This window comes from Caballeronia sp. LZ028 (assembly GCF_031451415.1).
GTDB lineage: Bacteria > Pseudomonadota > Gammaproteobacteria > Burkholderiales > Burkholderiaceae > Caballeronia > Caballeronia zhejiangensis.
On sequence record NZ_JARUXN010000003.1, the window covers coordinates 187,660 to 301,162 of the forward strand.

106 protein-coding genes and 3 pseudogenes (1 of these 109 cut by a window edge) are annotated in these 113,503 nt (G+C 63.4%); 57 read left to right on the plus strand and 52 right to left on the minus strand.

Features of this window, described 5'->3' with window-relative positions:
- The 5 genes from QCE58_RS18465 to QCE58_RS18485 all read right to left on the minus strand — a co-directional run.
- Positions 1-498 (minus strand): phage late control D family protein (locus QCE58_RS18465; RefSeq protein ID WP_309780022.1); only part of this gene is annotated, 498 nt, incomplete at its 3' end.
- A gap of 190 nt (positions 499-688) precedes the next feature.
- Positions 689-2,068 (minus strand): CoA transferase, encoded by a 1,380-nt coding sequence (locus QCE58_RS18470; RefSeq protein ID WP_250522187.1) that lies wholly within the window; start codon positions 2,066-2,068, stop codon positions 689-691.
- A 48-nt stretch (positions 2,069-2,116) separates the two neighbouring features.
- Positions 2,117-3,118: a 4-hydroxythreonine-4-phosphate dehydrogenase PdxA gene (pdxA, locus tag QCE58_RS18475; RefSeq protein WP_008347439.1), complete on the minus strand. Its 1,002-nt coding sequence runs from the start codon at positions 3,116-3,118 to the stop codon at positions 2,117-2,119.
- A gap of 35 nt (positions 3,119-3,153) precedes the next feature.
- Positions 3,154-4,407, minus strand: coding sequence for a four-carbon acid sugar kinase family protein (locus QCE58_RS18480; RefSeq protein ID WP_250503528.1), 1,254 nt, complete (start codon positions 4,405-4,407; stop codon positions 3,154-3,156).
- Positions 4,404-5,402: a 2-keto-3-deoxygluconate permease gene (locus QCE58_RS18485; protein ID WP_008347443.1), complete on the minus strand. Its 999-nt coding sequence runs from the start codon at positions 5,400-5,402 to the stop codon at positions 4,404-4,406. Before QCE58_RS18485 ends, QCE58_RS18480 begins: the two co-directional genes overlap by 4 nt.
- Positions 5,403-5,665: 263 nt before the next feature.
- Here QCE58_RS18485 and QCE58_RS18490 point away from each other — a divergent pair, with 263 nt between their 5' ends.
- The gene (locus tag QCE58_RS18490) at positions 5,666-6,445 is read left to right on the plus strand and encodes a DeoR/GlpR family DNA-binding transcription regulator (RefSeq protein WP_008347445.1); all 780 of its coding nucleotides are present in this window, start codon (positions 5,666-5,668) and stop codon (positions 6,443-6,445) included.
- Here QCE58_RS18490 and QCE58_RS18495 read toward each other — a convergent pair.
- The 3 genes and pseudogenes from QCE58_RS18495 to QCE58_RS18505 all read right to left on the minus strand — a co-directional run.
- Positions 6,426-6,623, minus strand: a pseudogene (locus tag QCE58_RS18495) (thiolase C-terminal domain-containing protein); the annotation flags it as partial. The gene QCE58_RS18490 and the pseudogene QCE58_RS18495 overlap by 20 nt on opposite strands.
- 200 nt (positions 6,624-6,823) lie before the next feature.
- Positions 6,824-9,319 (minus strand): PAS domain S-box protein, encoded by a 2,496-nt coding sequence (locus QCE58_RS18500; RefSeq protein ID WP_008347449.1) that lies wholly within the window; start codon positions 9,317-9,319, stop codon positions 6,824-6,826.
- Positions 9,320-9,756: 437 nt separating this feature from the next.
- Positions 9,757-11,094, minus strand: a complete 1,338-nt coding sequence (locus tag QCE58_RS18505) for a PLP-dependent aminotransferase family protein (RefSeq protein ID WP_250520021.1) — start codon at positions 11,092-11,094, stop codon at positions 9,757-9,759.
- Between the two features lie 99 nt (positions 11,095-11,193).
- On the opposite strand from QCE58_RS18505, the gene QCE58_RS18510 reads away from it, so the two are divergent.
- The 10 genes from QCE58_RS18510 (at position 11,194) to QCE58_RS18555 (ending at position 21,869) form a co-directional block, all read left to right on the plus strand.
- Positions 11,194-11,808 carry a DJ-1/PfpI family protein gene (locus QCE58_RS18510; RefSeq protein WP_250522188.1) on the plus strand — a complete coding sequence of 205 codons (615 nt, stop codon included), beginning with the start codon at positions 11,194-11,196 and terminating at the stop codon, positions 11,806-11,808.
- Between the two features lie 198 nt (positions 11,809-12,006).
- Positions 12,007-12,702: a GntR family transcriptional regulator gene (locus QCE58_RS18515; protein WP_239295565.1), complete on the plus strand. Its 696-nt coding sequence runs from the start codon at positions 12,007-12,009 to the stop codon at positions 12,700-12,702.
- A 38-nt stretch (positions 12,703-12,740) separates the two neighbouring features.
- On the plus strand, positions 12,741-14,006 hold the full coding sequence (gene mtnK / locus QCE58_RS18520) for an S-methyl-5-thioribose kinase (protein WP_250503534.1): 1,266 nt from the start codon (positions 12,741-12,743) through the stop codon (positions 14,004-14,006).
- An 11-nt stretch (positions 14,007-14,017) separates the two neighbouring features.
- Positions 14,018-15,097 carry an S-methyl-5-thioribose-1-phosphate isomerase gene (gene mtnA, locus QCE58_RS18525; protein ID WP_250437083.1) on the plus strand — a complete coding sequence of 360 codons (1,080 nt, stop codon included), beginning with the start codon at positions 14,018-14,020 and terminating at the stop codon, positions 15,095-15,097.
- Positions 15,094-15,765 carry a class II aldolase/adducin family protein gene (locus QCE58_RS18530; protein WP_309780027.1) on the plus strand — a complete coding sequence of 224 codons (672 nt, stop codon included), beginning with the start codon at positions 15,094-15,096 and terminating at the stop codon, positions 15,763-15,765. The genes mtnA and QCE58_RS18530 overlap by 4 nt, the downstream gene beginning before the upstream one ends.
- A gap of 74 nt (positions 15,766-15,839) precedes the next feature.
- Entirely contained in the window at positions 15,840-16,955 is a 1,116-nt protein-coding gene (locus QCE58_RS18535) for a sugar ABC transporter substrate-binding protein (protein ID WP_250522189.1), read from the plus strand.
- 20 nt (positions 16,956-16,975) lie between these two features.
- Positions 16,976-18,511 (plus strand): sugar ABC transporter ATP-binding protein, encoded by a 1,536-nt coding sequence (locus QCE58_RS18540; RefSeq protein WP_250522190.1) that lies wholly within the window; start codon positions 16,976-16,978, stop codon positions 18,509-18,511.
- Entirely contained in the window at positions 18,508-19,509 is a 1,002-nt protein-coding gene (locus QCE58_RS18545) for an ABC transporter permease (RefSeq protein WP_175983266.1), read from the plus strand. Before QCE58_RS18540 ends, QCE58_RS18545 begins: the two co-directional genes overlap by 4 nt.
- A 710-nt stretch (positions 19,510-20,219) precedes the next feature.
- Positions 20,220-21,230, plus strand: a complete 1,011-nt coding sequence (locus tag QCE58_RS18550) for a dihydroxyacetone kinase subunit DhaK (RefSeq protein WP_008347470.1) — start codon at positions 20,220-20,222, stop codon at positions 21,228-21,230.
- 12 nt (positions 21,231-21,242) lie between these two features.
- Positions 21,243-21,869, plus strand: a complete 627-nt coding sequence (locus tag QCE58_RS18555) for a DAK2 domain-containing protein (protein WP_250522191.1) — start codon at positions 21,243-21,245, stop codon at positions 21,867-21,869.
- 8 nt (positions 21,870-21,877) lie between these two features.
- Here QCE58_RS18555 and QCE58_RS18560 read toward each other — a convergent pair whose 3' ends face one another.
- The gene (locus tag QCE58_RS18560; RefSeq protein ID WP_250522192.1) at positions 21,878-22,765 is read right to left on the minus strand and encodes a hypothetical protein; all 888 of its coding nucleotides are present in this window, start codon (positions 22,763-22,765) and stop codon (positions 21,878-21,880) included.
- Positions 22,766-22,995: 230 nt separating this feature from the next.
- On the opposite strand from QCE58_RS18560, the gene QCE58_RS18565 reads away from it, so the two are divergent.
- Complete coding sequence (locus tag QCE58_RS18565) at positions 22,996-23,439, plus strand: hypothetical protein (RefSeq protein WP_250503538.1); 444 nt, start codon at positions 22,996-22,998, stop codon at positions 23,437-23,439.
- A gap of 179 nt (positions 23,440-23,618) precedes the next feature.
- Here the strand turns inward: QCE58_RS18565 and proP are convergent, their stop codons facing one another.
- Entirely contained in the window at positions 23,619-25,091 is a 1,473-nt protein-coding gene (proP, locus tag QCE58_RS18570) for a glycine betaine/L-proline transporter ProP (RefSeq protein ID WP_175980499.1), read from the minus strand.
- Between the two features lie 423 nt (positions 25,092-25,514).
- Between proP and QCE58_RS18575 the strand changes: the two genes are divergently transcribed.
- A complete protein-coding gene (locus QCE58_RS18575; protein WP_250522193.1) occupies positions 25,515-25,775 on the plus strand; it encodes a hypothetical protein in 261 nt (86 codons plus the stop codon).
- 4 nt (positions 25,776-25,779) lie between these two features.
- On the opposite strand, the gene QCE58_RS18580 is transcribed toward QCE58_RS18575, so the two are convergent.
- The 13 genes from QCE58_RS18580 to QCE58_RS18640 all read right to left on the minus strand — a co-directional run bounded on the left by QCE58_RS18580 (position 25,780) and on the right by QCE58_RS18640 (position 40,424).
- Positions 25,780-27,387 carry an ABC transporter substrate-binding protein gene (locus tag QCE58_RS18580; RefSeq protein ID WP_250522194.1) on the minus strand — a complete coding sequence of 536 codons (1,608 nt, stop codon included), beginning with the start codon at positions 27,385-27,387 and terminating at the stop codon, positions 25,780-25,782.
- Positions 27,388-27,472: 85 nt separating this feature from the next.
- Complete coding sequence (locus tag QCE58_RS18585) at positions 27,473-29,110, minus strand: AMP-binding protein (RefSeq protein WP_250522195.1); 1,638 nt, start codon at positions 29,108-29,110, stop codon at positions 27,473-27,475.
- A 12-nt stretch (positions 29,111-29,122) separates the two neighbouring features.
- Entirely contained in the window at positions 29,123-29,518 is a 396-nt protein-coding gene (locus QCE58_RS18590) for a RidA family protein (protein WP_008347482.1), read from the minus strand.
- Positions 29,515-29,964 carry a thioesterase family protein gene (locus QCE58_RS18595; protein ID WP_008347484.1) on the minus strand — a complete coding sequence of 150 codons (450 nt, stop codon included), beginning with the start codon at positions 29,962-29,964 and terminating at the stop codon, positions 29,515-29,517. The genes QCE58_RS18590 and QCE58_RS18595 overlap by 4 nt, the downstream gene beginning before the upstream one ends.
- Entirely contained in the window at positions 29,961-31,142 is a 1,182-nt protein-coding gene (locus tag QCE58_RS18600) for an acyl-CoA dehydrogenase family protein (protein WP_250522196.1), read from the minus strand. The genes QCE58_RS18595 and QCE58_RS18600 overlap by 4 nt, the downstream gene beginning before the upstream one ends.
- Entirely contained in the window at positions 31,143-31,994 is an 852-nt protein-coding gene (locus QCE58_RS18605; RefSeq protein ID WP_250522197.1) for an enoyl-CoA hydratase family protein, read from the minus strand.
- A gap of 10 nt (positions 31,995-32,004) precedes the next feature.
- Positions 32,005-32,565, minus strand: a complete 561-nt coding sequence (locus tag QCE58_RS18610; protein WP_250522198.1) for a MarR family transcriptional regulator — start codon at positions 32,563-32,565, stop codon at positions 32,005-32,007.
- Positions 32,562-33,323 carry an SDR family NAD(P)-dependent oxidoreductase gene (locus QCE58_RS18615; RefSeq protein WP_250522199.1) on the minus strand — a complete coding sequence of 254 codons (762 nt, stop codon included), beginning with the start codon at positions 33,321-33,323 and terminating at the stop codon, positions 32,562-32,564. Before QCE58_RS18615 ends, QCE58_RS18610 begins: the two co-directional genes overlap by 4 nt.
- Before the next feature lie 2 nt (positions 33,324-33,325).
- Positions 33,326-35,710: a bifunctional salicylyl-CoA 5-hydroxylase/oxidoreductase gene (locus QCE58_RS18620; RefSeq protein WP_250522200.1), complete on the minus strand. Its 2,385-nt coding sequence runs from the start codon at positions 35,708-35,710 to the stop codon at positions 33,326-33,328.
- Positions 35,711-35,816: 106 nt separating this feature from the next.
- Complete coding sequence (locus QCE58_RS18625) at positions 35,817-37,445, minus strand: FGGY-family carbohydrate kinase (protein WP_250522201.1); 1,629 nt, start codon at positions 37,443-37,445, stop codon at positions 35,817-35,819.
- Positions 37,446-37,569: 124 nt separating this feature from the next.
- Positions 37,570-38,178 carry a L(+)-tartrate dehydratase subunit beta gene (ttdB, locus tag QCE58_RS18630; protein WP_175980506.1) on the minus strand — a complete coding sequence of 203 codons (609 nt, stop codon included), beginning with the start codon at positions 38,176-38,178 and terminating at the stop codon, positions 37,570-37,572.
- Positions 38,175-39,074: a L(+)-tartrate dehydratase subunit alpha gene (gene ttdA / locus QCE58_RS18635; RefSeq protein ID WP_008347498.1), complete on the minus strand. Its 900-nt coding sequence runs from the start codon at positions 39,072-39,074 to the stop codon at positions 38,175-38,177. Before ttdA ends, ttdB begins: the two co-directional genes overlap by 4 nt.
- Positions 39,075-39,122: 48 nt before the next feature.
- Positions 39,123-40,424 carry an MFS transporter gene (locus QCE58_RS18640; protein WP_250522202.1) on the minus strand — a complete coding sequence of 434 codons (1,302 nt, stop codon included), beginning with the start codon at positions 40,422-40,424 and terminating at the stop codon, positions 39,123-39,125.
- Positions 40,425-40,602: 178 nt separating this feature from the next.
- On the opposite strand from QCE58_RS18640, the gene QCE58_RS18645 reads away from it, so the two are divergent.
- Positions 40,603-41,526, plus strand: coding sequence for a LysR family transcriptional regulator (locus QCE58_RS18645; RefSeq protein WP_250522203.1), 924 nt, complete (start codon positions 40,603-40,605; stop codon positions 41,524-41,526).
- 7 nt (positions 41,527-41,533) lie between these two features.
- Here the strand turns inward: QCE58_RS18645 and QCE58_RS18650 are convergent, their stop codons facing one another.
- Entirely contained in the window at positions 41,534-42,448 is a 915-nt protein-coding gene (locus QCE58_RS18650; protein ID WP_008347503.1) for a LysR substrate-binding domain-containing protein, read from the minus strand.
- Between the two features lie 108 nt (positions 42,449-42,556).
- Here QCE58_RS18650 and QCE58_RS18655 point away from each other — a divergent pair, with 108 nt between their 5' ends.
- A complete protein-coding gene (locus QCE58_RS18655; protein WP_250437106.1) occupies positions 42,557-43,642 on the plus strand; it encodes a tartrate dehydrogenase in 1,086 nt (361 codons plus the stop codon).
- Positions 43,643-43,674: 32 nt separating this feature from the next.
- Here QCE58_RS18655 and QCE58_RS18660 read toward each other — a convergent pair whose 3' ends face one another.
- Complete coding sequence (locus tag QCE58_RS18660; RefSeq protein WP_309780036.1) at positions 43,675-44,811, minus strand: branched-chain amino acid ABC transporter substrate-binding protein; 1,137 nt, start codon at positions 44,809-44,811, stop codon at positions 43,675-43,677.
- A 203-nt stretch (positions 44,812-45,014) separates the two neighbouring features.
- Between QCE58_RS18660 and QCE58_RS18665 the strand changes: the two genes are divergently transcribed.
- Positions 45,015-45,578, plus strand: a complete 564-nt coding sequence (locus tag QCE58_RS18665; protein ID WP_008347508.1) for a sugar O-acetyltransferase — start codon at positions 45,015-45,017, stop codon at positions 45,576-45,578.
- A gap of 15 nt (positions 45,579-45,593) precedes the next feature.
- Here QCE58_RS18665 and QCE58_RS18670 read toward each other — a convergent pair whose 3' ends face one another.
- The 3 genes from QCE58_RS18670 to QCE58_RS18680 all read right to left on the minus strand — a co-directional run bounded on the left by QCE58_RS18670 (position 45,594) and on the right by QCE58_RS18680 (position 49,135).
- Entirely contained in the window at positions 45,594-46,601 is a 1,008-nt protein-coding gene (locus tag QCE58_RS18670; protein ID WP_250522204.1) for a hypothetical protein, read from the minus strand.
- A gap of 157 nt (positions 46,602-46,758) precedes the next feature.
- Complete coding sequence (locus QCE58_RS18675; RefSeq protein ID WP_033536433.1) at positions 46,759-47,199, minus strand: MarR family winged helix-turn-helix transcriptional regulator; 441 nt, start codon at positions 47,197-47,199, stop codon at positions 46,759-46,761.
- Positions 47,200-47,209: 10 nt separating this feature from the next.
- Positions 47,210-49,135: an FAD-binding monooxygenase gene (locus QCE58_RS18680; RefSeq protein ID WP_250522205.1), complete on the minus strand. Its 1,926-nt coding sequence runs from the start codon at positions 49,133-49,135 to the stop codon at positions 47,210-47,212.
- A 431-nt stretch (positions 49,136-49,566) separates the two neighbouring features.
- On the opposite strand from QCE58_RS18680, the gene QCE58_RS18685 reads away from it, so the two are divergent.
- The gene (locus QCE58_RS18685) at positions 49,567-50,298 is read left to right on the plus strand and encodes an MBL fold metallo-hydrolase (protein WP_008347516.1); all 732 of its coding nucleotides are present in this window, start codon (positions 49,567-49,569) and stop codon (positions 50,296-50,298) included.
- 11 nt (positions 50,299-50,309) lie between these two features.
- Here the strand turns inward: QCE58_RS18685 and QCE58_RS18690 are convergent, their stop codons facing one another.
- From QCE58_RS18690 to QCE58_RS18705, 4 genes are all read right to left on the minus strand, one after another.
- Complete coding sequence (locus tag QCE58_RS18690; RefSeq protein ID WP_250522206.1) at positions 50,310-50,585, minus strand: Rieske (2Fe-2S) protein; 276 nt, start codon at positions 50,583-50,585, stop codon at positions 50,310-50,312.
- Positions 50,586-50,592: 7 nt separating this feature from the next.
- A complete protein-coding gene (locus QCE58_RS18695; protein ID WP_250522207.1) occupies positions 50,593-50,772 on the minus strand; it encodes a hypothetical protein in 180 nt (59 codons plus the stop codon).
- Between the two features lie 28 nt (positions 50,773-50,800).
- The gene (locus QCE58_RS18700; protein ID WP_284502605.1) at positions 50,801-52,147 is read right to left on the minus strand and encodes an MFS transporter; all 1,347 of its coding nucleotides are present in this window, start codon (positions 52,145-52,147) and stop codon (positions 50,801-50,803) included.
- Between the two features lie 71 nt (positions 52,148-52,218).
- A complete protein-coding gene (locus tag QCE58_RS18705; protein WP_008347521.1) occupies positions 52,219-53,274 on the minus strand; it encodes a 3-keto-5-aminohexanoate cleavage protein in 1,056 nt (351 codons plus the stop codon).
- A 257-nt stretch (positions 53,275-53,531) separates the two neighbouring features.
- Here QCE58_RS18705 and QCE58_RS18710 point away from each other — a divergent pair, with 257 nt between their 5' ends.
- Genes QCE58_RS18710 through QCE58_RS18735 form a run of 6 tightly spaced genes read left to right on the plus strand, consistent with a single transcriptional unit; the run spans position 53,532 to position 58,965 of the window.
- On the plus strand, positions 53,532-54,659 hold the full coding sequence (locus tag QCE58_RS18710) for a porin (protein ID WP_008347523.1): 1,128 nt from the start codon (positions 53,532-53,534) through the stop codon (positions 54,657-54,659).
- A gap of 19 nt (positions 54,660-54,678) precedes the next feature.
- A complete protein-coding gene (locus QCE58_RS18715; RefSeq protein ID WP_250522208.1) occupies positions 54,679-55,050 on the plus strand; it encodes a BON domain-containing protein in 372 nt (123 codons plus the stop codon).
- 10 nt (positions 55,051-55,060) lie between these two features.
- Positions 55,061-55,525, plus strand: a complete 465-nt coding sequence (locus QCE58_RS18720) for a MaoC family dehydratase (RefSeq protein ID WP_033536411.1) — start codon at positions 55,061-55,063, stop codon at positions 55,523-55,525.
- 25 nt (positions 55,526-55,550) lie between these two features.
- Positions 55,551-57,230 (plus strand): alpha/beta fold hydrolase, encoded by a 1,680-nt coding sequence (locus QCE58_RS18725; RefSeq protein WP_250522209.1) that lies wholly within the window; start codon positions 55,551-55,553, stop codon positions 57,228-57,230.
- 27 nt (positions 57,231-57,257) lie between these two features.
- On the plus strand, positions 57,258-58,073 hold the full coding sequence (phaZ, locus tag QCE58_RS18730; RefSeq protein ID WP_008347529.1) for a poly(3-hydroxyalkanoate) depolymerase: 816 nt from the start codon (positions 57,258-57,260) through the stop codon (positions 58,071-58,073).
- A gap of 49 nt (positions 58,074-58,122) precedes the next feature.
- Positions 58,123-58,965, plus strand: coding sequence for a class I SAM-dependent methyltransferase (locus tag QCE58_RS18735; RefSeq protein WP_034473361.1), 843 nt, complete (start codon positions 58,123-58,125; stop codon positions 58,963-58,965).
- A 7-nt stretch (positions 58,966-58,972) separates the two neighbouring features.
- Here the strand turns inward: QCE58_RS18735 and QCE58_RS18740 are convergent, their stop codons facing one another.
- Positions 58,973-59,728 carry an SDR family NAD(P)-dependent oxidoreductase gene (locus tag QCE58_RS18740; protein ID WP_250522210.1) on the minus strand — a complete coding sequence of 252 codons (756 nt, stop codon included), beginning with the start codon at positions 59,726-59,728 and terminating at the stop codon, positions 58,973-58,975.
- A 131-nt stretch (positions 59,729-59,859) separates the two neighbouring features.
- Between QCE58_RS18740 and QCE58_RS18745 the strand changes: the two genes are divergently transcribed.
- Positions 59,860-60,747, plus strand: coding sequence for a LysR substrate-binding domain-containing protein (locus QCE58_RS18745; RefSeq protein WP_175980514.1), 888 nt, complete (start codon positions 59,860-59,862; stop codon positions 60,745-60,747).
- A gap of 7 nt (positions 60,748-60,754) precedes the next feature.
- On the opposite strand, the gene QCE58_RS18750 is transcribed toward QCE58_RS18745, so the two are convergent.
- Positions 60,755-61,252 carry a hypothetical protein gene (locus tag QCE58_RS18750; protein ID WP_051079011.1) on the minus strand — a complete coding sequence of 166 codons (498 nt, stop codon included), beginning with the start codon at positions 61,250-61,252 and terminating at the stop codon, positions 60,755-60,757.
- Between the two features lie 228 nt (positions 61,253-61,480).
- Between QCE58_RS18750 and QCE58_RS18755 the strand changes: the two genes are divergently transcribed.
- From QCE58_RS18755 to bktB, 3 genes are all read left to right on the plus strand, one after another.
- Positions 61,481-62,485 carry an AraC family transcriptional regulator gene (locus QCE58_RS18755; RefSeq protein WP_081851888.1) on the plus strand — a complete coding sequence of 335 codons (1,005 nt, stop codon included), beginning with the start codon at positions 61,481-61,483 and terminating at the stop codon, positions 62,483-62,485.
- A gap of 163 nt (positions 62,486-62,648) precedes the next feature.
- Positions 62,649-64,451, plus strand: coding sequence for an acyl-CoA dehydrogenase (locus QCE58_RS18760; protein WP_008347544.1), 1,803 nt, complete (start codon positions 62,649-62,651; stop codon positions 64,449-64,451).
- Between the two features lie 32 nt (positions 64,452-64,483).
- Complete coding sequence (gene bktB / locus QCE58_RS18765; RefSeq protein ID WP_250522211.1) at positions 64,484-65,668, plus strand: beta-ketothiolase BktB; 1,185 nt, start codon at positions 64,484-64,486, stop codon at positions 65,666-65,668.
- Between the two features lies 1 nt (position 65,669).
- Here the strand turns inward: bktB and QCE58_RS18770 are convergent, their stop codons facing one another.
- On the minus strand, positions 65,670-66,452 hold the full coding sequence (locus QCE58_RS18770; RefSeq protein WP_008347548.1) for a DUF4239 domain-containing protein: 783 nt from the start codon (positions 66,450-66,452) through the stop codon (positions 65,670-65,672).
- 46 nt (positions 66,453-66,498) lie between these two features.
- On the opposite strand from QCE58_RS18770, the gene QCE58_RS18775 reads away from it, so the two are divergent.
- A complete protein-coding gene (locus tag QCE58_RS18775; RefSeq protein ID WP_250522212.1) occupies positions 66,499-66,948 on the plus strand; it encodes a hypothetical protein in 450 nt (149 codons plus the stop codon).
- Positions 66,949-67,533: 585 nt separating this feature from the next.
- On the opposite strand, the gene QCE58_RS18780 is transcribed toward QCE58_RS18775, so the two are convergent.
- A complete protein-coding gene (locus QCE58_RS18780; RefSeq protein ID WP_175980518.1) occupies positions 67,534-68,298 on the minus strand; it encodes a peptidoglycan recognition family protein in 765 nt (254 codons plus the stop codon).
- Positions 68,299-69,371: 1,073 nt separating this feature from the next.
- Here QCE58_RS18780 and QCE58_RS18785 point away from each other — a divergent pair.
- The gene (locus QCE58_RS18785) at positions 69,372-69,683 is read left to right on the plus strand and encodes a hypothetical protein (RefSeq protein ID WP_250503552.1); all 312 of its coding nucleotides are present in this window, start codon (positions 69,372-69,374) and stop codon (positions 69,681-69,683) included.
- 846 nt (positions 69,684-70,529) lie between these two features.
- On the opposite strand, the gene QCE58_RS18790 is transcribed toward QCE58_RS18785, so the two are convergent.
- Both QCE58_RS18790 and QCE58_RS18795 read right to left on the minus strand, forming a co-directional pair.
- A complete protein-coding gene (locus QCE58_RS18790; RefSeq protein WP_250522213.1) occupies positions 70,530-71,564 on the minus strand; it encodes an SGNH/GDSL hydrolase family protein in 1,035 nt (344 codons plus the stop codon).
- Positions 71,565-71,708: 144 nt separating this feature from the next.
- The gene (locus tag QCE58_RS18795; protein ID WP_144403709.1) at positions 71,709-72,758 is read right to left on the minus strand and encodes a glycosyl hydrolase family 28-related protein; all 1,050 of its coding nucleotides are present in this window, start codon (positions 72,756-72,758) and stop codon (positions 71,709-71,711) included.
- 292 nt (positions 72,759-73,050) lie between these two features.
- On the opposite strand from QCE58_RS18795, the gene murJ reads away from it, so the two are divergent.
- On the plus strand, positions 73,051-74,421 hold the full coding sequence (murJ, locus tag QCE58_RS18800; RefSeq protein WP_008347555.1) for a murein biosynthesis integral membrane protein MurJ: 1,371 nt from the start codon (positions 73,051-73,053) through the stop codon (positions 74,419-74,421).
- Between the two features lie 54 nt (positions 74,422-74,475).
- Here the strand turns inward: murJ and QCE58_RS18805 are convergent, their stop codons facing one another.
- Entirely contained in the window at positions 74,476-77,613 is a 3,138-nt protein-coding gene (locus QCE58_RS18805; protein ID WP_250522214.1) for an acetoacetate--CoA ligase, read from the minus strand.
- Positions 77,614-78,153: 540 nt separating this feature from the next.
- On the opposite strand from QCE58_RS18805, the gene QCE58_RS18810 reads away from it, so the two are divergent.
- The 7 genes from QCE58_RS18810 to QCE58_RS18840 all read left to right on the plus strand — a co-directional run bounded on the left by QCE58_RS18810 (position 78,154) and on the right by QCE58_RS18840 (position 84,227).
- Positions 78,154-78,993, plus strand: coding sequence for an alpha/beta hydrolase (locus tag QCE58_RS18810; RefSeq protein ID WP_309780044.1), 840 nt, complete (start codon positions 78,154-78,156; stop codon positions 78,991-78,993).
- Positions 78,994-79,129: 136 nt separating this feature from the next.
- Positions 79,130-79,825: a CBS domain-containing protein gene (locus QCE58_RS18815; protein WP_033536426.1), complete on the plus strand. Its 696-nt coding sequence runs from the start codon at positions 79,130-79,132 to the stop codon at positions 79,823-79,825.
- Positions 79,826-80,034: 209 nt separating this feature from the next.
- The gene (locus QCE58_RS18820) at positions 80,035-80,229 is read left to right on the plus strand and encodes a hypothetical protein (protein WP_008347565.1); all 195 of its coding nucleotides are present in this window, start codon (positions 80,035-80,037) and stop codon (positions 80,227-80,229) included.
- Between the two features lie 151 nt (positions 80,230-80,380).
- On the plus strand, positions 80,381-81,367 hold the full coding sequence (locus tag QCE58_RS18825) for a sulfonate ABC transporter substrate-binding protein (RefSeq protein ID WP_250522215.1): 987 nt from the start codon (positions 80,381-80,383) through the stop codon (positions 81,365-81,367).
- A gap of 138 nt (positions 81,368-81,505) precedes the next feature.
- Positions 81,506-82,654 carry an FMNH2-dependent alkanesulfonate monooxygenase gene (ssuD, locus tag QCE58_RS18830; protein WP_175980523.1) on the plus strand — a complete coding sequence of 383 codons (1,149 nt, stop codon included), beginning with the start codon at positions 81,506-81,508 and terminating at the stop codon, positions 82,652-82,654.
- Positions 82,651-83,433 (plus strand): aliphatic sulfonate ABC transporter permease SsuC, encoded by a 783-nt coding sequence (ssuC, locus tag QCE58_RS18835; RefSeq protein WP_008347569.1) that lies wholly within the window; start codon positions 82,651-82,653, stop codon positions 83,431-83,433. Before ssuD ends, ssuC begins: the two co-directional genes overlap by 4 nt.
- Positions 83,430-84,227: an ATP-binding cassette domain-containing protein gene (locus QCE58_RS18840; protein WP_175980525.1), complete on the plus strand. Its 798-nt coding sequence runs from the start codon at positions 83,430-83,432 to the stop codon at positions 84,225-84,227. Before ssuC ends, QCE58_RS18840 begins: the two co-directional genes overlap by 4 nt.
- Before the next feature lie 23 nt (positions 84,228-84,250).
- Here QCE58_RS18840 and QCE58_RS18845 read toward each other — a convergent pair whose 3' ends face one another.
- Positions 84,251-84,724 (minus strand): Lrp/AsnC family transcriptional regulator, encoded by a 474-nt coding sequence (locus QCE58_RS18845; RefSeq protein ID WP_175980527.1) that lies wholly within the window; start codon positions 84,722-84,724, stop codon positions 84,251-84,253.
- A 135-nt stretch (positions 84,725-84,859) separates the two neighbouring features.
- On the opposite strand from QCE58_RS18845, the pseudogene QCE58_RS18850 reads away from it, so the two are divergent.
- The 3 genes and pseudogenes from QCE58_RS18850 to QCE58_RS18860 all read left to right on the plus strand — a co-directional run bounded on the left by QCE58_RS18850 (position 84,860) and on the right by QCE58_RS18860 (position 89,070).
- Positions 84,860-86,232: pseudogene (locus tag QCE58_RS18850) on the plus strand (amino acid permease).
- A gap of 11 nt (positions 86,233-86,243) precedes the next feature.
- Entirely contained in the window at positions 86,244-87,449 is a 1,206-nt protein-coding gene (locus QCE58_RS18855; protein ID WP_175980530.1) for an amino acid aminotransferase, read from the plus strand.
- Positions 87,450-87,516: 67 nt separating this feature from the next.
- On the plus strand, positions 87,517-89,070 hold the full coding sequence (locus tag QCE58_RS18860; protein ID WP_250522216.1) for a class I adenylate-forming enzyme family protein: 1,554 nt from the start codon (positions 87,517-87,519) through the stop codon (positions 89,068-89,070).
- Positions 89,071-89,446: 376 nt separating this feature from the next.
- Here QCE58_RS18860 and QCE58_RS18865 read toward each other — a convergent pair.
- The 4 genes and pseudogenes from QCE58_RS18865 to QCE58_RS18880 form a co-directional block, all read right to left on the minus strand.
- Positions 89,447-90,631, minus strand: a pseudogene (locus QCE58_RS18865) (benzoate/H(+) symporter BenE family transporter).
- An 8-nt stretch (positions 90,632-90,639) separates the two neighbouring features.
- Positions 90,640-90,918: a muconolactone Delta-isomerase gene (catC, locus tag QCE58_RS18870; RefSeq protein ID WP_008347582.1), complete on the minus strand. Its 279-nt coding sequence runs from the start codon at positions 90,916-90,918 to the stop codon at positions 90,640-90,642.
- 38 nt (positions 90,919-90,956) lie between these two features.
- Positions 90,957-92,084: a muconate/chloromuconate family cycloisomerase gene (locus QCE58_RS18875; protein WP_008347583.1), complete on the minus strand. Its 1,128-nt coding sequence runs from the start codon at positions 92,082-92,084 to the stop codon at positions 90,957-90,959.
- A gap of 105 nt (positions 92,085-92,189) precedes the next feature.
- Positions 92,190-93,113 (minus strand): LysR family transcriptional regulator, encoded by a 924-nt coding sequence (locus tag QCE58_RS18880; protein WP_008347585.1) that lies wholly within the window; start codon positions 93,111-93,113, stop codon positions 92,190-92,192.
- A 177-nt stretch (positions 93,114-93,290) separates the two neighbouring features.
- Here QCE58_RS18880 and catA point away from each other — a divergent pair, with 177 nt between their 5' ends.
- From catA to QCE58_RS18915, 7 genes are all read left to right on the plus strand, one after another.
- The gene (gene catA / locus QCE58_RS18885) at positions 93,291-94,226 is read left to right on the plus strand and encodes a catechol 1,2-dioxygenase (protein WP_008347586.1); all 936 of its coding nucleotides are present in this window, start codon (positions 93,291-93,293) and stop codon (positions 94,224-94,226) included.
- Positions 94,227-94,331: 105 nt separating this feature from the next.
- Entirely contained in the window at positions 94,332-95,690 is a 1,359-nt protein-coding gene (locus tag QCE58_RS18890; protein WP_033536408.1) for a Rieske 2Fe-2S domain-containing protein, read from the plus strand.
- Positions 95,687-96,175 carry a benzoate 1,2-dioxygenase small subunit gene (gene benB, locus QCE58_RS18895; protein ID WP_008347590.1) on the plus strand — a complete coding sequence of 163 codons (489 nt, stop codon included), beginning with the start codon at positions 95,687-95,689 and terminating at the stop codon, positions 96,173-96,175. The genes QCE58_RS18890 and benB overlap by 4 nt, the downstream gene beginning before the upstream one ends.
- Positions 96,176-96,210: 35 nt before the next feature.
- Positions 96,211-97,239, plus strand: coding sequence for a benzoate 1,2-dioxygenase electron transfer component BenC (benC, locus tag QCE58_RS18900; RefSeq protein ID WP_250441310.1), 1,029 nt, complete (start codon positions 96,211-96,213; stop codon positions 97,237-97,239).
- Positions 97,236-98,012, plus strand: a complete 777-nt coding sequence (benD, locus tag QCE58_RS18905; RefSeq protein WP_250458636.1) for a benzoate diol dehydrogenase BenD — start codon at positions 97,236-97,238, stop codon at positions 98,010-98,012. The genes benC and benD overlap by 4 nt, the downstream gene beginning before the upstream one ends.
- Positions 98,013-98,031: 19 nt before the next feature.
- Positions 98,032-98,439: a RidA family protein gene (locus tag QCE58_RS18910; protein WP_033536407.1), complete on the plus strand. Its 408-nt coding sequence runs from the start codon at positions 98,032-98,034 to the stop codon at positions 98,437-98,439.
- Positions 98,440-98,584: 145 nt separating this feature from the next.
- Positions 98,585-99,925 carry an MFS transporter gene (locus QCE58_RS18915; RefSeq protein WP_309780048.1) on the plus strand — a complete coding sequence of 447 codons (1,341 nt, stop codon included), beginning with the start codon at positions 98,585-98,587 and terminating at the stop codon, positions 99,923-99,925.
- Between the two features lie 19 nt (positions 99,926-99,944).
- On the opposite strand, the gene QCE58_RS18920 is transcribed toward QCE58_RS18915, so the two are convergent.
- Entirely contained in the window at positions 99,945-100,139 is a 195-nt protein-coding gene (locus tag QCE58_RS18920; RefSeq protein WP_008347602.1) for a hypothetical protein, read from the minus strand.
- 153 nt (positions 100,140-100,292) lie between these two features.
- On the opposite strand from QCE58_RS18920, the gene QCE58_RS18925 reads away from it, so the two are divergent.
- From QCE58_RS18925 to QCE58_RS18940, 4 genes are all read left to right on the plus strand, one after another.
- Positions 100,293-101,330: a zinc-dependent alcohol dehydrogenase family protein gene (locus QCE58_RS18925; protein ID WP_008347604.1), complete on the plus strand. Its 1,038-nt coding sequence runs from the start codon at positions 100,293-100,295 to the stop codon at positions 101,328-101,330.
- Between the two features lie 42 nt (positions 101,331-101,372).
- Positions 101,373-101,819, plus strand: a complete 447-nt coding sequence (locus tag QCE58_RS18930; RefSeq protein WP_008347606.1) for a universal stress protein — start codon at positions 101,373-101,375, stop codon at positions 101,817-101,819.
- A 52-nt stretch (positions 101,820-101,871) separates the two neighbouring features.
- Positions 101,872-102,183 carry a hypothetical protein gene (locus tag QCE58_RS18935; RefSeq protein WP_250522218.1) on the plus strand — a complete coding sequence of 104 codons (312 nt, stop codon included), beginning with the start codon at positions 101,872-101,874 and terminating at the stop codon, positions 102,181-102,183.
- 94 nt (positions 102,184-102,277) lie between these two features.
- Positions 102,278-102,583, plus strand: coding sequence for a DUF1488 domain-containing protein (locus QCE58_RS18940; RefSeq protein WP_008347608.1), 306 nt, complete (start codon positions 102,278-102,280; stop codon positions 102,581-102,583).
- Here QCE58_RS18940 and fnr read toward each other — a convergent pair.
- From fnr to QCE58_RS18970, 6 genes are all read right to left on the minus strand, one after another.
- A complete protein-coding gene (fnr, locus tag QCE58_RS18945) occupies positions 102,559-103,293 on the minus strand; it encodes a fumarate/nitrate reduction transcriptional regulator Fnr (RefSeq protein WP_250522219.1) in 735 nt (244 codons plus the stop codon). The two genes, QCE58_RS18940 and fnr, sit on opposite strands and share 25 nt — an antisense overlap.
- A gap of 162 nt (positions 103,294-103,455) precedes the next feature.
- Entirely contained in the window at positions 103,456-104,103 is a 648-nt protein-coding gene (locus tag QCE58_RS18950) for a response regulator transcription factor (RefSeq protein WP_008347611.1), read from the minus strand.
- On the minus strand, positions 104,100-104,567 hold the full coding sequence (locus QCE58_RS18955) for a universal stress protein (RefSeq protein WP_008347612.1): 468 nt from the start codon (positions 104,565-104,567) through the stop codon (positions 104,100-104,102). Before QCE58_RS18955 ends, QCE58_RS18950 begins: the two co-directional genes overlap by 4 nt.
- 84 nt (positions 104,568-104,651) lie before the next feature.
- Positions 104,652-105,734, minus strand: coding sequence for a PAS domain S-box protein (locus tag QCE58_RS18960; protein ID WP_250522220.1), 1,083 nt, complete (start codon positions 105,732-105,734; stop codon positions 104,652-104,654).
- Positions 105,735-105,779: 45 nt separating this feature from the next.
- Complete coding sequence (locus tag QCE58_RS18965; protein WP_008347614.1) at positions 105,780-106,010, minus strand: hypothetical protein; 231 nt, start codon at positions 106,008-106,010, stop codon at positions 105,780-105,782.
- An 84-nt stretch (positions 106,011-106,094) separates the two neighbouring features.
- Positions 106,095-106,322, minus strand: coding sequence for a hypothetical protein (locus QCE58_RS18970; protein WP_008347615.1), 228 nt, complete (start codon positions 106,320-106,322; stop codon positions 106,095-106,097).
- A gap of 131 nt (positions 106,323-106,453) precedes the next feature.
- On the opposite strand from QCE58_RS18970, the gene QCE58_RS18975 reads away from it, so the two are divergent.
- Positions 106,454-106,636, plus strand: coding sequence for a hypothetical protein (locus tag QCE58_RS18975; RefSeq protein WP_250522221.1), 183 nt, complete (start codon positions 106,454-106,456; stop codon positions 106,634-106,636).
- 246 nt (positions 106,637-106,882) lie between these two features.
- On the opposite strand, the gene QCE58_RS18980 is transcribed toward QCE58_RS18975, so the two are convergent.
- Positions 106,883-107,230 carry a hypothetical protein gene (locus QCE58_RS18980; protein WP_250522222.1) on the minus strand — a complete coding sequence of 116 codons (348 nt, stop codon included), beginning with the start codon at positions 107,228-107,230 and terminating at the stop codon, positions 106,883-106,885.
- On the opposite strand from QCE58_RS18980, the gene QCE58_RS18985 reads away from it, so the two are divergent.
- The 5 genes from QCE58_RS18985 to QCE58_RS19005 form a co-directional block, all read left to right on the plus strand.
- The gene (locus QCE58_RS18985) at positions 107,217-108,737 is read left to right on the plus strand and encodes a PQQ-binding-like beta-propeller repeat protein (protein WP_250522223.1); all 1,521 of its coding nucleotides are present in this window, start codon (positions 107,217-107,219) and stop codon (positions 108,735-108,737) included. The genes QCE58_RS18980 and QCE58_RS18985 overlap by 14 nt on opposite strands.
- 72 nt (positions 108,738-108,809) lie before the next feature.
- A complete protein-coding gene (locus QCE58_RS18990; protein WP_008347619.1) occupies positions 108,810-109,385 on the plus strand; it encodes a DUF1993 family protein in 576 nt (191 codons plus the stop codon).
- A gap of 54 nt (positions 109,386-109,439) precedes the next feature.
- The gene (locus QCE58_RS18995; RefSeq protein WP_008347621.1) at positions 109,440-110,129 is read left to right on the plus strand and encodes an ABC transporter ATP-binding protein; all 690 of its coding nucleotides are present in this window, start codon (positions 109,440-109,442) and stop codon (positions 110,127-110,129) included.
- Positions 110,126-112,669 (plus strand): FtsX-like permease family protein, encoded by a 2,544-nt coding sequence (locus QCE58_RS19000; RefSeq protein WP_250522224.1) that lies wholly within the window; start codon positions 110,126-110,128, stop codon positions 112,667-112,669. The genes QCE58_RS18995 and QCE58_RS19000 overlap by 4 nt, the downstream gene beginning before the upstream one ends.
- On the plus strand, positions 112,669-113,503 hold the 5' portion of the coding sequence (locus tag QCE58_RS19005) for a lipocalin-like domain-containing protein (protein ID WP_250522225.1). 251 nt of this gene lie beyond the right edge of the window; 835 of the gene's 1,086 nt are visible here — the first part of the coding sequence; its start codon is at positions 112,669-112,671; its stop codon lies off the right edge, out of view. The genes QCE58_RS19000 and QCE58_RS19005 overlap by 1 nt, the downstream gene beginning before the upstream one ends.

The window sequence follows — 113,503 nt, forward strand, 5'->3', positions numbered from 1 at the left end:
GTGCTGCATGTGAAAGACGAGCTTCGGAAACTTGCGCCGCAGCTTGAACGCGAACTGATGCGTGAGGAAATCGTGATCGCGCAAGATCGCCTCGATGATTTCGGGCACGGTCTTGTTCTGGTAGATGCGCGATCGCTTGGTGATGCGCAGTCGAGCCAGCGGCGATTCGACCACGACGCGATACGCGCAGAAGTCGCGCGTCTTGCGAGTTCGTGTGAAGCGCGTGATGTTGCCGTTCCACTCGCGCGGCGTGCCGTCGCCGGGTAACGGCTCGATGCTGAATGTCGCGTTGTGCCCGAGATAGTCGGCGCGCGCCAGTTCCACATTGGCGGTCAGTTCAAGCGTGATGTGATACGGACTGCCTAGCCGCTCGATCGCCTTGACGGAGATGATCGAGAGGCCATCGCTCGGCGGTGCGCCTCGCACCTTGAGATAGTAGTTCTGCCTGCCCGTGATCCAGCGCGCGAGGGCGGTGGATCGCTTTGATTGTGCTTCCATTGCGTGATCCGTGCGAAATCGGGGATGTCAGGCGGAATGCCTGACGATCGGCCGAGAGTTGACACTGACCACGACTTTTAGATGGACATCACAGTGAGCGCAAGGAGACTTATCTGAATAAAAGTAAGGACTCCGTCGACCAAGCGGTCCATCGACCTTCGTTACTCGCTCGACTGCGCAAGCCCACCCCTCACCACCGCGTCTGCGCCGTCCCCGGCGGCGCCGATTCCCTCGCATACCCCGCCGGCGTCCGCGCAAGTTGCGCGCTCGGCCGCACCGCCATCAACGCACCGAATCCCGATTCATACCGCTCCATATACGGCGCGAGATCCGGCTTTGCGATAGCGAACCCGCCGTCCACACGCCCGAGCCCGCGCAACCAATGTCCCGTCTGCGCGAGCGAAACCTCCACATGCCAGCTTCCGCCCTCACGCTGCTGCTTCCACAGCGCCGCCGCCGCGCCGAACGCCATCAAAAATCCGCTCGCCATGTCGAGCATCTGCATCGGCAAGACGCGCGGCTTGCTCTCGCCGGCTGCTTCTCCCTCCGCCGCGTTGAAGCCCATCGCGGTCTGCACGAGCGAATCGAAACCGCGTCGCGCGGCCCACGGTCCCTCGGCGCCATACGCGCTCAACGACGTATAAACGATGCCCGGCCGAAGCCGCGCCACTTCATCCGGCCCGAATCCCAGCGACGCGATCCCGCCCGGCCGATACCCCTGCGCGAACACATGCGCGTCATCGATGAGATGCCAGAGCGTCTCGCGATCCGAAGGCGACCGAAGATCGAGCAGCGCCGATCGTTTTCCGCGGCTCGTATCCGCGATAGCCGGAATATTCGGCAGATGCGGTCCGTTCACGAGCATCACGTCCGCGCCGAACGCGGCGAGCGCGCGCCCGCCGACCGGCCCCGCGAGAATGCGCGTGAAATCGAGCACGCGCAGGCCATCGAGCGGACGCGCATCCGCCGATAAAGAAGGCAACGCAAGCGCGGGCGCATCGCCGATGCGCGTGATCGTCATCAACGGCTGCGCGGCGATAACCTGGCCCTGCGGCGTCGCATCCCATTCGTCGAACGTCCGCAGCATCGTCACGACGAGACCGCGCTCCGCCGCCGCGTTCTCGTAGTCGCCCGCGCGCCACGAAAGCAGCGCGCGTTCGGCGTCCTCACGCGTCGCGATGCGCGGATCGAGCCCGAGCAGAAGCAGTGCGCCATCCTGATGATGTTCGAAGTTCGCATGAATCCGCACGTAGCCATCGGCGCATCGATAGAGACCGGAGAAGCGTCCCCATGTCTCCGGCTCCTTGCCGTCCACCGTGAACGCGCCGGTGCATTCGACCGCCGCGTGCGTCATGTCGACGGACACGCGCTGCCGCTCCACGCCGCGCGCGAAACCAAGCTCGCACGCCGCGAGCGCCGCCGCGCCGATGGTCGCCTGCGCCGCCGTGCCGACAGCGAAACTGGAAGGGAAAACCGGATCGCGACCCGGAAGGTCGATGAAAGAAAGCGCATCGTCGGGCAAGCCGGCGATGCGCCATAGGCTGCGCAGCGTATCGAGAGAGGAAGTCATGTCGGGCGCTCCTGAGTCGATGGAGCGCCCATTATCACGCCATATGCGTCATTGACGCCGCGTCGCCAGCTCCGCGCCCTGACGCAGCGCTTCGAGCATGCTGCCTTCATCGGCGATGCCCTTGCCCGCGATATCGAACGCCGTGCCGTGATCGACCGACGTGCGGATCACATCCAGACCGACGGTCACGTTCACGCCCGCTTCGAGACCGAGCACCTTCACCGGACCGTGACCCTGATCGTGATACATCGCGACGACGAGATCGAAGTCGCCACGCCCCGCGCGATAGAACAGCGTATCGGCGGGCAGCGGGCCGGTCACATCGAGGCCGCGTTCCTGCAAGAGCTTCACCGCGGGAATGATCTTTTCCTCTTCCTCGCCGTAACCGAACAGACCGTTCTCGCCCGCGTGCGGATTGATCCCGCACACGCCGATGCGCGGCTTCGCGATGCCCGCCTTCACGAGCGTCGCGTTGCCGCGCTCGATCGTGCGTTGCACGAGACCCGGCTCGATCTTGCGGATCGCATCGATGATGCCGATATGCGTCGTCACGTGAATCACGCGCAATTGCGGCGCGACGAGCATCATCGACACTTCTTCCACGCCCGTCAGATGCGCGAGCATTTCCGTGTGACCCGGAAACTTGTGGCCGCCCGCGTGCAGCGCTTCCTTGTTGAGCGGCGCGGTGCAGATCGCGTCGATCTGATTCGCCTGCGCCAGTTCCACGGCGCGCGCGATGTACTGGTAAGCCGCATCGCCCGCAACGGCCGACAGTTCGCCGAAGGGCAGGTCGTCGGGGATGAGACCGAGGTCGATGCAGTCGATCACGCCCGGCTCGTAGCGCGCTTCGGTCGCGTCCTTGATGCGCCGCACCGTCGCCTTGCCGCCGACGATTTCGTTGGCGCGTTCGAGACGCCGCGCATCGCCGATCACGAGCGGACGGCACTGCTTGTAGACCGCGTCGTGCGCGAGGCTCTTGACGACGACTTCCGGTCCGACGCCGCTTGCGTCGCCCATCGTGATGCCGATTACGGGGAGATAGTTGCTCATGATTTTCGTCTGGTGATGTCTGTTTTCAACGCGCTTCAACGCGCGATGGGAATATCCGCGCCGCGCAAATGCAGGTACGCGCCGAGCAGCGCGTGCTCGCTGCCGAACGCGCCGGCCTTGGTGACGACCGACGGCCCTTTGCCGTTCGATGGCCGTCCGAGCGCGACGCCCGCTTCGATTTCGCGCACGAGTTCGAGGCTGCCGACGTTCGCGGCGGCGAGCATCGCGCGCGCCGTTTCGCCGCCGGTCGCGATCAGCCCGCCGAGCGCATCGAAATGCGGCGCGACGAGCGCGGCGAGCGCGTTCGACAAGCGCGCGCCCTCGGCGGGATCGAACGCGTCGTCGCGGCCGATTCGCACGATCGCGTCTTCCTGGCCGCGCACCGCGTCGCCGATGCGCGCGCTCCACGTTTGCCATTGCGGATGACGCGCGCCGTCGCGCAACACGGCGGGCGGCACGATCATTTCGCACACGCCGGCTTCGGCGCACAGCAGCGCGCATTGACGTTCGGAGATGGCCGACAGGCTGCCGACGAGCGCGAGAATCGGGCCTTGCGCCGGCTCGATAATGCTCGCCGACTGCGTGGAAGCGTCGGTATCGAAGAGATCGGGCAGCGCGGCGAGTTCGCGGGCGAGTCCGCCGGAGCCGACCCAGAAGAACGGCTCATCGACGGAAGCGCTCACGCGTGCGAGCGATGCGAGATCGTCGCTGGTTTCGGCATCGACGATGATCGCGTCGATGCCATTGCCCGACGCCGCCGCCGACGCGATCATCAGCGCGACTTCCTGCGGCGCGGCGCGGAACGCATCGAGCGGAACATGCGCGGCGCGCAGGCCGACCGCGTCCAGCAACTCGCGCAAGCCGGCATGCTGCCCGGCGTGTTCGAGCTGCCACGTTTCCGTGTCTTCGAGCGGCACGCCGCGCACGAACACGCGCGCATCGCGCACCGTGCGGCCCGTCGCGGGAAACGCGGGCGTGACGATCGCCGGACCGGCGACGCGCGTCAGCGCCGCGACTTCGGCGGCCCAGTTGCCGCGCAACGTCGAATCGATCTTCTTGTAGAGACGCCGGCCCGGCGCGCGCAACGCGTGCCACGCGTCGGCCGTGCGCTTCGCGGCGTCGGCGGGCGCGAGGCGGCGCGTGTCGGTGTCGGCGGCGACGACGGTCGCGTTCGCGTCCGATGCGCCCGCGTCGAGCGACACGACCGTCTTGCGGCCCGCCGCCGCGAACGCGATCGCGCAATCGGCCGCGCCCGACAGATCGTCGGCGACGATCAGCAAACTCTTCATTGCGTGGCCCCCCGAGCCTTCGCGGACGAACCCGCATCGCGCCGCGCGTTCACGCGTTTCGCGATGGATGCGGTCAATATCGGCGACACGATCGCCGTCACGACGACGCACGCCGCGACGAGCAGCGTCGCCGACTTGGCCGCCTCGTTGTACACCGGATTCGCCGCCGCGATCAGCGCCGGAACGGCCGCCGCGTTGCCCGCGGTGTTCGCTGCCGCCGCGCCCGCCACGCCCGTGCCGCCCGTCAGACGATCCGCGAAATAGAGCGGAATGCCCGTCACGATGACGACCGCGAAACCCAGTCCGATGCCGAGCAAACCGGCTTGCCAGACCTTGTGCAGGTCGAGGCTCGCGCCGAGCGCCAGCGCGAAGAACGGAATCATCACCGGGACGGCGCGGCCGAGAAACTCGCGCATCTCGCGATCGAGATTGCCGAGCAGCATGCCGACCGCGAGCGGCAGAATGCTGCCGACGAGCGTCGGCCACGGAAACGCGGACAAACCGGCGACGCCGAGCGTAACCATCGTCAGGAACGGGCCCGATTCGAGCGACATGATCGTGTACGCGCCCACGTCTTCCGAGCGGCCGTACTGGCCCATCAGCGCCATGTAGAGGCCGCCGTTGGTGTCGTTCATCGCGGCGACGACGGCGAGCGTCGAAATGCCCGCGAACAGTCCCGATGAAATCGGCTGCTCGCCCAGGAAATGCCCGAGCACGATGCCCGCGATGATTGCCGTGCCGACCTTGGTCACGAACAGCGCGCCGCCTTTCTTCAGCAGATAAGGCGTCGCCTTCACGTCGATGCTGGCGCCCATGCATACGTAGAACACCGCGAGAATCGGCAGCGCGCCGGTGAAGAGCGCGTTCGTGAACGAGCCGAAGAACTTCGGCATGCCCGGCATGAACGTCGCGATCAGCGAGCCGATGAGCAACGGGACGATCATCATCCCGCCAGGAACGCGCTCGACGGCGCGCTTGATGTGAAGTTGAGCCATGAAGTCTCCTGAGTGGTCTTTGTCCGATTCGATCATCGATTGATCGAATCGATCAAATCGCAGTGTAGTCCTCCCGTTTGTTTTGCGCAATTTGGTCGTTCTAGGCGTTTACTCTGATCGATGTCGATCATTCCGACTGCTCGAATGACCAAATCGATCAAAATATCGGCCGTGCGCTCGACACGAACCGCGAGCATTCGACGGACCCGGCCGGTTCGCTACACTGTGCGTCGCCGCCAGAACCGTCAAAAGAAAGGAACAGGATGAAAGTCGAGAAACGCCGCGAAGCCATGTTGAAGGCCGTGCTCTCCGGCATGAACGATGTCGCCGCGCTGTGCGAGCACTTCGGCATGTCGGAGGCGACGGTGCGCCGCGACCTGCGCGCGCTCGCCGACGAACGGCGCATCGTGCGCACGTATGGCGGCGCGGCGTCGGTCGGGATGCACGAGCCGGAAGAATCGCTCGATACGCGGCGCGAGAGCTATCGCGAGCAGAAGGAAGCGATCGCGCGCGCGGCGGCGCGTCACGTTCAGGACGGCGACACGATCTTTCTCGACGGCGGCACGACGACCGCCGCGCTCGCGCGCTGCCTCGCCGGGCGCACCGAGATTCACGTCGTGACGAACAATCTGCTGGCGGTGAACACGCTCGCGGCGGCGGATGTGCGCGTGACGCTGATCGGCGGCGACGTGCGGCCATCGAGCATGAGCACGCTCGGACCGATCGCGCAGGTGGCGCTCACGCGCGTCACGTTCGACAAGGCGTTTCTCGGCGCGGATGGTGTCGTCGCGGGCCGCGGGCTGTGCGAGGCGACGGCGGAGCAGGCGTTTCTGAAGGAATGCATCGCGGGCCAGGCGGCTGGCGTGTTCGTGCTCGTCACGTCGAACAAGCTGGAGCGCGCGAATCAGCAGCACTGGACGCCGCTGGAACGCAACTGGACGCTCGTCACAGATGCATGGGCCGAAGCGCCGGTGCTCGCGCGCTTCGAAGAGCGGGGGAATGTGACGGTGGAGACGGCGCAGGTTACGTCGAAAGAATCGTGACCAGCGCGACGGCGGAATCGCCTGCGAGCTGACCGCCGTTATGCTCGGCGAGCGCGACTTTCGCGCCTGGCCGTTGCCGCGCGCCCGCCCGGCCGCGCAACTGCTGCGTCAACTCGACGATCTGCGCGAGCCCGGTCGCGCCGACCGGATGACCGCGCGAAAGCAAGCCGCCGTTCGGCCGAAAGCGACGGCGGCGAGGGCAATCGCGGGCGCCGCGCCGGCGATGCGCGTCGACGAATTTCTCGACGACAGCGATTTCCTCGCCGATGTGCTCTCGTCCGCGATGCGAACGGCAGGTTCTGGCCGTGCTGAAGCTGCCATATCGGCTGACGAAAACGCCCGCGCGCGTGCGCGCCGTGCCGGGCGCGCCGCAACGCGTCAGACGCGCCCCGCCAGCGCCAGCACGCGCTCCAGCTCCGGAAGATCTACCGGCTTGACGAGATGCGCGTCGAAACCGGCGGCGCGCGTGCGGGCCATGTCCTCGTCGGAGCCGAGGCCCGTCATCGCCGCGACGATGACGTGCTTGCCATCGTCACGCATGCGGCGGATCACGTCGAAACCCGTCAGGCCGGGCATCGACAGATCGAGCAGCACGACCTGCGGCCGCGCCGCTTCGAACGATTCGAGCGCGTGCGACCCGTCGTAGGCGGCGCGCGCGTTGTGGCCGAGCATGTCGACGAGCAGCGTCATGCTGTCGGCGGAATCGCGATTGTCGTCGACGACGAGCACATCGAGCTGACGTCCCGCCGTAGCGGCCGGCGTGCCGCTCGCAGGCGTGCCGCGCGCGGGCGGCTCGGCGAGCGGCAGCCACAGCGAGAACGCGCTGCCTCGCCCGGCGCCGCCGCTTTTCGCCTCGACGTGGCCGCCGTGCAGTTCCGCGATGGCGCGCACGAGCGTGAGGCCGATGCCGAGCCCGCCTTCGTCGGCATGCGCGCCCGGCGGATGCTCCTGCACGAACAGATCGAACACCGTGCCGAGCGCTTCGGGCGAGATGCCGCGGCCTTCGTCGATGACGCGCACCAGCACCGTGCCCCCGCGCGGGCCGACTTCGAGCGTGATGGTCGAGCCGTGCGGGCTGAATTTCGACGCGTTGTTGAGCAGATTGTTGAGCGCCTGCACGAGCCGCGTCGGATCGCCGTTGACGAAAAGCGGCTGGCCGCTGTCCTGAATGTCGATGCGCTGTCCGCGCTCGTCGAACGATGGCTGGCTCGCCTCGACGCTCAGGTGCACGACATCCGCGATATCGACGATGTCCGTCGAAAGACGGATCTTGCCCGAGCTGACGCGCCCCGCTTCGAGCAGATCGTCGACGAGCTTCGTCAGATGCGCGAGCTGGCGGTCGACGATCTGACGGCTGCGGATCACGTCGGCGTCGTCGGACGATTTCAGCTTGAGGATGCTGACCGCGTTGCGGATCGGCGCGAGCGGATTGCGCAACTCGTGGCCGAGCAGCGCGAGGAACTCGTTCATGCGCCGGCTCGACGCTTCGAGTTCTTCGAGACGCCGCCGCGCGGTCATGTCGCGCGTGATCTTGACGAAGCCTTGCGCGCCGCCGTTCTTGTTGGGCAGCGCGCTCAGCATGACGTGCGCCCAGAACTCGGTGCCGTCCTTGCGAACGTGCCAGTCCTCGTGTTCGACGCGGCCGCGCTTCGCGGCGAGCGCGAGATCGTCGGTCGGACGGTCGCGGCCGTGTTCGTCCGAGGTGTAGAAAAGCGCGAAATGCCGGCCGATCGCTTCGGCCGCCGTGAAGCCGTAGATCTCGCGCGCGCCTTCGTTCCACGAGCGCACGTAGCCGTTCTGGTCGAGCATGCAGATCGCGTAGTCGCTCACCGAATCGATGAGCAGGCGCAGCCGTTCGTTCGCCTCGTTCGCGACGTGCCGGTCGGTGATGTCGTGCACGAAGCACGCGAACTGGCGCTGGCCTTCGTACCAGACTTCGCTGATCGTCAGCTCGGCGGCGAACTCGGTGCCGTCGCGGCGCAGCGCGGGCAACTCGACGCGCGTGTTGATGATGCGCGCCTCGCCCGTCGCGAGATAGCGCGTGAGGCCCGTGCGGTGTGCGTCGCGAAAGCGTTCCGGCACGATGAACGACGCGAGTTCCCGGCCCGCGACTTCGCGATGTTTCCAGCCGAAAAGCACGCTCGCGGCCTCGTTCCATTCGACGACCATGCCGGCTTCGTCCATCGATACGAATGCGACGTGCGCGTTATCGAGCACGGTCTGACGGCGGCGCAGGGCGTCGGCGAGCTTCTTCTCGTATTCGATGCGCAGCGACGACTCGACGGAGAGATCCGCGGCGACGCTGGCTTTCTCCCGCAGCAGCGCGCGATTTTCCTGCGCGATCTCCTCGCGCGCGATGGTTTCCGCGATGCACGCGCAAAACGCATCGAGGATGCTGATGTCCGAATGTCCGAAATAGTCGACTTCGCCGGAGATGAGCTTCAGCACGGCGACCGAGCGGCCTTCGTAGACGACGGGCGCGACGACCATCGACACGGCGCCGACGGCTTTGCACGCCGCGCGGTCGACGCGATGATCCGTCGCCGAATTGCGGCAGATGAGCGCTTGCTGGCGCGTGATGCAAAGCCCGGACAGACTGCCGGCCGTGGGCAGCCGCACGCCGATGTGCGCCGCCGCCTTGCCGCTTGCCGCGCGGTAGTGGAGCGTGTCGCCCTCGATCCATTCCACGACGGCGGACGCGACGCCCGCGACTTCTCTCAGCGTGTCAGTGACTTTCTGCAGATAAGCGTTAAGCGGGAGCCGCGAATGGGCGAGGCTGGCGAACGTGGCGAACCATCGCTGGAAATGCGCCTGACGCGTATGTTCCGCCTTGATTTTCTTTTCCGGTGTCGACGCCTCGTATTGAGTCCGCATAGGGTATTTCCAATCGATGGATTCGCGATCTTCGAGTCGCGGAGATATCGGGTTTTTTGCGACGGATTAATCGCTCAATTGGAACACAAATACGGCCGCAATCGTTTGCTGTTCGAGAAGATTTTTAGAGGGTTGGGCCGCCGATGAAGCGCGTCGGGGCGGCATGCCGGGGATTATTGACTGGATCGTAAGGCGTTATGGGCATAAGTACGACAAATGACCGGTTGCGCATTCGCGGATTTATTGCGTGAGTATTAATTCCGTGCCGATGGGCGGATGGCGGTAAATTCGGCTTGCTTTCTTTCGCGCGTTCGGATTTGCGATGCGGGAATGTACCCCTCGCGGCGGATGGTTTATTTCGTTATCCGGAAAATGCGGTTCGCGGAATTGGTTTATTGGGCGATTATTACGCTATTGCTTTTGCGGTTGCTTCAGATTCAATACGCATACCTCGCCACGACTTCCGCGACGCGCCCCAACGCGTCGCCCAACGTCGCCACATCCACCGATCCCAGCGCCAGCCGCAGCGCATGCGGCACCTGCGCCGCCGTGCAAAACGGCTCGGCCGTCGATACCGAAATCCGCTCTTCCATCAGCGCCGCCGCGATGCGATCCGCGCGCACTTCCTCGGGCATCGGCAGCCACAGAAAGTACGACGCCGGATGCGTCACGCGCTTCAAACGCCCCAACGCACGCGCCGCGATGAGCTGGCGCATCGACGCATCCGCGCGCTTTTCCGCTTCGAGTCTCTCGACCGTGCCGTCCGCTAGCCAGCCGCACGCGATAGCCGTCATGACGCCCGGCGTGTTCCACGTCGTCACGCGGATGGCGCGCTCGATCTTCGGCACCCATTCGGATGGCGCGACGACATAGCCGACACGCAGTCCCGTCGCCACGTTCTTCGAAAAGCCGGATACGTACACCGTCAGTTCCGGCGCGATCGCGGCGAGCGGCGGCGGAGCGTCATCGGCGAGAAAGGCATAGGCCGCATCCTCGATGATGAAAAAGCCATGCCTGCGCGCAAGCGCTGCCAGTTGCCTGCGCCGCGTCGCCGTCATCACCCAGCCGAGCGGATTGTGCAGCGTCGGCATCGTGTAGACCGCGCGCACGCGGCGCCGCTTGCACAACGCCTCGAGCGCGTCGGGATCGGGGCCCGTGCCCGATGCGCGTATCGGCGCGAGTTCGATCCGGTGCGCGTCGGCGAGCAGCTTGAAGCCGGGATAGGTCAGCGTATCGACCGCGACCACATCGCCGGGTTTCAAGAGCGCCATGACCGTCGTGGCGAGGCCGTGCTGCGCGCCATCGACGAGCATCACGCGATCCGCGCTCACATCGAGACCACGGCGCGCGAGATGACGCGCGACCGTCGCCCGATCGCGTGCGCGTCCGCCATGCGGCTGATAGCGCAACAGCGCTTCCAGATCGCCCGCCGATGACAACTGCCGCAACGCACTGCGCAACAGTTCCGCCTGGCCGGCGAGCGCGGGGTAGTTGAAGTTGAGGTCGACCATGTCCGCGGCGATCGCGACCTGATCGATGCCGAGCGCTCGAGAAAGCGTCGTTTCCTTCACGAACGTACCGCGTCCCGTTTCGCCGCTGACGAGTCCCATCGCGTTCAGTTCGGCATACACGCGCGTCGCGGTCACGATGCCGAGCCGCTCGCGCGCGGCCAGCTCGCGATGCGTCGGCAGACGCGTGCCGGGCTTGAGGCGGCCGGAACGAATGTCATCGACGAACCTGTCGACGATCTGCTTGTAGCGCGGTGGTTTCGGCATGAGCGCCCATTCCCGATGTATCCATGACAATTGTTTGATTGTATTCGTCTCGCGCCGTAGCATGCACTCATGCGTTCCATGCGATGAAAGGAGAACATCATGCATATCGCCATTCTCACGTTCGACGGCTTCAACGAACTCGACTCACTGATCGCGCTCGGCATTCTCAATCGCGTGAAAAAGCCTGGGTGGAAGGTGTCGATTGCATGTCCATCGGACGAAGCGCGTTCGATGAACGGCGTCGTGCTCAAAGCGCAAGCCACGCTCGAAGACGCCGCGCAGGCCGATGCCGTGATCGTCGGCAGCGGCATGCTCACGCGCGAAGTCGTCGCGGATCAATCGCTGATGGCGCGCATCAGGCTCGATCCCGCGCGTCAGTTGCTGGCGGCACAATGCTCGGGCACGCTTGTCCTCGCGAAGCTCGGACTTCTTCGGGACGTCCCCGCCTGCACCGATCTGACGACCAAGCCGTGGGTCGAGGAAGCGGGCGTGCGCACGCTCGATCAGCCGTTCGTCGCAAACGGCAATGTCGCGACGGCGGGTGGGTGCCTCGCATCGCAATATCTCGCGGCGTGGGCGATCGCGCGGGTCGAAGGCGTCGAAGCGGCGCGCAGTGCAATGCATTACGTCGCGCCCGTCGGCGAAAAGGAAGCCTACGTCGAGCGCGCGATGAAAAACATCGCGCCTTACATCGACGTCGCCGCGCTCGCCTGAGTGGCGAAAAATCGTGCACCGCAAAGCCCGTCGCATTGCGCGCGACGGGCTTTTTCATGCTGCACGTGCGCAAAGAAAACCGCCTGTATAAAGCAGTAAACGCTTCGGGAAAGTCCCTACGGAAACATCAGACGTCTGATGTATATTTCATGGACTGTCATCCGAGAGAGCCTCATGCGACTGAGCGTCGAGCGATCGATGAGCGACAAGATCCAGGAGTCGCTCCTCACCATGATCCGCGAGCGCAAGCTCAAGCCCGGCGACCAGATTCCCACTGAAATAGAGCTTTGCGAGCTGCTCGGCGTCGGACGGTCGAGCTTGCGCGAAGCGGTTGCGCAGATGATCTCGCATGGCTTGCTGTCGCGTCAGCAAGGCAAGGGCACATTCATCAGACAAATTTCGCTGAAGCTGCACGGCGGACTCGATGATCTGATGTCGGTGACGGACATGATTCGCAGCGTGGGCGCAGTGCCATCGACGAGTCGCATCCACACGGACACGGTCGCCGCATCGGAAAGTCTCGCGGAAAAGCTCGCGATCAGGCCCGGCGATCCATGCGTGCGAATCGAGCGCGTGCGGCGCGCGGACGACGCCATCGCCGCGTATTGCATCGACACGATCCCGAAGCGCGTGTTCGATGCGGCCGAAGGCGATCTGGGCGAATCGCTCTTCGGCATGTTCGAGCGCACGGGACGGCGGCTGTCGCATACACATACGTCGATACAGCCGACCATTCTCACGCCGCGCGATCTGCCCGAACTGGGCGACGGTTTCGGTCTGTTTCTGCTGCTGGACGAAGTGGATTTCGATCAGAGCGGCGAGCCGCTTTGCTATAGCAACGACTACTACAACACGAGCATCTTCAAGTTCGATCTGGTGCGCAAGCGTCGCTGACTGGGATGCGCGCACGGGCAACATCGGAGGAGACACCGATGGAGTTTGAAGCTTTCACCGCGCAGGAACTCGCTGCCTATCTCGGCGGCGTGCCCGACGTGCGCGCGTTGCTGGGCGAGCCCGACGATCTCGAAGTCGTCGAAGTCGGCGATGGCAATCTGAACTATGTGTACTTCGTGACCAACGCGAAGACGCCGCAGCGCAGTGTCGTCGTCAAGCAGGCGCCGCCGTTCCTGCGGCTCGTCGGCAAGACGTGGCCGCTTTCATGTCAGCGCATGGAGCATGAAGTCGCGGCGTTGCGGCGCTTCGGCGCGCTGTGTCCGCAGCATGTGCCGAAGGTTTATCACGCCGACAGCAAGCGCTTTCTGATGGTGATGCAGCATCTCGCGTCGCATCGCATTCTGCGTCAAGGTCTGATGGATGGCACGACGTATCCGCGTCTCGCGAATCATCTGTCGAGCTATCTCGCGCATACGCTGTTCTACGGCTCCGATCTCTTTCTCGCGCCCGATATCAAGAAGCAGGCCGCGAGCGCCGCGGTCAACTCGGAGCTATGCAAGATCACCGAGGATCTCGTCTTCACGTATCCGTTCGAGGATCATCCGTCGAACATGTATAGCCCCGCCTTGCCGAAGGCCGCGATCGAAAGGTTGCGAACGCACGAGCCTTTGCGCATCGCGGCCGCCGACATGAAGTGGGCGTTCATGAATCACGCCGAGACCTTGCTGCATGGCGATCTGCATACCGGCTCGATCATGGTCAACGAAGACGAAACCTTCGTGATCGATCCGGAGTTCGCGTTCTATGGACCGATGGGCTTCGACGTCGGCGCGCTCATCGCGAATCTGCTGCTCGCATATTTCTCGCGCGACTGGCACGGCCGCATCGACGGACGCGATCCCGTCGCGTATCAGGAATGGCTGCTCGAACAGATGACGCGCATCTGGACCGGCTTCAGCGCGCAGTTTCTCGAACTGTGGCGCGATCACGAGAGCCGCAGCAAGCGGCGCTTCATCGGCGGGCAAGCGGAAAGCCGCGCGCTCAGCGCGTATCGCGCGCATTTCATGCGGCGTTTGCTGGCGGATACGCTGGGCTTCGCGGGCTGCAAGATGATTCGCCGCATCGTCGGCATGGCGAAGGTGGCGGAGATCACGCGCATTCCGGATGCCGAGGCGCGCGCGCGTATCGAAGTGCGTTGCCTGCGTTGCGCGGAAGCGTTGCTCGTTGGACGCGCGACGTTTGGCGATATCGAACAGGTTGCGGTGCTCGCGCGCGAAATTCAGCGCGACACCGCGACGATGTGACAGGAGACTTCATGGCTTCGCAGCCCTTGTTCAGCACGCTTCCCCCGACGATCGAATGGCGCGACGGCGATCTGCTGCTGCTCGATCAGACGCGTCTGCCGCATGAGATCGTCGTGGAGAACATCGCCGACGTGAAAGCGGTATGGCGCGCCATCCGCGAGTTGCGCGTGCGCGGGGCGCCGGCTATCGGCGTGGCGGCGGCGTACGGGCTTTGCATCGCGATGCGTGATTCGACGACGCTTCCGGTTGCGCTGTATCGCGCGGAGCTGGAACGTCATGCGAACTGGCTCGAAACGGCGCGGCCTACCGCGGTGAACCTGAGCTGGGGCGTGCGGCGCATGCTGCGTCACGCACGCGATATCGACGCGAAAGATAGCGCGACGCTTCACGCGGCGCTCGTCGAAGAAGCGAAGCGAATCCACGATGAAGATCGCGCGCTGTGCGAAGGCATCGGCGAGCATGGCATGCCGTTGATACGCGAAGGCATCGGCGTGCTCACGCACTGCAATGCGGGCGCGCTCGCGACGACGGGCATCGGCACGGCCACCGCGCCGATCTATGCGGCGCGTCGCGCGGGCCTCGCGTTCAAGGTCTACGCCGATGAAACGCGTCCGCTTCTGCAAGGCGCGCGGCTTACCGCGTTCGAACTGCAGCAGGCGGGCGTCGACGTCACGCTCATCATGGATAGCGCGGCCGCATCGATCATGTCGCAAGGGCTCGTCGATCTCGTGATCGTCGGGACGGATCGCGTCGCGGCGAACGGCGATTTCGCCAACAAGATCGGCACGCTCGGACTTGCCATCGCAGCGAATCACTACGGCATTCCGTTCTATGTCGCGTGTCCTTCATCGACGCTCGATCTGCAAACGGCAAGCGGATCGCGCATCGAAATCGAAGAGCGCGACGCCGAGGAAATCACGCATCTCGCCGGACGACGCATCGCGCCCGATGCGATGCAGGCGCGCAATCCCGCGTTCGACGTGACGCCGCATGCGCTCGTCAGCGGCTTCATCACGGAACGCGGCATCGTGCGCGCGCCGTTCGAGCGCTCGTTGCGCACGCTGTTCGACGCAGAGGGGAACGCCGCATGATCGCGGCCGATGAAAGCGCGTTGCGCCGCGCGATCGTCGATACGTCGCTCGAAATGGAGCGGCTCGGCATCAATCAGGGCACATCGGGCAATGTGAGCGCGCGGTATCGCGATGGCTTTCTTGTCACGCCGAGCGGCGTGTCGGCGCGCGAGCTCGACGAGCAACAGATCGTGTGGCTGCCGCTCGACGTTACCGACGATGCCGACATTCTTCGCATCGCACGGCCGTCGTCGGAATGGCGCATTCATCGCGACATCCTGCGCGCGCGTGGCGATATTCATGCGGTCGTGCATACGCATTCGATCGCCGCGACCGCGCTCGCCATTCATGGCCGCGACATTCCCGCGCTGCATTACATGGTCGCGGCGGCGGGCGGCAAGTCGATACGTTGCGCGCCTTCTGCGATCTTCGGCAGCCAGGCATTGTCGGATCACGCGCTTGCCGCGCTGGACGAGCGTCGCGCATGTCTGCTCGCGCATCATGGCGTGATCGCGCTCGGCACCGATCTCTCGCGCGCCGTGTGGCTCGCGCATGAAGTGGAAGTGCTCGCGAAGCAATATCTGCTGGCGTTGCAGATCGGCGCACCGCCTTTGCTTTCCGATCAACAGATGGAAGAAGTGCTGGAGAAGTTCAAGACATACGGCAAGCGCAATACGGAGGATCGCTGATACGCGCGTGACGGGAAGCGATGCCTCATCGCAAGAACAAATCGCATTGAACAACTCGTACAACGGAGACAGTCATGGCCTGGAGCTCGGCAAGATTCGACAGTTGGGGAACGTTCGCCAAATCCACGGGCGCGGCGTTGCTCTGCGCGGCGGCCGCGTTGAGCGGATGCTCGAAGAGCGACAACTCGTCGTCGACAAGCAGCACCAACGCGGCATCGGGCGCGAACGCGGCGGCTAGCGCGCCGGCGAGTGCGCCGGCCGCAACCTCGGCGGGCGGCAAGACGAAGATCGGCTTTTCGATCGCGACTTTGAACAACGCGTTCTTCGTCGGATTGAAGGCGGGCGTGGAGCGCGGCGCGAAGGATCAGGGCTTCGAGCTCGTGCAGACCAACGCGAACGGCGACGCGCAGCAGCAGGTCAACGATGCGATCAATCTGCTGAGTCAGGGCGTGACGGCGCTCGTGCTGAATCCGATCGATTCGAAGGCGATCATTCCCGCTGTCGAGAAAGCCAACTCGATGAACATACCCGTCTTCACGCTCGATCGCGGCTCGGACGGCGGCAAGGTCACGTCCTTCGTTGCATCGGATAACGTCGCGCTCGGGCAGACGGGAGCGAAGTGGATCGCCGAGCAACTGAAGAAGCGCTATGGCGAAGAGAAGGGCAACGTGGTCGACCTGATCGGTCTTGTCGGCACGACCGCCGCGACGGATCGCGAAAAGGGCTTCAGCGAAGAGATCGCGAAGTATCCGAACATCAAGGTCGTCGCGCGTCAGGAAGGCGCGTTCGACCAGGAGAAGTCGCTCAACGCGATGACGAGCATCCTGCAGAAATTCCCGCAGATCGATGCGGTGTTCGGCGCCAACGATGACAACACGGTGGGCGCGGAAAAGGCCATCGACAATGCGGGCCGCTACAAGCCGCTGGGCGACAAGGAGCACATTCTCGTGATCGGCGCGGACGGCACCGCGCAGGCGCTGTCCGCGATTCGCGCGGGCAAGCAGGATGCGACGATCTCGCAGAACCCGATCCAGATGGCGGCGAAGTCGCTGCAGTTCATCGCGGATTACAACGCGAAGAAGGACGTGCCCGCGAACTATGCGTGGCCGACGATGCTCATCGACAAGTCGAACATCGATTCGGACGAAGTGAAGAAGTACGGCCTGTGGTCCGAGGAAGTGAAGCAGTAAGGCCAACCGGAACGCGCGACATGACAGTCGAAACGGCAGCACTCGCGCACACGGCTTCGCACGCGGCGAAGCCGTTGTTGCGCATGCAGGGCATCGTCAAGAGCTTCCCCGGCGTGAAGGCGCTGCGTGGCGTGAGCCTGGAGTTGCAGGCGGGTCACGTGATGGCGATCGTCGGCGAGAACGGGGCGGGCAAGTCGTCGCTCGTGAAGGTGTTGTCGGGCGCATATGAACCCGACGAAGGCACGATCGAGATCGACGGCATGCCGCTCGCGCGTGGCACGAATGCGGCAATCGATGCGGGCGTGGCCGTCATTTATCAGGAGCTTTCGCTCATCAACGACATGACGGTCGCGGAAAATCTGTTCCTCGGCCGCATGCCTTCGCGCAACGGCTTCGTGATGATGCGCGAGGCGAACACGATGGCGCGCGAAGCGCTCGCGCGCGTCGGCCTCGACAACGTGCCGCCCTGGATGCGGCTCGGCGATCTGCCGTTGAACAAGCGGCAACTCGTCGAAGTGGCGAAGGCGATTGCACGCGATGCGCGCATCCTCGTGATGGACGAACCGACTGCCGCGCTGCAAAGCCACGACATCGAGAATCTGTATGCGGTCGTGCGCCGCCTGCGCGCGGAAGGCATGGGCATCATCTTCATCTCGCATCATCTGGAGGAGGTGTTCGAGCTTGCGGATTCCGCTGTCGTGATGCGCGATGGCGCGACCGTCGGCGCGCGCCCGATGTCCGCATGGACCGAAGCCGATCTCGTGCAGGCGATGGTCGCGCGCAATCTCGAATCGTTCTATCCGTGGGAGCCGCGCGAGTACGGTCCGGTCGTGCTCGAAGTGCGCAATCTCGCGAGCGCGCCGCTTCTGCGCAATGCGAGCTTCACGGTGCGTGCGGGCGAGATCGTCGGCATTGCGGGCATCGCGGGTGCGGGGCGCACCGAGCTGCTGAAGACGATCTTCGGCGCGTTGCCGGTGACGAGCGGCGAGATCCTCGTCAAGGGGAAGAAGGTCAGCAATCATTCGCCGACGCAAGGCGTGCGTCATGGGCTTGTCTATACGTCGGAGGATCGCAAGCTCGAAGGGCTGGTGCTGGAGGCGAATATCGAAGAGAACGTCGCGCTGTCGAGCCTCAAGGCGCTGGCGAGCGGCGGCTTCGTGAGCCGCGTGAAGAAGCGCAGGCTCGCGCAGGAAGCGAGTGCGCGCTTCGGCGTGCGTGCGTCTTCGGTGTTGCAGATCACGGGAACGCTTTCGGGCGGCAATCAGCAGAAGGTGATTCTTGGCCGCGCGACGGCGACGAGTCCGGTCGTCATCATGCTCGATGAACCGACGCGCGGCATCGACGTGGGCGCGAAGTCGGAGATCTACGCGCACATGGTGACGATGGCGCGCGCGGGCGCGGCGGTCGTCATGGTGAGTTCGGAGTTGCCGGAGTTGCTGGGCATGTCGGATCGCGTGCTGGTGATGTATCGCGGCAGCATCGTGACCGAGATCGCGCGCGACAAGGCGGATTCGGAAACGGTCATTCAGTGGGCAACGACAGGAGCAGGCGCATGACCTCCACGGCAGCCGATCGTTCGGATACGGAGGCGCTGTCGCGCCGTGTGATCCGTCAGTTGAGGAGCGGCATCGGACCTTTGTTCGCGGCGCTCGTCATCATCTGTATTGCGTTGTCGATTGCATCGCCCGAGTTTCTTACGACGAGCACGCTGACCAACATCATGGTGCAGGTGTCTGTCGTCGGCATCGCGGCGGTGGGCGGGACGTTCGTCATCATCACGTCCGGCATCGATCTTTCTGTCGGATCGCTCGTTGCGTTGAGCGGGATGGTCGCGGCGACCGTCATGGCGGGGTCGAGTCCGGGCGCGGTCGGATTGGGCGTTGCGGGGTTGTGCGTGGCGCTCGCGGTGGGCGCGTTCGCGGGCGCGCTGAATGGGCTCGTGATTTCGTGGCTGAGGCTCGTGCCGTTCATCGTCACGCTTGCCGCGATGGCCATGGCGCGTGGCCTGACGCTCGCCATTTCCGATGGCCGCACCAAGTTCGATTTTCCTGACGCGTTCACGATGTTCGGTGCGAAGACCGTTGCTGGCTTGCCTATGCCGATGGTCGTGATGCTCGTCGTGTTCGTCGTCGGACATGTGTTGCTGCGCAAGACGACGTTCGGGCATCAGGTGTTCGCCGTCGGCGGGAATCAGGAAGCGGCGCGGCTTGCCGGGATTCCGGTTCGACGTGTGGTGTTCTTCACTTACATGCTTGCCGGTGCGACGGCGGCGATTGCAGGCATCGTGCTTGCCGGGCGGTTGAATTCCGCTTTGCCTTCGGCGGCTAATGGGCTGGAGTTGCAGGTTATCGCGGCTATTGTGATTGGGGGGACTTCGCTGGCGGGCGGGCGTGGGTCCATCGTCGGGACTTTTATCGGTGTCGTGCTGATTGGGGTCATCAATGTTGGGCTCTCTCTTCTTGGGGTGAATCCGTTCTGGACGCAGTTCATTCAAGGTGGTGTCATCTTTGCTGCGGTCTTGCTCGATGCGCTTAGTCAGCGGAGAAAGGTTTGATGGTTTCTGCTTTTTATCGCCGGATCCCGCTGTCGTGTCGGTCTATTAGCGTTGCCCCTGTGCGGGGCGGCAGTCACTTTCTTTGCTGCTGCAAAGAAAGTAACCAAAGAAAGCAGCTCGTCACGGCCCGCGGTCACACGCAATTTGGGTAGTTCTCTCGTCCACGGCGGCACTCGCCTAAAGAGTGCCCTCATAGGCCCCATCCGGCTTGGCTCGCGCACGGTCTGCCGCCCGAATGCGTCGAGCGCGCTGGTTCAGCACGAAAGGGCTTCGGCACAGCGCTACGCGCTGCCGCCGGGTATGCAAGGGAAACCAAAGGGCGGCGATTGCAGTGAGATGGAGACGTTAGCAGAGAAGCACATGCACTCCCGATTGACCCATCGGCCGCGAAGCGGGCTGGAGCTATTTGGTGCTGAACCCGTTTGGCGTGTGGTGCGATGAGACAGACCGTGCGCGAGCCAAGTCCGATGGGGCCTATGAGGGCACTCTTTAGGCAGCCCACGAAGGACGAGAGGACTACCCAAATTGCGTGTGACCGCGGGCGTATCGGAAGCTGCTTTCTTTGCTTACTTTCTTTGCAGCAGCAAAGAAAGTGAGTGCCGCCCCGCACAGGGGCAGTGCTAATAGACCGACACGAAATCAGGATTCCACACAAACGCAAGCGAACAGAACAGAACCGAACCGAACCGAAACAAGGAGCAAACAAAGAGATGAAGAAGATCATCAACAACCCTGAAGCCTTCGTCGATGAAATCATCGAATCCCTGCTGATAGCGCATCCAAAATGGATCAAACCCGCGACAGAAGACAAACGCGCACTCGTCCGCGCTGACGCCCCGACGCAAGGCCGCGTAGGCATCGTCACCGGCGGTGGCTCGGGCCACATGCCCGGCTTCCTCGGCTACGTAGGCGAGGGCCTATGCGCCGGCGTGGCAGTAGGCAACGTCTTCTCATCGCCATCATCGGAACAGATATTCGAAGCGACGAAAGCAGTCAACGGCGATGCAGGCGTGCTCTACGTCTACGGCAACTACGGCGGCGACGTGCTCAACTTCGATCTCGCCGCGGACCTCGCGGAAGCCGAAGGCATCGACATCAAAACGGTCGTGCTGACCGACGATGTCGCCTCCGCACCGAAAGACCGCGCCGCCGACCGACGCGGCGTCGCCGGCATGGTCTTCGCATTCAAATGCGCTGGCGCCGCCGCAGAACGCGGCGATTCGCTCGACGACGTCGCGCGCATCTGCGCCAAGGCCAACGCGAATTGCCGCACGATGGGCGTCGGCCTCTCGCCGACCATCCTGCCCGCCGCAGGCAAACCGACGTTCACGCTGCCCGAAGGCGAGATGGAAATCGGCATCGGCATACACGGCGAACCCGGCACGCATCGCGGCAAGCTCGAATCCGCCGATGCCATCGCCGAGCGCATCACGAAGCAGATCGTCGGCGATCTCGCCGCGCCGAAAGGCTCGCGCGTCGCGTTGCTCGTCAACGGCCTCGGCGCGACGCCGCTCGAAGAGCTCTATCTGCTGTACCGGCATTCGGCGAAACTCATCGCCGATGAAGGCCTGAAAATCGCGCGCTCGTATGTCGGCGAATACGTGACGAGTCTCGAGATGGCGGGCGCATCGATCACGATCATGCTGCTCGACGACGAACTCGAGGCGCTGCTCGAAGCGCCCGCGCGTTCGCCGTTCTTCCGCGACGGCACCGAATCCTGAAAGGAGCGTGCAATGAGTGTGACGAGCAAGGAACTGCGGGACATCCTCACGCGCGCGCTGAACGCGCTTCCCGCACACGCCGATGAACTGCGCGATCTCGACGCGGCGCTCGGCGATGGCGATCTCGGCATCACGGTGCAGGCGGGATCGACGGCAGTCGTGAAAGCGTTGAACGCATTGCCCGACGAGGCGACGTTGAACGACATCATGCTGGCCGCGGCCAAGGCATTCTCGACGGCGAATCCGTCGACGTTCGCGGCGCTCGTCGGCGGCGGATTGATCGCAGCGGCGAAGACGGTGAAGGACAAGGACGCGATCGGCCGCGACGATGCGCTTGCGATCGGTCAGGCGGTGGCGGCGCGCATCATCGAACGCGGCAAGAGTCAGGTCGGCGACAAGACCGTGCTCGATGCGCTCGTGCCGAGTCTCGATGTGCTGGCCGCATCGCAAGGCAGCGCGACGGACACGCTCGATGCCATGATCGCCAAGGCACGCGAGCAGGTCAGCGCGACTGCCACGATGCAGTCGAAGAAGGGCCGCGCTGCATGGGTGCAGGAGCGCAGCATCGGGCACGCGGATCCCGGCGCGACGGCTTATGTCAGGTTTCTAGAGGCGTTGAGAGATGCGGTCGGGGGATGAATGCCGCCCTAGCGTGATAACGTTCGTGCCGCGGCCTTAACTTCGTCTAATGTAGCCGCGGCGAGCCAATGACAATAGCCACCCAAGGTTGTTCGATCAATGTGCCCCAGTTCGATCGTTCCATATTTTCCCGCTCGAAAGTCGTGCTTCGACCAATAACTGTCCGTGTGCCACGCGTGAATGTGCAGGACATCGCTTGCAATTTTTCGATCTCCCGAGGTGAAGTGATCAAGTAAGCCAAGCGAACAGCGTTGCGGATACGTGAGGCGCAGGGCAAGCTCGCCAGCGTACATGGTCAAAACCTGCTTGCTCCAGCCCGGCCACTCGCCCGTAAAGTCGGCGAACTCTTCTTGCAGAAGACGTTCGCAATTTTCCATCTGAGAAGCCAAAAAGTTCAGCACCATTTCCGTAGGGCCGAGAACCGACGCGCCCACGTTGTGCGTGCCGTTATGCGGGAACCCCCATCGCTCACTGCATTCGGCTAGTTTTCGACGGACCGACTCCGCATAAGCATATGCGCCGAATCCGAGGCAAAGACCTGATGGCTCAAACTCGACTAACGCAGAAGTCACAAACGTGTCGCAATCTGTTTTGAGGATGTATTCGTACTCACGACAGAGGTCGAATACAGCGGGGCTGACTAGATTTGCTACCGAATTGATGAACTTATAGTCCGACCACGCGGCATGCTCGTCCGCGAAGGGTAGCGCGGTGATGTATCGAATTCGATCGTTTGAAGGAAGTTTCTTCAGGGCGTCAGGGTGGCAGACGGCGATGAGATCACACGTCGCAGTTGCACCCGAGAAGATCAAGCTTTTGTACAGCCACGAGAATTCCTCGAGCATTGTGGCAGCATTGTCTACGTAGACGAGTATGCCGGTGCGGTGGTTTTTCACGTATTTCCCTTGCCATAAATATTACGGATGCCGAAGTGTACCATTCGTGATCTGACCGCCGCATGAAAGCTTGACATCGATCATTCTTGTTTCGTTACTCTTCTCCTTTTGTAAAAAACTCATTCGCAACAATCGACGCCGTGCGAATCGATATCTAAGCTTACTCGCGTCTGTCGTCTTGTTGAGGCGGACGCTCAATATGCACATCTAGATACACAAGGATAATAACCATGTCTTGCATTTTCTTTGTCGGTCTGCGCGACGATGAAATGGTTGAGTATGATTCGACTTTCAACGTTTGGAACGGTCGTTGGGGCCTCAACAACCAAGGCGGTGACCCAGTCACGATCGACGCAAACGATGGTGCTATCGCCATAAAGACAAAGGGTTTGTACCGCGTCTCCGGCCTGATCACTGGAATCGCGGCTCCATCGACAGGCGATAACGACCTGGTTCGCGCGTATATCAACCTCCCGCCGGATCAATTGGAGCGAGATCCAAGCTATCCGGATCCTTATTACTTCGGATCGCAAACGAAGAACGTCGGCGGAAGAACGACGCTGCCTTTCTCGGGTCATCTCGTCTTGACGACCTGGCCCAAGTTCACGTTCTACGTCAGCAAGAACTTCAGATCGCTTTCGACGAACCTATTGTTCGAATACGTTCAGCAATGATTGCATGAACCTGACGCGTCCTATACGAATGTTTCATCGAAAGACAGCCGTTAGGATTGCAATGATTCATTGACCGCGCTGAAACCCCCCCGCCCCCAAGGCATCATATGGGGGGGCTACGTCTCTACCGGCGCGCTCCAATCAGGTGAAAACGGGCTGCGTCCTCGCGGCCAACGCCTTCACGCTCGCTTCCTCTGCACCACGACCTCACGCTCGCGCTTGCCCGCCGGCACCACCTTCAACTTCTTGCGCGTAAGAGCGAGCGCTTCGGCCTTCGTTGCGACGCACGGCCCTGAGCCGAGCAAAGGCTGACGCGCCGTCTCGCGCAACGCGAGCACGGACACCACGCCAATCACGGATGCCGCCATCAGGTAATACGCGGGCATCATCAGATTGCCGGTCGCATCGACGAGCCACGCCGTGACGAGCGGCGTCGTGCCGCCGAAGAGCGACACGGATACGTTGAAACCGATGGCGAGCGCGCCATAACGAATGCGCGTCGGAAAGAGCGCGGGCAGCGATGAAGGCATCACGCCGGTGAACGTCGATAGCAGCGCGCCGAGTATCAGCAAGCCGAGAAACACCGGAAGCATCGCGCCCGTTTGCACGAGCAGCAACGCGGGAATCGACAGCGCGAAAAGCCCGATGCAGCCGATCATCATCACCGGCTTGCGGCCGATGAGATCGGAGAGATGGCCCGCGAAGAGCGTCATCGGGATCATCAGCATCATCACGAGCAACACGAGAAACAGACCGTGCGTTTCATCGAAGTGCAGCGTCGCCGAAAGAAAGCTCGGCAGATACGACAGCGCCATATAGTCGGTAACGTTGAAGATCAGCACGAGGCCGACGCATTGCATCATCGGCTTGAATTGCCGCGACAGCAGTTCGGCCAACGATTGTTTCGGACGCGACCGTTCATGCGCCTCCCGTGTCTCGGCTTCCTTCTTGAACGCGGGCGTCTCTTCGAGCTTCATGCGGATATACAAGCCGACCAGCCCGAGCGGACCCGCGATCATGAACGGCACGCGCCATCCCCATGAAAGCAGCGCGTCGTGCGGGAGCAGGGCGGTCAGCAACGCGACCGTGCCCGCGCCGAGGATATAGCCCGCGAGCGTGCCGACCTCCAGAAAGCTGCCATAGAAGCCGCGCCGCGCATCGGTCGAGAACTCAGCGATGAACGTCGCCGCGCCGCCGTATTCGCCGCCCGTCGAGAAGCCTTGCACGAGACGCGCGACGAGCAGGAGAACGGGCGCGAGAATGCCGATCGAGTGATAGCTCGGAATCAGGCCGATGCAGAACGTGCCGACGGCCATCATGATCATCGTCATTGCGAGCACGCGCTGGCGGCCGATCCTGTCGCCGAGCGGCCCGAAGACCATCCCGCCGACAGGACGCACGAGAAACGCAGCGGCGAACGTGCCGAAGGTCGCGATCAACTGCGCGGACGGACTGCTCGACGGAAAAAATACTTTCCCCAGCACGACGGCGATATAGCTATACACGCCAAAGTCGAACCATTCCATGGCGTTGCCGAGCGCCATCGCGCCGACGGCACGTTTCAGCAAGGCATGGTCGACTACCGTGATATCGCCCAGCGTGAGATGCGGCGACGTTTTGCTTCGGGCGTTGCGCTCGTGCGAGAGGCTCAATTGTCTCACTCCTGATTTCGCGGCGAACGCGAGGGACTGCGTTGCGTTCGCGCGGAAGGCCGCCGATGGGGCGCGGGGCCCTCGGCACGATGAATGATCAGAGTGTGCGGGTCGCGCCGCGTGCATGCCTTCGCTCACGCGTCCTTGAATCGGCAGAAAACGACACTCGCATCATTGCAATGTCGGATTGCATCGCACACGCGACGCGCAAGCGTTGGCCTCGGTCCGACAGGAGCGCCTTGACGCGATCATCGCTCAACGCGCCAATCCCTTTACACGCAACGCTCACAGCGATTCAGCGCGTCATTGGCACGAGCCATGCATTTGATGAAGCGGGCGCGATGCCGCCGGCACGATGATTTCATTCCGGGAACCGTGTCGACGGATCGCGCCTCTTTTTATCGACGGATTCACGGGGTTGCCATGAAAGCGAAGACCATCGCCGTTCTTCTCGCCGCGAGCGCGGCGTCGTCGGCCGTGCCTGCGTTCGCGCACGATTGCGGCGCGGCGAACATGCAGTGCGAAAACGCGGTGAAGCATGTATCGCACAAGGAAAACAGCGCGCGGGCGGTTCATGGGATGCGCGCGAAGAGCACCGGACACGAAATGCCCGACGCTGCCAAGACGCCGCCAATCGAACACGAGCAGCACGACAGCATCGATGCGTGGTATCGCGGCGGCTGATCGCTCAATCGAACGTGATGCCGTCGAAACGATGTCCGCCGAGCGGACTGATCAGATAGCCATGCACGCGTTTCGATATCGGCTGGAAGATGTTGGCGTGCGCGAGCGGCGTATACGGCACCTGATCCTTGAACACCACTTGCGCTTCTTCATAGAGCTTCGTGCGCGCGTTCTGATCGGTGACGAGACGCGCTTTCGCGAGCAGATCGTCGAACTGCCTGTTGCACCACTTGGCCATGTTGCTGCCGTGAACCGCGTCGCAACCGAGCGTCGTGCCGAGCCAGTTGTCGGGATCGCCGTTGTCGCCGAGCCAGCCGTAAAGAATCGCGTCGTGCTCGCCGTTCGTCTTCGCGCGCTTGTTGTACTCGGCCCATTCGTAAGTGACGATGTTCGCCTTCACGCCGATCTTCGCCCAGTCCGATTGAATCAGTTGCGCCATCAGACGCGCGTTCGGGTTATAGCCGCGCTGCACGGGCATCGCCCATAGCGTGATCGTGAAGCCGTTTGGAAAGCCCGCTTCCTTCAGCAGTTCCTTCGCCTTCGCGGGGTCGCGCGGTGCGTCCTTCAGCGCCTTGTTATACGACCATTGCGACGGCGGCATCGGATTCGTCGCGATGGTCGCTGCGCCTTCGTAGACCGTCTTGATGATCGCCTGCTTGTCGATCGCCATGTCGAGCGCGCGGCGCACGTTCACGTTATCGAGCGGCTTGTGCGTCGTGTTGTAGCCCACATACGCGACGTTGAAGCCGACGCCCGACAGCACCGTGAGCTTCGGATCCTGCTTCGCTGCGGCAATGTCGGCGGGACGCGGAAACGACGTCACCTGGCATTCTCCGCTCGATAGCTTCTGCTGACGCACGGCGGCATCGGGCGTGATCGAGAAAACCAGCTTGTCGATATGCACGTCCTTGCGGTTCCAGTAAGTCGGATTGGCGTCGTAGCGGATCGTCGCGTCCTTCTGATAGTCGCGGAACACGAACGCGCCCGTGCCCACTGGCTTCTGATTGAGGTCTTCCGGCTTGCCCTGCTTCAGCAGTTGCGCGGCATATTCCGCCGATACGATCGATGCGAACTCCATCGCGATGTTGCGCACGAACACGACATCAGGCGTCTTCAACGTGAAGCGCACGGTGTAGTCGTCGAGCTTGTCGACGGATGCAATGTTCTTGTCGTAGCCGAGATCGGTCAGATACGGGAAGCTGACGGGATGCGCCTTCTGAAACGGCTCGTTCGGATCGATCATGCGCTTGAACGTGAATACGACATCGTCCGCGTCGAAGTCGCGCGTCGGCTTGAACCAGGCGGTCGACTGAAACTTCACGCCGCGCCGAAGATGAAACGTGAAGGCCTTCGCATCCGCGGACTCATCCCACTTCTCGGCGAGACCCGGCACGAGATCGAGCGTGCCGCGCTTGAATTCGACGAGCTGATCGTAGACCGCATGCGCGCCCGCATCGAAGTCGGTGCTCGTCGTGTATTGCGCGGAATCGAAACCGGCGGGGCTGCCTTCGGAACAGAACACGAGCGTCTTGTTCGCCGCCGATGCGGCTTGCGACGTCAATGCGAATGCGGCAAAGAGGGAAACGGCAAGGAGTCGATGCGTCAGAACCATTTTTCTTGTTTGCTCGGAAGAGTGGGCAAGCCGCCTCGCGGCGGGCGTGAGCCATACTCTACCAAGCAAACGTTTTTCGAGCTTGCTACATCGAGCGCAACGCGAAGCGCTTGAGCTTGCCCGTCTCGGTGCGCGGCAACGCCGTTAGAAACGTCACGATGCGCGGATACTTGTAAGGCGCGACAGTGCGCTTGACGAACGCCTGCAATTCAGCAATGAGCGCATCGTCGCCGGTGAAACCGGGATTGAGCACGACGAACGCCTTTACCGCTTGCCCGCGCGTTTCATCGGGCACGCCGATCACGCCGCATTCCGCCACCGCTTCATGCTGCATCAGCACGCTTTCCACTTCCGGCCCGGAGATGTTGTAGCCCGCCGATACGATCATGTCGTCGGCGCGCGCCTGATAGAACACGTAACCGTCATCATCGATCACGACGGAATCGCCGGGCAAGTTCCAGCCGTCGCGCACGAATTTCGACTGACGTTCATCGGCGAGATAGCGGCAACCAGTCGGGCCGCGCACCGCGAGCTTGCCGATGGTTCCGGGCGGCACCGGCTGCATCGCATCGTCGACGGCCTGCACGATATAGCCCGGCACCGCGCGTCCGATCGCGTGCTCGCGCACGTCCGCACCCGCCGACGAAACGAAGATATGGATCATCTCCGTGCCGCCGATGCCGTCGATCATTTCGATGCCGCTCGCTTCGCGCCATGACGCGCGCGTGGAATCGGGCAACGCTTCGCCCGCCGACACGGTCTTCTTCAGGCTCGACACATCGAAGCCTTCGATGAGCGGCGCCATCTGCCGATAGAACGTCGGCGCAGTGAACATGATCGTCGCGCGAAAGCGCTGCACGGTTTGCAGGAGCGTTTCGGGCGTGAGCTTTTCGAGCAGGATCGTCGACGCGCCGACGCGCAATGGAAAGCACAGCAGGCCGCCGAGGCCGAACGTGAACGCGAGCGGCGGCGTGCCGCAGAACACATCGTCGGCCGTGGGCTTCAGGATGTGTCGCGGGAACAGATCGCACATCGCAAGGACGTCGCGATGAAAGTGCATGCAGCCTTTCGGCGCGCCGGTCGTGCCGCTCGTGAATGCGATGAGGCACACGTCGTCGGCGGCGGTGTCGCAGGCATCGAAATGATCGGGCTTGCTTCGAGCCAGCGATTCGAGCGACGCGGGTGCATCGTCGTGAAACGTCAGCACTTGCGCGAGCGCTTCGCAATGGAAGTCGTCGCCTTTCGTCGTGCAGCGCTGCAGTTCTTCCATGAGACGCACATCGCATAGCGCCGCCGATATCCGCGCCTTCTCGATGATCTGCTTCAGTTCTTTCGCGCGCAGCAGCGGCATCGTCGGCACGACGACGAGACCGGCCTTCAGCGCCGCGAAGAACGCGACGGCCATCTGCAACGTATTCGGCCCGCGCAACAACACGCGATTGCCCGGACGCAAACCCATTTCATCGACGAGCACATGCGCGCTGCGATTCACGAGCGTGCGCAACTCGCGATACGTCGTTGCGTGCGGCTCGCCGTTCGCATCGGACCAGATTGCCGTGCGATCGCCATGTCCGCTTTCGATCGCGCAATCCAGCAATTCGGTCGCGCAATTCACGCGCGCCGGATAAGCGACGTCCGCATTGTCGAGCATGAGCACCGGCCATTGTTCCTGCGGCGGCAAATGATCGCGCGCGAAAGTATCGATGTGTGCCGAGCGTTCCATCGTGTCCTCCGCTTAGTCGGGGATAACAGCCGTGGCTTCGATCTCCACCAGCGCATCGTCTTCGATGAGCGCGACGACTTGCACCGCACTCATCGCGATGTCGTAATCGCCGATCAGCTCGCGGAATGCCGCGCCGATTTCCTTCGCCGCCGCGAGATACGCGCGCTTGTCGGTCACGTACCACGTCATGCGAACGAGATGCTCCGGCTTGCCGCCCGCTTCGCGCAGCACGGCCACGATATTGCGCAGCGCCTGCGCGGCCTGAGCGCCGAATGCGTTGCTGACGAAGCGCGCCTCTTCGTCCCAGCCGATCTGCCCCGCGATGAACACCTGCGTGCCGCGCACCGCGACGCCGTTCGCGTAACCGCGCGGCTTGATCCAGTCCGAAGGCTGAAGGGTCTTTTTCATGAGCGTGATTCCTCTTGAAGTGCGCGGCTCGTGCCCGGCGCGAACCGTTCGATCGCGAGGGCGATGTCGCCGGGAATGGCGATCGAGCGGCCATCGTCGAGCGATGTCGTCACGAGGACCTGCTTCGCGCGAAAGCGCACTTCGCCGTCGCAATGACAGACGATGTCGATGCGGATCGAGCGCTGTCCGACGGAATCGACCGCGAGCGACAGCGTCACCGTTTCGCCCATGCGGCTCGGTCGCGAGAACTCGCAATTGAGCTTGACGATGGGAAGTCCGACGCGGCGCCGCGAGATCATGTGCGCGTAGTCGATGCCGAGCGCATCGTCGAACCAGTCTTCGACGAGCATGTTCGTCATCACCAGGTATTGCGGAAAGTACACGATGCCCGCCGGATCGCAGTGCGCGAAGCGGATTCGCATCGGCATGTCGAAGCGTTGTGTCATCGTTGATGTGCTCCGTGCGCCTTGAGCAAGTCGCGTCCGACGATCAACTGCTGCACTTCCGTCGCGCCTTCATAGATGCGCAGCGCGCGTATCTCGCGATACAGCGATTCGACCGCCGTACCGCTCTTCACGCCGAGGCCGCCCCACAACTGCACGGCTGCATCGATGACCTGTTGCGCGCCTTCGCTCGCGTGCCATTTCGCCATCGCGGCTTCGCGCGTCACGCTCTCGCCCTGATCGCGCAGCCACGCGGCGCGATACACGAGCAGCGCGCTCGTGTCGATGGTCAACGCCATCTGCGCGAGCTTCGCCTGCGTGAGCTGAAAGTCGCCGAGCGTCTGGCCGAACATCTTGCGCGATGCGGCGCGTTCGAGCCCTTCCTGCATCGCGTGACGCGCGAAGCCGAGCGATGCCGCCGCCACCGACGTGCGGAAGATATCGAGCGTGCGCATCGCGATCTTGAAGCCTTCGCCCGCGGCGCCCAGCATCTGACTGCGCGGCACGCGCGCGTTCTCGAAGTGCAGGCGCGCGAGCGGATGCGGCGCGATCACGTCGATGCGTTCGGCGATCTGCAAGCCGGGCGTATCCGCATCGACGATGAACGCGCTGATGCCGCGCGAGCCCGGCGCTTCGCCTGTGCGCGCGAACACGACATGGAAGTCCGCGATGCCGCCGTTCGATATCCACGTCTTGTCGCCGTTCAGCACGTAGGCGTCGCCATCGGCGCGCGCATCGAGCGACATCGCCGCGACATCCGATCCCGCTTCCGGTTCCGACAACGCGAACGCCGCCAATGCAGTGCCGTTCGCGACGCGCGGCAAATAGCGCTCTTTCTGCGCATCGGTGCCGGCGAGCGATATGGCGCCCGAGCCGAGCCCTTGCATCGCGAAGGCGAAGTCCGCGAGGCCGTCGTGTTTCGCGAGCGTTTCGCGCAGCAGGCACACGGCGCGCGTGTCGATCGTATCGTTCGATGCGCCGTATCGGGTGCCGCCGATGCAATGCCTGAGCCATCCCGCATCGCCGAGCATGCGCACGAGGCGCTTGCAGGCCGCGTCGGTATCGGCGTGAACGACATGCTTCAGATGCTCGTTCGCCCATGCATCGGCATCGCGTGCGAGTTCGCGATGTCTCTCATCGAAGAAGGGCCATGCGAGCGCGCTGTGTGGATCGGCGTTCATTCAGTCTCCTTCGAACACGGGACGCGTCTTCCCCGCGAACGCGCGATAGGCGCGCTCGAAATCGCGCGTGCTCATGCAGATGGCTTGCGCCTGCGCTTCCGATTCGATCGCTTGGTCGATGCTCATGCTCCATTCCTGATGCAGCATCTTCTTCGTGATGCCGTGCGCGAAGGTCGGCCCGGCGACGAGTTCGGACGCGAGCTTCGCGGCTTCGTCGAGCAAGGTTTCGGGTGCGCAAAGGCGGTTGTAGAAGCCCCAGTGATAGCCTTCGTCGCCGCTTGCCGAGCGGCCCGTGAAGAGCAATTCGGCAGCGCGTCCCTGACCGATGATGCGCGGCAGAATCGAACAGGCGCCCATGTCGCAGCCCGCGAGACCGACGCGCGCAAAGAGAAATGCGAGCTTGCTGCGCGCGGTGCCGAGACGCATGTCGGACGCCATCGCGAGGATCGCGCCCGCGCCCGCGCAGACGCCATCGACGGCGGCTATGATCGGCTGCGGGCAATGACGCATCGCCTTGACGAGATCGCCCGTCATGCGTGTGAAGAGCAATAGCTCGGGCATCGGTAGATCGATCAGCGGTGCGATGATTTCATGCACGTCGCCGCCGGAGCAGAAGTTGTCGCCCGCGCCGTGGATCACGACGGCTTTCACATCGGTCGCATAGGCGAGTTGCCGAAACAGATCGCGCAACTCCGCATACGATTCGAACGTCAGCGGGTTCTTGCGTTCGGGCCGGTTCAGCATGATCGTCGCGACATCGTTCGTGACGGACCATCCGAAGTGCGTCGCGCGATAGTCCGCGAGCGTTACGCGATTGCCGGCGAGAAGCGCATCGGCGCTCGATGAGCTCATCTGTGTCTCCTTAGTCCTTCAGCGTCTTCCGCAGATGCTGCTTCAGCTTGCCGAGCCGCTGATGCGTCTGCGATTTTTCGTTCAGTTCGAGACCGCCGAACATTTCGACGACCCATTGCTCATGCGCGGTCGCCATCTTGTCGAACGCGGCGCGGCCTTGCGGCGTGAGACGCACGCTCGTCGAACGGCGATCGTTCGGATCGGCATAACGCGATACCAGTCCTTCTTTTTCGAGCTGATCCGTGATGCCCGTCACATTGCCGCCGGTGACCATCATGCGGCGCGATAGCTCGGTCATCTTCAGGCCCTCGGGATGACGTTCGAGTTGGGCCATCAGGTCGAAGCGCGGCAAGGTCGTATCGAACTCGGTGCGCAGGCGCTTGCGCAGTTCGGCTTGCACGAGGTTCGTCGTGGTCAGCATGCGCAGCCATAAGCGCAGTCCCATGTGGCTGTCGGCGCCGGTGCTCATCTCGAGATCGACGACGTTGTCCGCCGGTTTCTCCACGCCCTTGCGCGGCGCTTTCTGCTCGGTTGCGGCGTTCGTCTTCTTGTTGCCTGCGATGTTGCTCACGTTACTTCTCCACCTGATACGGATATCGACTGGCCGTTCATCGCATTGGAACCGGGCGCGCACAGCCATAGCACGGCGTTGGCGACTTCTTCCGGCTGCACGAAACGGCGTTGCGGGTTGTTGCGCACGAGCGCATCGCGTGCGTCCTGTTCGCTGCGCGCGGTCTTCGACATGATCTGATCCAGCGATGCGCGCAGCAGCTCGGTTTCGGTATAACCGGGGCATACCGCGTTGACGGTTATGCCCTTCGTCGCGACTTCGAGAGCGAGCGCGCGCGTGAGACCGATGACGCCATGCTTCGCCGCGCAATACGCCGCGACATACGCATAACCGATCTGTCCCGCCGTGCTCGCGACATTCACGATGCGGCCAAAGCCACGCTCCAGCATCGACGGCAACACGGCGCGCGTGCAGAAGAACACGCCGGTGAGATTGACGTCGATCATGCGTTGCCACAGTGCCGCATCGGTTTGCGTGAAAGGCGCGGCTTGCGCGTGGCCTGCGTTGTTCAAGAGGATATCGGCCGGACCGGCGCGCAAGAAGGCTTCGGCGACGGCGGCTTCATTCGTCACATCGACGCGTATGCACGCGACGTCGGCGTAATCGCGCATCGCGTCGCGTTGCGCTTCGAGGCGCGCGAGATCGCGGCCCATCAGCGTGATGCGTGCGCCGGCATGCGCGAGCGCCTCTGCGCACGATGCGCCGATGCCGCTGCCACCGCCTGTCACGACCGCGTGTTTGTCGGCGAGAGTCGTCATGATCAGACCGTTCCTTCAGCGCGTTGCGCGCGTTCTTGCGGCGTGAGGCGCGCATTGTCGGCGGCCAGTGCGCGCTCGCGTTCGAGATTGCGTTCCAGTTGCGATTTGGCGGCCGCGTATTGCTTCGGCCACGCGATATCGAAGTAGCCGATCTTCGCGGCCTCGTTCAATGTCCACGATGGATTCGCGAGATGCGGGCGCGCCACCGCGCACAAGTCCGCACGTCCCGCGGCGATGATGCTGTTCACGTGATCCGCTTCCGAGATCGCGCCGACCGCGATGGTCGCGATACCCGCTTCATTGCGTATGCGATCCGCGAACGGCGTCTGGAACATGCGCCCGAACACAGGCTTCTCCTGCTTGCTGACTTGCCCTGAAGAGACGTCGATCATGTCCGCGTCGGCGGCCTTGAATGCGCGCGCGATCTCGACGGCGTCGTCGGGCGTCGTCCCGCCATCGACCCAATCGTGCGCGGAAATGCGAACGGACATCGGCTTGTCTTGCGGCCACACGGCGCGCATCGCCTTGAATACTTCGAGCGGATAACGCAGGCGATTTTCGAGCGAGCCGCCGTATTCGTCAGTGCGATGATTCGTCAGCGGCGAGAGAAAGCTCGACAGAAAGTAGCCATGCGCGCAGTGCAGTTCGAGCCAGTCGAAGCCTGCAAGCGCGGCCATTTCCGTGGCGCGCACGAACTGCGTTTCGATCTCGCGCAATTCGTCGTGCGATGCCTCGCGCGACCATTGGCTCACGCCTTGCAGATACTGTTGCGGCGATGCGGAAACCAGCGGCCAGTTGCCATCGGGAAGCGGCTGATCGATGCCTTCCCAGCTCACGCGCGTCGATGCCTTCGCGCCCGCATGGCCGAGCTGCATGCCGATCTTCGCATCCGATTGCGCATGCACGAAATCGACGATGCGCTTCCACGCCGCGAGATGCTCCGGCGCATACATGCCCGGACATCCCGGCGTGATGCGCGCTTCGGGCGACACGCAGGTCATCTCGGTCATCACGAGCGCGGCGCCGCCCATCGCGCGCGCGCCGAGATGCATCAGGTGATAGTCGCCCGCGATGCCATCGACGGCGGAATACTGCGCCATCGGAGAAACGACCACGCGATTCTTCAGCGTGACGCCGCGCAATGTGAACGGCGTGAACATCGGCGGAACGGATCGTTGCCGCGCGTTGCGCTCGATGCCCGCACGCGCGGCCAGCCAGTCTTCGAATGAGGCGAGATATCCTGCATCGCGCTCGCGCAGGTTTTCATGCGAAATGCGCTGCGAGCGCGTGAGCAACGAGTATGCAAACTGCTCGGGCTCGAACGACGCGTATCGATCCACATGCTCGAACCACTCCGTCGAATTGCGCGCGGCATTCTGAATGCGCAATACATCGACGCTGCGTACTTGCGTGTAATGCGCGAGCGCGCCGTCGAGATCGCCGTTCTTCATCGCGAACGCAGTGTCGATGCTGTTCGCGAGTTCGATCGCATCTTCGAGTGCGAGCTTCGTCCCCGATCCGATCGAAAAATGCGCGGTATGCGCGGCATCGCCCATCAACACGACGGGCGTCCGTTTGCCATTCGCGGATTCGCGCCAATGCACCCATTCGCGATTGACGACGCGCGGAAAGCGGATCCATTGCGCCGATCCGCGCAAGTGCGTGGCGTTCGAGATCAGCGCGTGGCCGTCGAGATGCTTCGCAAAAAGCTTTTCGCAGAACGCGATGCCGTCTTCCTTGCTCATGTCGGCGAGGCCGGCCGCACGCCATACGCGTTCGGGCGCCTCGACGATGAACGTCGACGTGTCTTCATCGAAGCGATAAGCATGCGCCTGAAACCAGCCCCATTCGGTTTTTTCGAACGCGAACGTGAATGCGTCGAAGCACTTGTGCGTGCCGAGCCACACGAAGCGGCAATCGCGCATGTCGATATCGGGCTGATACGTCGACGCGTATTTCTGCCGGATCGCGCTGTTCAATCCGTCGCTCGCGATGATGAGGTCGGCGTCGTAGTCCTCGTCGTTCGTGACTTGCGTTTCGAAGACGAGCTTCACGCCGAGGTCTTCGCAACGCGCTTGCAGGATATTCAGCAGACGTTTGCGGCCGATGCCGCAGAAGCCGTGACCCGACGAGCGCACGGTGCGCCCGCCGATGTGGACGTCGATGTCGTCCCAGTGATTGAAGGCGTCGAGAATGGCATCGGCGCTTGGCGGGTCCGCCGCGCGCAGGTTGCCGAGCGTCTGGTCGGAGAACACGACGCCCCAGCCGAACGTGTCGTAAGGACGGTTGCGTTCGACCACGGTGATGTCGTAAGCGGGATGGCGGCGCTTCATCAAAAGCGCGAAATACAGGCCCGCCGGACCTCCGCCGATGCAGACGATACGCATGCTTGCTCTCCGACTCGTGTCTTTCCTCGTGATAATTTAGGTTTGGATAATTTAGATGTCAAGTAAAAAGACGACGGAGCGCACCGCGCGTCCGTACTTTTCCCCGCTAGTCTTCGCGGATTTCCCGTGCGCAACGCTGCAAGCGGATGAATGCCCGATACCGCGCGTCGTGAAGGCGCGCGAGATCGCCCGTTGCCGGCGCGTAGGTTTTTTCGACGCGCGCCATGCCGCTCATCGCCGATCGAACGTCGCCGAACAGGCCGCCCGCCACCGCGCCGAGCATCGCGGCGCCGAGCAGCACCGGCTCATCGACCTGCGTGGCCAGCACCGGCTTGCCGGTCGCATCGGCGAGCAGCTGCCGGACGAGATCGAGCCGGCCCGCGCCGCCGCTGATCATCACGCGCTCGATCGGCGCGCCGGCGTCCGCCTGCGCTTCGATGATCTGCCGCAGACCATAAGCGATGCTGCATACGCCGGCGACATACAGCGCGACCAGATTGTCGAGGCCGGCTTCCATGCCGAGACCGGCGATGACCGCGCGCGCGTGCGGATCGGCGAAGGGCGCGCGGTTGCCGAGAAACTCCGGGACGACGTGCAGGCCATCGGCGAGCTTCACCGCGTCCGACAGGCTGCCGGAGCCCTGGGCCGCCAAGCCGGCGAGCATGCCCGGCAGCGATTCGCCGCGCTCTTTCGCGCGAAGCGTGGCTTCGGCGGCGGCGGGCTGCATCGCGAGCAGGCGCTCGATCGCCGCGCCGGCGACCGATTGACCGCCTTCGTTGAGCCACGCCTGCGGCACCATCGCCGAGAAGTACGGGCCCCAGACGCCGGGCACGAAGACCGGCTCGGCGGTCGTCGTCATCGTGCATGACGACGTGCCGAACACATAGGCGAGGCACGACTCCGGATCGCCCTGTGCGCCCACGGTGCCGATGCCGCCCGCATGGGCATCGATCACGCCCGCGCCGACCGGTGTGCCCGCGATCAGCCCGAGTTCCGCGGCGGCGCGTTCGGTCAGCCCGTTGCCGAGCCGCGTGCCCGGTTCGACCACCTGCTGGCCGATGCGCGCGAAGCCCTCGTCCGCCAGCGCGCCGAGACCGATGGTCCGGAAATAGCTCTCGTCCCAGCGCCGTTCATGCGCGAGATAGGTCCACTTGCAGGTCACGGTGCAGACCGACCGCGACGTATCGCCGGTCGCGCGCCATGTCAGGAAGTCGGTGAGATCGAAGAATTGCCATGCGGCGTCGAAGACGCGCGGACGGTTTTCCAGAAGCCACAACAGCTTCGGCGTCTCCATTTCCGGTGAGATCCTGCCGCCGACGTATTTCAGCACCGCGTGGCCGGTCGCGTTGATGCGCTCCGCCTGCCCGATCGCGCGATGATCCATCCAGACGACGATGTCGCGTTCCGCCTGCTCCGACGGTCCCACGGGCAGCGGTTTGCCGCCATCGCCGAGCACGACGAGCGAGCAGGTCGCATCGAAGCTGATGCCCGCGACGGACTCCGGCGCGATTGCCGCCTGCGCGAGCGCCGCTTTTACGGCGTGGCAGACGGCGCTCCAGATTTCCCCGCTCGATTGCTCGACGATGCCGCCGCTTTCATGAAACAGCGTGATGTCCTTTTTCGCCGATGCGGCCATGTTGCCGGCGGTATCGAAAATTCCGGCGCGTGCGCTGCCGGTGCCGACGTCGACGCCAACGACGTAGCGTTCGCCGGCGCTGCGGTTGCTTGCGTTCATCTCTCTGTCCGTGGTTCGGGATAGGGGCGTCGCAGATCGACGCTGTTCGGCAAACCTGCCGCCGAGTAGTATGCCCGAACCCCGAATTCCGAAGACGGCAACGCGAGGCGCTCGTCTAAAGCCGCTACTTGATGAAGCTGAGTTCCTTGCTGATCTTTTCGAGGATCGGCTTCTTTCTCTCGTTGAAGACCGCCTTGTTTTCCTGGATGAGATTGTTGCCCTTGGTATCGATCGAGATGATCAGCGGGCCGAACTCCTTCACGCGGTTGATCCACAAGGTTTCGGGCATGCCGAGATCCTGCCATTCGGCGCCTTCGATTTCCTCGACGAGCGTCGCCGCGAGCACCGCGCATCCGCCCGGGAAGATCGCATGAACCGCCTTGTGCTCCATGCAGCCCGCGGCCGTTTCCGGTCCCATGCCGCCTTTGCCGACGATCAGCTTCACGCCGGTCTGCTCGATGAACTCGCGCTCGAATTTCTCCATGCGCATGCTCGTCGTCGGTCCGATGGACACCATCTCGAACGCGCCGTCGTCCTTCTTGCGCACGATCGGGCCCGCATGAAAGATCGCGCCGCCGTTGAGATCGACGGGCAGCTCGCGCCCTTGCTCGATCAATCGACGATGCGCGACATCGCGGCACGTCACCAGGCGCCCCGTCAGATAGACGACGTCGCCGACCTTCAGATCCTCGAGGTCTTCGCTTTTGATGGGGGTTGTCAGAACCTTCTTCACAGTACGACTCCTTCATGCGAGAGCACTTCGTAGGACATGTCTGCGTTGATGCGGATCTTGCCGCGGCGATGCGCCCAGCATCCGGTGTTGATGGCCACCCCGATGGTCGACGGATGCCGCGCCGACGATTCGATGTTGACGCCCATCACGCTATTGTTTCCGGTGAGCCCCTGAGGGCCGATGCCGACTTCGTTGAGCCCTTGTTCGAGCAACTCTTCCATCAGCGCGGCGCGCGGATTCGCGCTCTTCGAATCGACCGGACGAAGGATCGCCAGCTTCGACAATCGCGCGGCAGTCTCGACCGAAGTGGATACGCCGACGCCGACGAGCAGCGGCGGGCACGCATTCACGCCGCGCTCGGTGATGACGTCCATCACGAATTCGGCGACGCCTTCATAGCCTTGCCCCGGCATCAGAACCTTCGCCGCGCCGGGAAGCGTGCAGCCGCCGCCCGCCATGTAGACGTCGATCGTGCAGCTGTCCTTCTCCGGCACGATGCGCCAGTCGAGCCACGGAATCTGCGTGCCGGTGTTCGTGCCCGTGTTCTTCTCGTCGAACGTTTCGACGGCGTTGTGACGCAAAGGCCCGAGCTTCGTCGCGCCGGCGGTGGCTTCCTGAAGGATTTCCTCGAGCTCGCCGAGCAGCGGAAAATTCGCGCCCGCCTCGACGAAATACTGGATCACACCCGTGTCCTGACAGCTCGGACGGTTCAGCTTGTCGGCGGCGTCCTGGTTGCTGTCCATCGAATCGTAAATCGACTTGGCGAGCGGATTGGTTTCCATCGTGCGCAATTCCGCGAGCTTCGCCTTGACATCCTTCGGCAGGCGCTTGCCGATATAGGCGGTGAACTTCGCCATGGTGTCCGTGACGGACTGAATGGCCGCTTCCTTTTCCATCTTGATTCCTCTACGACGTGTTGAGTTGGGGGACGCGCGCGTGCTTTTTCAGTGTGCGGCGGCGTTGCTGGTCGATACCGAAGGCTTCTGCGAGCGGGCGAGAAGCAAGGTCAGCACGGCGGACATCACGAGAAGACCGGCGACGAAATAGAGGCCGCCCGCATAGCTGCCCGTCGATTCCTTGAGCCAGCCGATGACGACCGGACCGGCGAAGCCGCCCAGATTGCCGATCGAGTTGATCGTCGCGATGCCGGTGGCGGCCGCCGCGCCGGAGAGAAACATCGTCGGCATGGTCCAGAGCGGCGGCTTCGCGCAACTGATGCCGATGTTCACCAGCGTCAGCGAGGCGATCAGACCGACGACGCTATTGGCCATCGCCGCCACGATCAGGCCGACCGCCGCCGCGACGCACGCCAGCACGACGTGCCAGGTTCGCTCGCCGGTGCGATCCGAATGGCGCGACCACAGGACCATCGCGATGACGGACACGATCGGCGGAATCGCGTTGAGCAGGCCGACGGTCATCGACGACACGCCCAGTTGCTTGATGATCTGCGGCGCCCAGATGCCGAGCGTGTACAGCCCCGCCGACGTGCCGAAGTAAATCAGCGACAGCGCGATTACGCGGGGATTCGCAAGGCCGCTGATGATGCCGTGCTTCGCCGTGGTCGCGCGGCTGGCGGTTTCGGCGTTCATGACATCGACCAGCCAGTTGCGCTCGTCGTCCTTCAGCCATTTGGCCTTCTCGGGCTTGTCGGTCATGTAGAAGAAAACGACCACGCCGAGAATGAGCGCCGGCACGGCTTCGAGGATGAAGAGCCATTGCCATCCGTGCAGTCCACTTACGCCGTCCATTTCGAGCAGCGCGGCGGACAGCGGCGAGCCGAGCGCGGTGGAAAGCGGCGCGGCGGCCATGAAAAACGCGACGACGCCAGCGCGATGCCGCGCGGGAAACCAGTAGCTGAGATACAGGATGATGCCGGGGAAGAAGCCCGCTTCGGCCGCGCCCAGCAGGAAGCGGATGATGTAGAAGCTCGTCGGCCCGGTGACGAACGCCATCGCCGCCGAGATGATCGCCCACGTCACCATGACCCGCGCAATCCAGATGCGCGCGCCGACCTTGTGCAGCACGATGTTCGACGGCACTTCGAACAGGAAATAGCCCCAGAAGAAGATGCCCGCGCCGAAGCCGAGAATCGACGCGGTGAAGCCGAGGTCGGTCTTCATCGTGAGCGCCGCGAAGCCGATATTCACCCGGTCGATATACGCGATGAAGTACAGCAGCATGATGAACGGCACGATGCGCCAGCTGACCTTGCGCAGAGTGCGCTTCTCGATGTCCATTTCCATGGAACGTCTCCTGATTCCGATTGATAGGGTTCGAAACCGTCTGGTGCGGTTTTGATGCCGTCTTCGAACGTCGGCTCGAAGCGGGTCGCCCTTTACGTGAGCTGACGCCTAGGTTAAAACCGTTGGAATCGCGTATGAATCGACTTAAACTTAATTCATCATTGCAAAAAAATCACGAATGGGCGCCGACTCGGAACTGGGATTCTTCTGCCTGCTGGTGAAGCAAGGCAGTCTGGCCGCGACCGCGCGAGAGCTGAATCTGACGCCGCCGGCGGTCTCGCGGCGGCTCTCTTCGCTCGAAGACCGGCTCGGCGTGCGCCTGCTCAACCGCACGACGCGGCGCATCAGTCTGACGAGCGAAGGCGAGGTGTATTTCGCGAACGCCCAGCGAATATTGAGCGACATCGACGACATGGAGCGGACGGTCTCCAGCAGCCGGGCCGCGCCGAAAGGACTGTTGCGCGTCAATGCGCCGTTGGGATTCGGGCGGTCGTATATCGGTCCGGCGATCTCGGAATTCAGCGAGGCGTTTCCCGATGTCGAAGTGCAACTGCATCTGACCGATCGGCCGATCAGCCTGCCGGACGAGAGCATCGACGTGTCCGTGCGCTTCGGCGAGATGCCGGATTCACGGCTGATCGCGAAGAAGATCGCGTCGAATCGGCGGCTTCTGGTGTCGTCGCCGGGATATTTGCGTGTGGCCGGGGAGCCGGCGCATCCGCATGATCTGACTTCGCATCAATGCATCGTGCTGCGTCAGAACGAGGCCGCCTATGGCAACTGGCGTCTGACGCGCAGCGGGCGCACGGAGACCGTGAAAGTGCACGGCAAGCTCAGCACCAACGACGGCGAAGTGGCGCTGAACTGGGCGCTGGAAGGGCGCGGCATTCTCATGCGCGCGGAATGGGACGTCGCGAAGTATCTGCGCAGCGGAAGGCTGGTTCAGGTGTTGAGCGAATACGACACGCCGCCCGCCGATATCTACGCGGTCTATCCCGAACGGCTGAATCTGTCGCCGAAGGTCGCGGTTTTCGTCGATCATCTGCGTCACTATCTCGGCCAGCACGCCGATGGTCCTTCGCCCGCCGGCTCGCCGTGGTAGCGGCGCTTCACGCGTCGCCCTTCAGCTCCTGCGCGATGAAGTCGACGAACGTGCGAATGCGGTTCGACATCTGATGCCGCTGCGAGTAGACCGCGAAGATATCGGCGTTGGGCGTTTCGTGGTCGGGCAGCACGCGCACGAGCGAGCCATCGGCCAGATACGGCTTCAAATCCCATTCGGCGCGCATCAGGATGCCGTGGCCTTCGAGCGCCCACTTCACGGCTATTTCGCCGTCGTTCGTCGTGAGCGTGCCGTCGATCCGCACCGCTTCCGTCTTGCGCGACGCGCCGCGTCCGGACGTGAGCCGCCACACGCCGTAGGCTTCGTCGCCCTGACGAATGCCGATGCAGTTATGCCGCGTCAGATCGTGCGGGACGAGCGGCATGCCATGCGCCTCGATATACGACGGCGCGGCGCACAACAGCCGCCGGTTTCCCGCGAGACGCCGCGCGATCACGCGCGTATCGGGCGGTTCGCCGAACCGGATGCAGACGTCGAACTTGTCGTCGGTGAGCGGCGGCGGCGTGACCGACAACTGCAACTGCACCGACACTTGCGGATACATCCTGCTGAAACGCGAAATCAGCGGCGCGACGTGACTGCGCCCGAAACCGAGCGTCGCGTTCACGCGCAGCAGACCTTTCGGGCTTTGCTTGGCGGCGCCGAGCAGTTCGGAGAGTTCGTCGATCTCGTCGAGAATCCGGCGCGCGTGTTCCAGATACAACTCGCCTTCCGGCGTGAGCATCATCCGCCGCGTCGTGCGATTGACGAGCGCCACGCCGGCGCGCGCTTCCATCTGCGAAAGACGCTTGCTGACGGCCGCCGCCGTGAGGCCGAGCTCGCGCGCGGCCGCGCTCAGACTGCCTGCCGCCGACAGCGTGGAGAAGAAGCTCAGATCGGCGGGCTGGACGGCATCGGGCATCGGTTCATTCGTAACTTCAGGTTAAAGATGCTTTGAGTCTAGCACCGGTTTTGGAGCCGGAATGCGGTTAAAGTTCGCCCATACCCGACAACATCGAAGGACGGAGACATGAAGACCTATCGCATCGCAACGATTCCCGGCGACGGCATCGGCAAGGAAGTGGTTCCGGCGGGCCAGCAAGTGCTCGAAGCGCTCGCCAAGTCCACGCAGGCATTCGCTTTCGAATTCGAGAATTTCGACTGGGGCGCGGACTATTACCGTCAGCATGGCGTGATGATGCCCGCGAACGGACTCGATGCGATCCGGGACAAGGACGCCATTCTCTTCGGCTCGGCGGGCGATCCGGACGTGCCCGATCACATCACGCTGTGGGGCCTGCGTCTCAAGATTTGCCAGGGATTCGACCAGTACGCGAACGTGCGTCCGACGCGCATCCTGCCGGGCATCGACGCGCCGCTGAAGCGCTGCAAGCCCGAAGACCTGAACTGGGTGATCGTGCGTGAAAACTCGGAAGGCGAATATTCCGGCGTGGGCGGGCGCGTGCATCAAGGTCATCCGATCGAAGCCGCGACCGATGTGTCGATCATGACGCGCGCGGGCGTCGAGCGCATTCTGCGGTTCGCGTTCCGCCTCGCGCAGTCGCGTCCGCGCAAGCTGCTGACCGTCATCACGAAGAGCAACGCGCAACGTCACGCAATGGTCATGTGGGACGAGATCGCGAACGAAGTCGCCGCCGAATTCCCCGATGTCAAATGGGACAAGGAACTCGTCGACGCCGCCACCGCGCGCATGGTCAATCGTCCGCAGACGCTCGATACGATCGTCGCCACCAATCTTCACGCCGACATTCTCAGCGATCTCGCCGCCGCGCTCGCGGGCAGTCTCGGCATCGCGCCGACGGGCAACATCGATCCGGAGCGCCGCTATCCGTCGATGTTCGAACCGATACACGGCTCCGCGTTCGACATCATGGGCAAGGGCCTGGCGAATCCCGTCGGCACGTTCTGGTCGGTCGTGATGCTGCTCGAACATCTCGGCGAGTTCGACGCGGCCAAACGCGTCATGCAGGCGATCGAAGCCGTGACATCCGACAAGTCGCTGCACACCGGCGATCTCGGCGGCACCGCGACGACGGCGCAAGTGACGGCCGCCGTCTGCGCGCTGGTCGACAAGCAGGCGGCTAACGCGGCCTGAATCGGTTGCCCGATGACGTTCCGCGAGCGCGTCTATTTCTCCGCGCCGATGGTCGTCACGGGCTGCCATTTCATCGACTTGACCTGATACAGCGTCGATGTCGGGTTGTTCAGATCGCCGAACTTGTCGAACGAGATATTTCCGGTGATGCCGTTGTACTGGATCGTGCGCAGCGTCTCGATGATCGCGGCGGGCTTCACGGAATTTGCTTTCTTCATCGCGGTGATGGCGAGCCACGCGCAGTCATACGCGAACGGCGCGTAGGTCAGCGTCTCCGCGCCGAAGCGCTTCTTGAATTTCGCGGCGAACGCGCGGCCTTCGGGCAATGAATCGACGGGCCGGCCGTATTCCCAGGCCATCGCGCCTTCAGCCGCGTTTCCCGCTGAACTGATGAACACGCTGTCGGCTATCCCGCCGCTGCCGAAGAACTGCGCGCGGATGCCGAGCTGCTTCATCCGCTTGACGATCAGCCCGGCCTGACCATCGAGTCCGCCGAAGTACAGAAGATCGGCGTTGGCGGCCTTGATGTTCGTCAGTTGCGCATTGAATTCGACGGCCTTGTCGTTGGTGTATTCCTCCGACACGACCTGGCCGCCCGCCGCCTGCACCGCCTTCCTGAACTCTTCGACCGCGCCTTGCCCGAAGGCGGTCCGGTCGTCCATGACCGCGATCCGCTTCGCCTTCGTGACCTTCACGGCATACGTGCCGGCGTTGCCGGAATTCTGCGTGTCGGTGGCGATGATGCGGAACACGTTGTTCAAGCCCTGACGCGTAATCGCGGGATTCGTCGCCGCGGGATCGAGCAGCGGAATGCCGGCCTTCCCGAAGATGGGCGCGGAAGGAAGCGCGACGCCGGAGTTGTAATAGCCGACGACCGCAACGACGCCATCGTCGACGAGTTTCTGCGCCACCTGAACGCCGATGCGCGGATCGCCCTGATCGTCGACGGATGCGAGCTCGAACTGGACCGGCTGTCCGTCGATGCTGATGTGCTGGGCGTTGGCTTCTTCGATCGCGAGCCGCACGCCGTTTTCCAGATCCTTGCCGTTCGCGGCGCTGATGCCGGTGAGCGGCGCGGACAGGCCGATCTTGACGGTCTGCTGCGCGCTTGCAATGAGCGGAGCCAGGCAGAGCGCGGACGCCGCGAAGAGGGAAACGAACGTTTTCATGACAGGGCACTCCATCAAGTGAAGGTCATACGCGGTTCGGGCGTTCGCTTAACGCGGGCGAAGGCCGTCATTCGGCTTGTCGTATCGTTTCGGGACTTATTTTCTGTCGAATTCCGGCGGTTCGTATTCGGGGGAAAATACTGATTTCTCCGCGAGCGAACGATTGTTCTGCGGCGCGCCCATCATGAGTCGAGGATTTGCAGATGAATCGGACAGAGAAAGAAAAGATGCTGGCTGGCGAGCTGTACACGGCCAACGACGCAGAAATTCAGGCCGATCAGGCAGCGGCGCGCGCATGGATGGCGCGCTTCAATGGCGCGATGGACATGCCGCTCGCACAGCGGTACGGGTTGCTCGGCGAACGGTTCGCCGCCATCGGTCCGGACTCGATGGTCCGGCCGCCGTTTCATTGCGACTACGGCTACAACATCACGCTCGGCGCGGGCGTGTTCTTGAACTACAACTGCACGATTCTCGATGTCGTCGCCGTGGAGATCGGCGACATGACGCAGATCGCGACGGGCGTGCAGATTCTGACCGCCGATCATCCGCGCGATCCTGCCGTGCGCGCGACGGGCCTCGAACTGGGGCGTCCCGTGCGGATCGGCCGCAATGTGTGGATCGGCGCGGGCGCGATCATCCTGCCGGGCGTGACGATCGGCGATGACGCTCTGATCGGCGCAGGCAGCATCGTGACGCGCGATGTGCCCGCCGGCGCCACGGCGGTCGGGAATCCGGCGCGTGTTCGTCCTGCTGTCCGCGACTAGAAGTCCCGATCGCCGTTACCAGTTCTTCGATGCGAGCAGCGCCTTCACCTGTCCGGCGACGATGGTATAGCCGGCGTCGTTGAGATGGATCGCGTCGGAGCGCAGTGAAGACGGCGGAATGTCGTGGCTGTGATCGATGACGTCCTGAGGAAGGCTCGGATTGTAGGCATTGACGAGCGCAGACTCGACGTCGATGAAATTGTCGGGATACGCCGCCTTCAGGGACGCGTTGAGATCGTCGAGATATTTCGCGACTTCTCCGCCCGCATACTCGCCGGTGAAATCGCCCTTGATGATCGAAAGCACCGCGAAGTGCGCGCCCGCGGGCTTGAGCCACTGTACGATGGACTTCACGTCCGCGAGGACGGTCTGTGCGTCATAGCCATTGTTGCGGCCGACCCAGATGATCGCGGTCCATGTGTCATAGCCTTCCGAATCGCCGAGGAATGCCGATCCGGCGGCGCAAGGCACTGCCGATCCGGCGCTGTCCCGCACGAACGTATAGGTTTCGGTCGTCGATGGCGGTCCGCCGTCCGCTGTGCGCTGGAGCGCGCCATGCACCGAGCAGAGCGTGCCCGGCTTGCTCCGAGCGACGTCATCGGCGGGTGTCGACAGCATGTCGATCGACACGCTCGAAAGATGGACCGCCGTGTTGCTCGCCGGCACGGCGTCGCCATCGACCGTGACCGTCGATGGCAATGCTCCGACGCGCGCCGCGATCTGCGTCGATGTCTGCCCGCCGATGCCGAGATTCGCAAAGGTCCGATTATTTAGCATGCCGGACAAAATTGCCGGGTAGCCGCCGATATCCGATCCGACTCCCTGCGTCAGGCTATCGCCGATGGCAACGATATTCGGCGACGAACCCGCGGGCGTGGCAGCGGGAGCAGGCTCTGAAGCCGGCGTAGGCGCGGTCGCGGTGGACGTGCTTTGAACGCCCGAAGAACTGTCGCCGCCGCCGCCGCAAGCCGCCAGCAACGAAGTGGCGGCCAATGCCGCCAAGAGTGCCTGAATCCGGTTCATGTCTCCCCCAAGTCGACTGGACGTGGTTGTCATTGCCTGCGAGGGTACTGTCATGAAACCGGGGACATGCCGGCCGGACGGAAATCGCCAAGACCTTGTCGGCCTGGAACCTGTCCGGCGCGCGCATCCGCATGTCGCGTTGGGACTAACTGCTTACTCAAACTTCGCGATCGGGCAGCAACGCCGCAAGCAGCCGCCGTAACTCCAGACATTCCTTTTTCGTCAGCCGCGCGGTGAGAATGCGCTCGACTTCCTCGACGCGCGGACGCAGCGCCGCCAGTTGCTTCTTTCCGGCCGGCGTCAGGAAGAGCACGTAACTGCGCTTGTCGACGGGATCGTCCGAGCGTTCGATGAGACCGTTGCGAACCATGCGCGCGACGAGATCGGCGATCGTCGAACGGTCCACATCGAGTTCATCGCCGAGCTGGCGCTGATTGACGCCGGGCGTTTCGTGCAGGACTTCGAGCGCCGCGTACTGCACGCTCGTAATCTCGGCGGAAACCTCGGCGAGCCACACCGCGACATGGCGCTGCTGCGCGCGACGCACGAGGCTGCCCGTGTATCGCGACAGCGCGCGGTCATCTTCTTTATTCGGCAATTTGATCAGTTCATGAGCGGGTTGAAGCACGCGGAAAGATCGGATCGAAAAAGGCGTTCAGTTCCGCGTACGCGTCCAGGGGCAGGACATGCGCGACGTATTGATCCGGACGGACCACGACGATCGCGCCCCGTTCGCGATCGATGCCGCGCTCGTGGAAAATATCAGTCGCCGCATCGTTGGTAAATGCTTTCTCGTAGTCGACCAGACCATAGCGCCCCTTGCGCGGCAGGAGAATGCCCGGCAGTTCATTCAACGCGACGTCGCGATGATCCCGCTGCAACACCGCGCGCAGATCGAGAACGCTGTCCGGATCGGCGCCTTCCGGCGTCACGCGCCGCAGAACGGAATCGGGCGAAGCGCAAAGATGTTCGCATAGCGCATGCAGCGCGCGGCCGTTCGCATCAGAAAACGCATACAGACGCCAGCGGCCATCGGCGCGCGCGACGTGTCCGAGATGCATCGGCTTGGCATCGGCCAGACGAATCACGGGCGACGAGTGAAAGCGCGTGCCGATCGCGAAGCCGCTCGCGAGCGCCTGATGCGTCGGCTCGCCCGTCAGCATGGCCGGACGGTAGCGCGTCGCGACGCCCGCCGTGTAGCGGCCCGCGCGCACGAAGTACGCCTGAAGCTCGGCGGGATCGACGCCGCCCGCTTCGGGCCGGTTCGGGTCTTTGGGCGGTGCGGCCATCATGGCCGACCATTCCTTGTCGAAATCGATGAGCTCCTGCGCGATCGGCTGACGTTCGTCGGAATAGGTGCGCAGCAGGTCGGCGTCGCCGAGTCCGCGCAGCACCGCGCCGAGTTTCCAGCCGAGATTGAAGCCGTCCTGCATCGAGACGTTCATGCCCTGGCCGGCCTTCGCGCTATGCGTGTGGCAGGCATCGCCCGCGATGAACACGCGCGGCTCGCGACTCGTGCCATCGGCGGCGATGGCATCGTCGAAACGGTCCGTCAGACGCTGCCCGACCTCGTACACGGAGAACCACGCGACTTCCTTCACGTCGAGCGAATAGGGATGAAGGATACGTTGCGCGGTCTGAATGATGCGATCGACCTTGATCTGCTTGATGGTGTCGCGATTGTCCGCCGTGACCTCGCCCAGATCGACGTAAAAGCGCACCAGATACCCGCCTTCGCGCGGAATGATGAGCAGATTGCCTTCGCTCGCGGATTGAATCGCGACCTTCAGACGAATGTCGGGGAAGTCCGTGACAGCGAGCGCATCCATCACGCCCCACGCGTGATTGGCCGCATCGCCACGCAGCGTTTGCCCGATGGCCGTCCGCACGCGGCTGCGCGCGCCATCGCAACCCACGACATAACGCGCGCGCACGGTGACGGTCTCGTCGAGCCGCGCCGCATCGGTGCGCCGCAGCGTGACTTTCACCGGATGATCGCCGTCGCCGTCGCCGTCGCCGTCGTCGTCGCGCTCGACATCGACGACTTCGAGATCGTAGTCCGGTTCGAGACGCAAGGCGGAACGCCGCATCACACCCAGCAGATAGTCCTGCACGCGCGCCTGATTGACGATGACGTGCGGAAACTCCGACAAACCTGTTTCGGTATCCTGAACGCGGCCGGTACGCCTGATCGCGCCGCGATCTTCGGCATCGGGCCGCCAGAAAGCCGTTTCGTTGACCCAGTACGCCTCGCGCTGCAGGCGATCGCTCAGGCCGAACGCATTGAACATCTCGACGGTGCGGCACGCGACGCCGTCCGCCTGGCCCATCAAGAGCGGTCCGGAACGGCGCTCGACGATGCGCGTATCGATCGTCGGAAACTGCGAGAGTTGCGCGGCCAGCACGAGTCCCGCAGGCCCGCTGCCGACGATCAGGACATCGACCGTTTCGGGCATGTCGACGCGAGGCGCGTCGCTGGCGGCAGGTTCGATCGTCGGATCGCCGACGCGGAAACCGTCGAGATGAAATTGCATGGTGTCTCCCTCTTTGACTGGATGTCTCGATGGCCTGAAATATACTCCGTACACCAACTATATCAAAGCGATTCCGACGAACTGGATGTTTACCCCTAGATCGGCGCGTCTCGTGCAGCAAAGCATGACGGGTTGCGTCGGCTGGCTCGGGCCGCAGCGTGCGTTATGCGCGCGTGGCGGCATCGACGAATGCGGATATATTCAATGCGTGGCGGCGGGCGATCGGCTCGTACATCTGATTCGCTCGGATCGGCGACGGCGATCTGGATCGTCAGCCGCACGGGCGGCTGAGCCGCGCATGTGATGGAGCAGCGCACGCAGACTTTCCTGCTGCGTCCGCGGGCGAAGTATGAGATGACGCCGTCATCCGAAAACGCGACCGGTTCGCAGGAATCGCGTGCGGCGGGAAACGATCAACCAAGGAGGCATCCATGGTCATCACGAACTCGCAGTCCGGCACGAACGTCGAGGAAATCGCCGCTGGCGTGTATCGCATCAACACGCCCGTGACGCTGCCCGGCGATGCGGGCGGTTTTTCCTTCAACCAGTATCTGATCGTCGATGACGATCCGCTGCTCTTTCATACCGGTCCGCGCAAGATGTTCCCGCTCGTGCGGGAAGCGCTCGCGAGCGTGATCGATCCGGCGCGCTTGCGGCACATCGCGTTCTCGCACGTCGAAGCGGACGAGTGCGGTTCGCTCAACGAGTGGCTTGCGGCGTCGCCCGATGCCACGCCGCTGTGCGGCACGGTTGCGGCGATGGTGTCGATCACCGATCTCGCCGATCGCGCGCCCGTCGCGCTCGCCGACGGAGAATCGATCCCGCTCGGACGTCATCGCGTGCGATGGATCGACACGCCGCATCTGCCGCACGCCTGGGAGTGCGGCTTCATGATGGAAGACAGCACGCGCACGCTGTTATGCGGCGATCTGTTCACGCAAGGCGGCGCGACGCTGCCCGCGTTGACCACCGGGGATATTCTGGGCCCGAGCGAAGCGTTTCGGCGCAGCATGGATTACTTCTCTCACACGCGTAACGCCGACGCGATGTTCGAGCGCCTCGCGCAACTCGCTCCGACCACGCTCGCCTGCATGCACGGCAGCGCGTGGAGCGGTGACGGCGCTGCGTTGCTGCGCGCATTGGCGCAGAGCGTGAAGCAATGAAACGTCCGACGTCATTCGATATCGAGTTTCGTCAGGCACATTCCTTTCGCCCCGACGACACAGCCCGTCACGACATCGAAACGCAGGCCGTGCGCGGGGCATTGAAGGATATGTCCGTCGAGCCGGCCGTTCGCGAGCGAAGCGCCGTTGTGCGGACATGAATTGTCGATCGCGTGAACGACGCCTTCGATATTGAAGAGCACGACGCTGCGTCCATCGACGAACGTGAGCGTGCGCGCGCCGGTCTGCGGCACGTTCTCGGGCGCGATCGATAGTTTGTGTGTCATCGCGGATTCAATGCCACGGACTCAGGTCATCGCACGGCGTGTGCGCGTCCATCCAGTCGTAGGGGCCGTATGACGCTCCCCACGCCCATGTCCGCGTGGACGTCGTGGTCGACGGGACCTCCGGTTTCGATTGTTCGACGGTGTCGGCGGTTTCGGTCGACGAAGCCGTGTGCAGACGATCGGTCATTGCTGTTTCTCCTTGAAGTGGCGTGAATTTATCTGCTGATTTCGGTTGCTTGCTGCTCTGTTGCACGTCCGCGCAGCGCGTCGATCTTGTCGAGATCGCGTGCATATCTCGCTCTGCCGAGCGCGAATGCGACCATTGCCGCCACGCCGACGAGCGGAATCACCTGTAACGCGCCCAACAGACCGATGCGGTCGGCGATCGCGCCCGTCACGAGCGGGCCGGGCGCGAGGCCGAGCAGGTTGTTGGCGAGCGTGAGCGTCGCGAATGCGGAGGCGTGGATCGTCGATGGCGTGAGGTTGGCCACCATCGCGCCCGCCGGCCCCGACGTACCCGCGACGACCAGAATGCCCGCGCCGAGCAGCACGAGCTGCAATGCGCCGGGAGCAACGCGGAAGCCGATGGACAGCAGCACGATCGAGATCAGGCAATAGGCCAGCGCCGTGATCCACTTGCGCGACGGCGCGTTGCGGCAAATCTTGTCCGTGACGACACCGCACGCGACCATGCCGATGCCGCCGAGCAGCACGAAGACGGCGGCGCCTGCCGCGGCCTTGTCGGCGGGCATCGCGTAGTAGCGGTTGAGGAAGCTCGGCATCCACGCGATCACCGCGCCCATGATGAAAAGCTGCAAGCCGCTGCCGACGTACGCGCAGACGACGGAAACCGTCGAGAAGAGTCCGGCCAGCAGCGCGCGCAGACTCGTGCGGATGCCGTCCGCCTGTCGCGTGGCGGGTTGCGCGTCGCCATATCGCGCGGCGATGCGCTTGTCGGAAACCGTCAGACGATAGACGATCACAAGCACGATGCCGAAGATCGCCATCGCCGCGAACGAGGCACGCCATCCGAAGTGCATGGCGACGAAGCCGCCGAGCGCCATGCCGAGCACCGAGCCGAACGCACCGCCGGCCATGAACGCGCCGGTGAGCGTGGAGCGCAAGTGCGCGGGGAAAATGCTGAGAATCAGCGCGATGCCGACGCTGCCGTAAGCCGCCTCGCCGAGACCGACGCAGGCGCGCGCCACGAGCATTTCGCCGTAGTTGGTCGCGATCGCACAGCCGAGCGTCGCGAGACTCCAGAGCGTCGCCATCAGAACGAGGCTGCGCACGCGGCCCCAGCGGTCGGCGAGCACGGAAAGCGGAAAGGTGAGTAGGCCGACCATCAGCGCGACGACGCCGCTCAACGAGCCCAACTGCGTGTCGGAAAGGCCCCATGCCTGCTTGAGCAGCGGAAACACCGCGTTCAGCACTTGCCGGGACATGTAGTCCGATAAAAGCAGACCGAAGGTCAGCGCGAAAACGATCCACGCGTATTTGCGTGATTTGGCCGTGGCGGTGTTGTCGTCACACTTCGCCGGCTCGATGCAATGAATATCCAAGATTGTCTCCTCCGATGTCCGGCTTCCGGCAGGACGCGTGAGCATCCCGCCATCGCCGTGGAGTGTTGATGTCAGGCCGCGCGCAGCGGCAGATTGACCTGGCCGGCCTTGCGGTTCGGCGCCATGCCGTTGGCGGCGAGCGTTTCGTCGATGGTTTCGTATTGCACGCCGATGCGATAGATCTCGCGCGCTTCCTTGCCGCTCGCGATCTCGCGTCCCAGTTCGCGCGCCACGCGCACGCACTGCTCGATCTGCTGCACCGACGTGAAACGGTTGCCGTGCTGATCGATGATCGTATCCTCGATGCCGCAGCGCGGATGCAGGCCCATCGACATCGCCATCATGTTGAACGGCAGCACGTTCTTCAGCAGCGACTCCGCCGTGAGCGTGCAGCCGTCCGGCGCGCGATGCACGAAGTTGAAGAAGTTGAACGGATTCGGACCGTCGAAGCCGCCGCCGATGCCGATCCACGTCAGATTCAGCGGCCCCTTGTACACGCCCTTGCGCACGAGGCGTTCGAGCGTCTCCAGCGCGTGGATGCCGGTCAACTGGAAATGCGGCTGGATGCCGGACGCCTGCAGACGGCGCAGATGCTCCTCGACCCATGCGGGGCCGGCGGGAACCGTCATTTCCGCGTAGGCGGCCATGAACGCCGGGTTGGAGAGCGAAGTGCCCGCCAGATACTCCGGATACAGCAGCTCCATGATGTTCATCTGCGTCGTGTTGATCGCGACGGTCACCTGATCGGGCTTCGGATCGAGTTCGGCGAGCATGTGACGCGTATCGTCGGAGAGCCACTTGGCCGCCTGACCGTCGTCTTCCGGCGCGAACGAGATCGAACCGCCGACCTGGATGATCATGTCCGGCACCGCCGCGCGCACGCCGGCGATCAGCTCGTTGAACTTCGAGAGGCGCTTGCTGCCCTTGCCGTCGAGTTCCCGCACATGCAGATGGAGAACCGTCGCGCCCGCGTTGTAGCAGTCGACGGCTTTCTGCACCTGCTCTTCCATCGTCACGGGGATATCTTCAGGGAAATCTTCCGGCATCCACTCGGGACCGTAAGGCGCAACGGTGATTACGACCTTGTCCTGGTTTTCGGGGTGCAGGGAATCGTCGAGGAATTGCATGTTCGCTCCTGTGAATTGGATTCGTTGACCTGAACCCATCGTAGTGGAGAGATGTCTCGTGCAACCCTCTCGCGTCGGGAGGGGAGGGCGCGATATTGAGGGCGCGATCTGCAGCCGTTGCCCCTCCCGCCGCGAGAGGGGTTTTGACCGCGCGCTTTCCGTATTCTTGCAACATGACTTCACGCGCCGTGAAGCGGCCGATTACGCGGCTGCCTTTTCGATCACGACGTCCGGAAGCAACAAGATACGGAGACCTTATGAAACTCGGAAGAATTCCATGCTTCGCCGCGTTGCTCGCGTGCTCAGGCGCTGCGGCGGCACAAGGTTCGGTGACGCTTTACGGCGTCGTCGATGCAGGCTTGCTTTATCAGAGCACGTCGGCCGCGTCGTTCGCGCCGAACGCGCCCAATCTGGGCAAGGTGTATCGCTACAAGGACGGCGGCATCTACGCCAGCTACTGGGGCCTTAAAGGCTACGAAGATCTCGGCGGCGGATATCGCGTCAACTTCAGGCTGCAGGGCACCTTCGATTCGGGCAGCGGCCGCTTCGGTCTGTCCGATACACCCGGCGTGCCCGCGCAGTTCAACCAGTTCGCGACGCTCGGCATTTCCGGCCCGTTCGGCACGTTCAACGCGGGCCGCCAGATCGTGCCGATGGTCTACGCAATGTTCGATACCGACGTGCGCGGCGCGCAGTATTTCGGCAGCATTCTCACCGCGTGGCTCGGCATGAATCAGGCCGCCGGCTGGCCGGGCACCAGCACGAACGGTCCGATCGGCGCGCTGTACGACAGCAACGCGCTCGTCTACGAATCGCCGAAATTCTATGGCGCGTCGCTCGCGCTCGAATACGCGCCGGGCGGCGTACCGGGCGAATTCCAGGGCGGCACGCGCGAGTCCGCCGTGGTCAAGTATTCGAACTTCGGCCTGAACCTCGCGGCGGTCTACTACAACGGACACGATGCGAACCCGCTGCCCGGCGTCGCGGCGACCGGCCTCAACAACAACCGGCTCGTCTACTTCGGCGCGATGTACACGTTCAGCGACATTTCGGTGTCCGGCTCGTACAGCCACGGCAAGAATCCGGCGAACGCGGGCCGCGCGGACTACGACCTCTATTCGGCGGGCCTCGGCTATCGCTTCTCGCCGGTGTTCAAGATGACTTCGGGCTTCTATTACCTGAAGGACAACAACAACTCGACGAATCATTCGAGCGAATTCGCGCTCGGCGCGGAGTACAGCCTGTCGAAGCGCACGCTCGCATATGCGCAAGTCGGCTATGTCGACAATCACGGCACGATGAACCAGACGATCGTCTACGGGCAACCCGTGGCTCCGGGCGAGTCGACCACCGCGGCGATGATCGGCCTGCGGCACAACTTCTAAGACGATAAACGGAGCAACCATGAAGAAAATCATGTCACGCAATGCGGTGGGCGGCGCAGCGATCGTGATGGCGTCGATGAGCGCCGGCCTCGAATCGAGCCAGTCGATCGCGGCGGCGAACGCGCCTTCGATGGCCTCGGCCGCGAGCGCACCTGTCGCGACGCGCAAGGAGAATCGCGTGCTGCGCAAGCTCGTGTACGCGGCGTTCGCGAAGGACAAGAGCATCGATGCGGGCGATATCGGCGTGAGCGCGAAAGACGGCGCGGTGACGCTGACGGGCACCGCGGCCGACGCGGCGCAGATCGAGAAGGCTGCAACGCTGGCGAAAGGCGTCCCGGGCGTGACGTCTGTCACGAACAAGCTGACCGTGCGGCGCAATTTCGCGCAATAACGGAGATTGCATGAGAACGATGGAATACAGCATGGCGACGATCGATGAATTCGTCGGCCAGGAATTGGGCGTGTCGGACTGGGTCATCGTCGATCAGGCGCGCATCGAGGCATTCGCGCAATGCACGGGCGACATGCAGTGGATTCACGTCAACGAGGAACGCGCGAAACGCGAGAGCCCGTTCGGCGGAACGATCGCGCACGGCTATCTGACGCTGTCGCTCCTGGCGACGCTCGCGATCGAAGTCGGCCTCATTCCGCCCGATGCATCCGCCGCGCTGAATTACGGACTCGACAAGGTGCGCTTCATGACGCCGGTGCGATCGGGCAAGCGCGTGCGATGCCGCGTCGTGCTCAGTGCGGTGGAGCGCAAGGACGGCGGACGCATCCTCGTGAAGACGGACAGTGAATTGCAGATCGAAGGCGAGACGAAGCCGGCGCTGATCGCACAAACGCTCGCAATGCTCGTCGCGTAACGGCGGCGCGTGGAAGGAATTTCAAATGATCAACGAGAACGAAGGCCTCACGGCCAGCGCCGCCGACGGCATGCTCGGACCCAACCCGTTCGTCGGATTGCGCGCGGTCGACATGTTTGCGGCTGCGGGACAGATCGGCGCTCAGGCGATGCTGCATCCCGCGTTGCTGATGGGACAGACCGCGGCGCTCGTCCGCGATCTGAGCTCGGCGGTCAACGGCGCTCACGCGCCTTCGCCGCAGCAAGGCGACAAGCGATTCGCCGATCCGGCATGGCGCGAACAGCCGCTGTATCGCACGACGCTGACGGGGTATCTGGCATGGCGCGATGCGCTCGCCGGATTCATCGATCGGTCCGCGCTCGACGATGCCAGCAAGGAGCGCGCGCAGTTCGTGATGTCGCTCCTGACCGATGCGCTCGCGCCGACCAACACGCTCGCGGGCAATCCGGCGGCGCTGCGCAAGCTCGTCGACACGCGCGGTGCGAGCGTCGTCGCCGGCATGCGCAACATGCTCACCGATACGCTCAACAACAAGGGCATGCCTTCGCAGGTCGACAAGCGCGCGTTTCGCGTCGGCGGGAATCTCGCGACGACGCCGGGCGCGGTCGTCTTCCGCAACGAAGTGCTCGAACTCATCCAGTATGCGCCGGCGACGCCGAACGTCCGCGCGCGTCCGCAGCTCATCGTGCCGCCGCAGATCAACAAGTTCTATATCTTCGATCTGTCGGCGGGGAAGAGCATCGTCGAATATCTGGTGCAGAGCGAGTTCCAGGTGTTCGCCGTGAGCTGGCGCAATCCGACCGAGGCGCAGCGCGACTGGGACATGGACACGTATGTCGCCGCGCTCATCGAAGCGATCGACGCGGTGCGCGACATCACCGGTCACGCGGATGTGAACCTGCACGGCGCGTGCTCCGGCGCGATGACGATCTCCGCGCTGCTCGGCCATCTGGCGGCGCGCGGCGACAAGACGGTCCACGCGGCCACGCTGATGGTCGCCGTGCTCGACAGCAGCGCCGATTCGCAACTCGGTCTCTTTACGACGCCCGAAGCCATCGAAGTCGCCAAGCGCAACAGTCGCGCGAAGGGCGTGCTGCCCGGCGAGGAAATGGGCCGCGTGTTCGCATGGATGCGGCCGAACGATCTCGTCTGGAGCTTCTGGGTCAACAACTATCTGATGGGCGAGGCGCCGCCGGCCTTCGACATCCTCTACTGGAACAACGACACGACGCGCCTGCCCGCGAAGCTGCACGGCCAGTTGCTCGACATCTTCACGCGCAGCCTGCTCAGCGAGCCGGGCAAGCTGACGGTGCTCGGCACGCCGGTCGATCTGTCGAAGGTCGAGTGCGACACGTATGTGATGGCCGGCGTGACCGATCACATCACGCCGTGGAAGGGCGTCTATAACACGGCGCGCGCGTTCGGCGGCAAGACGCGCTATGTGCTGAGTTCGAGCGGGCATATCCAGAGCCTCATCAATCCGCCGGGCAATCCGAAGGCGAAGTTCTTCCGTAACGACGCATTGCCCGAAGACGCCGATGCATGGTTCGCCGGCGCGCGCCCGGAAGCGGATTCGTGGTGGAACGACTGGCGCGACTGGCTTGCGCAACGCTCGGGCGAACTGCGTCCCGCGCCGCGAGCCCTCGGCAACCGGCGTCACAAGCGACTGGCCGACGCGCCCGGAACGTATGTCAGCGAGGCCTGAAGCGAAGCGTCCAAACGGAAAACAAAGATGAAAAACGTGCGCGCACCGGAAATACAGACTGTTTCGCTGGATGGCCAAACGCTTCGCGTGGGCATCTGGCGTGGCAACGAGACTTCGCCGCCGCTCGTCGTGTTCAACGGCATCGGCGCGAATCTCGAACTGATTCAGCCATTCGCCGATGCGCTCGGCGATGTCGAAGTCGTCGTCTTCGATGTTCCCGGCGTCGGCGGATCGCCCGCGCCGCTCGTGCCGTATCGCTTCGCGACGCTCGCGGTGATGACCGACAAGCTGCTCGGGAAGCTCGGCTACGAAGGGCCGGTCGACATTCTCGGCGTGTCGTGGGGCGGCGCGCTGGCGCAACAGTTCGCGTATATGTATCCGTATCGCTGCCGCAGGCTGGTGTTGGCCGCGACATCGCCGGGCGTCATCATGGTGCCGGGGCGGCTATCGGTGCTGTCGAAGCTCGTCGGCGCGCGGCGTTACCGCGATCCGGACTATCTGCGGGAAGTGGGCGCGGAGATTTACGGCGGCGCTTACCGGCGCGATCCCGCGCTGCTGGCGGAACATGGCCGTCACATTCGCGCGCCGGGCGGACGCGGATACATGTATCAACTGCTCGCGACGTGCGGATGGAGCAGCCTGCTCTGGCTCGGCTCCCTGCGCCAGCCGACGCTCGTCATGCACGGCGACGACGATCCCATCGTTCCGCTCGTCAACGCGCAAATCCTTGCACGCCGCATCCGGCGCGCGACGCTGCATGTCATCGAGGACGGGCATCTGTTTCTCATCACGCGAACATGCGAAGTCGGGCCGCTGGTGCGCAGTTTCCTGGCGAGCGAATAGCGAAAGAAACGCGTATCGTGTCGGATACCTCGGACTCGCATCGTGCTTCATGAACCTCATTCGCCTCGACATGCGGCGCGCGATTGTCATCGCCGCCGCCAGCTTCATGCTCGCGCTGACAGGATGCGCGTCTTCTTCACGCGATGCGCAATCGTCGCTCGATGCCGCCATTAACGGATCGCAACGCAGCGACAAGGCGAGGGCGCGCGACGTCTATCGTCATCCGAGAGAAACGCTGCAGTTCTTCGAGCTGACTCCGACACAGGCGGTGCTCGAAATCGCGCCGGGCGGCGGGTGGTACACGGACATACTCGCGCCCTATCTGCACGATTCGGGTCAGCTTTACGAGGCGCAATATCTGAGCATATCCGCCGATCTCGCCGCCGAGGACAGCGATACCGACGCCGCTTATCGGCGCAAGCTCGCGGCTGCGCCCGCGGTGTATGGAAACGTCGTCGTCGGCACGTTGCACGCGGGGCGCTTCATCGGCTTTAACGCGCATGAGCGGTTCGACCGCGTGTTCACGTTCAGGAACATCCATAACTGGATCAAGGACGGCCAGATCGATGCAAACCTGCGCGCGTTCAATGACGCGCTCAAGCATGGCGGCGTGCTCGGCGTGGAGGAGCATCGCGCGCGGCCGGGAACGACCGTGCAGCAAATGATCGATTCCGGCTACGTGACCGAAGCATTCGTGATCGAGCACGCGCAAGCAGCGGGTTTCGTGCTGGTTGCGCGCAGCGAGATCAACGCGAATGCAAAGGATACGAAGGACTATCCGAACGGCGTGTGGTCCTTGCCGCCCACTTACCGGGGCGGCGATGTCGACCGGTCGCGTTACGCCGCCATCGGCGAGTCGGATCGCATGACGCTCAGGTTCGTCAAGCCTTAGTGAGGTCTCAGACCTGAGCGATGCCGCCGTCGACGAAGAATTCCGCGCCCGCGACGAAGCTCGATTCATCGGATCCGAGGAACAGCACGACCTTCGCGACTTCGTCCGGATCGCCGACGCGTCCGAGCGGCACGTTCGACGCCATGTAGTCGAGCAGGCCTTGCTGCTGCGCCTGATCGGGGCCGGCCAGCTCGACGAGACCAGGCGTTTTCACCGGCCCCGGGCTGACGACGTTCACGCGAATTCCGCGCTCCTTCAGGTCCAGCGTCCAGCTACGCGCGAGGTTGCGCACGGCCGCCTTCGACGCGCTATAGACGCTGAACGCGGCGGTGCCCACGCTGCCCGCCGTCGACCCGGTCAGGATCACCGATGCGCCGTCGCGCAGCAGCGGAAGCGCCTTCTGAACGGTGAAGATCGTGCCCTTCACGTTGCGCCCGAACGTGTCTTCGTAGTGCTCTTCGGTGATCGCGCCGAGCGGCAGCATCGAGCCGCCGCCGGCGTTGGCGAACATCACGTCGATGTGCGAATGCTTCTGCTGAACGGCATCGTAGACGCGGTCGATATCCGCGAGGTTCGACATGTCCGCGCGGATGCCGACGACGCGGCCCTTCATCGACTCGACAGCCGCGTCGAGCTCCTTCTGACGACGGCCGGTGATGAACACCGACGCGCCTTCCGCCGCGAAACGCGCCGCCGTTGCATAGCCGATTCCGCTGGTGCCGCCCGTCACGACCACGACCTTGTTTTCGAATTTGCCAGTCATTTGAGTTCTCCGTTGGTTTCGCGTCGCACGTTGCGTCGCGTTGAAGACATCATGCCGATGAGACAATCGGCGCGGTAGACTGCGAAACTGAGTTTGATAGTTCCAAAAATGGGTCAATCGAGGCATTCGGCATGGCGGACATCAACGATTACGTTCTATTTGCGGAAGTCGTCGGGCATGGAGGCTTCGCGGCGGCGAGCCGCGTCCTGCGCACGCCTAAATCGACGATCAGCCGACGCATCGCCGGGCTCGAAGCGCGGCTCGGCGTGCGCCTGATCGAACGTTCGACGCGCCGCTTTCGCGTGACCGACGTCGGACAGGCGTTCTACGAGCGTTGCCGGACGATCGTGCTCGACGTACAGCAAGCCGATTCGGTCGTCTCCGAAGCGCTCAGCGAACCGCGCGGCGTGATCCGCTGCAGTTGTCCGCTCGGTCTCATGCCGACTTTGTCGAAGGCATACAACACGTTTCTCACGCGCTTTCCGAAGGCGCGCTTGCAGGTGATCGCCGTGGATCGTCCCGTCGATCTGATCGAGGAACGCATCGACATTGCCATTCGCGTGCGCGTCAGGCTGGACACGGACGCGTCGTTGATCGTGCGGACGCTGGGGCATTCGAGCCGCATTCTGGTGGCCGCGCCCGTTGTCGCGTCGCTTTGCACGAGCGGCGACATTGCGGTGTTATCGACATTGCCGACGCTCGCGACCACCGATCAGATGGGCGAGATCGAATGGCAATTCACCGGACCGGATGGCGCGTCGCATACGATCCGCAGCGAGCCGCGCATGACGTGCGTGGACTATGTCTCACTGCGCGATGCGACGATGGCTGGGCTCGGCGTCGCCTTGCTGCCGGATCACGTCTGTCGCGAGCAGGTCGCGAGCGGCGAGCTCGTGCATGTATTTCCGTCGTGGAAAACCGAAACCGGGATCGTCCACCTCGTCTTCACGACCCGTCGCGGGCTGCCGCCTGTCGTCCGCGCGTTCATCGATCATGTGGCGTCCATCTTTCAGCTTTGAATCTCGCTCACGGAATGCGATAGCTGCCGGTCTTCTTGCCGACGTAGTTATATGTCCCTTTGTCCGAGGGCAGGGCGACGACTTGCTGCCAGTCGAACTGACCTTCGATGCCCTTGTATTTTCCCGTGCCCGAGCCGATCGTTCCCTTGCCCTTGGGCGTGCCGCCCTGATACGTGTAGGACTCGATGAACTTGTCGCCGTCCTTGTCCGAATAGACGCAATATCCGGTCGCCGTGCCCGCGCTGAAGCCGGCTTCGACGCAGCGCGCGGTGACGTTCTGCATCAGCGGCGATTTGTTGTTCGTCATCAGGAGCGTGGATTCGAAGAGATACACGGCGTCATCGCCGCTCACGCTGATATTGCGCACATCCGCGCCGGATGCGGTGTACGTGGCTTCGATATTGCCTTGCTTCGGAAGCGTCTGCGCCCAAGCGGCGGATGCGCCTGCCATCAGGCTCAGAACCGGCAACGCAAGGAGTTTCGTTGAACAGGGGAAACGGGTCATGATCAACCTCCAAAATTTTCTTCAGAACATATGGTTCGAGTTCCTAACTAATTCGAGCGAGCTTCGTCGCAGACGGATGCCTTTCGGACGGCGCTTGCACATCCCGTTATAGAAGTTTCAATCTGAAAGGTCCAGCGAGTCGTCCGCACCGCTCTGGACGTTCGCGATGAAGCACGAACGTACGCGTTCCGCGCTACGCCGCCCGGCGGCTATGACAAAATCGGCCTCATGAGGCCTCCTTCCCCAACCGTTCCCATCTCGGTCGTCAACGGCTTCCTTTCGGGCGCCGACCGCGCCGCGGTCATCCGGCTCGCGGAACATTCCGGCATTCCGCACGAATTACTCGGCATGCCAGCCGCGCGCGTCACACAGGAGCAGTTTTCGACGCTTTATCGCCTGCTTGCGATGGAACTCGACGACGAGATGCCGGGAATCTTCGCGCGTCCGCTGCGCAACGGCACGCTCAAATTTCTGTGTTTGAGCCTGCTCGACGCGCCGCGTCTGGAGGTCGCGCTGCATCGCTTCGGGCAGTTCTTCCATCTGGTGCTCGATGAATTCCAGCTCGTGTCGCGCCGCGAGGGACCGTATGCGACCGTCGAATTCGTCGCGAATCCCGCTGGACCGCCCGCGAGCGCGCTCGCGCGGGAACTCGTGCTGAAGCTCGTGCACGGCGTCGCGTCGTGGCTGATCCGCGCGAAGATTCCACTCATCGAAGCGGCGTTCGAATTCATGCGGCCCGCGCAGTCCGGCGATCTGCTGTACCTGTTTCCGGGGCCGGTGCGTTTCGGCCGCGACCGCACGCTCATCGCGTTCGATGCGCGCTATCTCGACCGCCCGATCCGTCAGCGCAAATCCGACCTCGACGCGTTTCTTCAGCGCGCGCCGGAGGACTGGATTTTCGTGTCGTTCACGGAAGAGATGGTGTGTCATCGCGTGCGGCAGTGCATCGCGACGGGCCTGCCGTCGACGCCGACCGTCGATGCCGTCGCGCAGCAGTTGCACTATTCGATGCGCACGCTCTGCCGACGTCTCGAAGCCGAGGGCACGACCTTTCAGGCGATCAAGGACGAAGTGCGCCGCGACATCGCGATCCAGCGTCTCACCCGTTCGAACGATGCCATCGCGGCCATTGCATACGACGTCGGCTTCGATAATCCGACCGCGTTTCATCGCGCGTTCCGTCACTGGACCGGCAGCACGCCCGCGGCGTACCGGCAAAGAAAAGGCGAGTGACGCGCCCAAAAGCAGCCGGCGCGTTTGGCAGATTTTGTCAGTGAAAGGGCAGATTCCGGTAGCTAAGGATTCCGGCGGCGTTGATACCATGCATCGCAACACATCAACGTTTGTTTGCCACAGCGCGCGTTTCGTCGAAAGGCTGTGGGCCCAGGAGTCATCGATGAATTACACGCCGCCCGTCAAGGAAATGATGTTTGTCATGGAAGAGCTGGCAGATATTGCAAGCATCAGCCAGCTTCCCGGACTTGCCGATTCGAACGCGGACACAGCGCTTGCCATTCTCGACGAAGGCGCGAAACTCGCCGCCGAAGTCATCGCGCCGCTGAATGCGCGCGGCGACCAGCAGCCGAGCGAGTGGCGCGACGGCGAAGTGACGGCGACGCCCGGTTTCGCCGATGCCTTCCGTCGATACACGGAAGGCGGCTGGCAAGGCATCAGCCATCCGGCCGAATTCGGCGGACAAGGGCTCGCGAAACTGATCGCGTCGCCGTGCATCGAAATGCTGAACGCGTCGAACCTTTCCTTCGCGCTGTGCCCGCTGCTCACCGATGGCGCCATCGAAGCGTTGCTGCTCGCGGGCTCGGACGAACTGAAGGCGCGCTATCTGCCGAAGCTGATCGAAGGCGTCTGGACCGGCACGATGAATCTGACCGAGCCGCAAGCCGGCTCCGATCTCGCGCTCGTGCGTTCGCGCGCCGAACGGCAGGGCGACGGCACCTACAAGGTGTTCGGCACCAAGATTTTCATCACCTGGGGCGAGCACGACATGGCCGAGAACATCGTCCATCTCGTGCTGGCGCGCACGCCGGACGCGCCCGAAGGCGTGAAAGGCATCTCGCTGTTCGTCGTGCCGAAGTTCCTCGTCAACGACGACGGCAGCCTCGGCGCGCGCAACGACGTGCATTGCGTGTCGATCGAGCACAAGCTCGGCATCAAGGCGAGCCCGACCGCCGTGCTCCAGTACGGCGATAACGGCGGCGCGACCGGCTATCTCGTCGGCGAAGAGAATCGCGGCCTCGAATACATGTTCGTGATGATGAACGCGGCGCGCTTCGGCGTCGGCTTGCAGGGCATCGCGCTGTCCGACGCCGCTTATCAGAAGGCCGCCGACTATGCGAAGGAACGCGTGCAGAGCCGTCCCGTCGATGGTTCGAGCGCGGGTTCCGTCGCGATCATCCGTCATCCCGACGTGCGGCGCATGCTCGGCACGATGCGCGCGATGACCGAAGGCGCGCGTGCGCTCGCCTACGTCGCGGCCGCGCACGCGGATATCGCCCATCATCACGACGACGCCGACACGCGCGCCCGCCATCTCGCGCTCAACGAATTCCTCGTGCCGGTCGTGAAAGGCTGGAGCACCGAAATGGCGAACGACGTGACGAGCCTCGGCGTTCAGGTTCACGGCGGCATGGGTTTCATCGAGGAGACCGGCGCGGCGCAGCTCTATCGCGACGCGCGCATCCTCGCGATCTACGAAGGCACGACGGCGATTCAGGCGAACGATCTCGTCGGCCGCAAGACGCTGCGCGATCGCGGCGCGACGGCGCAGGTGCTGCTCGCGCAGATCGACGAGACGCTCGACGCTCTGAAATCCGTCGATGCCGGCGATGCCGCGCGCGTTTTCGATTCGATGCATCGCCGACTCGCCGATGGCCGCGACGCGCTCGCGAACGTCGTCGCCTACGTGCTCGAATCCGCGAAGCGCGATCCGAACGCGGTGTTCGCGGGCAGCGTGCTGTATCTGAAGCTCGCGGGCATCGTGTTGTCGGGCTGGCAGATGGCGCGCGCGCTGCTCGTCGCGCAAGCCAGACGGGCCGACGATCCGGCGTTCCACGGCGCGAAGATCGCGACCGCGCACTGCTTCTCCGAATACGTGCTGACGCAGGCGCGCGCGCTGGAAACCGCGATCGTCTCGGCGCACGGCGACGATCCGCTGTTCACATTGAGCGAGGCGCAATTCTGACGCCTGCGCGCGAAATCAACAGGAGCGATGCAATGCGTGAAGTAGTGGTGGCAAGCGGCGTGCGAACTGCGATCGGCGACTTCGGCGGCAGCCTGAAGGATTTCTCTCCGACGCAACTCGGCGCGATGATCGTGCGCGAAACGCTTCAGCGCGCGAACGTCGCGGGCGACGACGTCGGTCACGTCGTCTTCGGCAATGTCGTGCATACGGAACCGAAGGACATGTATCTCGCGCGCGTCGCGGCGATCGACGGCGGCGTCGCGCAGCACGTTCCGGCGCTGACGGTGAACCGGCTGTGCGGATCGGGCTTGCAGGCCATCGTATCGGCTGCGCAGACGATCATGCTCGGCGACTCGGACGTCGCGATCGGCGGCGGCGCGGAATCCATGAGCCGCGCGCTGTACGCGTTGCCGGGCGCGCGCTTCGGGCAGCGCATGGGCGATGGCAAGCTCGTCGACATGATGCTCGGCGCGCTGCACGATCCCTTTCAGACAATCCACATGGGCGTGACGGCGGAAAACGTCGCGCGCAAATACGGCATTTCCCGCGAGGCGCAGGATGCGCTCGCGCTCGAATCGCATCGCCGTGCGGCGCGTGCGATCGCGGAAGGCCGTTTCGGCGAGCAGATTCTGCCGATCACCGTGCGCGCGAAAAAAGGCGATGCCGTCTTCGACACCGACGAGCACGTCCGCCACGACGCGCGCCCGAGCGACTTCGAAAGCCTGAAGGCCGTGTTCGTCAAGGAGAACGGCACGGTGACGGCCGGCAACGCATCGGGCATCAACGACGCGGCGGCGGCCGTGCTGCTGATGGAGCGTGGCGAAGCCGAGCGGCGCGGCGCGAAACCGCTCGCGCGGCTCGTGTCCTACGCGCACGCGGGCGTCGATCCGGCGTATATGGGCATCGGTCCCGTGCCCGCGACGCGCAAGGCGCTGGAACGGGCGGGTCTGTCCGTCGATCAGCTCGATGTCGTCGAGGCCAACGAAGCGTTCGCCGCGCAGGCGTGCGCGGTGACGAACGAGCTCGGACTCGATCCGCGCAAGGTGAATCCGAACGGTTCGGGCATTTCGCTCGGGCATCCGGTCGGCGCGACGGGCGCGCTCATCACGGTGAAGGCGCTTTATGAACTGAAGCGCATCGGCGGGCGTTACGCGCTCGTCACGATGTGCATCGGCGGCGGTCAGGGCATCGCGGCGATCTTCGAAAATCTTCAGTGAATCAGCCGAACGCGGGGACGACCTGCAGGAGCGGCTCGGGCTTCACCGCGATCTCGCCGGAGAATGGGCGGTCGTGCGAGAGAATCAGCAGCATGGTCGTCGCGAGACTCGCGCAGAAGAGCCCGATCGCGACGGCCGATGTCAGCCGGTTTTCGCCATGAACGAGCGCGATCGCGAAGACGAGACACACGGCGAGAAAGCCGAGGCACAGCCATTTGATGCCGCTGACTTCGGACCGGCTCACCAGAATGCGCTCGCGGCGCGCTTCGAGCGCCCGTTCCAGCGATACCGCTACCTGCCGCTGCGCGGTCTGCTGTCCGGGGGTTATCGCGGGCAGGGCGAGCGCGAACTGAAGCGCCTTGTTCAGCGTCGGCGGACTGATTTTCAGCGTGACCGCGCCTTGCGCCATCATCGGCCATTCCGTATTGACGGTGTATTCGATGTATTCGCGGATCAGCTTGCGCAACTGGATCTGCGCGTCTGGCGGAAAAGCGGCGGATAGCACGACGACGGATCGCAGCGCGCCGGCTTCGGCATCGACGGCGCCGTTGGCGCGCGCGGTGTCGTTCCAGACCTGCGCGGCGGTGAACGCGATGAGCAAGCCGAAGATGACGCCGATCGGCGAAAGCAGGCCCGGCGAGAGCGTCGTGAAGGCGCGCCGATGCGCGCTGGCCGCGAGCCGGCCCGTTACGAAGTGGATCGCCGCCCCCGCGACGCCCGTCGCGCCGAATACCACGAGCGTCATCTGCCAAAGCGGAAGGTTGTGCAACCAGGTGCTCGTCATCGGATGCGCTCCGTGGACCCGAACGGAGCACATTAAATCACAGTCGATGGGGGGCTTCGAAGGTGCCCGTGCGGATTTCGCCGCTGGGCTGATAGCGGGTGATAGTCGCTTCCGAACGTCAGCACATTCGCGGCGCGCGGAAATCGACGCGGCGGTGAGTGCGGGCCACGCGCTAGCGAATTTTCTGTTGGCGGTCGAGTTCGCCGAGGTTCGCGAAGAATTCGTCGCCGTCGACGTGGTCAGCGCGATCGATTTGCGTATGCCCGATGGCAAGGATATCCAAGAGCGCGTTCGTTATTTGCGCGGTCGCGCCGCTTTGCGCCGCTTCGCTCTCAAGATTGATCGTCGGTTTCATGGGGTCGGCTATGTTCACGGTCAATTCAGTCAAGGAATGAACAACCGAATCTCGACCATATTCAGTCCCGTAGCAACGCGATTCCGCCCAAAATCGCCCGATTCACCGCCAAAGCACCATAAAAAAATCCCGTATAGTTAATGACTTGCGGGATTTTTGTTTTGGCGACCCACAAAATGACCCACGTCTGTCACGGCCTTTGATGTGCCGTTGGTCTGACATTGAGCGTTGCCGTTCGAATTGATACAAACGGTCCTCACATCTTTCTTGTGGCGTGTCGGAGCGAAGAGCGACACGTCCTGACGCATCGCTAACTCGCACGACTTGGAATGCTCTCGCAAGCGGGGAGCAAGCGAGAGCGGGACTTACCCGACATCAATATGACGCTAGCTATTTCTGGCTATTGAACTTCGCGAACAATCCGCTTTCTGCAACCTTCGATAGACTTCTCGTCAGTCTGCGCTATTCCATACGCATATTTGCAATATTCAGAAAGCTCTTTTTGGATGTCAGGTGATAGCTCATTCGCAGGAAAAGGATTTCCCTCATTTGCGAACGGATTGACGAACTCTCTTCGAAGCGTCAGCCTCCTTTTCAAGAAGTAGATGACGTTATCCTCATGATCGATATAGGAATGGTAATATCCGATGCTCAACCAAAATCCGAGCGTGAGCAAAGCAAAAACCATAAAAATAGCAGCAACGTTTCTCTTTCTATTCATAGAAATTACTTCCCCGGATCGGCAAGTGACAGTTCCGAGCGCAGCAATTTAACAATATCCATTCCGAGATTTCCGGGGCACGCGCGTCCCTTTTTTGTTGCGAGTTGCTGATATTCACGGTGCCCGCCTAACCTTTGAATATCGAAGAATTCCACGAGCACGCTACACAACGCTTTGCTTGCCTTTATTTGTTCAAGCGTTGGTTTGTCATGCCACAAAACAACCTGGTCCGTTAAAATTCCGCGAATATTCTTAATCTTATCAACCAACGATAAGCGGCTATATTCTTCCTGATACGCTTCACCAGCTTGCACAAGATCGGCAAGAAAAACTATTCCTATCTTACCCGTGTTATCGCCGGCGACGTGCTCGCCGGTGAACCGTATATCGCGACCTTCATAGATTTCACCTTGGCACGAAATAGCGTAGTGGTATCCGGCATCATCAAATGGCGGGCTTCTACCCATGTCTTCTGCTTGAACGCGCTGCATTTCCTCAATAGAGGGCGCGCCACACGAATAACTTCGGCCAGCGTGATGCAAAACAATATCTTGGTAGTCCCAATAACTATCCTTCAATACTTTTCGCGGCGGTTTTGCGTGCCATTCCGATCGCTCGATCAGCTTGTAGCCCTTTCTTGAAAGCGCATTAATGATCGCCTGCCGGGTCGCCGCACGATTATTCACAGAGATGGCTATCGCATCATCTTTACTGCTTCCCAGCGCTGAACGACTCGATGTCCAGTGTTCGATCTTGTAATCCGTGCTCATGTGCTTAAGCTCCTCTTCCGGGGTTTAGCTCCCGTTTGGGTGACGAGAACGAGACGTGGATATCGATAGCACTCACGCCATCTGTCTCAATTTTTGCGTAGCCGTTGGCGTCTGTTTTTCCGGATTGTTCGACGCCGGACACGCGCGCAACATACTTCTGATCGCGTAGCGGCTCACCGGTAACGCTGTCCTGCACATAGAACCGACTCGTATGCTTGCCTTCGCGGGCTGCCTGTGTAGGTGGCGCTGCAATTGGAGCACCACCATCTGTTGATGTGTGAGTCCCGTCTCCTTTCCCGTCCCTTATCAAGAACTCGGGATGCCCCGAAAGCACGCGATTCTGCCCACACGGACAAAGCACTCGATCCATATTGCCTGACGAGCGGTAGCCCTTCGTCGAGCATCGTGTCGGCAGTGCCCAATATCGGAAAACCACCTTCACAATTCCCACAACTAGCAATGTCGTTGCGGCGTGAGAGCGTTCGCCCGTTCTCCGCGAAGAACGACGAAGAGCCGCCTAGAACTCGGCCTCGCGTAGTCGTCCAATCGCCTTTTCCAACCAGCTTGTCAGTCATGCAATGCTCGCCGCTCTATCGGCAAGGATCATTGATTCGTTATGCTTGCTTTTTGGCATTTGTTTCTATCCCTGTCGTGAATGCTCGCCCGGTTTGAGCGGCATCGTCAGCATACGAAGGCAGCGACCACGCGCAAGCAGCCGACGACATAGACACGGCGAAATCAACGAATTTTTACGGCATCATAAAATCAGCGCTGCGGGGTTCTGTCGTATTCGGCGAAATCTGGCGCGTGGTTGCGCAGGGACGGGCTTGGCAGCCTTTAGTGAGTTTTCCAACCCGCGACGGTCGCGCAATGCGAGCGAAGCGATAGAACCCCAAGCGCCAAAAGGACCGTTGACGCATGGTGCTTTGGCACGCCTATGGGCGGGACGTGGCAGGGAATCCGAAAGGGTTGCCGGTAATGGTTGTACTCACCCGGTCTGCCACCCTTGTCACTGTTCCCGCCCGCCCCTTCCATCGAAGGGCGCGGCTCCGGGCTTCACACAGGAGTGAGACATGGGTAATCGAAGCGTCCATTCTGTCACAGGCACAGTCAGGATCGAGCATCGGCTGAGTCAGACAGCCGTGACTATCAAACGGACGCAAGACATCATCGCACAACAGAAGCAGACGCTTTGCGCTGAACAGGCGGCAAAGCTGGATGCCGTTGAGTCCAGTCTGTTGGCGGCATTGGCAAATGCCAGATTGTCAATACAGCTTTTCCAATCGGTGCGCGCCATGCTTCGACCGATGGACGCCGCCGAACAACAGCTTTTCGATGAGCTTGTTAAATGCGGCGTCGTGTCAAAGACCAGCGCGCGAACATAAAGGGAACCGTCTATCGCTCGAATGTCCGCAATTGACATGCGAACGTTCGCGTGAGGCGTTCGCATTGTCCGCACCAATTCGCACCTGCGTCGGAACGTGCCAGTCTAAATGAGCATGAGTGCATTCGTTCATGCGTACACCTTTGCGAATACTTAGCTACTGAGTATTTGCGCGTCATCGCGCCCGCATAGCGATTCTGATTTAGGAAGGACCCGCGCCGCCGTTTTTCAACCACCCCCCGTGCGAAGCGCATTTCGGGGCATGGGGTGTCGATGCGAGTCATGTGTTGTTCGCCAGTCGCGCTCGGCATTCGCGCAGAAATTTGTTTAGGCGGCGCGCTCTTCCAGCCGCTGCGATGCGCTTCTATATAGGCGCTGGCGCATTCGTCGAACGTGATCGCTTTCGCTTTGGCCGTTTCGTCGGCGGCGCGGTCTTTCTGCTTGGCGTCGAGCGGGTCAATCCCGTCGAGCAGGAGCCGCCGACATTCGAGCGCGCGTACGGGCGTCGGCGAGTCCGATCGTGTGGAGTGGCCCGAGACCCATGTATCGGGCGCGGCCCTGCCGCATGTAGCGGAACAGCCACGTTGACGCCGTTCTTTGTAATCTGTAAGTACAGCCCGTTCCCGTCACAGTAGTTCCCGGCGCGGCAGTCTTGTTGGCGAACGCCTGAGAGAGACGATTGATTGCGTTTGCCATGATTGAACCCACATATCGACCCACAAAATAATAGCGGATTCGCGCGGAAAGGTGCGGATTGATGCGGTTCGCATTTCGCTCTATTTGATTGATGTATAAGGGATTTTTGGATCGATGTGCAAAAGCATGGAATGCAAATGGGCGGACGCACTCACCGCCCGAGCCCGCTCGCCGCGATCTGCTGCTCGACATACTGCGCGAAGAGCGCGTGCATGCGCGTCGTCGGATGCAGTTCGTCGGCGAACATGTACGTCTGGTCCGCGTTCGACGTCACGTAGGTCGCCGGCGAGCACAGCAGCGACGTATCGTGCGGCGTCTTCGACGGATCGCACGCCTGCGCCGTGTTCGACACGGTGAATCCGTTGGCCTGATAGTTCGCGATGGTCTGCGTCGTCCACGTATAGGAATCGACGACGATGACCTTGCCTTGCAGCCCGTTCGTCTGCAACGCCGAGGTCAGCGTCGCATTGAAAAGCTGCGACAGTTGCGTGAGGTTGCCGCCGCCATCGGACTGGCGGAGGCCATCGGGCGAGAGTCCGATATTCGGCACGTTCACCACCACCACATGCGTGGCTCCGCTCTGCACGATCTTGCCGACGAGTTGCGCGAGCGTCGTCGCGGCGGTCTGCACGGTCGTGCTGGCGGCGGGCGGCGTGCCCGCGCGCAGAACATCGTTCGCGCCGGCCCAAACGAGCACGAGCTGATTCGAATTGAAACTTCCGTGCGACGACAGATAGCTCGAAATCTGCTGATTGACCGGCATTTCGATATCGCCGATCACATCGGTCAGGAACTGGTTCTGATCGGCCGGCGTGGCGACCGTGGAACCGCCTTGCGCGTAGCCCAAACCGCTTTGCGGCTTCAACTCGTGTCCGAGGTCGATCGTGAATGCCGCCGTCAGCGTGTCGCCGTAATACTGCGCGACATTCTGCGTCCAGACCTGGCCCGGATTGGTCGTGAAGCGCCCGCCTTTGACCGCGCTCGCGATGGGCGCGTACGTGCCGACATCCGACAAGCTGTCGCCGAACGCGACGACCTGCAGCTTCACGCCGCCCGCCGGCGCGGACGGACTCGTTCCGCCCGAGTCGCTATCGCTGCCGCTGCCGCCGCCGCATGAGGTAAGCAGTGCAATCAGCACGGCAGAAATTGCGCGGCGAATGCCGGGCGTGATTCCGATCTGGCGCATCGCTCCTCCGTCTCATCCTTGTCCGGGGCGGCTTCGCGCGCGTCGACGGAATGTCGTCCGGCGAGGAAGAACTCGCGGCTCCGGGTATCGATGGCAACGTCAAGCAAGAAAGATGCGCTTCCCACTCCAGCGTCAGTAACCCGCTTATTCCGTCCCGCAGTCGTTGCAGGTGTTGTCGATGTACCTCGCCGGTTTGCCGTGCGTGGGCGGGCTGATCTGCATATAGCCGCCATCCAGGATGTTGTGACGCACGACGTTCCCGCTATAGTCGACGCCGCCTTCGCCATTCGCCCCGCCCGTGATGTTGCCCCCGTTGACCATGCGGTTGCATTCGAGCACGTTGCCGCCGGTGTCCTGCGTGGCGTCGTTGTTCTCGGGGCCCATGCGGCAGTTGTCGGCGAGGTTATAGGCCACGCGCCCGTTCACCGAGCCGACGAGCGCGATGCCGTACAGCGGGCAGTTGGCGAACGAGTTGAACATCAGCACGGCGCCGGTGCCGCCGCCCTGGCCTTCGGTCTGGAACATAGACTGGCCGAAGAAATCGCGGAAGCTGTTGCCCGCGAGGACGAAGTTGTCGACCGCGCCATTGGTCTGGACGGGAATGTCGTATTCGCCGGGGCGATCCCATTCGCGGATACGCGTCGGATTCGCGCCCACGAAGTTGCAGCCGACGAGACTGTTGCCCGTCGACGGCCCTTCGTAATTGAACATGTTGCCGTTGTTGCGGATCGTCTTCCTGAGCGTCACGCCCGGCTCGCACTGTAGATGCCGGTTGCTGGCCGTGACGACGACCGTGTGATTGAGCAGATACGTGCCGGCGGGCACGAGCACATCGCCGGCATCGATGGCGGCCTGGAACGCCTTGGTGTCGTCGGTCTTGCCGTCGCCGGCCGCGCCGAAATCCTTCGGGCTGCGCGGATCGACGAGCTTCGGCGGCGTGAACGACGTCAGCGGGCAACTCGGCGTCGCCGGGACCGGCGAACTCGTGAGCGTGGCGCGATGCGCGCCGCCGTAGTTCTCGTTCCTCAGCCGATGCCACCAGCGCACGAAGGTTTGCCAGTTCAGCCGGTTCAGAACCCGGCCATCGTCCCAGACTGCGTAGACCGTCTGCACATGCTGCGTCACGCGTGGCGTGTTTATCGCGAGCACGGAAACAACAATCATTATTACGACAACCCAAATGGATTTCTTCATTTGCCTTCCGTACGCGCATTGAGATTCACGATGACGAGGCTCCGATGACGCCGCGCGCAGCCGCCACTCTCGCACGTTATGAACGTGGACTTCTGCACGGTAGCGCACCCGGCAAGCGCGCAAACTGGCCGGGCGTGCCAGCATGATCGTGCAGAATCGCGGGGTTCGCGCATGGCATCGGCGCGCGCCGTGCTGTGGCGAACAGTTCGCGCATGCCGTTTGATGCACTCTCCCCCGGTGCGCAAGCAAGCATCCGTCTTGCGCGGATCGAGGTCAATTTGCCGGAGGGAGAGTGCTGACCGCAACAGTGCAATCGCTAAGAGAACGTCTGCTCGGGGTTCATCAGGATCACAAGCGCATCGCGAGGAGCGCCTTCGTCCTGCTGCTGTTCGTTCTTGCCGGGAAGCTGATCGGCGCATCGAAGGAAATGGCGATCGCGTATCGATACGGCGTCAGCGGCACCGTCGATGCCTATCAGCTCGCGCTCACGATCATCACCTGGCTGCCCGCGACGATCACGAATCAGTTGAGTGTGCTGCTCGTGCCCGCGCTCGTCGCGCTCAGGAACGACAAGCACCGGCAGAACCAGCTTCTCAGCGAGCTCGAGGGCGCGGGGCTTGCCATCGGCATCGTGGTATCGCTGCTGCTGTATTTTTTGTGGCCGCACATGGTCGGTCTCTTCGCCGGAACGCTCTCGGAATCGACGCGCGAAATGTGCCGGCAGATGGTCGTCGGGATGACGCCGGTCGGCGTGCTGGCCTTCACGATCTGCATTTCGGCGGCGCGGCTCCAGGCATCCGAAAGGCACATCAACACGCTGCTGGAATGCGTGCCGGCCATCGCGCTGCTGGTGTTCGTGCTGAGCGCGCGCAACAACACGTCGATCATGCCGCTCATCGTCGGCACGACGATCGGCATCGTGATTCAGGCCGTGTGGCTGCGCATCCTCGCCCGGCGCGCCGATGGCGTGCCCGCGCGCCCGCGTCTCTCCGTGCGCGCGCCGCATTGGCCGGGCATGACGCGCTCGCTCGGCATGTTGCTGATCGGCTCGGTGGTGGCGAACCTGTGGCTTCCCGTCGATCAATACTTCATGGCGCATATGGGCGATGGCGCCATCGCGACGCTCGGCTACGCGAACCGGCTGCTGTCGCTGCTCGTGAGCATGGGCGCGATCGCGATCAGTCGGGCGACCTTGCCGATTCTTTCGGAAATCCTGCATCGCGGCGATCACGCGCGGGCGCGCAGCACGGCGCGCAAATGGTCGTTCGTGATGCTGGGCGTGGGAACGGTCGGCGCGATGATCGCCTATGCGCTTGCGCCGTACGCGATCAAGCTGCTGTTCCAGAAGGGCGCGTTCACGAGCGAGGACACGATCGCGGTCACGAGCCTGTTCCGCTGCGGGCTTTCGCAGATTCCGTTTTCGTTCGGGATGTGCGTGCTCATTCAGTCGTTCGCGAGCGAGGCGCGCTACAAGGCGATCACGGTCATTTCCGTGCTGGGATTCGCGACCAAGCTAGCGGCCACGGCGATTCTGATCCGCTTTTTCGGATCGCAGGGCGTGCTGCTCGGGACCGGCGTGGGCGCGGCGAGCGTCTTCATCTGCTACTTCTTCCTCACCAGCTTCGCGCCGACCGCTACCGCACCGCGTTCCGATAGCCAGTGATTCATCGGCAGTCAGCCGCTCCGTTCGCGCGAGCGGCTGACCCGCTGGCAAGTCCTACGCGCCCCGCACCATCACGCCATGACCGCGACGCTGCATTTCGGTGTCGTCCTCGGCGCTGTAGTCGCGGTCGAGCGCGGCAGCCGCCGCATACACGCCCGGTTCCTCGATGACGCCCGCATGGTTGCCCGGCACTTCCGCGACCGTCAGCCCACGGCGCGCAATCTTGCGCCAGAGCGGCAGCGGATCGCCCCGGTCTTCCTCGCGCGACGCGGCCCGTACGTAGACGATCGGGCCGCCTTCGTACGGCTTCGGCCGATAGTTGTTCATCGCGGCGCGGAACGTGTCGCGCATGCGCCGCAAAACCGGCGGCATCGGATCGGCGGATGCGACTTGCGCCGGCGTCTGCGGCACGCGGCCGAGGCGCATCGCCAGCTTGTTCCCGGCGGCCGACAATTTAGCGCCCGCAAAACCGACGCGTTCGCGCGGCGACATCCCCGCGAGCGTCTTCCATAGACGGCTCGCGTAATCGCGGCGGAATTCGAGCAGCGCGAACCACGGCAGCCAGCGTTCCTGCACGTAGGTGTCGAGCAGACACACGAACTCTGTCTGCTCGCCTGCGCCGAACAACTGCTGCGCGATTTCGAGCGCGACCAGTCCGCCGAACGAGAATCCGGCGAGCGCATACGGGCCGTTCGGCTGAACCTTGCGAATCTGCTCGACGTAAGTCTTCGCCATGTCCTCGACGCGGCGTTGCGGCGCCGTCTCGCCATCGAGCCCGAGCGCCTGAAGGCCGTACACCGGGCGCTCCTTGCGCATGTTGCCGATCAGGCGCGTGCATTCGAGCACCGATCCCGTCACGCTATGCACGAGGAAGAGCGGGACGCCTTCGCCTTCGCGCATCGGCACGAGCACTTCCGATGTCTGCGGCAGCGCGCCGTTGTCGATGACATCGGCGAGCTTCGCGATGGTCGGCGCGCGCAACATCGTCGAGAGCGGGATTGGCCGTCCGATGATCGGTTGCAGTTCCGCCAGCAGACGCGCCGCAAGCAGCGAATGTCCGCCGAGTTCGAAGAAATTGTCGTCGCGAGCGATCGGGGCGAACGCGAAGAGCTGCTCCCATTTGGTCTGCAACAGCCGCTCCAGTTCCTCGCGCGTCGCGTAGCTCTGCGGCACGTCGCCGGATCGCGGCTGCAACGCGGGATGATGACGGATCGCATCGAGCGATGCCGGATTGCGCAGCGCGGCGGCGTTGGTCACATCGAGCCCGTTGACGGCATTGCGCACTGCGGCTTCCGTCAGCTTGCCGCTATGCGTGACCGGCAGATCGTCGACGGCCGCGATCACGTCGGGGACATGGGCGGCGGACGTGCGGCTCACGAGATCGCGCCGGATGCGCGCGATCAGCGTGCCGGTGAGCCGCGCGCCGGCTTTCAGCGTCACGAGCAGCACGAGCCGTTCGCCGACCGGATTGCCGGGCGCATCGGCATCGGCATCGGCGGCGCGCACGCGCTGCTGAACGACGATGCCCTCGCGAATCTCGGGAATGTCGTTGAGCACGCGATAGATCTCGCCCGGCCCGACATTGATGCCGCGCACGACGAGCACGCCGTCGCTGCGTCCGTGCAGACGCGCCGTGCCTTCCGGCGGAAACTCGATCTGATCGCCGTGCGTCCACACGCCCGCATTGGCGCTGAAATACGCCTTGTGAAAGCGCTCGCCGTCCGGATCGTTGAGAAATCCGAGCGGGCGCGACGGGAACGGGTTCACGCACACCAGATCGCCGACGCCTTGCGTGCGCGCGCCGTCGCGCCACGCCTGCACATCGAACGCGAGGCTCTTGCATTGCGCCTCGCCCGCATAAACCGGCAGGTCCGGGTTGCCGAGCACGAAGCAGCCGAGGATGTCGGTGCCGCCGGAAATCGACTGCAATCGCAGCGGCTTCACGTTGTCGCGGACCCATTCGAACTGCGCGTCGAAGAGGATCGCGCCGGTGGACATCATCGCGTGAAGGCCGCCCAGATCGAATTCGCGCGACGGCACGAGCCCGGCGTCCTCGCACATCTTCAGATACGCGGGACTCGTGCCGAACACGTTGACGCGTTCTTCGGCGACGAGCCGCCACAACGTATCGACCGATGCGATCGGCCCGTCATAGGTGACGATTTCGACGCCCGACGCGAGCGCCGACAACTGCCAGTTCCACATCATCCACGCGCAACTCGTGTGGAAGAACATGCGGTCGCCCGGCCGGAGATCGCAATGCAGCCGATGCTCCTTCAGATGCTCGATGAGGCTCCCGCCCGCGCCGTGCACGATGCATTTGGGCTTGCCAGTCGTGCCGGACGAGAACATCACGAAGAGCGGGTGATTGAAGTTAAAGCGCTTCCATTCGACCCGCGCCGGATCGCCGGCCGCGAGCAGCGCGTCCAGCGAGTTGACGGGCGGCGCGGCGTGCACGGCCGACGGATCGCCATCGAGACTGACGATGCCCGCAAGCGTTGGGAGCGCGTCGGCGAGCATCGATATCTTCTTGTCGAGCGGCGTGCCGGTGTCGAAGGACTTGGCGGCGGTATGCGCGAACAGGAAGCGCGGTTCGAGCTGCGTGAAGCGGTCGAGCAGCGTTTCGATGCCCATTTCCGGCGCGGCGGTGGACAACGTCGCGCCGATCGCGGTCACGGCGAGCGCGGTGACGATCGCATCGGCGTCGTTGCGCATCACGCCCGCGACGCGGTCGCCTTCGCGCAGGCCGAGTTGCGTGAGCGCGTCGGCGAGACGAGCCACGCGCGCACGCAAGTCGCCGCGCGTAAAGCGCACGCGGCGGCCATCGGCGTGACAGGCGGTGAGCGCTGGCGAATCCGCGGGCGCAATCGAGAAGCCGAGCAGATTCTCAGCGTAATTCAGCGTGACGTCGGGAAAGAACCGCGCGTGTTCGCAACTATCGCCGACGCATACCGGCTCGGCTTTGCCCGACCACGTCAATCCCGGCGTCCATTGCAGAAAGGACTTCCAGAAGCCGCGGTAATCGCGGATCGAGAAGTCGTGTAACTCGCTAAAGTCTTTTAATGGCTGGTCGGATTGCGCTCGCAGCGCCGCGGTGAATGCGGATATCTGCGATGGTGTGGTTTGGACGGTTTCCTGGACAAAAATCGGCAGACGCGACTTCGCCTCGCCGGGCGATTCCGAACGATCCATGAAGTGGCTCCCTCAGCAGTTATGGCAATACCTTTGGGCACTCGGTTTGCCTTCTTTTTTTAAATCTCTGGATTGTCTGCGGCGCTTTTTCGCGCTCTCGAATAGGTCCGATTCCGGCGGACATGTGCCATCGACGATTAAGCGTATCCAGACAGATCGCCCGGTAATGTGCGGAGAGAAACACAAGTCGTTCGCTGATTAATGAAGCGCGTTGGGAGTCGGTAGGAATGACGCGAATCGCCGGCTGGTAATGCCATATTATTTAATCAGGGGCTGAAGAGTTAATTCGCGACCTCGCGCGACCGAAACAATGCGATTTGCGATGCGTGAATTCGACACGCTTATAAACATCGAATAACCGGTATGCGTGGCATTCCTAATTGGAAAGATTATGAAAGATTCGTGATGCTATTCGTCAGGCCGCCGTAAGTGTGTGCGGTTCCTGCTGCTCTAAGATGATGCACGCAACGATATTTCCAGCACGGACAATAAGCGTCGTGCATCATGTCATGTCGCCTGAAAAAATACTCCGAACGCAACATGCATTTTCCGGCAAGAAGAAAGTTCATTGCCCTCGCGCTGGCGGCATGCGTGGGCGGCGTCATAGCGGCGCGCGCGCTCGAACACGATAGCGAACGAGCCGACGGTATCGCGTACGGCACGGATCCGCGCGAGCGGCTCGACGTCTATGCACCCGATTCGGGCACGCCGGGGAATCGCCCGGTCGTCGTGTATTTCTACGGCGGAGGCTGGCAAAGCGGCCATCGCAAGGACTCGCGCAATATTGCCGAGGCGCTCGCCGCGCACGGCATCGTGACCGTCGCGCCGGATTACCGCATTTATCCGCAAGCCGTTTTCCCCGGCTTTCTCTATGACGCCGCCGCCGCCGTGCGCTGGGCACGCGATCACGCGCACGAATACGGCGGCGATCCCAATCGCATCTTTCTGATGGGGCATTCCTCCGGCGCGCACTTGGCCTCGATGCTCGCAACCGATCCGCGCTATCTCGCCACGCAAGGCATCGCGAATACTTCGCTGCGCGGGATGATCGGACTCGCCGGCCCGTACGCCGCGATCCCGACGAGCGATCCCCACATGGACGAGATCTTTCCGGCCGCGTTGCGCGCGGGTGCGTTGCCGATCGCGTTCATATCGGGAGACGAACCGCCGATGCTGCTCGCCGCAGGCACGGCCGACACCGATGTCGATCCGCGCAACAGCGATCGCTTCGCGGAAGCGCTGCGCGCGCATCATGACGCCGTCGTGCTGAAGAAATACGCGGGATACGGCCACGACACGATCATCGACACGTTCTCGGCGTCGCGCCGCAAGGATTCGCCCGTTCTCGCCGACGTCGTCGCGTTCATCGGCGCGCATTGAACGAGGCCGCGTCGGTTCGCCGCACGCGTGCTCCGGTGGATTGCTTGATGCAAGTCAATCGAGGATCGCGCAGCGCTCCTTAGAGTGATTCAGGACGCGTATGCGCGACCTTATTCATCGACCTCCGGAGCACATGATGCAAGCACGCGATGTAATGACTTCCCCTGTCGTTTCCGTCACGCCCGAAACGAGAGTGCATGACCTGGCGCGGCTCCTGGTGCAGCACCGCATCAGCGCTGCGCCCGTCGTCGATCAGGATGAGCGCGTCGTCGGCATGATCAGCGAAGGCGATCTGCTTCATCGCGAGGAAATCGGCACCGAGAAACGCAACCGCCGCTCGTGGTGGCTCGACATGCTCGGCTCCGATGGCGGCGCGGCCGACTACATCAAGTCGCATGCCCCGACGGTCGGCGAGATCATGACGCGCGAACCCATCTGCGTCAAAGAGGACACGTCGCTGGCCGATATCGCCGCGGTGCTCGAAAGCCATCACATCAAGCGCGTGCCGGTGCTGCGCGATGGCCGCCTCGTCGGCATCGTCAGCCGCTCGAATCTGGTGCAGGCGCTGGCGTCGGCGCTCGCCGTCGAAGCCGCGCCCGAGGCGCTCGCCAGCGATGCCGAAATCCGCGCCATGCTGATGGGCGATCTCGCTGGACGCGGCTGGGCGTTTCCGGGGCGCAATATCGTCGTGCGCGATGGCGTCGTGCATTTGTGGGGCACGGTGTGGTCGAGGGATCAGCTCGATGCCATGCGTATCGCGTCGCAAAGCATTCCGGGCGTGAAGCGCGTCGAGGATCACACGATTCCTTATCCGATCATGCCGGGGCTGTGAAAGTCCAAAGCCGATCAACGACAGGCGCGTCGCGGCGTAAGTCGTCTCGATCGGCCGATTTCTCCCACTATCCGGGACGACCCGAATTGCCGCGAACGGGCATCCGGTCCTACTATCGAATCCCGCTGCTATCGCGGCCAGAGGTACCCCCGGGTCATGCGTCCGAAGCGCATGCCTACATCAGCTAATCAAACGATGGGGAGACAGGTATGCTCAGCGCACACGAATTCGCAACGCTCATGCTCGTCAAGGATGCCGCCGATCAGATCATCGACCGGCACGAGCTCGACACGCTTCTTGAACGTCAACTGATCGCGATGGAACAACTCGTGAGCGGCGCGCAACTGCCGCGCATCACGGAAGATGGCGATTGGCTGCTGCGCGCCGTGCGGCGCACTCACTGAGTCGTCGGGACGTGTGCAGACGTACTGAGTCACGTCGGTACACATCGGCCTGACCGCACTATCGATATCACGATTTCTCGTTTAGCCCGCGAGGCATGCGTTGTTAGCATTGGCATCGGTAAAGATGCCTTCGCTCAACGAGGAAACACGCATGTCCGACCGCAAGAACACGCCTTCCATTCCCGCGCGCCGTCGCACGCTCTTCACGCTCGCCGCGCTCGGTGCGGGGCTGTCGGGCGGGCTCGCCACGCGCATCGCGCAAGCCGCCGATGCGCCGAAGACCTTGCGTATCGGCTATCAGAAGTACGGCAACTTCGTCGTGCTCAAGGCGCGCGGATCGCTCGACAAACGCCTTGCGGCGCAAGGTGTCACGGTGCAATGGCTCGAATTCCCGGCCGGGCCGCAACTGCTCGAGGGACTCAATGCGGGCGCGGTCGATATCGGCACGGTAGGCGAGACGCCGCCGATCTTCGCGCAGGCGGCGGGCGTCGACTTCGTGTATATCGGCCACGAGCCGCCCGCGCCGCACGCCGAGGCGATCGTCGTGCCGAAGGATTCGACTATCCGTTCGGTCGCGGAATTGCGCGGCAAGAAAGTGGCGCTGAATAAAGGATCGAATGTTCACTATCTGCTCGTCGAGGCGCTCAAAAAAGCGAATCTCACGTGGTCGGATATTCAACCGGTCTATCTCGCGCCCGCCGATGCGCGCGCCGCGTTCGTGCAGGGCAGCATCGACGCATGGGCGATCTGGGATCCGTATCTCGCCGCCGCCGAAAAGCAGGCGAACGCGCGTCAACTGACCGACGCAGAAGGCATCGTGCGCAACGTGCAGTACTACCTCGCGACGCGCAGGATCGCGGCGGCGCAGCCGCAACTCGTGCATGCGGTGCTCGAAGAGCTGGATCAGGTCGATCGCTGGGCGCGCGACAACGTCTCCGCCGTGGCGGCGCAATTGTCGCCGCTCGTCGGGCTCGATACCGGCATCCTCGAAACGGCGTTGAAACGCACGTCGTACGGCGTGCAGCCGATCGATCCAGCCACGCTCGCGTACCAGCAGCAGATCGCCGATACCTTCACGAGCCTCAAGCTCATCCCGAAGAAGCTCGACGTGACCGAAGCGCGCTGGAACGTTGCCTGACGCGGCGACCGGCGTTAGCACGATCACGCACATCCTTAGCGCGAATCGATGGTTCAGCCGCGCGCGACGCGTCGTTAGACTCGTTCGAGCGCCGCTGCATTCCTGCGCGCGGCAAGCCCTCTCTCAGACACGACGAACATGAATGTTTTCTGGTTCATCCCCACGCACGGCGACAGCCGCTATCTCGGCACGTCGCAAGGCGCGCGCGCCGCGAATTACGATTACTTCCGCCAGATCGCGGTAGCCGCCGATACGCTCGGCTACGAAGGCGTGCTGCTGCCCACGGGCCGTTCCTGCGAGGACGCGTGGGTGGTCGCGTCGAGCCTCATTCCCGCGACGAAGCGCCTCAAGTTTCTCGTCGCGATTCGCCCTGGCCTGAGCTCGCCGGGATTGTCGGCGCGCATGGCATCGACGTTCGACCGGCTCTCGAACGGGCGTCTGCTCATCAACGTCGTGACTGGCGGCGATCCGACCGAACTCGCGGGCGACGGCGTCTTTCACGATCACGACACGCGCTACGAAATCACCGACGAATTCCTCACGATCTGGCGCGGCCTGCTCGAACAGTCGCACGACAACGGCAGCTTCGATTTCGACGGCAAGCATCTGCAATCGCAGGGCGGCAAGGTGCTGTATCCGCCGGTGCAGAAGCAGCATCCGCCGCTGTGGTTCGGCGGTTCGTCGGCGGCGGCGCACGATATCGCGGCGAAGCACATCGACACGTATCTCACGTGGGGCGAGCCGCCCGCGGACGTCGAGAAGAAGCTCGCCGATATCCGCAGCCGCGCGAAAGCGCAAGGGCGCGACATCAAGTTCGGCATTCGCCTGCATGTGATCGTGCGCGAGACCGAAGAGGAAGCATGGGCCGACGCCGACAAACTCATCAGCAAGCTCGACGATGAAACCATCCGCCGCGCGCAGGCCTCGTTCGCGAAGATGGATTCCGAAGGCCAGCGACGCATGGCCGCGTTGCACGGCGGCAGCCGCGACAAGCTGGAGGTGTATCCGCATCTGTGGGCGGGCGTCGGGCTCGTGCGCGGCGGAGCGGGCACCGCGCTCGTCGGCAATCCGGAGCAGGTCGCCGGGCTGATGAAACAGTACGCGGAACTCGGCATCGATACGTTCATCCTGTCGGGTTATCCGCATCTGGAAGAGTCGTATCGTTTCGCCGAACTGGTGTTTCCGCTTCTGCCGCGCAAGCAGCGCGAGCAGGCGAGCGGGCCGCTCTCGGGGCCGTTCGGCGAAGTCATCGGCACGTCGGAATTGCCGCGCGCATCGGCATCATGAAACTGGCATTCATTGCTCGCCGCGCGCTGCCGTGGCTCGTGCCGTTGATGATCCTCATCGCGTGGGAAAGCGCCGCGCGCACGGGCGGACTGTCGTCGCGCGTGCTGCCCGAACCGCTCGCGGTGGTGAAGGCGGCGTGGGCGCTGATCGAATCCGGCGATCTGTGGGCCAACGTCAAGGTCAGCGCGGGCCGCGCGCTCGCGGGCTTCGCGATGGGCGGCGGAATCGGCTTCGTGCTCGGTCTCGCGACGGGTCTTTTCAAGCCCGCCGAAATCGCGCTCGACTCGACCGTGCAGATGATCCGCAACATCCCCGCGCTCGCGATGATTCCGCTCTTGATCCTGTGGTTCGGCATCGGCGAGGAAGCGAAGCTCGTGCTCGTCGCGCTGGGCGTGTTCTTTCCGGTCTACGTCAACACGTATCACGGCATCCGCTCGGTCGATCGCGACCTGATCGAGATGGCGAGAAGCTACGGCTTGTCCGGCTTCGCGCTGTATCGCGATGTGATTTTGCCGGGCGCGTTGCCGTCGATACTCGTCGGCGTGCGCTTCGCCTTCGGGCTGATGTGGGTGATGCTGATCGTCGCCGAGACCATTTCCGCGCAGTCGGGCATCGGCTACATGACGATGAACGCGCGAGAGTTCCTGCAAACCGATGTCGTGGTCGTCGGCATCCTGCTGTACGCGCTGCTCGGCAAACTCGCCGACATGGCCGCGCGCGCGATCGAACGCGCGACCTTGCGCTGGCATCCGGCGTATCAAACGAAGGCGCAATCATGAATCTGATCGATATCGACACGCTGACGCCCGCGTTCAGGCGCGTCGAAACACATGCGCGCGCGCCGCTCGGCGGGCGCGATATCGCCGTGTCGCTGCGCGGCGTGGAGAAGCGCTTCGGCGAGCGCACGGTGCTGGATCGGCTGGACTTGTCGATCGAGCGCGGCAGTTTCGTATCGATCGTCGGGCGCAGCGGCTGCGGCAAGTCGACGTTGCTGCGGCTCATCGCCGGTCTCGATCAACCGACCGGCGGCATTCTGCAGCGCAACGCCGCCGCGCGATCGGACGAACTGCAAGTGCGGATCATGTTTCAGGACGCGCGTCTCTTGCCGTGGAAGAGCGTGCTCGACAACGTGATGATCGGCCTGCCGCGCGAGAAGCGCGACGAAGCCCGCGCGACGCTTGCCGAGGTCGGCCTTGCGGAACGCGAGAAGGACTGGCCGTCGCGTCTGTCGGGCGGGCAGCGTCAGCGTGTGGCGCTGGCGCGCGCGCTCGTGCATCGGCCGGATCTGCTTTTGCTCGATGAACCGCTCGGCGCGCTCGATGCGTTGACGCGCATCGAAATGCAGGGCTTGATCGAGCGTTTGTGGCGTGAACATCGGCTCACCGCGCTGCTGGTCACGCACGATGTGCAGGAAGCGGTGTCGCTCGGCGATCGCATCGTGCTGATCGATGCGGGGCGCATCACGCTCGATACCGACGTCCCGCTGCCGAGGCCGCGCACGCGCACGGCGCCGGGGTTTGCCGAACTCGAGGAACAGGTGCTTTCGCGGGTGCTTCAGCGAGGCTCGACGTGATCCTGGCGTGAGCGCCGCCCTCACTATCCCTCCAGCGGCACCGCGCTCACGCACTTCAACTCGTCGAGACATACGCTCGACTTCACGCCGCTCACGCCGGGAATACGCATCAGCGTGTCGAGCAGAAACTCCGACAAGCCCTTCAGGTCCCGCGCGATCACCTTCAGCATGTAATCGATATCGCCGGTCACGGCGAAGCATTCCTGAATCTCCGCGAGCTTGCCGACGACGCCCTTGAACTTCGCGAGGTCGCGCACGTGCCCGCGCTCCATCGTCACCTGAATGAAGGCGACGACGCCGAAGCCCAGCGCCTGCGCATCGAGCCGCGTCTCGTAGCCCTTGATGACACCCATTTCTTCCAGCCGCCGATGCCGCCGCAACGTCTGCGCCGGCGACAGGTTGATCGCTTCCGCCAGTTCGAGATTGGAGATGCGCCCGCGCGACTGCAGTATCCCGAGCAAACGCAGGTCGATACGATCGATCTCGATAGTCTGCAATTTCCTTTCTCCGATGAACCAATCGATGAAATCCGGACGCGCAAACTAGGGTTTGTCTGCGCGCGTTAGGAAATCATATTGTGCCGTAACAAATTTACACTGATTCCCCTAAATCGAGCACAAGGAGAGAGACACGTGACACATGAGGGACACGGCACGCTCAAGCGCGGCCTGAAGAACCGTCACATTCAGCTGATCGCGCTCGGCGGGGCGATCGGCACCGGGCTTTTTCTCGGCATCGCGCAGACGATCAAGTCGGCGGGACCATCGGTGCTGCTCGGCTACGCGATCGCGGGCATCGTCGCCTTTTTCATCATGCGGCAACTGGGCGAGATGGTCGTCGACGAGCCGGTCGCGGGTTCGTTCAGCCACTTCGCGGACAAATACTGCGGACAGTACGCGGGCTTTCTGTCGGGCTGGAATTACTGGGTGCTCTACATTCTCGTGTCGATGGCCGAGCTGTCCGCCGTCGGCATCTACTGCAGTACTGGTGGCCGGGCATCCCGACGTGGATCTCCGCGCTCGTCTGCTTCTGCATCATCAACGCGATCAATCTGACGAGCGTCAAATCGTATGGCGAGCTGGAGTTCTGGTTCGCGATCGTGAAGGTCGTCGCGATCGTCGGCATGATCGGCTTCGGCGGCTGGCTGCTGTTCTCGGGCAGCGCCGGGCCGGACGCGAGCGTGACCAATCTCTGGCGTCACGGCGGCTTCTTCCCGAACGGCGTCTCCGGTCTCGTCATGGCGATGGCCGTCATCATGTTCTCGTTCGGCGGGCTGGAGCTGGTCGGCATCACCGCGGCCGAAGCGGACGATCCCTCGCACACGATTCCGCGCGCGACCAATCAGGTGATCTATCGCATTCTGATTTTCTACGTAGGCGCGCTCGGCGTGCTCCTTTCGCTGTATCCGTGGCAGAAGGTCGTGACCGGCGGCAGCCCGTTCGTGCTCATCTTCCATGCGATGAACAGCAACTTCGTCGCGCATGTGCTCAATGCCGTGGTGCTCACGGCGGCGCTCTCGGTCTATAACAGCGGCGTGTATTGCAACAGCCGCATGCTCTATGGTCTCGCGCAGCAGGGCAATGCGCCGCGCGCGCTGCTCAAGGTCAACCGGCGCGGCATTCCGCTCGCCGCGCTCGGCGTCTCCGCGCTCGCGACGGCCGTCTGCGTGCTCATCAACTATCTGATGCCGGGCAAGGCGTTCGAGTTACTGATGGGGCTCGTCGTGTCGGCGCTCATCATCAACTGGGCGATGATCTCGCTCATCCATCTGCAATTCCGACGCGTGAAGGCGCGCAATGGCGAAACGACCGTGTTCAAGAGCCTCGGCTATCCGCTCACCAACTATCTGTGCCTCGCGTTCCTCGCGGGCATTCTCGTGGTGATGTGCCTGATCCCCGATCTGCGCATCTCGGTCTATCTCATTCCCGTGTGGCTCGCGGTGCTCGGCGTCGGCTATGCGATTCGCAATCGCCGTCGCGCGAGTGCGGCCTTGTCGCGCGTCTGAAGGAGACGGTCATGTTCGAACACATCGATGCCTATCCCGGCGATCCGATCCTTTCGCTCAACGAAGACTTCGCGAAGGATCCGCGCGCGGACAAGGTCAATCTGAGCATCGGCATCTACTACGACGACGAAGGCCGTCTGCCGGTGATGCGCGCCGTGCGCGAAGCGGAAGCGCAGTTGCTCGCGGAACCCGCTGCGAAACCGTATCTGCCGATGGCGGGCTTCGCCGCGTATCGCGATGCCGTGCAGTCGCTCGTATTCGGCGACGATTCCGCAGCGCGCATCGAAGGCCGCATCGCGACCGTGCAGACGCTCGGCGGCTCCGGCGCGCTCAAGGTCGGCGCGGACTTCATCAAGCGCTATTTCCCGGCGTCGCACGTCTGGGTGAGCGATCCGACGTGGGATAACCATCGCTTCATCTTCGAGCGCGCGGGCTTCACGGTCGGCACGTATCCGTACTACGACGAAGCGAGCGGCGGCCTGAAGTTCGACGCGATGCTCTCGGCGATCCGCGACTTGCCTGCGAAGAGCGTCGTGCTGCTGCACGCGTGCTGTCATAACCCCACGGGCGTCGATCTGAACGATGCGCAATGGGCGATGCTCATCGACGCCATCAAAGCGCGCGACTTGCTTCCGTTCATCGACATGGCGTATCAGGGCTTCGGCGCGGGACTCGATGCGGATGCGTTCGCGATTCGCGAGCTGGTTCGCCGCAACGTGCCCGCGCTGATCGCCAATTCGTTCTCGAAGAACTTTTCGCTCTACGGCGAGCGTTGCGGCGCGTTGTCGGTGATCTGCGAATCGGCGGAGATAGCGGCGCGCGTGCTCGGTCAACTGACGAGCGCCGTGCGCGCGAACTACAGCAATCCGCCGACGCATGGCGCGAGGATCGTCGCGCGCGTCTTGACGACGCCCGCGTTGCGGCAATCGTGGCAGGAAGAACTGGCGTCGATGTGCACGCGCATCGCGCGCATGCGTAGCGCGATTCACGCGCGTCTTTCCGGCAACGTGCCCGATGCGATGCTTGCGCGTTACGTCGAGCAGCGCGGCATGTTCACGTACACGGGGCTTTCCGCCGCGCAGGTCGATGTGCTGCGCGAACGGCACGGCGTCTATCTGATCCGCTCGGGCCGCATGTGCGTCGCGGCGCTGAACGAGCGCAACGTCGATGCGACCGCAAGCGCCATCGGCGAAGTGCTGTCGAAAGCGATCGCGTAGCCGCTCATTTTCGCCTCATTGTGCGCGGGCACACTGCATCCATCGCTGATGAAGGAGGGATGCAGTCATGGAAACGTTTCGCTCTTATGTCGATGGGCTGCTCGACCAACTCGACGCGCACGCCGATCGCACGGTGCTGCGCTATCTCGACGACGACGTGACCGGCGCGGCGTTTCGCGCATCGATCTATCGATATGCGCGGGCGCTTGCGTCGTTCGGCGTCACGCGCGGCGGGTTCGTCGCGATGTTCGCGCCGAACTGCCCCGATGCGCTCGCGATCCGCTACGCGACCGGCCTGCTCGGCGCAACGACGATGTTCCTGCCCGCGATCACGCGCGCGGAACAGCGCGCCGCGTTTGTCACGCGCATGCAGCCGACGTTGCTCATCGCCTTCGAACAGACGAAGCATCTCGTGCCGGCGCATAGCGGCGCGCGTCTCGCGTATGTCGGAACGGGGCCGGCGCGTTTGCGGCTGGATATCCGGGCGCGCGTGCAGCACGATCTGCCGGTTGAGAGCCGTGCAAGACCCGACGATCTCGCCGTGGTGGTGTCGTCGGGCGGCTCGACCGGCGTGCCGAAAGCGAGCCGCCGCAGCTTCGCCGCATATTCGACGATGGTGAGCGCGCCGAGCCCCGAGGATCGGCGGCAGCTCGTCAACGGCGCGCTTGCGTATCTGTCGCAAGTGCTCGTCGATAACACGTTGATGGGCGGCGGCATCGTCGTGCTCAAGCCTGGCTACGATCCCGCCGAAACGCTCGCGACGATCGAAGCCGAGCGCATCACGGACGTCTTGCTCGTCGAACCGCAACTGTTCGAAACGATGGATCATCCGGACGTTCATCGGCGCAATCTGTCTTCGTTGCGCTCGGTCGCGCATATCGGCGGATCGGCGCCCGCGATTTTGCGGCGGCGCGCGATCGAGCGCCTCGGCCCGGTGCTCACGCACATGTACGGCGCGAGCGAAGCGGGGCTCGTGAGCGTGTTGACGCCGTCGGACTATCTCGTCGATGCGAGTCTGCTCGAGAGCGCCGGGCGTATCCGGCCGGGCGTCGAGGTGCGGATTCGCCGCGCCGACGGCACGTTCGCGCGTCATGGCGAGCACGGCGCAATCGAGGTGAAATCGAAGGCGGTGGCGCAGGGCTATTACCGGCAGCCGATCGAAGCGGCGCAGAAGTTTCGCGATGGCTGGTGCATGACGGGCGATATCGGCTTCATCGACGGGAGGGGTTATCTGCATGTGATCGGACGTGGAGGGGATGTCGCCGAAATCGATGGTGCCGTCGTCGGTCCGGCGCAGATCGAAACGCCGCTTTGTGCGTTGCCCGATGTGCGCTATGCGCGCGCTGTTGCATCGGCCGATGCTGCGCGCGGTTATGTGTGGGATGTCGTAGTGGTGCCGTGGACAGGAAGGCGTGTGGATGTCGCGCGTTGCATGCGGGCGCTTGAATCGGCGTGTGGGGTCGCAGTGGCGAAGGTTGTGCGGATGGCTGCCGTGCAGCGCGTGCCGCTTACCGAGCAAGGGAAGGTGAATCGGGCGGCGATTGGGTTCTGGTGTCGGGAGGCCTTAAGTACCAGGTGTACATTCGGCCAAGCGCGTGCGATGCCGGCTGCAGTCAGTTGAAATATTGTCCTTGGTAAGTAAGCACGCCGATCGACGACGTAAAGCTACCGCCATCGACAAGTCCCTCACTCATGCTCCGGAGCACGATCAACGCATTTGCCGAATTGAGCGTGCCCGAAGATCGAACGCAGCCGTAATAACACCATTGCTACCGCCCTGCGCATTTTGAGTGGTGTATTCCTGTTTAACGCTCGCAAACGGGAGTTAAACATTCTCGGCATGGTAGCCACCCGATCCAATAGGATCGACGCCGCTAATACGCACGTCTTCAAGCGTGAACTTCTGGAAGTCGAGCGGCGTCCCGCCTGACTTGCGCATCGTGAGGATGGCTCTCGGGATAACCGTGCGTTTTGAAGGCATACACGCAAAGTCCGAATTAGCCCCTGTCCCTCGCCCGCCCCAACACCAAATGCGCCACCGTCCCCAGCACGATCCCCCAAAACGCCGACCCCAACCCGAGAAAACTCATATTCGAAGCCGTCGCGATAAACGCGATAAACGAAGCTTCCCGATGCGCCTCATCCTGCACCAGCCCCACGACGTTCGCCGCGATCGCGCCGAGCAGCGCGAGACCGGCGAGCACCGCAACGAACGCATTCGGCAGCGCGGCGAACAGCATGACGACCGTCCCCGCAAAGCATCCGCCGATCAGATAGAAGACGCCATTGGCGATGCCCGCAACATAACGATTCGCCGGGTCGCGATGCGCATCGGGCCCGGTGCATAGCGCCGCCGTAATCGCCGCGATGACGATCGTGATGCCGCCCGAAAACGCGACGAGCATCGATGCGAGGCCCGTCGTCATGAGCACGGGACGCGTCGGCGTCTGATAACCCGACACGCGCAAGATCGAAAAGCCAGGCAGGAATTGCCCCGTCAGACTGACGATGACGAGCGGCAACGCAAGACTCACGGTCGATTGCCAGGACCAAGTCGGCATCGTGAATACGGGGGGCGTGAGATGAAGGCTGACCGACTCGAAATGCGTCAGGCCGAGTGCCATCGCCAGCGCGCAGCCGGACGCGAGAACCAGAATGAGGCAGTAGCGCGGCGCCCATCGGCGAAAAACGAGGAAGCTCGCGATCATGCCCAACGCGAGCCACGGCGTAACGGCAATCGACTTGAATACGTTCGTGCCGAACTGAAAGAGAATGCCGGCCATCATCGCGCAGGCGATGCCCTTCGGTATGCGCTTGACGATCTCATCGAACCATCCCGACAAGCCGAGCACGAAGATGCACGCGCCCGCGACGATATACGCGCCGATCGCCTCGCTCACCGGCATGCCCGGAAACAGCGTGACGAGCAGCGCCGAACCGGGCGCCGACCACGCGGTGATGATCGGCTGCTTCAGCCACACACTCAGCGCGATGCCCGAAACGGCCGCGCCCATCGAGATGGACCAGACCCACGACGCGATCACGACGTTGCCGACATGTGCCGCGTGCTAGGCAAGGAAGAGAATCGCGAGCGGTCCGGCATACGAGATGATGACGGCAAGCAACCCGGCGCTCACCGCCGATACCGACCCGCTTCCTTCCCGCGATACCGGAATCGACATGCGCGGCTTCAGCGAATCGACGACGGATGATGAGCGAGCGCCGTCACTTGCATCGTCATGTACGGGAAGAGCGGCAGGCCGGACAAGATCGTGTGCAGTTCATCGTGCGAATCGACATCGAAGACGCTGTAGTTCGCATATTCGCCGACCACGCGATGCAACTGCTGCCATTTGCCTTGCCGCTGCAGTTCCTGCGAGTATTCCTTCTCGCGCGCCTTGATTTCATCGGCTTTGGCGGCGGGCATGTCGTGCGGCAGATGAACGTCCATTCTGACGAGATAAAGCATGATGTCCCCAATCGTTGTTGATGCGTTGATTCGATGATTCAAGCGCGCTTGTCGCGACGATAAAACGCGAGCTTCGCTTCATCGATCTGAAGCCCGAGGCCCGGTCCTTCCGGCAAGTGCAGATCGAAGTCGCGATACTGCGGACGCGCCGTGACGATGTCGTCCTTCAACAGCAGCGGCCCGAACAGTTCCGTGCCCCACGCGAGCTGCGGCAACGCGCTGAAACCATGCGCCGATGCAATCGAGCCGATGCTGCCTTCGAGCATCGTGCCGCCGTAGAGCGAGACGCCCGCCGCATCCGCGATGGCGGCCGTGCGCATCATTCCGTAGATGCCGCCGGACTTCGCGATCTTCAGCGCGAACACATCGGCGCATGCGTGACGCACGAGTTCGAGCGCGTCCTCGGGGCCCGTCACCGCTTCGTCGGCCATGATCGGCACGATGAAGCGCGCCGCGAGCCGCGCGAGCGTGCCGCGCTGCTCGCGCGGAGTCGGCTGTTCGATGAGATCGATGCCCGCTGCCTGAAGCGCTTCGATGCCGAGCGACGCATCGGTCTCGCTCCATGCCTGATTCACGTCGACGGTGACTTTCGCGCGATCGCCGAGCGCGGCCTTGATCTTCGATACATGCGCGACGTCATCGCGCACGCCGCGCCGGCCGATCTTCAGCTTGAATGTGTTGTGACGGCGTTCGGCCAGCAGCATTTCCGCTTCTTCGATATCGCGCTGCGTGTCGCCGCTCGCGAGCGTCCAGAGTACCGGAAGCGTCTTGCGCACCGCGCCGCCGAGCAACTCCGACACCGGCACGTTCAACCGCTTGCCTTGCGCGTCGAGCAGCGCCGTTTCGAGCGCGCACTTCGCGAAGCGATTGCCGCGCGCGACCTTGTTGAGCTTCAGCATCGCCGCGTTGATGTTGCTCGCATCCTGTCCGATGAGCGCGGGCGCGAGATAGGTATCGATCGTCAGCTTGATGCCTTCGGGGCTTTCATCGCCGTAAGACAGGCCGCCGATGGTCGTGGCTTCGCCAATGCCCTCGATGCCGTCGCTCGTGCGCAGACGGACGATGACGAGGGTTTGCTGCTGCATCGTCGCCATCGCGAGTTGATGCGCGCGAATGGTCGGGAGATCAACCAGAATCGCTTCGACGGAGGTGATTTGGGCGTTCATACCTGAAATGTCGGAATGGAGAGGTTGATGCAGTATTGCGCGCCCGTTTGCCGCCTGTCCAAGACCATTCGCGTCTAGTGCGATACCCCCCAGGTATGACGCGCGTCATCGCCCCCGATCCGTGCGCGCCGTGTAAGGAATCTTCTCCTCGTCATACAGCCGGTAAATGAGTTCGAGCATTTCCTTGATGTCGCGCGATTCGTCGAGCGCGCGCATGCTCATGATGACCGGCGAAACGAGCGTGGGATCGTCGAGTTCCTTGTAGCTCACGTCGTCGCGCTTCAGGCCGTGGACGCTGCTCGGCACGACGGAAATGCCTTCGCCCGCCGCGACGAGCCCCAGCGCGATCTGCAATTCGCGCACTTCGTAGATCTTGCGCGGCGCGAGCCCGCGATCCTGAAACGCCGCGAGCACCTGATCCGCATAACTCGGGCGCGGCGACTTCGGAAAGATGATGAGCGTCTCGTTGACGAGATCGCGCAGCGAGAGAATGGGCTTCGCGAGCGAGAGCGGGTGCCCGAGCGGAAGCGCGACGATCAGTTGCTCTTCGCGCAAGATCACGCGACGGATGTTGGCATCCTCATGACGAATGCGCCCGAAGCCCACATCGATGCGGCCATCCTTGAGCGCGCGGATCTGGTCCATCGTCGACATTTCGTGCAGGCTCAGTTCGACGGTCGCGTTCTCGTCGCGAAAGCGCCGGATGATCTTCGGCAGCATGCCGTAGAGCGTCGAGCCGACGAATCCCACCGAAAGACTGCGCTCGATATTGCCTACGCGGCGCGTCATCGATTCGAGTTCGGCGGTCTGCGCGAGCAACTGCACCGCATGCGAATAAAAGAACTTGCCGGTCTCCGTGAGCTTGAGCGGCCGCGAGTTGCGTTCGAAGAGTTGCACGCCGAGCGTTTCTTCGAGTTGCTGTATTTGACGGCTCAAAGGCGGTTGTGCGATATGCAGCCTTTCGGCCGCGCGCGTGAAGTTTCTTTCTTCCGCCACCGCCACGAAGTAACGCAGGTGTCGCAACTCCATTCAATACCTCCTGGATATGGCCCGATACTAAATCAGTGTTGGACTGGGCTTCTTTACGTCCATTATCCTGCCTTCACGCTCTGTTTCAACACCCGACTATACCTTCCGAGCATATCTGCACAGGTGATGAAGCGAGGGTTAACCCCCACCAGAAAATTGCGAGATTCAGGAGAAGACATGAGCATCAAAGTGTTCGATACGAAGGAAGTGCAGGACCTGCTGAAGGCCGCTGCGAACATCGGGAGTCAGGACGGCAATGCTCGCGCCAAAGAGATCACGCATCGCCTGTTGAGCGACCTCTTCAAGGCGATCGACGACCTCGACATGACGCCCGATGAAATCTGGGCCGGCGTCAACTATTTCAACAAGCTCGGTCAGGATGGCGAAGCGGCGTTGCTCGCCGCCGGCCTCGGTCTGGAGAAGTATCTCGACATCCGCATGGATGCCGCAGACCGCGAAGCCGATATCCACGGCGGCACGCCGCGCACCATCGAAGGCCCGCTGTATGTGGCCGGTGCGCCGGTGCGCGAGGGCGTGTCGAAGATCGATCTCGATCCCGATGCGAACGCCGGCCCGCTCGTCATTCGCGGCACGGTCACGGGTCACGATGGCAAGCCGGTTGCGAATGCGGTCGTCGAATGCTGGCACGCCAACTCGAACGGCTTCTACTCGCACTTCGACCCGACCGGCGCGCAAAGCGATTTCAATCTGCGCGGCGCAGTGAAAACGGGCGCGGACGGCAAGTACGAATTCCGCACGCTGATGCCGGTCGGCTACGGCTGCCCGCCGCACGGCGCGACGCAGCAACTGCTGAACTCGCTCGCGCGTCATGGCAATCGTCCGGCGCACGTGCACTTCTTCGCGACGAGCGAGAAGCATCGCAAGCTGACGACGCAGATCAACATCGAAGGCGATCCGCTGATCTGGGATGACTTCGCTTATGCGACTCGCGAAGAACTCGTTCCGCATGTCGTCGAAAAGACGGGCGGCACGGCGCTGGGGCTGAAGGCCGACGCGTACAACGAAATCGTGTTCGACATCCAGTTGACGCCGCTCGTGCAGGGCAAGGACAACCAGCTCGTCCAGCGCCCGCGCGCATCCGTCACCGCGTAATTACGCAACAGCGGCGGTCAGCCCGCCGCCGCCCGAATCTCCGTACGACCCCTTCGATACCGATGCATGCGCTCCGTCGCCGGAACGCGCATAGGGAGAACTCATATGTCCGCCATCACCGACAAAGCCACGCAGCTCGATGAACTGCTGCAAAACGCCGTCCAGGACGACAAGGAGAGTGGCATCTTCCGTTGCCGCCGCGACATCTTCACGAACGCCGATCTGTTCGATCTCGAGATGAAACACATCTTCGAGAGCAACTGGGTGTATCTCGCGCACGAAAGCCAGATCCCGAACAACAACGATTACTACACGACGTGGATCGGCCGTCAGCCCATCGTGGTGACGCGAGACAAGACCGGCGAGTTGCACGCGGTCATCAATGCATGCGCGCACAAGGGGGCGATGCTCTGCCGCCGCAAGCACGGCAACAAGGGCAGCTTCACCTGTCCGTTCCATGGCTGGACGTTCTCCAACACCGGCAAGCTGCTGAAGGTGAAGGACGAGAAGACGACCGAATACCCGATCCAGTTCAACACGCACGGCTCGCACGATCTGCGCCGCGTGCCGCGTTTCCAGAACTATCGCGGCTTTCTCTTCGGCAGCCTGAATGCGGATTCGATGCCGCTCGAAGACTATCTCGGCGAGACGAAGGTCATCATCGATCAGATCGTCGATCAGGCGCCGAACGGCCTCGAAGTCTTGCGCGGCAATTCCTCGTACATCTACGACGGCAACTGGAAGATGCAGATGGAAAACGGCTGCGACGGTTATCACGTCAGCACCGTGCATTGGAATTACGCCGCGACGATGGGCCGCCGCAAGATCGAAGGCACCAAGGCCGTCGATGCGAATAGCTGGAGCAAGTCGGTCGCGGGCGTGTACGGATTCGATCATGGCCACATCCTGTTGTGGACGAAGACGATGAATCCGGAAGTGCGGCCGGTGTATCAGCATCGCGAAGAGATCAAGGCGCGCGTGGGCGAAGTGCAGGCGGATTACATCGTCAATCAGACGCGCAATCTGTGCCTCTATCCGAACGTCTTTCTGATGGATCAGTTCAGCACGCAGATTCGCGTGGTGCGCCCGCTCGGCGTCGACAAGACCGAAGTCAGCATCTTCTGCTTCGCGCCGAAGGGCGAGAGCGCCGAAGATCGCGCGACGCGCATCCGTCAGTACGAAGACTTCTTCAACGTGACCGGCATGGGCACGAGCGACGACCTCGAGGAATTCCGCGCGTGCCAGTCGGGTTATGCGGGCATCACGGCGATGTGGAACGACCTCTCGCGCGGCGCGCCGCTTTGGGTCCACGGTCCTGACGAGAACGCGCAGAACATGGGTATCAAGCCGCTCATTTCGGGCGAGCGCAGCGAAGACGAAGGACTCTTCGTCGTGCAGCACGAATACTGGGTCAACGTGATGCGCGACGCGTTGAAGAAGGAACAAGGGGAGGCACTGGCATGAGCTTCGACTACCTGAAAATCTGCGCGACGCTGTATCGCGAAGCGCGTCTGCTCGACGATCGTCAATGGGACGAATGGCTCGGCTGCTATGCGGAAGACGTCACGTACTGGATGCCCGCATGGGACGACGACGATCAGATCACCGATGACCACGAAAGTCAGATCTCGTTGATGTATTACCCGGATCGCGGCGGCCTCGAAGATCGCGTGTTCCGCATCAAGACCGAGCGCAGTGGCGCTTCGATGCCCGAGCCGCGCACGAGCCACAACGTCACCAACGTGGAAGTGCTGGCCGAGCGCGAGAACGAAGTGGATGTGCGCTACAACTTCGACACGCTCAATCACCGCTACAAGATCACCGATCATTTCTTCGGCACGATCTTCGTGACGCTGCGCAAGGTCGACGACATTCTGGTGATTGCGCACAAGAAGATTGTGCTGAAGAACGACTATATCCGCCAGGTGCTCGACGTCTATCACGTCTGACACTCGCGGTGACGAGACAGGAAGTAGGAGGCAACATGTCCAGCTACAACATTGCACTGAATTTCGAAGACGGCGTGACGCGTTTTGTCGAATGCAAGGCGGGCGAGAAAGTTCTCGACGCCGCATTCCGCGCCAAGATAAATCTGCCGATGGATTGCTCCGACGGCGTGTGCGGCACCTGCAAATGCCGCGCCGAAAGCGGCAACTATGATCTCGGCGACGACTACATCGAAGACGCGCTTTCCGACGACGAAAAGGAAAGCGGTCTCGTGCTCACCTGCCAGATGGTGCCATCGAGCGATTGCGTGATCGCGGTCCCGGCATCGTCGACGGCATGCAAGACCGCGCAGAGCAAGTTCGCCGCGACGGTCACGAAGATCGAGCCGCACAACGACGCCGCCGTCGTGCTCGAACTGGATGTGGATGCCGCTACGCCCGCGCCGGTTTTTCTGCCGGGCCAGTACGTGAATATCGATGTCCCGGGCAGCGGACAGCATCGTTCGTATTCGTTCTCGTCGGCGCCGGGCGCGACGAAGATCAGCTTTCTCATCAAGAAGATTCCCGGCGGCGTGATGAGCACATGGCTCGAATCCGCGCAGGCCGGTCACACGGTCGAGCTGACCGGTCCGCTCGGCAGTTTCTATCTGCGCGGGGTGGAGCGTCCGCTGCTGTTCCTCGCGGGCGGCACGGGTCTCGCGCCATTCCTCTCGATGCTCGAAGTGCTCGCACGCGCGAACTCGCAGCAGAAGATTCACCTCATCTATGGCGTGACGCGCGATCTCGATCTCGTGCAAGTCGAAGCGATCGAAGCCTATACGGCGCGGTTGCCGAACTTCACGTTCAGCACCGTCGTCGCGGATGCGGATTCGAACCATCCGCGCAAAGGCTGGGTGACGCAGCACATGCCCGCCGAATCGCTGAATGACGGCGATGTCGATGTGTATCTCTGCGGCCCGCCACCGATGGTCGATGCCGTGCGCAAGCACTTCGACGATAGCGGCGTGAAGCCCAACAGCTTCCACTACGAGAAGTTCACGCCCAACGCCGCGCCGGTGGCAGCATGAACACGCAACGATTTGCCGGCAAGGTGATGGTCGTGACCGGCGCGGCGCAGGGCATCGGGCGCGGCGTGGCGCTGCGTGCGGCGGCGGAAGGCGCGAAGGTGGTGCTCGTCGATCGCGCGGACTTCATCGGGGAAGTGGCCGCCGAAGCGCAGGGCGCGGATACGGCCGGCTTCGTCGCCGACATGGAAACGTATGAAGGCGCGGCATCCGCGATGGCGTTCGCAGCGCGCACGTTCGGCGGCATCGATATCCTGATCAACGGCGTCGGCGGCGCGATTCGCATGCGTCCGTTTGCCGAGTTCGAACCCGCGCAGATCGACGCCGAAATCAGGCGCTCGCTCATGCCGACGCTCTACGCGTGCCATGCCGTGTTGCCCCATATGCTCGAACGCGGGCGCGGAACCATCGTGAACGTGTCTTCGAACGCGACGCGCGGGATTCGTCGCGTGCCGTATTCGGCGGCGAAAGGCGGCGTCAACGCAATGACGCAGGCGCTCGCGATGGAATACGGCGAGCGCAACATCCGCGTGGTCGCAGCCGCGCCGGGCGGCACCGAAGCGCCCGCGCGACGCGTGCCGCGCAATGCGAGCGGCGACAGCGAGCAGGAAAAAGTCTGGATGGGCGAAGCGGTGAAGCAGGTCACCGAATCGACGTTCTTCAAACGCTACGGCACGCTGGACGAACAGATCGCGCCGATTCTCTTCCTCGCATCGGACGAAGCGAGCTATATCACCGGCGCGGTATTGCCCGTCGCCGGCGGCGATAACGGCTGATGTCACGGGAGACGCAATCATGAGTGAACGCAAGGCAATCGTTCCCGCGGGAATGGAAGCGGTCTACGAAAAGATCCGCTATGCGCCCGCCATCAAGGCCGGCAATACGATCTACGTGTCCGGGCAGATTGGACGCGATGCGAACATGCAACTGGTCGAAGACCGCGAAGCGCAGATCGTGCAGGCTTTCGACAATCTCGAGCTCGTGCTCGAAGCGGCGGGTGCTTCGTTGAGCGATGTCGTCGACGTGACGAGCTTTCATACCGACATGCGCGATCTGCCGTTGTTCATGCAGGTGCGCGAGCGTTATCTGAACACGCATCCGCTGCCGGCGTGGACCGCGATCGGCGCGCATATGCTCGGTGGTTCCGCGGGTTATATCGTCGAAATCAAGGCGGTCGCCGTAGTGACGGCGAGCGCGTCGTAACACGCAAGAAACGTCAACGTAAAAAGAACCGACCTTGCTGCGCCATGCACGCAGCAAGGAGAACGCGCGCGCGTTCATCGTTCCGCCTGATCAATACATTAAAAATCGCGGAATCAAAGCAAGTCCTACATCCTTGGAGACACCCATGCGGCAAATAGACGTGCAAAAGCTATGCGACGATGCCCGGTTCAGCAAGTTTCATTTGCTGCTTCTGTTCTGGTGCGCGCTCATCATCATCTTCGACGGATACGATCTCGCGGTCGTCGGGATCGCGCTTCCGTCGATCATGAGCGACATGGGCATTCAGCCGACGAGCGCCGGATTCATGGTGAGTTCCGCGCTGCTCGGCATGATGATCGGCGCGGTGTTTCTCGGCACGATTGCCGACAGGATCGGCCGCGTGCCCGCCATCGTCATTTGTCTGCTCCTGTTCAGCGTATTCACGGCCGCGGCCGGATTGACGCGCGATCCCGTGACGTTCGGCATCGCGCGCTTTCTCGCGGGACTGGGCATCGGCGGCGTCATGCCGAATGTCGTCGCGCAAATGACCGAGTATTCGCCGCGCAAGATCCGCAGCACGATGGTCTCGCTGATGTTCAGCGGATATTCCGTCGGCGGCATGCTCGCGGCGCTCGTCGGCAAGGGGATGATCGAGCGCTACGGCTGGCAATCCGTCTTCATCGCGGCGGGCCTTCCGGCGCTGCTCGCGCCCGTGATCCTCAAGTACATGCCCGAGTCGCTCGCATTCCTCGTGCGAAACGAACGCGCGGCGCGCCTGAAGGACATTCTTTCGCGCGTCGATCCGCGCTATGTGCCGCAAGAGGCCGACCGCTTCGCGCTTTCCGATCGCGAAGCCGCGCCCGGTTCGCCGATCGCGCGACTTTTCGCCGAAGGACGCGGCATGAGCACCGTCATGTTGTGGATCGCGTTCTTCATGTGCCTCTTCATGGTCTACGCGCTGAGTTCGTGGCTGACGAAACTGATGGCTGGCGCGGGGCACAGCCTCGGCTCGGCGCTCACATTCGTGCTCGTTCTGAACTTCGGCGCGATGATCGGCGCGATCGGCGGCGGATGGCTCGCGGACCGCTTCAACATCAAGTACGTGCTGATCGCCATGTACGCGCTCGCCGCGATTTCCATCAGCCTGTTGGGCGTGAAGGTGCCGGTCGGCGTGCTGTTTTTCCTGGTGGGTCTCGCGGGCGCATCGACGATCGGCACGCAGATCGTCACGTATGCGTTCGCCGGTCAGTTCTATCCGACAGCGATCCGCTCGACGGGCATCGGCTGGGCGTCTGGCATCGGGCGCAGCGGGGCGATTCTCGCGCCTATCGTGATCGGCTTTCTCGTGAGCAAGGCGTTGCCGCTGCAGCAGAACTTCGTCGCCATCGCGGTGCCCGGCGTCATCGCGATGCTTGCCGTTTGTCTGATCGATGCGCGTCGTTCGCGCAATGACGCCATCGCCGTGGCCGCCGCCGATCCGGCGTAACGACGCGTGCGCCCGGCAGTCACTCCTTCGCGGGCTTCGGTTGCCGGGCCTTCTGCGGCTCGGATGGAGCGCCGCGCTGCGTCGGCGCGCGCGTGCAGGCATCGGGCGGCGTGACATAAGGGACGTCGTGGCAGCAGCACGCATAGACCGGAAAGCCGTACGCGTTCGTGCGGACGATGGTCGTCGGTCCATGCAACGGACACACCGCTTTCATGCAGCCTCCTGAAAATGAAAACGCAGTCAATCAGGTGGTTTCATGTTACTCGCGATATGCGCGTGCGCTTGATTCAAGTCAATCGGAGCCGCGGGCGTCCCGATAGAGTGAGAGCGTCGATTCACGTCACGCGCCACGCAACGGAGTTCGCAGATGAAAGCACTCGTCTATCACGGCCCCGGCATCAAGTCGCTCGACGAGCGGCCGAAACCCGCGCTCGCCGCCGCCACCGATGCGATCGTTCGCGTGACGCGCACGACCATCTGCGGAACCGATCTGCACATTCTCAAGGGCGATGTTCCCACCTGCGAGCCCGGCCGCGTGTTGGGTCACGAAGGCGTGGGCGTCGTCGAGGACGTCGGCGCGGCGGTGTCGACGTTCAAGCCGGGCGATCGCGTGCTGATCTCGTGCATTTCGTCGTGCGGAAAGTGCGAGGCCTGCCGACGCGGCATGTATTCGCACTGCGCGACGGGCGGCTGGATTCTCGGCCACAAGATCGACGGCACGCAGGCCGAATACGTGCGCATCCCGCACGCGGATACGAGCCTCTATCCGATTCCGGCAGATGTCGAGGAAGAGGCGCTCGTCATGCTCTCCGACATTCTTCCGACGGGCTTCGAATGCGGCGTGCTCAACGGGCGCGTGCAGCCGGGCAGCACGGTCGCGATAGTCGGCGCGGGGCCGGTCGGTCTCGCCGCCTTGCTCACCGCGCAGTTCTACGCGCCGGCGCAGATCGTCATGATCGATCGCGACGCGCATCGGCTCGAAATCGCGCGTACGTTCGGCGCGAGCGCGTGCATCGACATCGCGCGCACGGAGGCCGTCGCCGAGATCATGCGTCTGACCGATGGCGCGGGCGTCGATTGCGCCGTCGAAGCGGTCGGCGTGCCGGCGACCTTCGAGCTGTGCCAGCAGATCGTCGCGGCGGGCGGCACCATCGCGAATGTCGGCGTGCATGGCGTGAAGGCCGATCTGCATCTCGAATCGCTCTGGGATCGCAACATCAGCATCACGACGCGTCTCGTCGATACGGTCAGCACGCCGATGCTGCTCAAGACCGTGCGCGCGGGGCGGCTGCAGCCGAAGCAGCTCATCACGCACCGCTTCACGCTCGCGCGCGCGCTCGACGCTTACGACACCTTTGGCCGCGCGGCGGAGACGAACGCGCTGAAGGTCATCATCGAAATTTGAAGTGGGCGGCCTTCAGCGGGAAGCCGTGCGGGCCGGAAAACGATGTACCGCAAAATCCTGGTTGCGCTCGATGGCAGCGAGTGCTCGCAACGCGCGCTCGACGAAGCGATCCGCATCGGCGCGCGTGCGCGAGTGAATGTCGTGTACGTGATCGACGTGGCCGCGCTTTCGTCGTATCCGGCGCAGTATCGCGTGAACGTGCGCGAGGAAGGCGGGCACGCGCTCGATATCGCGTATGCGCGCGTGATCGACGCGGGCATCGAATGCGAAACGGAACTCGCGGAGACGCGCAACGTCACCGATACGATCGCGAAGTGCCTGCAGCGCCGCGCGGTGCACATGCCCGCGGATCTCGTCGTGATGGGCACGCATGGCCGGACCGGGTTGCGCAGGCTCGCGCTCGGCAGCGTCGCGGAAGCGTTCGTCAGACGCTCGACGTGTCCGGTGCTGCTCACGCGCGCACCGAAGCATGTCGCGAAAGACGCGTGAGCCACGACGAGTGAGGCGCGCCCGCGCGATGGCCTGACCGGAGAACAATGACATGGGCCTCGGAATGCAGATCGCCTGCCTCGGCTTCGCGGGCTCGAGCGCGATCGAGCGCGAAGCGGGCGCCGAACTCGTGCGGCTTGCGGGCGTCGCGAAAGACATCGTCGATTGCAGGCTCACGATCAAGGCGTCGCTCGATCGCGCGGGACGCACCGTCTTCGACGCGCAACTGGTTCTGCTCACGCGCGATTCCGAGCAGGTCACGGTGCAACGCAGCACACACGCCGACGTGAACGCGGCGCTGCGTCATACATTCGATGACGCCGTTCAGTTGCTGCTTCAGCGCGGCGCGCCGGACGCGATTTGATCCAGATCAATACGCGCTCCGAAACCGTGGCCAAGACTAAGTGGATATGCGCTGCGCCGGCTCGCGTCGCATCAACGTTCCACGAGGTATCGGCATGATCGTTACGTTTCCGAGTCAGCCGCCCGTCTATCAGGGCGATGTCCCTTCGCTCACTTTCGCCGCCTTCGCGGACGGTGAGCCGATCGAGTGCACCATTTCGGCCGAAGCGCTGGAGGATCACTTCGGCGCGGCGTCGTGGCGTGAGGAAGATCTGCAGCAGGCGTTCGAGAGCCATCGCTCGTCGATAGAAGGCGCCGCCGAACATGTGCTGAGCCGCGTCGGCGGCACGTCGGTGATGCTGCGCAGCGGATTTTTCCGCTTTCGCGAAGCGCGCGCTCAGACTGCTTCGAGCCGCGCCTGATCGAGGATCCGCACGTCCTTGCCGCGCGCGTCGATCACGCCGGCCTTTTGCAGCCGCGAGAACATGCGGCTGACCGTTTCGATCTTCAGCCCGAGATAGCTGCCGATTTCCTCGCGCGTCATGCGCAGCACGAATTGCGCGGGCGAATAGCCGCGCGCCTTCATGCGCGTCGACAGATTGAGCAGGAAGGCCGCGACGCGCTGCTCCGCCGTCATCGTGCCGAGCAGCATCATCAGATTGGATTCGCGCACGATCTCGCCGCACATCATGCGATGAACGTGATGCTGCACCGCCTTCACTTCGCGGCACAGCAATTCGAGCAGATCGAACGGAACGATGCAGACGACGCTGTCTTCCAGCGCGATGGCGTCGCACGCGTGGCGGTCGGTGCTCACGCCGTCGAACCCGAGGGGCTCGGCCGCCAGATGAAAGCCCGTGACCTGCTCGTGTCCTTCGCGATGCATGACGACGGTCTTGAAGCAGCCGCTGCGCAGCGCATAGAGACTCTGGAAGGGATCGCCGCTGCGGAAAAGCGTTTCGCCGCGCCGCACGAAGCGCGTCGAGCTGATCATCGCGTCGAGACGCTGATAATCGACCGGCGACAAGCCGGACGGCATGCAGATGCGCTTCATCGAACACGTCGAGCAACGCGTGCTCGGCGGCTTCGCGTCGGCGTGCATGCCGGGACTGTCTGCGCTCGCGGAAATCATGCTGCGCCTCCTGTCGAACCGGATCGCGCATCGACGCGCGATCCCGCATGTCACCTGTCCAATTATGGAGTGCGCTGTCTCGAAAAAATGTCGGTGCTGGCTGATCGTGCCGTAGGCATTCGGGAAGACGTGTAGGGAAATGCCGACACGCGCCGCTTCGATTCAGGCGCTGTCGTCGTCGAAAAGCTGATGGCGCACCGCGTAGCGCACGAGCGCGGCTTCGTGGGGAATCTGCATTTTTTCGAGGATGCGCGCCTTGTAGGTGCTGATGGTCTTCGCGCTCACGCACAACGCCTCGCCGATATCGCTGATGGATTCGCCCGCGCACAGCCGCCGGAACACTTCGAACTCGCGGTTCGACAATCGCTGATGCGGTAGCGCATCGTCAGGTTCGGTGAGGCTTTGCGCGAAGCGTTCGGCCATCGCGAGGCTCACGTACGCGCCGCCCGACGCGACCTTGGCGACCGCCGCGACCAACTCCGCGCTCGCGCTTTCCTTCGTCAGATAGCCCGACGCGCCGGCCTTGAACGCGCGCGCGGCGTATTGCTGCTCGGCGTGCATCGTGAGCACGAGAATGCGCAGCGCGGGCTTTTCGTCCTTGATCTGCTTGAGCAGGTCGAGGCCGCTGCGGCCGGGCATCGACAGATCGAGCACGAGCACGTCCGCCTCCGTTGCGCGCACGAGCGCGAGCGTGCCCGGGCCGTCGCTCGCTTCGCCGGCGACCTCGAAGCCGTGCGCGTTCGCGAGGATATGGCGCAGGCCGTCGCGCACGAGCGCGTGGTCATCGGCGATCAGGACTTTCGTCGTCATGGATTCGGTTCTTCCGTTTCGCGGCCCGGCACCAGCAGAACGGGACACCGCGACAGCCGCGCGAAACCTTCCGCGACGCTGCCGAGCACGATCCGCCGCAAGCCGCGCCGCCCGTGCGTGCCCATGACGACGAGATCGGCGCGGAAATCGTCGGCGCAATGACGGATGCGCTGCGGGATGTCATCGCCGAGATACTCGACTTCGCACACGCGCGGCGTGCCCTTCACGCCCGCTTGCGTCATGCGCTCCGTGGCCGTCGCAGCGAGCCGCCGGCCTTCCTCCAGCAATGCGTCGCGCAGGCCGGGATAGAACGCGCTCGTGGCGTCGTAGGAAACGGGCTGCATGTCGACGACGAAGAGCGGCTGAATTTGCGCCGCGCTCGCGCTTGCGATCCTGATCGCCTCATCGAGGGCGTGGAGGGAAGTCGGGCTGCCGTCGATGGGCACGAGAATGCGGTTGTACATGACGATCTCCTGATCCGGTGTGTTGGCGCGTCGCGGGTGTGCGATCGAGTCTACGGACGGCGTATGCAAAACGGTTGACGCAAGTCAAGGAACGGACCGGTCATCGGCGGGGCGATGAAGCGGAATGTCCACGACGACGCGAAAGCCTTCGCCCGGCGCGCTGCGAAACTCGATGACGCCGCCCAGTTGCCGCACGCGCTCGCCCATGCCGAGCAGGCCGAACGTGCCCGCCGCGCGCGGCCGTTCGATCTCCGCGCCGCGGCCGTCATCCTCGATCGTCAGCGTGCAGCGCGCATACGCGCAGCCGATCGCGATGCGAACTTCCGATGCCCGCGCGTGGCGCACGACGTTCGTCAGCGCTTCCTGCACGAGCCGGAAGAGCGACGTGGACGCAGTCGCCTCGAAGCCGTCCTCGTCGCCTTCGATATCCAGATGGATCGTCAGATCGTAGCGGCGGCGGTAATCGCAAACGAGCCAGTCGATTGCGGCGAAAAGGCCGAGATCGTCGAGCACGGGCGGACGCAGGCCCGCCGCGATGCGTCGCAGCGAACCGATGATCATGTCGATTTGCGTGAGCGCCTGCTGTTTGAAGCGCGCGTTCGGCGCGGTGCTGTCGAGAATCGACAACTGCATTTTGAGCGCGGCAAGCTGCTGGCCGAGATCGTCGTGCAACTCGCGGGCAATCGACGCGCGCTCGTTTTCCAGCGCCGTCTGTACGTGCGCGGAGAGCTCGCGCGCATGCTGCAGTTCCGTGAGCCGCAAGCGGTCGGTCATGTCGCGCGTGACTTTGGCGAAGCCGATCAGACTACCCGACGGATCGTGCAACGCGGTGATGACGACGTTCGCCCAGAAGCGGCTGCCGTCTTTGCGGATGCGCCAGCCTTCGTCCTCGACGCGGCCCACGCGCGCCGCCGTCGAGAGGGCGTTGTGCGGCTTGCGCGCGGCGATATCGTCGCCCGGATAGAAGACGGAAAAATGACGGCCGACGATATCGCTCGCGTCATAGCCCTTGATCCGCCGCGCGCCGTTGTTCCAGGTCGCGACGTGGCCGTGCGCGTCGAGCAGGAAGATCGCGTAGTCCTCGACCGCTTCGACCAGCAGACGGAAAGGTGCGTCCGTCAGCAGCGAAGGCGTGTTGCCGGGTTCGGTCGCGGAGCAGTCGGTCATCGTTGCAACGGGCGGATGCGCTTGCAACGTCGACGCGTTGCGGCGCTATTGCTTCATCATCTGAAAGGGCGGCAAGGGCAGCTCGTCGCCGTCGAGAAACGCGGTCGCGCAGCGCACCGCGAAGCCGAGCGCGCCGTCCTTGCTTGCGAATGCGCCGAGATTGCCGAGCGAGGTGGCATGGCCGTCCTCTTCGAGAATCGACGCGGTCGCGACGAACGCGTTGCCTACACGGGTGGCGGAGGGCTTAAAAGCCGCTCCCCGATGATAGATGATCATAGATTTGACCGGTGGAGATGATCGAAAGGCTTATGCGGCAGGCATGCCGCGGCGTGAGAGCGAATGCGCGCGGATCAGCGCGGATCAGCGCGGGTTCTGCACTGACTGTCGATAGTCGATCTCGGCCATGCCGTAAGCGAACGCGTAGCGCACCGCGCCCGTTTCGCTGGCGAATTCGCCGAGCATTCCGCTCGAACGGCGCGTGCCGTCCGGTTCTCGCACGATGAGCATCGCCGCGTATCTGTCCTGCTCCGGGACGGCGGTCGCGCTCAGTACGTGCCCTTTGTAGATCACGTCGTCGGGTCGATTCATTGCTCTCTCAGGTTCTAATGTTTTGCCGGCGTGGCAATTCTGACGTTTGCCTACATTCCGTAAGCAGTAAGCCTAACCGTTCAATTTTTGTCGCTTAATCCGATTTAAGCTTTTTTACTTTTCCCATGCAAATGCTTAAGTCCGACCAATCGGGCGGGCATCGGGTCGCGCCTCTGCGCATCGCGTTGAACAGTCTCGATATCGACTTCGCCGCAACGACGTACATCGCGCCGGAGAGCCCCGAATCGGAGCGCATCAGCAGATCGGCTGCGAAAAGCGCCGCGATCGCGACGAGCGGGTGGCACATCACCTGAGCGGTCAAGCGTTTCATCTGCGTCTCACCTCGAAAACATCTGTCGAAATCGGGCAAGACCGCACAGTGCTGCGATAGCGATACGAATCGGGTCCCGTCCTGAGCCTTACTGTGCCTTTAACGTCCGCTTGCAGTCCTGCCCGCACGTCCGCGCTGGCTGCCCGATCGTCCGGGTTTTTTTCCGCTGTCTGCGAATTCGTGAGACGCATACATACAGCCCGCCGACCGTTCCGCCAAAGCCTAGCGTTCAGCCGACCGTCGTCCACTTTTTTAAGCCGTTGCAGACAATAATCGCGACTGCACCGGGGCCGGCCCCTCCTGAACGGAGATCGCAGATGAAAGGGCATTTATCGGTTGGCGTGATCGCAGTCGCTATCGCAGCAATCATCGGTGGATGCAGCGGAGGAAGCTCCTCCGATCCGTCCTCGACATCCGGCGGCTCCGCGTCGGCATCCGGTCCCGCGTCGGCGTCGAGCCCAGCGTCGGCATCCAGTCCTTCGGCCGCATCGTCGGCAAACGGCGCGAGCTCGCCCGCGAGCGCAAGCGCTCCCGCGACGAACTCGCCGTCCGCATCGACTCCGATGGATGTCACCACGTATCACAACGACATCCGCCGCACCGCGCAGCAGCTCGCCGAGACCCGGCTCACGCTCGCCAGCGTGAAGTCGTCCACGTTCGGCAAGCTCGGCTTCTATGCCGTCGATGGCGCCGTCGATGCGCAACCGCTCTTTCTCGCCAACGTGCCGATCGCGGGCGGCACGCATAACGTGCTGTACGTCGCGACCGAGAACGCGACCCTCTACGCGTTCGATGCCGACACCGGCGCCGTGCTCTGGCAAGTCTCGACGCTCGGCGCGGGCGAAGTGCCGAGCGACGATCACGGCTGCGACCAGACCACGCCGAAAATCGGCATCACGGCGACGCCGGTCATCGACCGCTCGCGCGGGCCCAACGGCGTGATCTATGTCGTCGGCATGTCGAAGGACAGCGGCGGCGCGTATCACCAGCGCATCCACGCCATCGACATCGCAACGGGCGGCGAACTGTTCGGCGGCCCGACCGAAATCACCGGCTCGTATCCCGGCACCGGATCGGGCAGCGTGAACGGCGTCGTGCCGTTCACGCCGGGCCAGTACATCGAGCGCGCGTCGCTGCTGCTGCTGAACGGCGTCGTCTATACGGCGTGGAGCTCGCATTGCGACACGCTGCCGTATACCGGCTGGCTCATCGGCTACAGCGCGGACACGCTCAAGCAGACGGGCATCCTCAACGTCACGCCGAACGGCGAGATGGGCGGCATCTGGATGGGCGGCGCGGGCCTGGCATCGGACGGCACGTCGATCTATTTCCTCGACGGCAACGGCACGTTCGACGCGACCATCAACGCGCAGGACATGCCGATCAGGAACAACTTCGGCAACGGCTTCCTCAAGGTCACGCCGAGCGCGACGTTCGCGCTTCAGGTCAACGATTACTTCGAGCCGTCGAACACCGTGGTGGAATCGAACCAGGATCTGGATCTCGGCTCGGGCGGCGTGCTCGTGCTGCCCGATGTCATCGACATCAACGGCAACGTGCAGCATCTCGCGATAGGCGGCGGCAAGACGCGCGTCCTCTACGTCGTGAACCGCGATTCGATGGGCAAGTTCGATTCGAACGCGGATCACATCTATCAGCCGCTTTACTCGACGATCACCGGTCCGATGTTCACCGCGCCGGCGTTCTACAACAACACGATCTACGTCGGCCCGGCGGGCGATCATCTGAAGGCGCTGCCAGTCGTCAACGCGATGGTCGCGACAAGCGCATCGAGCCAGACGACGAGTCCCGCGGGCAACTGGAATTTTCCGGGCCTCGCGCCGGTCATTTCCGCGAATGGCAATACCGACGGCATCGTATGGGGCGTCGAGAACACCACGCCGACCGCCGTGCTGCATGCCTACGACGCGAGCAATCTCGCGATCGAGCTTTACAACAGCAATCAGGCGGGCACGCGCGATCAGTTCGGCAACAACAAGTTCATCTCGCCGACGGTCGCGAACGGCAAGGTCTACGTCGGCACAAAGACGGGCGTGATGGTGTTCGGTCTGCTCGGCGGATGACTGGCGCGGGTCGGGGCCGCATCGATATAAGATCGCGTTACCTTCGCGTTACCTCGACCCATGGAGCTTCCGATGCAACTGACCCGTCTTCTCGTTCCGACGTTCGTGCAGACGTTGAAGAACCTGTCGGCGTGGCTCGATAAAGCCGCTGCATTTCAGCACGAGAAAGGCGCGAATCCCGACGCGCTGATGACCTTGCGTCTCGCGCCCGACATGTTTCCGCTCGCCGCGCAAGTGCGCTTCGTGTGCTTTCAGGCACAGGAACCGGTGTACCGGCTGCGCGGCGAAGACCTGCCGCAGACAGTGCTGCGCGTGCGGAAAGAAGGCGCGCATTCGAACGAAGCGCCGGGCACGTTCGCCGATGCGCAAGCCTGCATCGCCGATGCGATCGCATTGCTCTCGAACCTCACTTCCGATGCGCTCGACGCCGGAACCGGCGAGCCGATCGCGCTCGATCTGCCGAACGGCATCGTCTTCGACATGACCGGCGAGCAATACGCGCGCGACTGGTCGCTGCCGCAGTTCTATTTCCACGCGATGACCGCTTACGCGATCCTGCGCAACCACGGCGTGCCGCTCGGCAAGCCGGATTACGTGGCGCACATGTTCTCGTATATCCGGCCCGGCACGCTGCCCCAATCGGGCTGAATCCGCGCGACTTCGGCACAATGCTTGCGCAGACACGAACTACGACCTTGCGCCATGCGACCCGCCGACCCGAACGTTTCTCCCGCCCTCGAATGCCGCCGCCTGACGAAAACCTACGGCAGCGGCCGCATCGTGCTCGACGCGCTCGACTTCGCGCTCGGCGCGGGCGAGTTCGTCGCGATCATGGGCGACTCGGGCGTCGGCAAATCGACGCTGCTCAATCTGATCGCGGGCCTCGACACCGCCGATAGCGGCGACGTGCTGATCGACGGCGCATCGATCTCGACGCTTCCCGACGACGCCGCCACGCGCCTGCGCCGGCAAAAGCTCGGCTTCGTGTTCCAGGCGTTTCACGTCCTGCCGCATCTGACGCTGTATCAGAACGTCGCGGTGCCGCTGCTGCTGAACGGCATGCCGCCCGCGCCCGCGCGCGCCATGCTCGCGGCGGTCGGCCTCGACGGACGCGGCGATGACATGCCGCGCCAGCTTTCCGGCGGCGAGTTGCAGCGCGTGGCGATTGCGCGCGCGCTGGTGCATCGGCCGCGCCTCATTCTCGCCGATGAACCCACCGGCAATCTCGATCCGCAGACCGCGCACGAAGTGCTCGAATTGCTGCGCGCCGAAACCAAGGCGACGCGCGCCGCGACGGTGATGGTCACGCATTCCGAAGCGGCGGCCGCGTTCGCGGATCGCGTCGTGATTCTGCGCGACGGCGCCTTGCACGCCGCGACGCTCGCCCGATGAGCGATATCGCCGCCGGAAGCGGATTCGTCGACACGCTCACGCGCTGGCTGCTCGGCGCGCAATGGCGCAGCCATCGCGGACGCGCGCTCGTCGCCATGCTGACGATCGCGCTCGGCGTCGGGCTCGGTTATGCGGTGCAGCTCATCAACGGCGCGGCGTTCAACGAGTTTTCCGCCGCCGCGCGCAGCCTTTCCGGTCAAGCCGACTTGCAAGTGCGCGGCGCGCAGCCTTTCATCGACGAGAACGTTTATCCGCGGCTCGCGACGCGCGCGGGCGTGGCCGCCGCGAGTCCGGTGCTCGAACTCGATGTCGCCGTGCCCGGCAAGAACGCGCCGCTCAAGGTGCTCGGCATCGACGTGTTCCGCGCGAAGCGCATCGCGCCGGACCTGACCGGCGTGCCCTCGCCGGAAGCATCGTTCGATGTTCTCGCCGATGACGCGATCTTTCTTTCGCCCGCCGCGCTCGCCTGGCTCGCCGCGCGCGATGGCGGACGCATCGAATTGCAAAGCGGCACGTCGCCGGTGACGTTGCGCGTCGCGGGCGGCATCGCGCGAACGCGTCCCGGCCAGCGCATCGCGGTGATGGATATCGCCGCCGTGCAGAACCGCTTCGGCATGGCGGGCAAGCTATCGCGCGTGGATGTGCAACTCGCGCGCGGCGTCGATCGCGATGCGTTCCGCGAGACGCTGCAACGCGAACTCGGCGCGCGGCTCGTCGTGACCGGCACGCAGGATATCGAGAGCCGGACGGACCGGCTGTCGCGCGCGTATCGCATCAATATGAACGTGCTCGCGCTCGTCGCGCTGTTTACCGGCGCGTTTCTCGTGTTCTCGACGCAAGCCGCGGGCGTCGTGCGCCGTCGCGCGCAATTCGCGATGCTGCGCGTGCTCGGCATGACGCGCGCATCGCTCGTGCGGCAGATCATGCTCGAAGGCGCGCTGCTCGGCGTGGTGGGCGGCGTGCTCGGCATCGCGCTCGGCTTCACGGTCGCGGCGCTCGCGTTGCGCTTTTTCGGCAGCGATCTCGGCGGCGGATATTTTCCGGGCGTCGAGCCGCGCGTCGTCTTCGATCCGCTAGCGAGCGCGATCTTTCTCGCGCTGGGCATCGGCGTCGCGCTCGCGGGCACGCTCGTTCCCGCGCTCGAAGCGGCGCGCGCCCGGCCCGCGCCCGCGTTGAAGGCGGGCAGCGAAGAAGCCGCGCTCGCACCGCTCGGCACGCCGTGGCCCGCGCTCGCGTGCCTCGCGGCAGGCGCGGCGCTGACGCAGGCGCCGCCCGTTTTCGATGCGCCCATCGGCGGTTATCTCGCCGTCGCGCTGCTGCTCGTCGGCGGCATCGCGCTGATGCCGCGTGTCACGGCAATCGTGTTCCGCCGCGCGATGAAACCGCGCAACGCCGTCGCGACGCTCGCGCTCGCGCGTCTCGCGAATGCGCCCGGGCAGGCATCGATCGCGATGGGCGGCGTGCTGTCGAGCTTCACGCTGATCGTCGCGATGGCGATCATGGTGACGAGCTTTCGCGTGTCCGTCGAAGACTGGCTCGCGCATCTGCTGTCGGCGGATCTTTATGTGCGGATCGCATCGAGCGGCGACACGGGCGGCTTGCAGCCCGATCAGCAAACGCAGATCGCAGCAGTCGATGGCGTCGCGCACGCGGCGTTCACGCGCGCGACGAAGCTGACGCTCGATCCCGCGAAGCCGCCGGTCGCGCTGATCGCGCGCGAGCTCGACGCCGCCGATCCCGGCGCGACGTTGCAGATGACCGGCGATGCGTTGCCGCCATCCGCGTGGCGCGCGGGCGAAACGCCGGTCTGGGCCTCGGAAGCGATGGCCGATCTGTATGGCTATCGCGTGGGCGAGCGCGTGAGCTTGCCCGTCGGCGGCGCGGGCGAGCGCTTCGTCGTCGCGGGCATATGGCGCGACTACGTGCGGCAGACGGGCGCGCTGCAAATGCGTATCGCGGACTATCGGCGGCTGACCGGCGACACGGCCGCCACCGACATCGCCATTACGTTGCGCGCGGGTTCGGGCGCGGCGCAGGTCATCGACGCGATCAAAAAGCTGCCCTTCGGCGGCGCGCTCGAATTCTCGCAACCGGGCGAGATCCGCGCGCGCACGCTGACCATTTTCGACCGCAGTTTCGCCGTGACGTATCTGCTCGAAGCGGTCGCGATCGTCATCGGGCTGTTCGGCGTCGGCGCGACGTTTTCGATGCAGACGCTCGCGCGCTCGCGCGAATTCGGCATGCTGCGGCACGTCGGCGTGACGCGCGCGCAGATTCTCGGGCTGCTCGCTTCGGAAGCGGGCTGGCTCACGCTGCTCGGCATCGCGATGGGCTGCGTGCTCGGCTTCGCGATCAGCCTGATTCTCGTGTTCGTCGTGAATCCGCAGTCGTTTCACTGGAGCATGTCGCTGCACATTCCGTCGACGATGATCGCGGCGATCGCGTGCGTGATGATGGTGTCGTCGTGCGCGACGGCGGTGCTGTCGGGCCGGCGCGCCGTGTCGGTCGATGCGGTGCGCGCCGTGCGGGAGGACTGGTGATGCGCGCGCTGCTTTTCGCGTTGATGCTCATGTCGATGACCGCATTCGCCGGCGAGCCGAAGTTCGCGCCCGTCGTGCCCGGCCACGTCATCGACTGGCCGAAGGACAGCGGCGCGCATCCGCCGTATCGCACGGAATGGTGGTACGCGACCGGCTGGCTCGAGACGGCGGAGCACCAGCCGCTCGGGTTTCAGATCACGTTCTTTCGCTCGAACACCGGCAAGAAGCACGGCAAGAGCGCGTTCGATCCGTCGCAACTCGTCATCGCGCATGCGGCGTTGTCCGATCCCGCGTACGGGCGGCTCGCGCACGATCAGAACATCGCGCGGCAGGGCTTCGGTCTGGCGTACGCGAAGGAAGGCAACACCGACGTCAAGCTCGACACATGGCGCATGTCGCGCGCGGCGGACGGCAGCTACACGGTCATCGCCGATGCCGCCGGATTCGCGCTCCATCTCACCTTCACGCCGACGCAGCCGCCGATGTTCCAAGGCGAAGGCGGCTACTCGCGCAAAGGGCCTTCGACGGAGCAGGCGAGCTATTACTACAGCGAGCCGCAGCTCAAGGTGACGGGCAGCGTCGTGCGGCCATCGGCATCGGGGAAGGAGAGCGCGAGCGTCGCCGTGACGGGCCGTGCCTGGCTCGACCACGAATGGTCGAGCACGTTGCTGCCATCCGATGCGGCCGGCTGGGACTGGCTCGGCGCGAATCTCGACGACGGCTCCGCGCTGATGGCCTTCAAGGTCCGCGCCCGCGACGGCCATTCGGTCTGGGCGCACGCCGCTTTGCGCGATCGCGACGGCCGCACCCGACAATTCGGCCCCGGCGATGTGG

Excerpts from the sequence above, each read along its gene's own strand:
- QCE58_RS18540 (WP_250522190.1), top strand. The coding sequence starts at position 16,976 with ATGACAGTCGAAACGGCAGCACTCGCGCACACGGCTTCGCACGCGGCG.
- QCE58_RS18970 (WP_008347615.1), bottom strand. The coding sequence starts at position 106,322 with ATGAATCGACCCGACGACGTGATCTACAAAGGGCACGTACTGAGCGCG.
- benD (WP_250458636.1), top strand. The coding sequence starts at position 97,236 with ATGAACACGCAACGATTTGCCGGCAAGGTGATGGTCGTGACCGGCGCG.
- QCE58_RS18880 (WP_008347585.1), bottom strand. The coding sequence starts at position 93,113 with ATGGAGTTGCGACACCTGCGTTACTTCGTGGCGGTGGCGGAAGAAAGA.
- QCE58_RS18760 (WP_008347544.1), top strand. The coding sequence starts at position 62,649 with ATGAATTACACGCCGCCCGTCAAGGAAATGATGTTTGTCATGGAAGAG.
- QCE58_RS18620 (WP_250522200.1), bottom strand. The coding sequence starts at position 35,710 with ATGCGTATCGTCTGCATCGGCGGAGGTCCGGCGGGCCTGTATTTCGCG.
- QCE58_RS18715 (WP_250522208.1), top strand. The coding sequence starts at position 54,679 with ATGAAGAAAATCATGTCACGCAATGCGGTGGGCGGCGCAGCGATCGTG.
- QCE58_RS18470 (WP_250522187.1), bottom strand. The coding sequence starts at position 2,068 with ATGACTTCCTCTCTCGATACGCTGCGCAGCCTATGGCGCATCGCCGGC.
- QCE58_RS18485 (WP_008347443.1), bottom strand. The coding sequence starts at position 5,402 with ATGGCTCAACTTCACATCAAGCGCGCCGTCGAGCGCGTTCCTGGCGGG.
- QCE58_RS18660 (WP_309780036.1), bottom strand. The coding sequence starts at position 44,811 with ATGAAAACGTTCGTTTCCCTCTTCGCGGCGTCCGCGCTCTGCCTGGCT.
- QCE58_RS18990 (WP_008347619.1), top strand. The coding sequence starts at position 108,810 with ATGCAACTGACCCGTCTTCTCGTTCCGACGTTCGTGCAGACGTTGAAG.
- QCE58_RS18595 (WP_008347484.1), bottom strand. The coding sequence starts at position 29,964 with ATGACACAACGCTTCGACATGCCGATGCGAATCCGCTTCGCGCACTGC.
- QCE58_RS18965 (WP_008347614.1), bottom strand. The coding sequence starts at position 106,010 with ATGATCATCTATCATCGGGGAGCGGCTTTTAAGCCCTCCGCCACCCGT.
- QCE58_RS18690 (WP_250522206.1), bottom strand. The coding sequence starts at position 50,585 with ATGACACACAAACTATCGATCGCGCCCGAGAACGTGCCGCAGACCGGC.
- pdxA (WP_008347439.1), bottom strand. The coding sequence starts at position 3,118 with ATGAGCAACTATCTCCCCGTAATCGGCATCACGATGGGCGACGCAAGC.
- QCE58_RS18625 (WP_250522201.1), bottom strand. The coding sequence starts at position 37,445 with ATGAACGCAAGCAACCGCAGCGCCGGCGAACGCTACGTCGTTGGCGTC.
- QCE58_RS18550 (WP_008347470.1), top strand. The coding sequence starts at position 20,220 with ATGAAGAAGATCATCAACAACCCTGAAGCCTTCGTCGATGAAATCATC.
- QCE58_RS18750 (WP_051079011.1), bottom strand. The coding sequence starts at position 61,252 with ATGACCCGTTTCCCCTGTTCAACGAAACTCCTTGCGTTGCCGGTTCTG.
- ssuC (WP_008347569.1), top strand. The coding sequence starts at position 82,651 with ATGAAACTGGCATTCATTGCTCGCCGCGCGCTGCCGTGGCTCGTGCCG.
- QCE58_RS18855 (WP_175980530.1), top strand. The coding sequence starts at position 86,244 with ATGTTCGAACACATCGATGCCTATCCCGGCGATCCGATCCTTTCGCTC.
- QCE58_RS18920 (WP_008347602.1), bottom strand. The coding sequence starts at position 100,139 with ATGAAAGCGGTGTGTCCGTTGCATGGACCGACGACCATCGTCCGCACG.
- QCE58_RS18505 (WP_250520021.1), bottom strand. The coding sequence starts at position 11,094 with ATGCCGAAACCACCGCGCTACAAGCAGATCGTCGACAGGTTCGTCGAT.
- QCE58_RS18530 (WP_309780027.1), top strand. The coding sequence starts at position 15,094 with ATGATCGCGGCCGATGAAAGCGCGTTGCGCCGCGCGATCGTCGATACG.
- QCE58_RS18995 (WP_008347621.1), top strand. The coding sequence starts at position 109,440 with ATGCGACCCGCCGACCCGAACGTTTCTCCCGCCCTCGAATGCCGCCGC.
- QCE58_RS18680 (WP_250522205.1), bottom strand. The coding sequence starts at position 49,135 with ATGCAATTTCATCTCGACGGTTTCCGCGTCGGCGATCCGACGATCGAA.
- QCE58_RS18975 (WP_250522221.1), top strand. The coding sequence starts at position 106,454 with ATGCTTAAGTCCGACCAATCGGGCGGGCATCGGGTCGCGCCTCTGCGC.
- QCE58_RS18875 (WP_008347583.1), bottom strand. The coding sequence starts at position 92,084 with ATGAACGCCCAAATCACCTCCGTCGAAGCGATTCTGGTTGATCTCCCG.
- QCE58_RS18555 (WP_250522191.1), top strand. The coding sequence starts at position 21,243 with ATGAGTGTGACGAGCAAGGAACTGCGGGACATCCTCACGCGCGCGCTG.
- QCE58_RS18605 (WP_250522197.1), bottom strand. The coding sequence starts at position 31,994 with ATGAGCTCATCGAGCGCCGATGCGCTTCTCGCCGGCAATCGCGTAACG.
- QCE58_RS18815 (WP_033536426.1), top strand. The coding sequence starts at position 79,130 with ATGCAAGCACGCGATGTAATGACTTCCCCTGTCGTTTCCGTCACGCCC.
- QCE58_RS18575 (WP_250522193.1), top strand. The coding sequence starts at position 25,515 with ATGAAAGCGAAGACCATCGCCGTTCTTCTCGCCGCGAGCGCGGCGTCG.
- QCE58_RS18705 (WP_008347521.1), bottom strand. The coding sequence starts at position 53,274 with ATGCAATTCCTCGACGATTCCCTGCACCCCGAAAACCAGGACAAGGTC.
- QCE58_RS18490 (WP_008347445.1), top strand. The coding sequence starts at position 5,666 with ATGAAAGTCGAGAAACGCCGCGAAGCCATGTTGAAGGCCGTGCTCTCC.
- QCE58_RS18780 (WP_175980518.1), bottom strand. The coding sequence starts at position 68,298 with ATGAGCACGGATTACAAGATCGAACACTGGACATCGAGTCGTTCAGCG.
- QCE58_RS18535 (WP_250522189.1), top strand. The coding sequence starts at position 15,840 with ATGGCCTGGAGCTCGGCAAGATTCGACAGTTGGGGAACGTTCGCCAAA.
- QCE58_RS18515 (WP_239295565.1), top strand. The coding sequence starts at position 12,007 with ATGAGCGACAAGATCCAGGAGTCGCTCCTCACCATGATCCGCGAGCGC.
- benC (WP_250441310.1), top strand. The coding sequence starts at position 96,211 with ATGTCCAGCTACAACATTGCACTGAATTTCGAAGACGGCGTGACGCGT.
- QCE58_RS18640 (WP_250522202.1), bottom strand. The coding sequence starts at position 40,424 with ATGGAAATGGACATCGAGAAGCGCACTCTGCGCAAGGTCAGCTGGCGC.
- QCE58_RS18795 (WP_144403709.1), bottom strand. The coding sequence starts at position 72,758 with ATGAAGAAATCCATTTGGGTTGTCGTAATAATGATTGTTGTTTCCGTG.
- QCE58_RS18785 (WP_250503552.1), top strand. The coding sequence starts at position 69,372 with ATGGGTAATCGAAGCGTCCATTCTGTCACAGGCACAGTCAGGATCGAG.
- ttdA (WP_008347498.1), bottom strand. The coding sequence starts at position 39,074 with ATGGAAAAGGAAGCGGCCATTCAGTCCGTCACGGACACCATGGCGAAG.
- QCE58_RS18500 (WP_008347449.1), bottom strand. The coding sequence starts at position 9,319 with ATGCGGACTCAATACGAGGCGTCGACACCGGAAAAGAAAATCAAGGCG.
- QCE58_RS18720 (WP_033536411.1), top strand. The coding sequence starts at position 55,061 with ATGAGAACGATGGAATACAGCATGGCGACGATCGATGAATTCGTCGGC.
- QCE58_RS18805 (WP_250522214.1), bottom strand. The coding sequence starts at position 77,613 with ATGGATCGTTCGGAATCGCCCGGCGAGGCGAAGTCGCGTCTGCCGATT.
- QCE58_RS18890 (WP_033536408.1), top strand. The coding sequence starts at position 94,332 with ATGTCCGCCATCACCGACAAAGCCACGCAGCTCGATGAACTGCTGCAA.
- QCE58_RS18480 (WP_250503528.1), bottom strand. The coding sequence starts at position 4,407 with ATGAAGAGTTTGCTGATCGTCGCCGACGATCTGTCGGGCGCGGCCGAT.
- QCE58_RS18860 (WP_250522216.1), top strand. The coding sequence starts at position 87,517 with ATGGAAACGTTTCGCTCTTATGTCGATGGGCTGCTCGACCAACTCGAC.
- QCE58_RS18655 (WP_250437106.1), top strand. The coding sequence starts at position 42,557 with ATGAAGACCTATCGCATCGCAACGATTCCCGGCGACGGCATCGGCAAG.
- QCE58_RS18985 (WP_250522223.1), top strand. The coding sequence starts at position 107,217 with ATGGATGTCACCACGTATCACAACGACATCCGCCGCACCGCGCAGCAG.
- QCE58_RS18645 (WP_250522203.1), top strand. The coding sequence starts at position 40,603 with ATGGGCGCCGACTCGGAACTGGGATTCTTCTGCCTGCTGGTGAAGCAA.
- QCE58_RS18790 (WP_250522213.1), bottom strand. The coding sequence starts at position 71,564 with ATGCGCCAGATCGGAATCACGCCCGGCATTCGCCGCGCAATTTCTGCC.
- QCE58_RS18930 (WP_008347606.1), top strand. The coding sequence starts at position 101,373 with ATGTACCGCAAAATCCTGGTTGCGCTCGATGGCAGCGAGTGCTCGCAA.
- fnr (WP_250522219.1), bottom strand. The coding sequence starts at position 103,293 with ATGATTTCCGCGAGCGCAGACAGTCCCGGCATGCACGCCGACGCGAAG.
- QCE58_RS18615 (WP_250522199.1), bottom strand. The coding sequence starts at position 33,323 with ATGACGACTCTCGCCGACAAACACGCGGTCGTGACAGGCGGTGGCAGC.
- catA (WP_008347586.1), top strand. The coding sequence starts at position 93,291 with ATGAGCATCAAAGTGTTCGATACGAAGGAAGTGCAGGACCTGCTGAAG.
- QCE58_RS18935 (WP_250522218.1), top strand. The coding sequence starts at position 101,872 with ATGGGCCTCGGAATGCAGATCGCCTGCCTCGGCTTCGCGGGCTCGAGC.
- QCE58_RS18825 (WP_250522215.1), top strand. The coding sequence starts at position 80,381 with ATGTCCGACCGCAAGAACACGCCTTCCATTCCCGCGCGCCGTCGCACG.
- QCE58_RS18685 (WP_008347516.1), top strand. The coding sequence starts at position 49,567 with ATGGTCATCACGAACTCGCAGTCCGGCACGAACGTCGAGGAAATCGCC.
- QCE58_RS18915 (WP_309780048.1), top strand. The coding sequence starts at position 98,585 with ATGCGGCAAATAGACGTGCAAAAGCTATGCGACGATGCCCGGTTCAGC.
- QCE58_RS18710 (WP_008347523.1), top strand. The coding sequence starts at position 53,532 with ATGAAACTCGGAAGAATTCCATGCTTCGCCGCGTTGCTCGCGTGCTCA.
- QCE58_RS18775 (WP_250522212.1), top strand. The coding sequence starts at position 66,499 with ATGGGGGGCTTCGAAGGTGCCCGTGCGGATTTCGCCGCTGGGCTGATA.
- QCE58_RS18810 (WP_309780044.1), top strand. The coding sequence starts at position 78,154 with ATGCATTTTCCGGCAAGAAGAAAGTTCATTGCCCTCGCGCTGGCGGCA.
- QCE58_RS18650 (WP_008347503.1), bottom strand. The coding sequence starts at position 42,448 with ATGCCCGATGCCGTCCAGCCCGCCGATCTGAGCTTCTTCTCCACGCTG.
- QCE58_RS18565 (WP_250503538.1), top strand. The coding sequence starts at position 22,996 with ATGTCTTGCATTTTCTTTGTCGGTCTGCGCGACGATGAAATGGTTGAG.
- QCE58_RS18925 (WP_008347604.1), top strand. The coding sequence starts at position 100,293 with ATGAAAGCACTCGTCTATCACGGCCCCGGCATCAAGTCGCTCGACGAG.
- catC (WP_008347582.1), bottom strand. The coding sequence starts at position 90,918 with ATGCTTTATCTCGTCAGAATGGACGTTCATCTGCCGCACGACATGCCC.
- QCE58_RS18725 (WP_250522209.1), top strand. The coding sequence starts at position 55,551 with ATGATCAACGAGAACGAAGGCCTCACGGCCAGCGCCGCCGACGGCATG.
- QCE58_RS18770 (WP_008347548.1), bottom strand. The coding sequence starts at position 66,452 with ATGACGAGCACCTGGTTGCACAACCTTCCGCTTTGGCAGATGACGCTC.
- QCE58_RS18665 (WP_008347508.1), top strand. The coding sequence starts at position 45,015 with ATGAATCGGACAGAGAAAGAAAAGATGCTGGCTGGCGAGCTGTACACG.
- ssuD (WP_175980523.1), top strand. The coding sequence starts at position 81,506 with ATGAATGTTTTCTGGTTCATCCCCACGCACGGCGACAGCCGCTATCTC.
- QCE58_RS18950 (WP_008347611.1), bottom strand. The coding sequence starts at position 104,103 with ATGACGACGAAAGTCCTGATCGCCGATGACCACGCGCTCGTGCGCGAC.
- QCE58_RS18510 (WP_250522188.1), top strand. The coding sequence starts at position 11,194 with ATGCATATCGCCATTCTCACGTTCGACGGCTTCAACGAACTCGACTCA.
- phaZ (WP_008347529.1), top strand. The coding sequence starts at position 57,258 with ATGAAAAACGTGCGCGCACCGGAAATACAGACTGTTTCGCTGGATGGC.
- QCE58_RS18735 (WP_034473361.1), top strand. The coding sequence starts at position 58,123 with ATGAACCTCATTCGCCTCGACATGCGGCGCGCGATTGTCATCGCCGCC.
- QCE58_RS18590 (WP_008347482.1), bottom strand. The coding sequence starts at position 29,518 with ATGAAAAAGACCCTTCAGCCTTCGGACTGGATCAAGCCGCGCGGTTAC.
- QCE58_RS18545 (WP_175983266.1), top strand. The coding sequence starts at position 18,508 with ATGACCTCCACGGCAGCCGATCGTTCGGATACGGAGGCGCTGTCGCGC.
- QCE58_RS18695 (WP_250522207.1), bottom strand. The coding sequence starts at position 50,772 with ATGACCGATCGTCTGCACACGGCTTCGTCGACCGAAACCGCCGACACC.
- QCE58_RS18580 (WP_250522194.1), bottom strand. The coding sequence starts at position 27,387 with ATGGTTCTGACGCATCGACTCCTTGCCGTTTCCCTCTTTGCCGCATTC.
- bktB (WP_250522211.1), top strand. The coding sequence starts at position 64,484 with ATGCGTGAAGTAGTGGTGGCAAGCGGCGTGCGAACTGCGATCGGCGAC.
- QCE58_RS19000 (WP_250522224.1), top strand. The coding sequence starts at position 110,126 with ATGAGCGATATCGCCGCCGGAAGCGGATTCGTCGACACGCTCACGCGC.
- QCE58_RS18740 (WP_250522210.1), bottom strand. The coding sequence starts at position 59,728 with ATGACTGGCAAATTCGAAAACAAGGTCGTGGTCGTGACGGGCGGCACC.
- mtnK (WP_250503534.1), top strand. The coding sequence starts at position 12,741 with ATGGAGTTTGAAGCTTTCACCGCGCAGGAACTCGCTGCCTATCTCGGC.
- benB (WP_008347590.1), top strand. The coding sequence starts at position 95,687 with ATGAGCTTCGACTACCTGAAAATCTGCGCGACGCTGTATCGCGAAGCG.
- QCE58_RS18955 (WP_008347612.1), bottom strand. The coding sequence starts at position 104,567 with ATGTACAACCGCATTCTCGTGCCCATCGACGGCAGCCCGACTTCCCTC.
- QCE58_RS18585 (WP_250522195.1), bottom strand. The coding sequence starts at position 29,110 with ATGGAACGCTCGGCACACATCGATACTTTCGCGCGCGATCATTTGCCG.
- QCE58_RS18820 (WP_008347565.1), top strand. The coding sequence starts at position 80,035 with ATGCTCAGCGCACACGAATTCGCAACGCTCATGCTCGTCAAGGATGCC.
- QCE58_RS18910 (WP_033536407.1), top strand. The coding sequence starts at position 98,032 with ATGAGTGAACGCAAGGCAATCGTTCCCGCGGGAATGGAAGCGGTCTAC.
- QCE58_RS18670 (WP_250522204.1), bottom strand. The coding sequence starts at position 46,601 with ATGAACCGGATTCAGGCACTCTTGGCGGCATTGGCCGCCACTTCGTTG.
- QCE58_RS18755 (WP_081851888.1), top strand. The coding sequence starts at position 61,481 with ATGAGGCCTCCTTCCCCAACCGTTCCCATCTCGGTCGTCAACGGCTTC.
- mtnA (WP_250437083.1), top strand. The coding sequence starts at position 14,018 with ATGGCTTCGCAGCCCTTGTTCAGCACGCTTCCCCCGACGATCGAATGG.
- QCE58_RS18940 (WP_008347608.1), top strand. The coding sequence starts at position 102,278 with ATGATCGTTACGTTTCCGAGTCAGCCGCCCGTCTATCAGGGCGATGTC.
- QCE58_RS18960 (WP_250522220.1), bottom strand. The coding sequence starts at position 105,734 with ATGACCGACTGCTCCGCGACCGAACCCGGCAACACGCCTTCGCTGCTG.
- QCE58_RS18745 (WP_175980514.1), top strand. The coding sequence starts at position 59,860 with ATGGCGGACATCAACGATTACGTTCTATTTGCGGAAGTCGTCGGGCAT.
- QCE58_RS18840 (WP_175980525.1), top strand. The coding sequence starts at position 83,430 with ATGAATCTGATCGATATCGACACGCTGACGCCCGCGTTCAGGCGCGTC.
- QCE58_RS18600 (WP_250522196.1), bottom strand. The coding sequence starts at position 31,142 with ATGAACGCCGATCCACACAGCGCGCTCGCATGGCCCTTCTTCGATGAG.